Source organism: Methyloversatilis sp. NSM2 (genome assembly GCF_038066675.1).
GTDB lineage: Bacteria > Pseudomonadota > Gammaproteobacteria > Burkholderiales > Rhodocyclaceae > Methyloversatilis > Methyloversatilis discipulorum_A.
The window spans coordinates 169248-284590 of record NZ_JBBUKV010000017.1 but is presented as its reverse complement, the minus strand read 5'-3'; the positions used below and the strand labels follow the sequence as shown (position 1 = coordinate 284590).

Here is a 115343-nt window from a genome sequence, read left to right as displayed (position 1 = left end):
GGGCTGGGTCGACGTCGGCGAGTATCTGTACCGAACTGAAATAGGGTGACGACAGCAGTGAGCGCTCGAAGGCGAGCACCGCTTCGGTCGAGTATGGGTCGCCCGGCTTGATGGTCGAGTAACGGCGCACCAGATCGAGGTCGTGCAGCGCCAGCCCGGTCGCCTCGATGTCGCCGAAGCGGAAGGCCGGGCCACTGTCGAAACGCACGCTGAGGTCCACGCGCGCACTGTCCGGGTCGACTTCGGCGCGGCTGTCGCCCATCACGGCGGCCGCGTAGTCGCGCGCGGTCAGGTCTTCGAGCAGCGTCTGCTTGGCGGCCGACCAGTCCGCCTGGCGGAAGGGCTGGCCCTCGGCCAGTCGCCAGCCGGCACGCAGTGCGGCACGGCGGGCCGCACGTTCGTCGCCCTCGCCCGCCAGATCGCCGTCGAACACGATGGACACCGACGACACGCGTGTCCGCTCACCCGGCTCGATGCGCAGCACCGGTGGCTGGCCGGCGATGTCGAAGGTGGGGCTGAACCAGCCCTCGGTGGCGAGCAGCTCGGTCATTTCGCGGCGCACGCGGCGCAGCGCGCGCCGCTCGGCGCGTTCGTCGTCGAGCGGCTCGCGCAACTGCAGCGAGCGGGCGTGAGTGTTCAGCATGTCGAGCACCGGCTCGGGCAGTCCTGGCGCCTCGATGGTCAGGCGGCCGTGATCGACGTCGGCCGGCGCCGTCTGCTCATCAGGCCGATCGACAGCTTCGTCTGCCGCCTGCGCCGTTGCGCCGGCAAGCAGCAGGCCGGCGCAGAGGATGAAACGGCGCAATCAGCTCGCGCTCAGCAGCTCGACCTCGAACACCAGCGTGGCGTTCGGCGGAATGACGCCGCCAGCGCCGCGGGCGCCGTAGCCCAGTTGCGGCGGAATCGTCAGCTTGCGCACGCCGCCTTCCTTCATGCCAGCGACGCCCTGGTCCCAGCCGCGGATGACCTGACCGCCGCCCAGATTGAAGCTGAAGGGCTGGCCGCGGTCCTTGCTGGAATCGAACTTGCGACCGTTGGTGAGCCAGCCGGTGTAATGCACGCTGACACGCTGGCCCGGCACCGCTTCACGGCCGGTGCCTTCGGTGATGTCCTCGATTTCCAGTTCGCCCGAATTGCGGATGACCGACAGCAGCTCGACCTCGAACACCAGCGTGGCGTTCGGCGGAATGACGCCGCCGGCGCCGCGCTCGCCGTAACCCAGATGCGGCGGAATGGTGAGCTTGCGCACGCCGCCTTCTTTCATGCCGGTGACGCCCTCGTCCCAGCCGCGGATGACCTGACCGGCGCCCAGCTGGAAGCTGAACGGGTCGTTGCGGTCCTTGCTCGAGTCGAACTTGCGTCCGTCGGTGAGCCAGCCGGTGTAATGCACGCTGACCTCGTGACCCGATGCCGCTTCATGGCCGGTGCCCGGCGTGGTGTCCTCGATGACGAGGCCGCTTTCGGTAGTGCTTGAAGTCATTGTGTTCATCCCGCGAAGTTGGAAAAGAATGAAGTGTACTCAGCGCAGCTGGGTTTTGACGCGCCCGGCAAACAGTTTGCGCAACTTCGCCACCTTGGGCGCGACCACCGCCATGCAGTAGGGCTGCAGCGGATTGTGTTCGTAGTAGGCGACGTGGTGATCCTCGGCCGGCCAGAACTGCACCGCGCCCTCGATCTGCGTCCGCACCGGTGCGGCATAGGTGCTGGCTGCCGTGAGACGGTCGATGGCGGCGCGCGCCGCCTGCCGCTGCGCGTCGTCGCGACAGAACACGACCGAGCGGTACTGGGTGCCGACGTCGTTGCCCTGACGGTTCTCGGTGGTCGGGTCGTGCAACGCGAAGAACACATCGAGCAGCGCGTCCAGAGTGGTCAGCGAGGCGTCGAAGGTGACGCGCAGCACCTCCGCGTGCCCGGTCTGGCCGGCGCAGACCTGATCGTAGGTCGGGTTGTCGACGTGGCCGCCGGCATACCCCGGCTCGACCCGTATCACCCCCTCGACCCGGTTGAACACGGCTTCGAGACACCAGAAGCAACCTCCTCCAAGAATCACGGTCTGCGTGGGCACGGCATTCATCGTTCTCCCCCTGTCGTTGGTCTCCCGATCCTGATCGACCGGGCACTTTCCACGAGGTTCATCCGATGAGACAGATGCCTCGCGCTGCAACATGCAGACGGGACACAAACCTTGTATCGTGCGTCGCGTTTCCCGTACCCATAAATCGAGCAGGAATCTCCGCTAATGCTCTCTCAGGAAGCCTTGCAGGACTGGCGTGGCCTCGCGCTGCGCGTGGAAGAGGAAGTGCGTCGCGCAGTGGTCGGGCAGGACGACACGCTCCGGTTGATCAACGTTGCGCTGTTCGCCCGCGGCCACGTGCTGCTCGAGGGTGACGTCGGCGTCGGCAAGACCACCGTGCTGCGCGCCTTCGCCCGCGCCATCGGCGGCGACTTCGAGCGCGTCGAGGGTACGGTCGACCTGATGCCGAACGACCTCGTCTATCACACCTATGTAGATAGCGAGGGCAAGCCGCGCATCGAGCCCGGTCCGCTGCTGCGTCACGGCGAACGCCTGACCACCTTCTTCTTCAACGAGATCAACCGCGCCCGCCCGCAGGTGCAGTCGCTGCTGCTGCGCGCGATGGCCGAGCGCACGCTGTCCGCCTTCAACCGCGAGTACAGCTTTCCGCACATGACGGTGTTCGCCGACCGCAACCGCGTCGAGAAGGAAGAAACCTTCGAGCTGGCCTCCGCCGCACGCGACCGCTTCATGTTCGAACTGCGCATGCTGACGCCGTCGGACGACGACACCCGGCGCGCACTGGTGTTCGATCCGCGCTTCCACGACACCGACGCGCTGATCGACACGGTGACGCCGGGCGTGGTCGACTGGATGCAGATGAACACGATAGGCGCCGCCATCCAGCGGGCGGTGACCGCCTCCGACGCGCTGCAGCGCTACGCGATGGACATCTGGGCGGCCACCAGCGCCCCGGTGAAGTACGGCCTGCAGATCGAAGGCGTGGATATGTCGCGGCTGATCCTGGCCGGTGCCAGCCCGCGCGGCATGGGCATGCTGATGCGCGCCGCGCGCGTGGTCGCCTGGTTCAGCGGACGCGACTACCTGACGCCGGAAGACATCCGCGCCGTGCTGCCGTCGACGCTGGTGCATCGCGTCTTCTTCACCCCGGTGTACGAACTGCGCCGCGCCGAACTGGCCGATGCGCTGATCGCGCAGATGCTGGAGCGGGTCGCCACGCCCTGAGTCACGCCGCCGCCATGAGTTTCCAGCGCGACTTTCACTACCGCATGCCGATGCGGGTCGGCGGCCAGCGCCCGGGCGCGCACCGCAGCTCGACCACCGGCAGCGGCCAGGAATTCATCGCCCACCAGACGCTGTTCGACCGGCCGGACCCGCGCCGGCTCGACCTGCGCGCCAGCATCCGCGACCCGGAAGGGCGCTGGCTGGTGCGGGTAAACCGGCAGCGCGCAGGCATTCCGGTCTATCTGCTGGCCGACGTGTCGGCATCGATGGCTTTCGGCTCGGCGGCGAGCAAGATCCAGCGGATGTCGGAATTCGCGCTGTCGCTCGGCGACTCGGTGTTCCGCACCGGCGACGCGCTGGGCATGCTGGCGTACGACGCGAGCGAGCGTACCGACCTGATGCTGGCGCCGATGCATTCGCGCGGCGCCGGCGTCATGATGGCCGAATCGCTGGCCCGCGCCCGCGCCGACCAGCCCTCGACCGCCGGCATCTTCCAGGCCTGTTCGCGCATCGCCGGCAAGCAGGCGCTGGTCTTCCTCGCTTCCGATTTCCACGCGCCGCTGGAACAGACTTCGGCCGCACTCGACCTGCTGTCGCACGCCTACGTCGTGCCGATGGTGATCTGGGACGAGGTCGAGCCGAAGGCGCCGGAGGGCGAAGGTCTGCTCGCGCTGCGCGACATCGAAAGCGGCCGCAGGCGCGGCCTGTGGCTGCGGCCGCAAATACGCCGCCGCTGGGAGGACGCTTTCGCCGAGCGGCGCGACGCGCTCGAAAAACTGTTCTCGTCGCGCGGTGTCCGCCCCTTCTACATGACCGGCCGCTTCGACGCGGACGCGCTGTCACGCTATTTCTTCGAGACCGTCTGACATGCCTTCCTTCTGGAGACTGCGCCTGCTGAGCGCCTGTGCGGCGCTGGCCCTGATCTGCTGTGGCGCCACCCAGGCGCAGGACACAACACCGCCGGCGCCTGCCGCCGGCACCGATGCAGCGGCTGCTCCGGACACGCCGCCGCAGCCCACCGGCTACGTCATTCCGCCGCCGCCGGACCCGGCTGCGACCCCGGCCGAACCCGCCGCAGCGCCGGCCGAACCGGCGGCCGACGTGGCCGCACCGGCAGCGCCGGCGATCTCGGCGGTCAATCCCGAAGTCGATCCGCTGCGCCCCTTCGGTTACGTCATCGGCGACATCGTGACGCAGCGGGTGGTGCTGGAATACGACGGCAAGCCGCTCGAACTGGCCAAGCTGCCGCCGCTGGAGCGCACCGGCAACTGGTTCGAGCGCCGCGACGCACGCGTCGAACGCGATGCGGCCGGCCGCCGCTGGCTGGTGCTGGACTACCAGATCATCAACGTGCCGGAAGAACTGCGCGCGATCGAACTGCCCGCGCTCGACATCGAAACCGCGGTATCGGGTCGCCGCCTGCAGACCACGCCGATGCCGCTGACGGTGGCGCCGCTCACGCCCAACGTGGTGCTGGCGCGCGCCGGACTGGAAGAGATGCGACCGGACGACCCGGCGCCGCACATCGACACCGCGCCCTACGAACGCGGGCTGCACGCCGCGCTGTATGCGGGCGCGCTGCTGGTGGCGCTGTGGGCGGCACTGGCCCTGCTGCGCCAGTTCAACGCGCGGCGGCGCCTGCCGTTCTCGCGTGCCCAGCGCGACATCGCGCGGCTGGATGCCGGTTCGATCGAGGTCTGGCGCCGGCTGCACCGCGCGCTCGACGACACCGCCGGCCAGGTGGTGCGCGATCACAACCTGCCGCTGCTGCTCGCCCGCGCCCCGTGGTTGGCCCCGCTGGAAGCGGACCTGCGCCGCTTCTTCGAGGCTTCGCAGACGCGCTTCTTCGCCGACCGCGCGGTCGACGGTGTGGAGCCGCGCACGCTGTGTGCGCAGGCGGCGAAACTGGAACGCAGCGCGCTGGCATGAACGACCTGGTCCTGAACCTGTGGCCCGGTGCGCTCGAACTGACCGCGCCGCTGTGGCTGCTCGCGCTGCCGCTGGCGCTGCTGCCGCTGTGGCCGCGGCGGCGCCATTCGCTCGATTACGGCTGCATAGACTGGCTGCCGCGCGATGCGCTGGGTAATGCCGTGCTGCGCGGCGGTCGCATCGCCGCTGCGCTCGCCATCGTGGCGGCGGTGCTCGGCCTGGCCGGGCTGGCGCAGCCGGCAACCGAACAGCAGCGCACCGGCCGCGGCGCCGAAATCGTCATCGTGCTCGACCGCAGCCGCAGCATGGACGAACCGCTGCTGCCCAAGGGCCGGCAACCGTCGATCGACACCACGGCGGAGGCCAAGGGCAAGGTGGCGCGCCGCCTGCTCGCGGAGTTCGCGGCACGACGCCCCGAGGATCGCTACTCGCTGCTGCTGTTCAGCTCGTCGCCGATGCTGGTCGTGCCCTTCACCCAGCACGGCGACGTGGTGCAGGCCGGCATCGAGGCCGGCGGCATCGGCCGCGGCCTGTCGGAGACCGACATCGGCCGCGCCTTGCTGGCCGGCGCCGAACAGTTCGACCGCCGCGCCTATTCCGGCAGCCGCATCCTGCTGCTGGTGTCGGACGGCGCAGCGCAGATCGACGACGAAATGCGCGGCAAGATCCGCCGCGCCTTCGAACGCAACCGCGTCGCCGTCTACTGGGTGTTCATCCGCTCGGCGCTGAGCCTGGGCCTGAACGCGGACGAGAACGACGGCAACGTGCCGGAGGCGGCGTTGCACAAATTCCTGAAATCGACCGGTGTGCCGTACGAAGCTTTCGAGGCGGAAGACCCGGAGGCGGTGAAGCAGGCGGTGGCCGAGGTCGATCGCCAGCAGAACCTGCCGCTCGACTACGTCGAACGCATTCCGCGGCGCGATTTTTCGGGCTGGTGCTTCGCGCTGGCTCTGCTCGCCGGCGCGATCGCACTGGCCTGCCGTCTGATCACGCGGCCGGCATGGAAGGAGGAGTTGCAGTCATGAAGTTGCGCAGTGTCGCGTCCCTGCTTGCCGCGGGCATCGCGGTCAGCGTCGCGGTGGCGGCCTGGGAGGGCTACCGCCTGTCCAAGGCCCGCGATTTCAATCGTCTGGTCGACAGCGGCATCGACGCGGCGGCGACCCAGGACACCCCGCAGGCCGAGTTCGCGCGCGCGCTGTCGCTGGCGGCGCGCAACGACTACGAAGGCGCAGTGCGTGCCTACAAGGACCTGTCGCGCAGTACCGACGGCGATCTGCTGCAGTCGGTGCTGTACAACCTCGGCAACCTACACCTGCGCGAGGCGCTGCAGTTCGGACCGGAAAGCATAGGCAAGTCGCTGCCGCTGGCCGAGCTGGCGAAGTCGAGCTACCGCGAGCTGCTGCGTCTGAACCCGCAGCACTGGGACGCCAAGTACAACCTCGAGCGGGCGCTGCGCCTGGCACCCGAGCGTGAAAGCGCGATCGAGGAAGGACCTCCGCTGCCGCAGAACAGCGAGCGGGCCGTGACGACGATGAAGGCCTTCACGCTGGGTCTGCCATGATCGCGACGACGCGACAGCTGCTGGCGCGTGCGCGCAGCCCGCAGGCGCGGCCGCTAACGGTGGCGGTGCTGCTGTTCGGGCTCGCCGCCGTGCTGCCGCCGGTGTCGCTGCCGGGTCGCAGCTACACGCACATGGTGGTGCTGGACATCACGCAGAGCATGAACACGCGCGACTACGAGCTGGACGGCAAACCGGTCGACCGCCTGACCTATGCCAAGCACAGCCTGGCCGAGTCGCTGCGCGCCCTGCCCTGCGGCTCGCGCATCGGCTGGGGCGTGTTCTCGGAGTACCGGCTGCTGGCGCTGATGACGCCGGTCGAGGTGTGCAGCAACTATCACGAACTGCTGGCGACGCTGTCCAGCATCGACGGCCAGATGTCCTGGGCCGGCGCCAGCGAGGTGTCGAAAGGCCTGTTCTCGTCGATCCGCGCATTGAAGGATCTGGAACAGAAGCCGTCGCTGGTGTTCGTCACCGACGGTCACGAGGCGCCGCCGCTGCACCCGAAGATACGTCCCTCCTTCGATGGCGAACCGGGCGCGGTGAAGGGGCTCATCGTCGGTACCGGCGGCAGTGCGCTGAGCCCGATCCCGAAGTTCGATCCGGATGGTCGGCCGCTCGGTTACTGGCGTGCCGACGAGGTATCTCAGACCGACACGGCGACGCGCGGGCGCACCGGATCGAGCGCAAATGGCGAGGCGATGGTGGATGAGTCCGGTCAGGCCGTGGCACAGCAGACGGTGGTCGCCGGCACCGAACATCTGTCCAGCCTGAAGTCGCCGCACCTGCGCGAACTGGCGTCGCAGACCGGCATGGCCTACCACACGCTGGCCGACGCCGACGGGCTGGCGGCCGCGCTGACCGCCCCCGAACTCGGTCGCACGCAGTCGGTGCCGACCCGCCTGGGCTGGCTGCCGGCACTGCTCGGCGTGCTCAGCCTCGCCTGGGGTTTCCGCCCCGATCGTTTTCGGCGCTGAGCCCGCGCTCCGGCCGGCGTCTGCCGGCAGACGTTGCATATCGCCACACCCCGGATTCCAGCCTGCGTCCCGCTCGAATGACAGCGGCACACACGCCCCCGCCAAATCCTTGAATCCGGGATATATCCCCGTTTTGACCGTGAATCCGTCCCGACATCGGGGCATCCAGGCTCTTGGTCGGGGGATTCCATCCCGTCGTTGCATTCTGCGATGTATAAGTCCATAACCCGTCAACAGAGAGTCACTTATGGGCTCCGGCGGGGGCCGCCGGTCCGGGCCGTTCAGGCGTGGGCCATTGGGAAAGCAACGAGGAGAAACACCCCATGTCCGTGAAGATGAAACAACTGCCCCTGTGGCTCGCCGCGCTCGCCGTTCCGGGCGCCGCGATGGCCAACGCCGATCTGGCGAAACTGATCAAGGATCCGAAGAACTGGGCCATGCAGGCCGGCAACTTCGAGAACCAGCGCTACAGCACGCTGAACCAGATCAACAAGAAGAACGTCAAGGATCTGAAGGTGGCGTGGACCTTCTCGACCGGCGTGCTGCGCGGCCACGAGGGCGGCCCGCTGGTGATCGGCGGCATGCTGTTCGTGCACTCGCCTTTCCCCAACAAGGTGTTCGCGATCGATCTGGAAACCCAGAAGATCGTCTGGAAGTACGAGCCCAAGCAGGACCCGTCGGTGATTCCGGTCATGTGCTGCGACACGGTTAACCGTGGCCTCGCCTACGCCGAAGGCAAGATTCTGCTGCAACAGGCCGACACCGTGCTGGTCGCGCTCGACGCCAAGACCGGCAAGAAGCTGTGGGACGTGAAGAACGGCGATCCGAAGATCGGCGAGACGAACACCCAGGCTCCGCACGTGTTCAAGGACAAGGTGATCACCGGCATTTCCGGCGGCGAGTTCGGCGTGCGCGGTCGTGTGACCGCCTACGACCTGAACACCGGCAAGATGGTGTGGAAGGGCTACTCGACCGGCCCCGACGCCGAAATGCTGATGGACCCGGAAAAGTCGATGACCTGGACCAATGGCAAGATGGCGCCGGTGGGCAAGGATTCGTCGCTGAAGACCTGGCAGGGCGACCAGTGGAAGATCGGTGGCGGTTCGACCTGGGGCTGGTACTCGTACGACCCGCAGGAAAACCTGATGTATTACGGCACCGGCAACCCGTCGACCTGGAACCCGTCGCAGCGTCCGGGCGACAACAAGTGGTCGATGACCCTGTGGGCGCGTGACGTCGATACCGGCAAGGTGCGCTGGGTCTACCAGATGACGCCGCACGACGAATGGGACTTCGACGGTGTGAACGAGGTCATCCTTGCCGACATCGACGTCAAGGGCAAGAAGCGCAAGGTCGCTGTCCACTTCGACCGTAACGGTTTCGCCTACACGCTGGATCGCGTGACCGGCGAACTGCTGGTGGCCGAGAAGTTCGACCCCAAGGTTAACTGGGCCACCCATGTAGACATGGTGACCGGCCGCCCGCAGGTGGTGGCCAAGTACTCGACCCGCCTGAACGGTGAGGACGTGAACAGCAAGGGCATCTGCCCGGCCGCGCTCGGCACGAAGGACCAGCAGCCGGCGTCGTTCAACCCGAAGAACGGCCTCTTCTACGTGCCGACCAACCACGTCTGCATGGACTACGAGCCGTTCCGCGTCGAATACACCGCGGGTCAGCCCTATGTCGGCGCGACGCTGTCGATGTATCCGGCCCCGGGCAGCCACGGCGGCATGGGCAACTTCATCACCTGGGACGCCGGCAAGGGCAAGATCGTCCAGTCCAAGCCGGAGAAGTTCTCGGTGTGGTCGGGCACCCTGGTCACGGCCGGCGGCATCGCTTGCTACGGCACGCTTGAGGGCTACCTCAAGTGCGTCGACGCCGACGACATCACGAAGGAACTGTACAAGTTCAAGACCCCGTCCGGCATCATCGGCAACGTGACGACCTGGGAATTCAAGGGCAAGCAGTTCATCGGCATCCTGTCGGGTATCGGTGGCTGGGCCGGTATCGGTCTGGCAGCCGGCCTGGAGAAATCCACCGACGGTCTGGGCGCCGTCGGCGGCTACGCCGAACTGGCCAACTACACCGAGCTGGGTGGCGTCATGACGGTGTTCGCACTGCCCTGATCCGCTGTCTGTCCTGGACAACCGGCCCGAGCGGCCGGTGATCGAGCGGCACTTCGCTTTACCGCGAAGTGCCGTTTTTTTTCGCCCGGACTGCCTAATTATTAAGCAATACCAAGTGTTCCATTCCGGAACGTTCCAGCGTCACACAGTGTCGGCGACGCTGTTGCGCGCTGCAACATCCAGCGATTTTTTCCATGTTGCAGCGCGCCACAAGCGAGGGCAATCATCCCGACAAAACGACACTTGGACGCGGAAGAGCACTTTTCTAACAACTCGTCAAGTTTAAAATTTTAAGATCTTGCGGGGAAAACTTCCCGCTGTTCAAAAATCGTGTGCTATATCTTCATTACCTCGACGCCCGGGGGCACTTATGGGCGTCGCAGGGCAACAGCGGCCGGAGCCTACGACATGGGGTGTCCGGTCACATTTTGGTAGCAATGAGGAGGAGCCTATGTCTAGCAAGATGAAACAACTGCCCCTGTGGGTCGCCGCACTGGCCATCCCGGGCACTGCGCTCGCTAACGCCGACGTCGCCAAGCTGATCAAAGACCCGAAAAACTGGGCAATGCAAGCCGGCAACTTCGAGAACCAGCGCTACAGCACGCTGAACCAGATCAATAAGAGCAACGTAAAGAACATGAAGGTGGCCTGGACCTTCTCGACCGGCGTTCTGCGCGGTCACGAAGGCGGCCCGCTGGTGATCGGCGACACCCTGTTCGTGCACTCCCCCTTCCCCAACAAGGTTTTCGCAATCGATCTGGAAACCCAGAAGATCAAGTGGAAGTATGAGCCGAAGCAGGATCCGTCCGTGATCCCGGTGATGTGCTGCGACACGGTGAACCGTGGTCTCGCCTACGCCGAAGGCAAGGTGTTCCTGCAGCAGGCAGACACCATGCTGGTCGCGCTGGATGCCAAGTCCGGCAAGAAGCTGTGGGAAGTCAAGAACGGCGACCCGAAGGTCGGCGGTACCAACACCAACGCCCCGCACGTGTTCAAGGATAAGGTCATCACCGGTATCTCCGGCGGTGAATTCGGTATCCGCGGCTACGTCGCTGCCTACGACATCAACACCGGCAAGCAGGTGTGGAAGGGCTACTCGACCGGCCCCGACGCAGAAATGCTGATGGACCCGGAAAAGACCATGACCTGGACCAACGGCAAGATGGCGCCGGTGGGCAAGGATTCGTCGCTGAAGACCTGGCAGGGCGACCAGTGGAAGATCGGTGGCGGCACGACCTGGGGCTGGTACTCGTACGACCCGCAGGAAAACCTGATGTACTACGGTTCGGGCAACCCCTCGACCTGGAACCCGTCGCAGCGTCCGGGCGACAACAAGTGGTCGATGACCCTGTGGGCGCGTGATGTCGATACCGGCAAGGCTCGCTGGGTTTACCAGATGACCCCGCACGACGAGTGGGACTTCGACGGCATCAACGAAGTCATCCTGGCTGACGTGGATGTGAAGGGCAAGAAGCGCAAGGTTGCGGTGCACTTCGACCGTAACGGCTTTGCCTACACGATGGACCGCGTGTCCGGCGAACTGCTGGTGGCCGAGAAGTACGATCCGAAGGTGAACTGGGCGACCCACGTCGACATGAACACCGGCCGTCCGCAAGTCGTGGCCAAGTACTCCACCCGTCAGAACGGTGAAGACGTGAACACGAAGGGCGTCTGCCCGGCAGCTCTGGGTACCAAGGACCAGCAACCCGCTGCGTTCAGCCCGAAGAATGGCCTCTTCTACGTGCCGACCAACCACGTCTGCATGGACTACGAGCCGTTCCGCGTTGAGTACACCGCTGGCCAGCCGTACGTCGGCGCCACCCTGTCGATGTTCCCGGCCCCGGGCAGCCACGGCGGCATGGGCAACTTCATCACCTGGGACGCTGGCAAGGGCAAGATCGTCCAGTCCAAGCCGGAGAAGTTCTCGGTGTGGTCGGGCGCCCTGGTCACGGCCGGTGGCATCGCCTGCTACGGCACGCTCGAGGGTTACCTCAAGTGCGTCGATGCTGACGACATCAACAAGGAACTGTTCAAGTTCAAGACCCCGTCCGGCATCATCGGCAACGTCAACACCTGGGAATACAAGGGCAAGCAGTACATCGGCATCCTGTCGGGTATTGGTGGCTGGGCCGGTATCGGTCTGGCAGCCGGTCTCGAGAAGCCGACCGATGGTCTGGGCGCCGTGGGTGGCTACGCCGAACTGGCGAGCTACACCGAACTGGGTGGCGTGATGACGGTGTTCGCACTGCCGTAATCTGGCACAGCACAAGGAGGGCGTCTGAGGCGCTCTCCCGTCTGACCCTGAACTGGCACCTCGCGGCAACGCAGGTGCCAGTTTTTTTGCCCGGATGGCACAGGGCCCCGGCGCACCGGCTTGCCGTCATCGATCGCGAGTGCGCCCCGCGCATCGCGCGCGTGGAACAAATCACCGGAATTCACAAAACAAAATCCCCTCGGTCGATGTCAGACTGTCACCTTGAAGGTTTGGCGCCTGCCACCCCTTCGATAAAAAAGACATCACGCCATATAGACACGGAGGAGAGACCCCAAGATGAAGTATCGACTGTCCGCTGCCCTCGCCCTGGCTGCCGCCACCGCACTCGCCGCGCCGCTCGCTTCTGCCGAAACCGGCGACGACAAGGTGCTGCGCGTCTGCGCCGATCCGAACAACCTGCCCCTGTCGAACGACAAGGGCGAAGGTTACGAAAACAAGATTGCCGAGCTTCTGGCCAAGGATCTCGGCTACACCCTCGAGTACGCCTTCTTCCCGCACCGCATGGGCTTCGTGCGCATGACGCTGCGCGCCAAGCACGAGAAGATTCCGGGCAAGTACAAGTGCGACCTCATCGTCGGTGTCCCGGTCGGTTTCGACATGGGCGCCACGATCAAGCCCTACTACCGCTCGACCTACGCGATGGTGTTCAAGAAGGGGCGCGGTCTGGACGACGTGAAGGTGCCGGACGACCTGCTCAAGCTGCCGCCGGAAAAGCTGTCCAAACTGAAGTTCGGCGTGTTCTCGCAGACGCCGCCGGTGGACTGGCTGCTGCGCAACAAGCTGTTCGATCAGGCCATCTCGTACCAGCGCCAGTCCGGCGATCCGGGCGCCTACCCGGGCGAAATCGTCGAGAAGGATCTGGTCGCCGACAAGCTTGACGTCGCGATGGCCTGGGGTCCGATCGCCGGCTACTTCGCGAAGAATTCCGGCGCTACCGACCTGGTCACCGTCGGCTTTCCGCCGGAAAACAACGTCAAGTTCGACTACGCGATCACGATGGCAGTGCGTTACGGCGAGAAGGACTGGAAGAACAAGATCGAGGAATCCGTCCAGCGCAACCTGCCGGGCATCCAGGCCATCCTGACCTCCTACGGTGTGCCGCTGATCGACGAATCGCAGGCCAGCCACACCGCGGCGGATCGCTGAGACCCGGGTCGTGTCGACGTACTTCCGCCTGACCGCGACCCTGCTGCTCGCCGCCTTGCCGTCGCTGGCCAGCGCGCTGGGCGAGCGGGACATCGCGGCGCTGATCAGCCTGCGTCCCAGCGTGCTGAAGGTGGAAGCGTCCGATGCCCGCGGCAACGTGGGTGTCGGCACCGGCGTGGCGGTGGCACCGGGCGTCATCGCCACCGCCTGTCACGTCACCGCACGGGCAAGCACGCTGCGCGTGGTGTCCAACGGCGAACGGATGCAGGTGAGCAGCCAGCGGGCGATGGTCGCGCGCGACCTGTGCCTGCTCGATGTGCCGGGTGCTGCGCAGGTGCCGCCGGTACCGCTGCGCGAAACGCCGCTCAAGCCGGGCGAGGAACTGGTGGCGCTGGGTTACATCCTCGGCGCTGCACCGCGCGTCAGCAACGGAACGGTATTGCGTCTGCATGCACACGACGGAGCGCAGGTCATCCAGAGCACCACGCCGTTCACGTCGGGCGCCAGTGGCGGCGGCATGTTCGACCGCGACGGCCGCCTCGTGGGCCTGATGACGTTCAAGTTCCGCGCCGGCACCGACAATCAGTTTTCCGTACCGGTCGCCTGGATCACCGAAGCGCTGAAGCTGCCGCCCGGCCCCGAGGTCGCACCGCTCGACGGCCGTCCGTTCTGGGACGCCCCGGAGCCGGCGCTGCCGCCCTTCCTGCAGACGCTGCGTCTCGAAGCGGAAGGTCGTTGGGCCGACCTGGAACGCCTCGCGCGCGACTGGATCGCCGGCGATCAGCAAAATGCCTCCGCCTGGCACGCGCTCGGCCGCGCACAGGCCGGGCGCGGCATCGACGCGACAGCCGCCTTTGTGCGCGCCGATGCACTCGAAAGCAACAACCCCGTTTTCATCAGCGACCTCGCACTGGCGCAGTACCGGACGAATGATCAGGCCGCCTATGCCAGTGCGCGCGCCCGTCTCGAGCGCATCGCGCCGACCGCCGTCGAAGCCCTCGACGCGCGCGTCAACGCCTGCGCCGGCGGTGCGTCAACAACATGCTGAATTCACCCCCAGAACGGGCATAGACCCGGCAATCACGAGGAGTCACCATGAAGTTCCGCCCCACCCTTCCCGCCCTGCTGTTCGGACTGTTCGCATCGATCGGCATCGCTCACGCAGAGCCGAGCCAGGAAATCACCGAAGCCGAGAAGCAGCTGTTCATGAACGACCAGATGTCGGCCGTGAAGGCCCCGGCCACGCTCAGCTATTCGTTCAAGCGCAGCGGCAGCCAGGAGGCCGCGTTCCAGGACACGGTCGAAGTGCGCGTCAGCGAGGAAAAAGGCGCCCGCAAGGTGAGCACCAGCTGTCTGAGCGGCGTTCGCAAGACCGAAATTCCGGAAATCGATGCCGCACAAAGCAACCCGGCCCTGATGTGCTTCCTCGAACGCGACATCCGTGAAATGGAGCGGCTGACCGGCGGCAAATCGAACTACTTCCGCAAGCGCATCCGCCTGGCACTGGCCGAAGGACCGAAGGCCACGCCGGTCAAGGTGAGCTTCGGCGGCAAGACGGTGGATGCGAAGGAATACCGCATCACGCCTTACCGCGACGATCCGAACAAGCAGAAGTTTCCGAAGTACCTCGGCAAGACCTATATCTTCGTGCTGTCCGACGCCGTGCCCGGCGGCATCTACCGCGTGGACACCGTGGTGCCGGATGGCAACAACGTCCTGATCGAGGAAGACATGGTGCTGGCTGGCAGCAAGGGCTGAGCCTGTACGGTGCCGCTCAGGCCTGACGCGGCACCGCTCCGAGCAGCCGGGCGAATCCGTCGGCCGGCAGCGGCTTCGAGAACAGGTAGCCCTGCATCAGGCCGCAACGACGGCTGCACAGGAAGTCTCGCTGTGCAGTCGTTTCCACGCCTTCGGCCACGACACCCAGACCGAGCGCATTCGCCAGCGCCAGGATGGCTTCGACGATGGACGCGCTGCTGCCGTCTTCCGGCAGATCGCGGACGAAGCTGCGGTCGATCTTCAGCAGGTCGATCGGGAACTGCTTCAGCGTAGACAGCGACGAGTAACCGGTGCCGAAGTCGTCGATCGACAGCTTCAGACCGATCGCCTTCAGCGCGCCCAGCGTCTTCATCGCCGCCGCGGGCTCCTGCATCACGGCACTCTCGGTCAGCTCGACGTGCAGATAGCTCGACGGCAGGCCGGTCGATTCGAGCGCGTGCGCGATCGACGTGAGCAGCGAATCCGAGCGGAAGTTGTGCGCCGACAGATTCACCGCGACCGGCACCACCGGCAAACCGGCCTGACGCCATTCCGCCATCTGGCGGCAGGCGGTCAGTACCACCCACTCGCCGAGCGGCACAATGAGGCCGGTTTCCTCGGCCACCGGAATGAACTGCACCGGCGACACCATGCCGCGTTGCGGATGTTGCCAGCGCAGCAGTGCCTCGGCCGACACGATGCGGCCACTGGCGGAGTCGACCTGCGGCTGGTAATGCAGCGAGAACTGGCCGCTCTCCAGCGCACGCGCCAGATCCTGTTCCAGCGAAAGCCGCTCCACCGCCTGCTGCTGCATCGCTTCGGTGAAGAATTCGTAGGTGTTGCGCCCGCGCTGCTTGGCCGCGTACATCGCCATGTCGGCGTGACGCAGCAGCGTTTCCGGATCGGCGCCGTTGTCCGGGAAGATGGCGATGCCGATCGACGCGGTCACCACCAGTTCGACGTGGGTCACCTGCAGCGGCCGGCCCAGTTCGGCGCAGATGCGCGCCGCCACGCGCGCGGCGTCCTCGGCGCGCGACAGGTCGGTCAGCAGCACGGTGAATTCGTCGCCGCCCAGCCGCGCCACCACTTCTTCGTGCAGTGAATCGTCGTGCGCCACCAGATCGGCCGAGCGGATGGACGCGAGCAGCCGGCTCGCCACCTCGCGCAATATCTGGTCGCCCAGCGTGTGACCGTAGCTGTCGTTGATGCGCTTCAGACGATCAAGATCGAGGTAGAGCAGCGCGCAGCGCGAGCCGGTGCGCTGCGAGCGTGCCAGCGTGTGGTCCAGCATCTCACGGAACATCTGGCGATTGGCCAGACCGGTCAGGCTGTCGTGGTAGGCGAGGAAGCGGATGCGCCGCTGCGCCTGCTCGCGCTCGGTCACGTCCTGCGTAACGCCCTCGATGCGCACCACGCGGCCGAATTCGTCGCGCACCGGCAGCGCCTGCTCGTACAGCGTCACCACGGTTTCCTCGTCGCGCTGCACGCGGAAACTCATCTGATAGGCCTCGCCCTCGCGGGCGCGCTCCATCGCCTCGCGCAGATGCTGGCGGTCCGGGCTGAGCACGCGCGACAGCAGACCGAAGGGTACCTCGTGCAGCGAACCGGGCGTGTCGCCCCACAGGTCGAGACAGATCTTGCTGCGCTCGCAGCGATCTTCGTCAACATGCCACAGCCAGCCGCCCAGTCTGGCGACGCGTTGGGCAACCGCCAGCCGGCGCTCCGACGTTTCGAGGTCGGCGACGGTGTGGGCCGCACGCAAGGCGTAGCGCACGCGATAGACCAGCAGGGTCCAGTTCAGGGGCTTGGTGACGAAGTCGGTGGCGCCCAGCGAATAGGCGCTGTCGATCGAGTGCGTGTCGTCCATGCCGGTGAGCATGATGATGGGCAGCGAGCGCCCGTGCGGCCGCTCGCGCATCTGTCGGCACACCTCGAAGCCGTCGATGCCGCCCAGACTCACGTCGAGCAGCACCAGCGAGAACTCGTGGCGGTCAAACAGGTCGAGCGCCTGTTCGCCGTCCGCGGCCTCCATCACCTCGAACCCCGAGGCGATGAGCGCCTCTGCCGCCATCAGGCGGACCATCACATCGTCATCGACCAGCAATATCACCGTCGGCTCCCGTCGCATCCGGCGCGCATGCAGCGCCCTGTGTCGTCATCAAATATTCCAGAGCGCTGCATGTCTGCAGCAGAATCTGCTCGAATGTGCGCTGTGCCACGTCGTCGAAGTCGACGCGGCCGGTACGGGCTGCGTTCTCGATCTCGCGCGCCCTCTCATAGACCAGGCGGGCCCCGAGCGCACCGCTCGAGCTCTTGAGCCGATGCGCCGCCGCCCGCAGCGCCGGCGCATCGCCCTTCGCCGCAGCCGCCTGCATCGCCGCCAGGCTGGACGACGACTCGCGACGGAACAACGCAGTCATGCGTGTCATCAGCCCCGAACCATTGCTGCGCATGCCGGGCACGCTGAACAACTGTACTTCGTCGATCAGGGTCGCCGCCATCGCGCCCGCCATCGGCGTCGCATCGGCCACGCCCTCCTTGCGGACGTAGCGCACCACCATCCTGTTCAGTTCGCGCAGCGGCAGCGGCTTGGGCAGGTAATCGGTCATGCCGGCCTCGATGCAACGTTCGCGGTCGCCGCGCAAGGCGTTGGCCGTCAGCGCGACGATGGGCACCGGGGTCCGTCCGGCGTCCTGCTCGAATTCGCGGATACGCCGCGTCGCCTGGAAGCCGTCCATTACCGGCATCTGGCAATCCATCAGCACCAGATCGAACACGGTCTGTTCGACCGCTTCGCACGCCTGGACGCCGTTGTCCGCGGTGCTGACGCGATAGCCCAGTTCGCGCAGCATCTCGAGCGATATCTCGCGATTGACCGGATGGTCATCCACCAGCAATACGGAAATCGGCCGCGCATCCGGTGCGGCGGCCGATGGAGCGACATCGGCCGAAACATGGCGCGGCGGCGTGTCGCCGCCCAGGACGGACTGCAGCTCACCACGCAGCACCGGTTTGCGCAGCGTGGCCATTGGCGGTTCGACGACCTCGGGGTCGGCAAAGCCCTGCACGCAGACGAACAGAGGCGGCTCGGCCAGGCGCTGCGCGAGCACACCGGCCAGCGTGGGCGCATCGCCGTCCGGAAGCTTCTGCGCACACAGCACCGCGTCGAACGGCAGGCCGCAGAAGTACGCATGCATCAGCGCCGCCATCGCACCGTGCGCGTCAGCACAGCGCGCATGCTCGACGCCCAGTTCGTCAAGCATGTCCGCCAGCGTCCGCGCAGCGCGCGGCACCGGATCGACGACGAGTACCCGGCGCACCGTGCTCGGCGGCAGCGGCGACGACGAACGCACGCCGGCGATGTCGAACGGCAGCACGAACCAGAATCGCGTGCCGTAGCGTGGCACGCTGCAGAAACCGATGGCCCCCTTCTGCAGCAGGATCAGTTCGCGCGTGATCGCCAGCCCGAGGCCGGTGCCCCCGTACTGGCGGGTGGTCGAACTGTCGCCCTGCGAGAAGGCCTCGAAGATGTCCGCTTCGGCCACCGCCGGAATGCCGGCGCCGGTATCGATCACATCGACATGCAGCACGGCGCGACCGGGCCGTGCCTGCTGGTCGGCGCCGGTGGTCGACACATCGACCAGTACCTCACCGCTCGCAGTGAACTTCACCGCGTTCGACACCAGGTTCACCAGCACCTGGCGCAACCGGTGCGGATCTCCGATCAGCGCCCGCGGCAGCGCCGGATCGATGCGCAGCGACAGCTCGATGCCACGTGCCCGTGCGCTGTCGGCGAACAGCATGACCACATCCTCGACCACCTGGCGCGGAAAGAACACGACCTTTTCCAGCGTCAGCTTGCCCGCCTCGATCTTGGAGAAGTCGAGCACGTCATTGATCACGCGCAGCAGCGATTCGGCCGAGCCGGCGATGCCTTCGACATAGCGCCGCTGACGGTCGTCGAGGCGGGTGCGTTCGAGCAGACCGGCCATGCCGATGACACCGTTCATCGGCGTGCGGATTTCGTGGCTCATGTTGGCGAGGAAGCGGCTCTTCGCCTCGTTTGCCGCCTCGGCCTGTTCCTTCGCCACCCGCAGCTCGCTGGTCCGCGCCTCGACTTCGCTTTCCAGGCGATCGCGATGGCCGCGCAGTTCGGCGTCGCGCAGCGCGATCTCGTGCAGCATTTCGTTGAATCGATCGGTGAGCTGGCCGATCTCATCATTGGCCAGGCGCGGCACCGCCACGTCGTAGCGACGCTCGTCGACCACCCGGCGCGCCGACGCGATCAACGCCTGTACCGGATCGGTCACCCGCCGCTGCATGCCGGCCGACAGCCGGTAGGCGAGCAGGAAGGACAGCGCGGTGGCGATGCCATTGATCAGCATGGTGGTGGCGACCCGGCTCCACAACGGCAGCAGATCGGCCTCCAGCACGATGACGCCGAGGCGCTGATCGTCATCGACCAGCGGCCGCGCGAACAGCAGGCGCGGCGACCACAGCGCACCGATCACCGTCATTTCGTCGATCTGCTGCCCCGGCAGCGGCGGCGGTGCGGACGGCGGAAATGCGGCGAAGGGCACGCCGTCGTTCAGCTGTATCCAGGCACGCGTCACCGCCGCCACGCTGGACACCGCGGACAGTGTGCCGCGCGCCGCATCGGGGTCGCTGAAGGCGAGTGCCGACGCGCTGTTGGCACCGATGATGCGCGCAGTCGCGTCGAGCTGATCAACCAGCCGCTCGCGTTCGCCGAGCAGACCATTGAGCGAGGTGAGCACGAAGTTGATCACCAGCCCGGTCGCCAGCGACAGCAGCAGCACGCGGCGCAACCGGGCGCGCAGCGGCAGATCGGGCGGCTCGGCGAACAGGCGTGGCAGCTTCATCGGGGCCGCGCTCCAAGGTTGCGCGCCAGTTTCAGCAGCTGCGAACTGGCTTTCAGGTTGGCCCGCTGCAGCGCCGCCTGATTGATGTCGAACTGCAGCCGGTCGCCATTGCGCACGATGCCTATCATGCCGCCGCCATCGACGAAGCCGTCGGCGTCGCTGACCGTCAGCACCGCCTGCGCCGGCACGTGCTTCAGCGCGGCCACCACCCCTCGGTCGCTGCTGTCGCTCAGCACCGCGATGTGGCAACGATCGAGCTCCTCGGGCTGCACATGGCGTCTCACGTGGAAGGTGCGCCCGGCGACGGCCCGTCCGTGGAAGGCGCCCAGCGCGTCGCCGATCGCGCTCGCATCGCCGATCACGCAGGCAACGATCTGCGCCAGCGTGCCCTCCTCGGCCGGCCATTCGATGTACTTGGCGAAGTTGAACACGAAGGCCGCCTTCAGCTGCTCCTCCGGCAGGTGCGGCTGCGCCTGACCGGCCAGCGCACACAGCAGTGCGCCGACGGTGCCGACCCAACGCAGGCAGCGCAGAGCCCGGGTGCGCGTGCGGAGCGTCATGTCAGAAGGACCAGACCGCCTTCACATAGGCGCCGCGTTCAATCGCCAGTGAAGAGGACGGCAGCGTGTCCGCCGCGTAGTGCACGCGACGCGCGTGCAGCAGGTTCTGTCCGACCAGCGACAGTTCGAGCCCGCTGCGCGGCGTCCACGCCAGACGCAGGTCGAGATCGGAGAACGACGGAATGCCCGCTGGTTCGACCCGACTGCTGTGGCGCAGCCAGGCATCGAACTTCAGCCGTGGCGTCAGGTTCCACAGCGAACGCAGCGACAGGCGGTGTCGTGCATCGGCCGAGTAGATGAAGAAGTTGGTCAGCGGAATGTCGGCGCGAAAGGTGCGGTCCAGCGCCGTCGAGTCGGTGTAAGTGTAGGCGCCGTGCAGCGACCAGTCGGTGCCCGGGCGATAGTCCGCCGCCAGTTCGAGACCGTGCGCGCGGCTGTCGTCGCTGGCGCGCACTTCGAACTCGGCCAGCAGGGTGGGATCCGGCATCGCGACCACGCCATTGAACACATTGACGTACTCGGCCTGATGACGGTAGCGCGTCGCGAACGCGGCGACATCCACGGTCAGCGGGCCGCTGCGGTAGCGGTAACCCAGCTCCAGCGAGGTGGCGGTTTCGCTGCGCATGTCGTGGCCCCCACCGGCGCTGCGTATGCGGAAGCCGCCGGCCAGCGGCGGCTGCGGGAAGGGGCCGAGTTCGGCGTTGAAGTCGCGCAGCGCACGCGACGGCTGCCGCGTGGTACGCGACGCCGCCGCCCAGAAGCTGTGCGGGCCGTCCGGCGTGAACATCAGGCGTGCGGTCGGTTGCACTTCCGGCTTGTCCAGATTGCTTTCCTCGACACGGGCGCCGAGCACCAGGTGCAGACGCTCCGGCAGCAGCGTGATGTCGTCCTGCACGAATACGCTGGTCCAGGTAGTGCTGCGGCTCGGCGGCTGGATGAAGCCGCCGATCAGCTGCACGTTCAGCTGGTCCGAGGTATGGCGGTAGCTGGCGCCCCAGATCACGTCATGACGACCGCCCCGCGGCTCGCGCCGCTGGAAGTCGATGTCCAGCGTATTCCGCGCGTCGTCGATCGGGCCGACCGCGTTGTCGACGGCAAAGCTCGAATGCGCGTAGGACGCCTGCAGCGAGTAGTCGGCACCGCTGTCGGCGATGCCGGCATAACGCATCAGCAGATGGTTCTCCTGCGAATCGAAGCGGCCGGGTATCGGCGCACCGCCGAAGGTATAGCGCGTCAGATCGAGTTCCTCGCCATGCCGCGTGCTGCTCGCCCCGGCCTGCAGCGTGAAGGTATGGCCGCCGCCGAGCCGGCTTTCCCAGAGCACACCGCCGGCGGTGTTGCGTCCGTCGTCGTAGCCGGCCGAACCATCCGGCCGGTCGCTGGCGTCGCTCAGGCGGCGCTTGGCCCAGATGCGTCCGCTGTGACTGTCGCCAACGCTGAAACCGTGACGCACGGCAAGCCAGCCACGCTGTTCCGTCCCCGCTGCGGCGCTGACCAGCGTGCCCTGCGTGTCCTGCGCGCGGCGGGTGATGATGTTGATCACGCCATTCATTGCGTTGCTGCCCCACAGCGCACCGCCCGGCCCACGCACCACTTCGATGCGTTCGACGTCCTCCAGCATCAGTTCGCGGTCTTCCCACACGGTGCCGGAGAACAACGGCGTATAGACACTGCGGCCGTCGACCAGCACCTGCAACTTGTCGGCGAAGCGGCTGTTGGCACCGCGCAGCGAAATCGCCCAGCTGCCGGAAGAAATGCGCCCGACCTGCACGCCCGGGGCCATCTGCAGTGCCTCCGGCACCGATGCCGCACCGGAACGCTCGATGTCCTCGCGCGAAATGACGAACACCGCCGCCGGCGTGCTGCGCAATGACTGCGGCTTGCGGGCGGCGGTGGTGACCTTGATCTGCAGCAGATCTTCCAGCGCGAGCCCGGCCAGGTCGGCGCTCTCGTCATCTGCGGCAGCCACCGACGACGCGCAGCAGAGTGCCAGCGCGCAGGCGCGCACGCGCAGGGAATCAACTCGCGTCGGACGATGTCTTTTCATGGCTCGGGCTTATGTTTGCGGCCCCGTCTCCAGACGCGGCTTTATTCTGCATCTGCTTTCGGCATGGAAATGCCCAACTTGAGTGAGCGGCGCGCAGAGCGGGCTAGAATCCCCATTGAAATCCGCGCGCGACCGCCGCACGTGTCAACCCGTACCGAACCGTCCGCACACCATGACCACGAATCCATTGCTCGATTTTTCCACCCTGCCCCGCTTCGATGCGGTGCAGCCCGAACACGTGGCGCCGGCCATCGGCGAACTGCTCAAGCGTTACCAGGCGCTGATCGACGACCTGACCGCGCGCGCCGAGCCCCCCACTTGGGACAGCTTTGCAGCGCCGATCACCGACATGGGCGAGCAGGTGAACCGCGCCTGGGGCATCGTCGGTCATCTGCACGGCGTCAATGACGTGCCGGCGTGGCGCGAGGCCTACAACGCGACGCTGCCCGACATCACCCGCTTCTACAGCGCGCTCGGCCAGAACCTCGCGCTGTTCGCCAAGTACAAGGCGCTGCGCGAATCCGCTGAGTACGCGACGCTGTCGCCGGCGCGCCAGCGCATCCTCGACAACGAGGTGCGCGATTTCCGGCTGTCCGGCGCCGAACTGGCTGAGGACCAGAAGCCGCGCTTCAAGGAAATCCAGGAAGAACTGGCCGCGCTGTCGGCGAAGTTCAGCGAGAACCTGCTCGACGCGACCAATGCCTTCGCCGAGTACGTCACCGACGAAGCGCTGCTGGCCGGTCTGCCGGAAGACAGCATCGAGGCGGCGCGCGAAGCCGCCCATCGTGACGAGCGCGACGGCTGGAAGTTCACGCTGCACATGCCGTCCTACCTGCCAGTCATGCAGTATGCGGACAACCGTGACCTGCGCGCCCGCATGTACCGCGCCTACGCCACCCGCGCCTCCGAGTTCGGCGAAGCCGAGCGCGACAACACGCCACTGATCGCCCGCATCCTGGCGCTGCGTGCCGAGGAATCGAAGATGCTGGGCTTCGCCAGCTTCGCCGAACTGTCGCTGGTGCCGAAGATGGCGGACACGCCGGAACAGGTGATGGACTTCCTGCGCGACCTCGCCGGCCGCGCCCGGCCGCACGCGCAGCGCGACCTCGACGAACTGCGCGCCTTCGCCCGCAACGAATTCGGTCTCGACGAACTGCAGCCCTGGGACATGACCTGGGTGTCGGAAAAGCTGCGCGTGCAGCGCTACGACTTCTCGGAACAGGAAGTGAAGCAGTACTTCCCTGAGCACAAGGTGCTGGAAGGCCTGTTCCGCGTGGTCGAAGGGCTCTATGGCGTCACGATCAAGCCGGACACTGCGCCGGTGTGGCACCCGGACGTGCGTTTCTTCCGCATCGAGCGCGCCGGTGGCGAACTGGTCGGCCAGTTCTACCTCGACCTGTACGCGCGCGAAACCAAGCGCGGCGGCGCCTGGATGGACGAGGCGATCACCCGTCGCGCGGTCAGGGGCGGCGTGCAGACGCCGGTTGCCTACCTGAACTGCAACTTCCCGTCGCCGGTCGGTGGCAAGCCGGCCACCTTCACCCATGACGACGTGATCACGCTGTTCCACGAAAGCGGCCACGGCCTGCACCACCTGCTCACCCGCGTCGACGACCTGCCGGTATCCGGCATCCACGGCGTCGAGTGGGACGCGGTCGAACTGCCCAGCCAGTTCATGGAGAACTTCTGCTGGGAATGGGATGTGCTCTCGGGCATGACCGCCCACGTCGATAGCGGCGAGCCGCTGCCGCGCGCGCTTTACGACAAGATGATCGCCGCCAAGAACTTCCAGAGCGGTATGCAAACGCTGCGCCAGATCGAGTTCTCGCTGTTCGACCTGCGCCTGCACCACGACTTCGTGCCCGGCGGCGACAAGACCCTGCTGCAGCTGCTCGGCGAAGTGCGCGACGAAGTGGCCGTGGTGCGCCCGCCCGAGTGGAACCGCTTCGCCAACAGCTTCAGCCACATCTTCGCCGGCGGCTATGCGGCCGGTTACTACAGCTACAAGTGGGCCGAAGTGCTGTCGGCCGATGCCTTCGAAGCGTTCGAGGAGGCACGTGGCGTCGCCGGCACCGTGCTCGACACCGCCACCGGCCGCCGCTTCTGGGACGAAATCCTCGCCGTCGGCGGTTCGCGCCCGGCGCTGGAATCGTTCAAGGCCTTCCGCGGCCGCGAACCCAAACCCGACGCGCTGCTGCGTCACAGCGGCATGGTGGCCGCGGCCTGAGGAGAAGATGATGACGCTGCGCAGACTGCTCTGCGTGACCCTCGCCGGCGCCGTGTGCGCCGCGCCGGCCCTGGCCCAGACCTACAAGTGGAAGGACGCCCAGGGCCGCACCCACTACTCGGACACACCGCCGCCGGCCGACGCGCGCGCGGCGACCGAGAAGAAGCTGCAACCCAGCGTGGTCGAACAGGGGCCGAGCTATGCCGAACGCGAGGCGATGAAGAACGCGCCGGTCACCGTCTGGCTCGGCAACGAGTGCGACAAGCTGTGCGAGTCTGCGCAGGCGCTGCTGAAGAGCCGTGGCATCGCCTACAGCGAACAGCGCATCACCACCGAAGAGCAGAAGCAGGCCTTCGCCACGCGCTTCAAGGTGAAGGAAGCCCGCGTGCCAGCCATCGCCGCCGGCGCCGACCAGCTGATGGGCTTCAGCGCCGACGCCTGGACCCGCTTGCTGGACCGCGCCGGCTACCCGGCAAAAGGCAGTGCCAAGCCACAGCCACCGAAGCCGCCCGCCGCCGCGCCCGAAGCACCGGAGGGTGCTGCCGCCGAGGGCAACGGCCAGACCGCGGAGCCGCCTGCGCCGCGCTGAAGATCCCGCTGACGCAACTGTTCAGTGTCCGGCGCAGATGGGACAATGCGGCGGCCCTGCAGGGCCTTGCCCGCTCACTGCCTGCCCGTGACACCGATACCGATGAAGATTGCCTGCTGGAACGTAAATTCGCTGAAAGTCCGCCTGCCCCACCTGACCGACTGGCTCGCCGCCGAACAGCCGGACGTGGTGTGCCTGCAGGAAACCAAGACCGAAGACGCCAACTACCCGCGCGCCGAACTCGAGGCGGCCGGCTACCACAGCGCGATCAGCGGCCAGAAGACCTATAACGGCGTGGCCATCCTGTCGAAGCGGCCGGCCGAGGACGTGCAAATCGGCATCCCCGGCTTCGACGACGAACAGAAGCGCGTCATCGCCGCGACGGTCGATGGCGTGCGCATCGTGTGCACTTATTTCCCGAACGGCCAGGCGGTCGGCTCGGAGAAGTTCGAATACAAGATGCGCTGGCTGGTCGCGCTGACCGACTGGCTGCGCGACGAACTCACCCGTCACCCGCAACTTGCGCTACTCGGCGACTACAACATCGCGCCCGAGCCGCGCGACGCCCACCCGGACTGGAAGGATGACATCCACGTGTCGCCGCCGGAACGCGCCGCCTTCGCCGGCCTGGTCGCACTCGGTCTGACCGACGCCTTCCGGCTGTTCGAGCAGCCGGAAAAGACCTGGTCGTGGTGGGACTACCGCGCCGGCGCCTTCCGCCGCAACTTCGGCCTGCGCATCGACCACATCCTGCTGTCGGCACCGCTCGCCGCGCGCTGCACTGCTTGCGTCGTCGACAAGACGCCGCGCAAGCTGGAGCGGCCGTCCGATCACGCACCCGTCATCGCCACGCTGTCATGAACGGACACACCGACGCACTCACCGCGATCTATCCGCTGCTTGCCGGCCTGTCGCCGGAAGCTCGCGCGCTGATCGAGAAGGAAGGCCGCGCGATGGAGGTGCCGGCCGGCACCCGCATCTTCGACGAACACCAGCCCTGCGGCGGTTTCCCCTTCGTGCTCGAAGGCCAGGTGAAGGTGGCGAAATCCTCGGCCAACGGCCGCGAACTGCCGCTGTACCGCGTGCATGCCGGAGAGACCTGCGTCATATCGAGCGCCTGCCTGCTCGGCCACATCGACTACAACGCCCACGCGGTCGCCGAAACGCCGGCCCGGCTGCTGGTGCTGCCGACTTCGCTGTTCGACCGCCTGCTGTCGGAGCCCGCCTTCCGCCAGTTCGTATTCGGCCTGTTCGCCGAACGCGTCGCCGAACTGATGCAGCTGGTCGAAGCCATTGCCTTCCAGCGCCTCGACCAGCGTCTGGCCGCACTGCTGCTCGGCCACGGACAGACCTTGCACACCACGCACCAGCAGCTCGCCGACGAACTGGGCAGCGTGCGCGAAATCGTCAGCCGACTGCTGAAGAGCTTCGCCGAACAAGGCCTGGTCGCGCTCGGCCGCAACCAGATCGACATCCTCGACCCGGCCGGCCTGCGCGCGCTGGCCGCCGAACGCAAGTAGGACGGCACCGCCTATGGACAGCACCGCTCTGCCGGACGTGGAGGGCGGCCTGTTCGACGCCCACCTGCACATCATCGCGCCCGGCTTTCCGCTCATCCCGAACCAGGGCTATCTGCCGGACTTCTTCACCGTCGATGACTATCTCGCCCGCGCCAGGCCGCTCGGCATCACCGGCGGTGCCGTCGTGTCCGGCAGCTTCCAGGGCTTCGACCAGACCTATCTGCTCGACGCCCTCGCCCGCCTCGGCCCCGGTTTCGTCGGCGTGACGCAGCTGCCCGCCGACACGCCGGATGCGGTCATCCTCGACCTCGATTCAAAGGGCGTGCGCGCCGTGCGCTTCAACCTGCAGCGCGGCGGCTCGGAAGACGTATCCCAGCTCGAACGCATGGCGCTGCGCGTGCATGAACTGTGCGGCTGGCACGTCGAACTCTACGTCGCCAACCGCCACCTTGCAGGCCTGCGCGACCTGCTGGCGCGACTGCCCAAGGTATCCATCGATCACCTCGGCCTCACCGCCGAAGGTTTCGACGACCTGCTGTGGCTGGTCGAGCGCGGCATCAAGGTGAAGGCGACGGGATTCGGGCGCTGTGATTTCGATGTTGCAGAGGCACTGCGCCGGATCGATGCGGTGAATCCGGAAGCGCTGATGTTCGGGACGGATTTGCCGTGTACGCGGGCGCCCAGGGTGTTTCGCGCCGAGGACATCAACCTGCTTGTGGCTCGGATTGACGGATACGAAGGGAGGGCACTTCGCGACAATGCAATGACGTTCTTTCGGACAAGCTCCGACTGATTTGCTGGCGCAGTCAGTTCAGGCGGATTGGAGTGACCTGCCGCGGATCTTCGGACTATTTGAGTCGCCCGCGGGTAGCAGCCTAGAGTGCGGAAGGCGTTATGGACAGGAGTTGGTGCACTCGCCAATAGTGGAGATGTCGATGAGGCGCGCCGTGAGCAAGCAGATGATCGCTCCCCTGATAACGATAGCCAAAGCACCCAGAACAACTAGTTCGCGCCAGAGGGTAACGGAGGTTTGACTCTCGTCAGCCTGTGTACGACATTGAGATCTTCCGAGTATTCACAATCCCTAAAATCGAATTCCCGATTATCAATACAGAGCTCGGTGGCCAGCCATGCACACAACTCATCGATCTTCTGTGTCAGTTCGAATGGAGTCGGCAACACGTCCAACGGGATTGTCTCTGGCAGCGATGGCGCATGGGAGAAGTACAATATGCTATCCGCTATGACCTTCCTGCTTCGGTCGTCGAAAGAGTCATAGTATGGCTTGATGTATTTCCTGATGACATCGCGCACCTCACTGCTGTTGGCGCCATTCACCATTGCAAGCTCAGAGAGAGTTGGCTCTGGCGGATCGAGAACCGGCGCCAAGACTGCTTCAATTTGATTGAATCCGACTGGTCTCACAGCGTTCACCTCAGCTTCGGATATGCCGTGTAGGGCATACCTCTCGCATCAAACCGTATCACAGCCTTTGTAGTCTGCGCGTACGTCACACCACCTTTGAGATAGCCATCACCTATGGTTCTACCAAGGTCGATAGTCACCGACGTCTGACCAGTATTGTTGTAAATGATCTGGGCCTTGCGAATTGCCTCAGCCATGTCTTGATAAGACGCCCACCTGGACGCATCAATACTCCTGCCTTGAACGCCATCGGGCGTGATTCCCGTCTGAGCACGCAATCGCTGTGCGGACAACGACGTCTCCGGACCGTGTCGAGAAACAAAGTGCGCATCTTGAATGTTGCTTTCTAATCGTCGCAGTTCAACCGCTGCAGCCCTTTCGTTGATCAGAAAGTCGACATTCCTCCCACCAGGACTTTGGCTTGCCTCTCTTAGTGCAGATGAGTCAGTACTTGCGCTATCGACAGTAAGCACCGTCTCATCTCGAGGATCAACCACCTCACGAGGACCGCTTTGCTGCTTAGTGTCTTTCGACGCGCGCTGCAGAACACCAAGAGTGCGTCCGCCGGTCCCTGCGAATATTCCGGCGCCTCCAGAGACGGTGAGCACTCCATCAGTGAATAGAGCCGCACGCATCCGCTGCGCTGCGTCGATCTCCCCGGCTGCCTCCAGTCGCGCTGCCTCGTCAAGCTGTGCCTTGATCCCTTGTTCGATCGTATCGATCGGCGACTGAAGAAACTGTCCGGTAGCAACTGCCAGCTGCGCCAGCGCGTCCCGGGCGGCGGGATCGACGGGCGCGCGTATCAGCAGGGTGCCAAGCTCGATCGTCCCGGCGAGTCCCGTGGCGACGGACTGTGCAGCGCCATCGACGACGTTGTAGACCATCGCATGGGTCATGCGCATGCGGTACATCGTCTCCAGCGCCTGGATGCTCGCAAGCTCCCGATCGGTAACGGAACCGGGCTCGATACGCCGCTCCTGGTAGCTCGCGACAGCGCGCGCCAGGTCGAGATAGGCTGCCTGACACGCCGTGCTCGACGGAGCCGAGCAGGCCGTCGACAGGGCTTCGTCGCGGTTGCGGTCGAGCGTGCCCAGCCGCCGCATTTCCATGCGGTCAGCGTCCGTGCAGCGGCTGGCGATCGAGCACTTCTGCCTAAGCCGCTCCAGCGCCTGTGATTCAGCGTGGGTCAGATAGTTGAACAGCGTGACGTTCTGCGCCGCCAGCGCACCCGACACCGCATTACCGCCCACACCTTCAGCGGCGGCTCCGCCGGCCATCATGCTGAGAGCGGTCAGCAGGGCGTCGCCGCCGGGGCTGCCGCTCAGCCCCAGGCTGGCATCGATCGGCCGTTCGACCAGTACTGCGGTCATCGCGCCGATGGCACCTGCCATCGGGTCACCGCCACGCGCTGCCTCGGCCATCGCGCCCAGTGCGCCGTGCGCGAGCAGGTGGCCGACGCTGCCGTGCTCGCCGAACACGCCGTCGCCGATCCGGCCTGCGCCCAGGGCGGAAGCCTGATTGACGGCCGAGTAGAGCAGCGCAGCTTCGAAGCTGCTGCCGGTCACCTCGCCGATCAGGCCGGAGGTCAGCGCCCGGGCGGCGAAACGCTCGAGGGGATCGTTGAAGGTCGTTCCGGTCCACTGTGCGGATCCGGCACTGAGGCCGGCAGCGAGGCCGCTGTTCAGTGCGTTGCCGATGTCGAGACGACCGCTGGCCACCATCTGGCCGATCGACGACGAGATCGTCTGCGTCACGAAGGCGCTGGCCACGGTGTTGCCGAAACCGGCTGCACCTGCCGAGGAAGCCGCAGCGAAAACCGAACCGGGCGAGGCGAAGCTGCCGATGAAGGTGGACACGTCCACGCCTATCATCGAGGCGACCAGGAAACTGGTCGCCATGCCCATCACGTCGCTGAAGCCGAAGTCCTTCTCGAAGCGGTAGTGCAGGTCGTCGCGCGCCACATCGCGCACGAAACGGCTGCCCAGTTCCTCGGCCAGTTGTGCTTCGAAGGCTGCACTGCGCTGCCGCGTGTCGTCGACGCCGTCGCCGAGCAGACGGAACTCGCCTGACAGCGACTGGATGCGATCGATGTCCAGTGCCCACTGCGCAGCCTGCATGAAGCCGCCGGCCTGCACCTGGCTGCCTTCGACGATCAGCGTGCCGCCGTCGACCTTGAATTCCTCGTAGTAATAGGCCGAGCGCTTGCGGTTCAGCAGTTCGTCGGCGGTCACCGACAGCGTTCCGTCCGACAGCACGAAGCCGGTGTTGTCGACCGTGCTGCCGACGATGACGATGCCGACGTCAGCATCAAGCAGACCGCCCGGAATCACCGCAAGCTGAGATTGCCAGTCCTCCGGCAGATAGATCCACGGGCGCAGTGCGCCATCGCGCTCGACGTACCAGAGGATGGGCGATCTCAGCAGCGACTGCTGCGCCTCGCCAAGCGCCGACCCCATCGGAATGCCGTGCTCGACGGCGAACGCATAGCCGTTCGCCGCCAGCAGCGTGCGCTGCTGGGCCTCGGGCGATTGCCCGGTCAGCGGGTCCCAGCTCAGCCCGGGCAGTATCCAGCCACGGTGCGTGGTCGCGAGCAGCGCGTTGCGCAGCGCTGCAGTCTCCTCCTCGGGCGTCAGCGCGAACGGTGCACTGCTGGCGAGGTCCGCCGGCAGCAGGCGCATCAGCGCTGCACCGCTGTAATCGCCCGGCGGCACCGCAAGACCGCCGTGGGCGCCGTAGGCGGCGACGTCGATGGCGGCCGGCGGCAGCGACAGCTCGGCGGTGCGGTGGTAGTAGTCCGCGACCACGTCGAAGCCATTGCGGATGTGGTCGGCGCGTACCGCCATGCTGCCGGCGTGGATGCTGCCGGTATTGACGAAGGAGGACAGCGCCGTCGGAACGTTGCCCAGGCTGCCCGGCCCCTGGTCGATCAGCCGGGCGAGCGAAGCCAGCAAGAGAGCTGAGCGGTCAGCCGACGGGACCGGGGCAGGCGGCGGACGCGAGCCTCCACCCGGTGTGCCGCCGGCGCCGCCATCCGGAGGCTGGCCGACCGAAAAGTCCGCCCCTGCCTGGATGATGCCCGGCAGCACGCCCAGCTCGACGCTGCCGGATGCGCTGCGCATCCAGTCGATCGGGTCGAGACAGACGTCGGTGGCGACGTCGCCGCAGCTGCCGTCGTCACCGAACTGGGTTTCCGGATCGATCAGCGAGTAGCGCGAGGACCAGGCCGCGCCGTAGCGCCTGTCTTCGTTCAGGAAGTCGGGCGCCGTGATATCGATGCGTCCGCCAGCGAGCACGCGCGCACCGCGATTGACGAAACGCTGCGCGCTGACTGTCAGGTCGCGTCCGGCCACCATGGTCGCTGGCGCCGCCGGCTGTTCGATATCGGCGCTGCAGACGCCGGCATACTCGGTTCTGCAGCCGTCGAAGTATTCGTAAGCGACCTCGACACGGCGGCTGTCGACCCGTGTTTCGTTGCTGACCTCTTTCGCTACGATGGTCAGATCGCGGCCCGCTTCGATCACCGACGCGTTGGCGAAGCGCGCGTCGAGCAGCACCTGCAGATCCCGGCCGGCCGCCAGCGTGTCGCGATTGACATAGTCGTCGGTGCCCGACCCATTCGAGGTTGCCGTGCCTGCGAGCAGTTGCGTGCGCAGCGTGTCGTGGTCGCTCAGGACGTCCGGCGCGTCGAGCAGGTAAAGATCACTGGCGGCGCGGAACAGCCGGCCACTCACCTGCGGCGGCTCATGTTCGTCAGGAACCGGCGCAAACAGAAAGAGGTCGCGTCCGGCCGATGCGTTACCGGACGCAGCGGACTGCTGCGGTTCCTGCCACAGGAAAAGGTCACGCGCTGCGACCAGCGAGCCGTCCTCGTTGTCGGCCGCGTTCACGAACAGATCAAGTCCGGCCGACATCGCGCCGGCGTTGAGCATCCGCACTGGCGCCCGCTCGTCATCGATCGCGCGACTGGAATGAGCGCCCGTCAGATGGCGCTGATGATCGGGCACACGCACTGTAGCCGCGGCTGCGTTCATCGTGCCGCCCGAGCGGATGACACCCGTGTTCAGGCCCATGCCGAGACCGGACATCGACAGCGCGCTGCCGGCCTCGATGCGCCCGGCGTTGCGCAGCGCCGTCCAGCCGTCAGAGTTGTCGCCGACGAAGCCCAGACCGATGTCGCCACCCGCGCTCATGCTCGCGGCCGCCGCGAGATCGAGACCGGTGCCGACGAAGTGCAGATGGCGGCCAGCCTCGACCGACGCGGACAGCGCCGAGTCCATGGCGCCGATGTTGTAGAACTCGACGTCTCTCCCCGCGCTTACCGCGGCGTCGAGCAGCACGGTCTGGCGCGACGCGATCAGGATGTCGGCGGCCGCGAGCAGCGGCGCAGAGGTGCGCACGCCGATGTTCTCGCCCATCGCGATCAGCTGGATGCTGCCAGCGCTGACGGTCTGGCCGATGTCGATGGCGATGAAATCATCGCTGCCCTGCGGATACGCCGCGAGGTCGTCCGGGACCAGCGACGTGCTATCGACCACGGCCCGGCCTGCGAACAGCCGTGCGTCGCCTGTCGTGCGCAGCTCGCCGCGCGTGCGCACGGTCTGCGCGACCAGGTCTATGCGCGCCGCCAGCGCGGCCAGCCCGCTGGCGCCGATGTCGATGCGGCCACCGGTCACATCGAAGTGCAGTGCGCCGTCTGCCCAGACCGGCCGACCGGTCGTCAGCTGCACGTGCGGCGTGCCGACGAAGCCGCAGCCGTCACAGCTGATGCCGTTCGGATTGGCGATGACCAGACGCGCCGCTTGTCCGGCCACTTCGATGTGCCCCAGCAGCGCGCTTGGTCGATTGCCGGTCACCTCGTTGACGATGAGGCTTGCTGCCGCACCACCAAGATTCGTGTTGGCCGGCACCGATCCGACCAATGCGGAACTGGCTCCCGTCGGTGCATTGTTCAGCACCAGCCCTCGTGCAGGTACGTCGAAGGCCGACCAGCGGTTGTGCGATGTGCCGCGCGCATCGGCGGCCACGATGTCGACGACTGACACGCCCCCGACCGTTCCGACGCGCGCCTGCTGATGCGCGGCGGCCGTCGCGTCCGGCGTCAGGTCGGCACGCACGGGCAGCGAAGCCATCAGCATGACGACGGACATCGATGCCGCAAGGTGGCGACGGATCGAGCGCATGGAGGCCTCCTGTCTCACGGTCGCGAGCCCATGGCTTCGCGGAGGATCTCGTCGCCCAGTGCGCGCGCCTGCGCCAGCGCCGATTCGCGCAGGAAGAGCGCGCGCAGCGTTTCGCGCGCGCTTTCGAAGGACGGCCGCTGCGTATCGCGCACCGCTTCGAGCAGCACGAGGGCCCAGCTGTCGGCCAGCGCCAGTGGCTCGCTCACTTCTCCGGGCGCGAGATGCGGGAGCACCCGGGCAATCTCCAGCGGCAGACCGTTCGTCTGCCCGACGGTCGGCGGCGAGGCGAAGCCGACCCAGCCCAGTTCGCCGCCGCGCGCAGCCGACGGCACTCGGGACAGTTCGCCGGCAAGCTGCGCGAACGGAACGCCGGCCTTCGCACGCTCGTGCGCCCGCCTCACCGCCGCGGCGTCATCGCTCTGCAGCAGCCTGATGCGGTACTCCTGCGGCCCCGTCCTCCCGATCAGTTCGCGATAGCGCGCCTGCAGCGCCTGTTCGCTCGGCTCGACGGGCCGGATGCGGCTGCCGACGTAGGCGTCGATCGCCGCCTGCCTACGGTCTGGGTCGGAAGCGCCGGTACCATCGTCGAAACCGGCTGCCAGCGCGCGCCGCCACAGCAGGTCGTGCGCGAGGGTCTGCGTGGCGGCGGCCGCGGCCGTGCGTTGGTCCGGCGGACTGGCGGCGGACACAGCTACCGCGAATGCCAGCAGCGTGACGCAGACGAGGGCTCGAAACGGGGTCATCGTGTGCTCCGTGCGCGTCCGTCAGATGGCATAGCCGAGGGCAAAGCGAATGGTCCAGCCACTGTCGGGAAGCGCCTCGGGGCGCCGTAGCGGCGTGCTGATGACGGCTTCCCATACGAAGTCCGGGGTGCTGCCGCGCACACCGGCTCCGGCGCCCGCCAGCGTCATGCGCGGCCCGTCGATCAGCCGCGTCGCGCCCTGATCGAAATGGACGAAAGGTGTGGCCACCCGAGTGTCGCGGCCGAAAACACCCGGGAAGCGCACTTCGCAGCGCAGCAGGTAGCCCGTATCGCCGGCCACCGCTGCCTCGTCGAAGCCGCGCACCGTATTCAGCCCGCCGAGCAGCAGCTGTTCCGCGCCGGGCAGGCTGACGCCGGTGCGCTGTAACGTCAGTTGCGACGCGAATTCGATGCGCCCGCCGTCGTCCCGCGCCACGGCCGCAGCGGCCAGCGACCACTTGGCGAACTGGTAGTGGGTGTGACTGGCCGGCATTCGCTCAGCATCGACCTCGGCGCCGAAGGACCGCAGCCCAACCGACAGCGAAGGTTCGACGAAGTACTGGACGTGGCCGAGGCGCCCGGTCCGGCTCCACGCAAGACGCGCCACGGTGCTGCGGCGGGTGTCGAGTTCGACCGGTCCGAGCGTGCGTGCGATGCGCGTGCGCTGGACGCTCAGATCCACCACGTCGCGTCGCTCGGCGTCGAGCGCGAGCACTCGGTTCCAGCCGATGACGGCGGTCCGTGCTGAGCTGTCGAAGGACAGCCCGGCAAGCGTGCTGTCCGAACTGGAGCCGGACAGCGTCGCCGACCAGGTGTTGAAGCCATCGGGCACCGACAGCGACGCCAGCAGGGCCTCACTGTGGGCGCTGCGCAGATGCAAGAGCTGGATGTCCTCGAACAGTCCGAGGCGATTGCCGAAACGCAGGCCGACGCGGGCGCGGCCGGTTCCGGTCGACCGCGTGCCCAGATTGTCCGCGCCGATGGAGACCGAGGTGCTCTGCCCGGGCCGCAGCGCGAGATCGATCACGCTGCCGCCGTCCTGTGCGCCGGGCAGCACACGCACCTGAGCCTGCACCATGCGCAGCCGGTTGATCTGCTGTACGCCCTGTTCGAGCGCCTCCTGCGTCAGTACGTCACCGGGAGCCAGCGGAAAGGCCCGCGCGACCGCCGACGGTGGCGCATCGTTCGAACGGATGACCTCGAGACGGCCGGGCACGACCTCGATACGGAGCAGATTTCGCGCAGGGTCGAGGGTGGCCAGACGCGACCGGCTGGTAATCCAGCCTGCCTCGACCAACCGGGCGTCCAAGCGGCGAAGCAGCAGCGCGATGCGGCGTACGCCGAGCGGCACGGCGGAGAACTCGTCGGTCAGCGAGGCCAGCACATGCGCCGGCAGCAGGCCTGCGGCGTCGATCTCTATCGATGGCCGCTCGATCACGACGCCGTCCTCGACGACCGAGTCGGGCCGCACGTGCAGCGCCGGAGCGGGTGCGTCCGCAGGTGGCAGTGCGTCGCGTTCCAGTCGCGAGCGCTCCGCGGCCTGACGCTGTTCGTCGAGCAGGCGCTCGGCTGGCTCCCGCGCATGCACCTGGAGCGTGCCGAGCAGCGCAAGGATGCAGCACACGATGCAGCGGGCGAGCGACATGTCTGACGACCTCGTTCACGACGATCGCGCCACTATCCATATGTCATTTTCAGATGTCAACAGCGCTGGCCGGACAGCTGCAGCGACCCTGCGCACGCTGTGTAACCTGGGTCACTGAAGGCGGATGGCTCCGCGCGGAGCATGGCGTTACACCTTACCTACTCGGGAGAACGATCATGAAAAGCAATGTGGGCGGCATCGACAAGATCCTGCGTATCGTCGTCGGCGCCGCGCTGATCGCGCTGGCGGCGATGGGCCAGATAGGCGTGTGGGGCTATATCGGCGTGGTGCCGTTGCTGACCGGGCTGTTCAATTTCTGCCCGGTCTATCCGCTGCTGGGCATCAGCACCTGCGGCATCCGCAAGGACGCCTGAGGAGTTCAGCGGCGCTCGGCGCAGTGGTTGGCGATTCGCACGTAGTCAGCGACTTCGAGGGTTTCGCCGCGGCGTGACGGGTCGATGCCCAGCGCGTCCCAGTCCGCCGTATCGAGGTGCTCGCGCAGCGTGTTGCGCAGCGTCTTGCGGCGCTGTCCGAAGGCGGCCTTGACGATGGCCGACATCAGCAGCGGATCGCGTGCGGTCAGCTCTTCGACCGGGCGCGGACGCAGATGCACGATGGCCGACATCACCTTGGGCGCCGGCCGGAAGGCGCCCGGCGGCACGTCGAACAGGTGGGCACATTCGAAGCGGTACTGCAGCATGACCGACAGCCGGCCGTACTCGTCGGAGTCCGGCGCGGCAACGATGCGATCGACCACTTCCTTCTGCAGCATGAAGGTCATGTCGCGCACGTGTTCGGCGTGCTCGGCGAGGTGGAACAGCAGCGGGCTGGAAATGTTGTACGGCAGATTGCCGATCACCCGCACGTCGTCGCCAAGCGCGCCGAAGTCGAACTTCAGCGCGTCGGTTTCGTGTATTTCGAGCTTCGACGCCAGATCGCCCTCGCGCAGACGCTGCGCGAGATCGCGGTCGATCTCGACGACGTGCAGGCGATCGATCCGCTCAGTCACCGGCCGCGTCATCGCGCCCAGCCCCGGGCCGATCTCTACCATCACCTGACCGGGTTTCGGATCGATGGCCGCGACGATCTTGCGGATGATGTTGCCGTCGACCAGGAAGTTCTGGCCGAAGCGTTTGCGGGCGCGGTGCTGTTCCATCAGTGCCGGCTCATCGCAATGGCCGCCTCCACCGCCTCGATCAGACTGCCGGCATCGGCGCGGCCGCTGCCGGCCAGGTCGAGCGCGGTACCGTGATCGACCGAGGTGCGGATGATGGGCAGACCGAGCGTGATGTTGATGCCGTGGCCGAAGGTCGCGTACTTCAGCACCGGCAGGCCCTGGTCGTGGAACATCGCAAGCACGGCGTCGGCGCCGTCCAGGTGGCGCGGCACGAACAGCGTGTCGGCCGGCAGCGGGCCTTCGAGGTCCATGCCTTCGGCGCGCAGCGTGTCGAGCACCGGCGCGATCACGTCGATCTCCTCGCGCCCCATGTGACCGCCCTCGCCGGCGTGCGGATTCAGGCCGGCGACAACGATGTGCGGTCGGGCGATATCGAAGCGCGTACGCAGGTCGGCGTCGAGGATGCGCAGCGTCTGCGTCAGCGATTCGCGGGTGATGGCGGCTGGCACGGCGGACAGCGGCAGGTGCGTGGTGGCGAGCGCGACGCGCAGCCAGGGGCCGTCGGCGTTCGCGCCGGTGCGGCCGGCCAGCATCATGACGACGCGCGGCGTGCCGGTGCTGTCGGCCAGGTATTCGGTGTGACCGGAGAAGGGCACGCCGGCGTCGTTGATGACGCCCTTGTGCAGCGGCGCGGTGACCATGGCGGCGAACTCGCCGCTGACGCAGCCGTCGCGGGCGCGGTCGAGCAAGGACAGCACGTAGCGGGCGTTGGCGACGTCGAGCCGTCCAGCCGCCGAGGGCACGGCCAGCGGACTGTGCAGCACTTCGAGCGCGCCGTCGTCGGCGTCGCTTGCCGGGTCATACGCGCGCAGTTGCACCTCTAGACCGGCCGCCTGTGCGCGTTCTGCAATCAGGCCTGCATCGCCGAGCACCACCAGCCGGGCGGCGAAGCGTCGGCCGCTCAGGGCCGCGCACAGTTCGGGGCCGACGCCTGCCGGTTCGCCGCTGGTGACTGCGATGCGGGGACGGTTCACCGCGGTCTCATCGCTCGTCGTTCAGACGGATTTCGACGTAAGCGCGGTCGCGCAGCTGACGCACCCAGTCCTGATACACCTCTTCCGCCTTGCGCTCGCGCAGCGCGAGGCGCGCGGCGGCACGCTGACGTTCGGTCGATACGTCCTCGACCCGGCGTTCGACCACCTGGATCAGATGCCAGCCGAAAGGCGACTGCACCGGTTCGCTCACCTTGCCTGGTTCGAGCGCATTCATCACCTTCTCGAACTCCGGGACCGTGTCGCCCGGGTAGAGCCAGCCGAGGTCGCCGCCCTTGGCGGCGGACAGATCCTGCGAGTTGGAGCGCGCCAGTTCCTCGAAATCGCCGCCGTTGTCCAGGCGTTCCTTGATGCCGGTCAGGCGGCGACGCGCCTCGGCGTCATTCACCACTTCCGAGGTCTTGATCAGGATGTGACGGGCGCGCGTCTGACTGACGCGGGCATCGCTGGCGCCGGCACCGCCGCGCTTGTCCACCAGCTTCATGATGTGAAAGCCGGCCGGGCTGCGCATCACCTCGCTCACCTGCCCCGGCTTCAGATTGGGCAGCATGTCGGCGAACAGCTGCGGCAAACGGTCGAGCGGACGCCAGCCCAGGCTGCCGCCCGACAGTGCGTCCGGCGCATCCGAATAGGAAGCCGCGACGCGCGCGAAATCCTCGCCCTTGGCCAGCTGTTCCATCGCCGCGTCGGCACGTGCCTTCAGCCGCATCAGCGTTTCCGGGCTGGCCCCTTCCGGTACGCGCAGCAGGATGTGCGACACATTGAATTCCTCGCGCTGGTCGGCCTTGCGCTCCGGATTGGCAAGGTAATTGTCGATCTCGCCCTCGGTCACCACGACGCGGCTTTCGACCTCGCGGTCACGCAGGCGGCTGAGGATGATTTCCTTGCGGATGTCCTCGCGGAAGCGCGGCCACGGGATGCCGTCGCGCTCGACCGCAGAACGCAGTTGCGTCGCGTTCATGTTGTTGCTCTCGGCAATGCGCCCGAGCGCAGCTTCGAGCATGCGGTCGTCGATGCGCATCTGCGTCTCTTCCGCGTGCTGCAGCTGCACCTTCTCGTAAATCATCCGCTCCAGCACCTGGCGTTCGAAGTCCTCGCGCGGCGGCGGTGTCACGTTTCGTCCGCGCAGCTGGGCGATGGCCTGTTCGGTGCGCGAACGCAGTTCGAACAGGGTGATCGCGTCGCTATTGACCACGGCGACGATGCGATCGACCTCGACCACGTCGGAGGGCTCTGCCTGTCCGTTCGGCTGAGCCTGTACGATCGACATCCCGGAGAAGGTCAGCGCGGTGATCAGCACGACGGAAATGACTTTGTTCAACATGAGTGAGGTCCGTCAGAAATCTTCGCCGAAAATCGGGTCGGCAATACTCTGGTTGATCTGGCCATAGCCTGGAATGCTTCGTTTGAGTGCATCCAGGGGGTTCGAGCCGATGCGCGAGAAGTCATTCAGCTCGAGCTGGAAGAACAGCGCCGTGCGCGATCGCTGGACGTTCGTCGCAATTCGCTGGAAGACAAACCGCCCGACCCAGCAGCCGCCGTTGTATTCCAGCCCGGCAAGCCCTTCAACCAGCCGTCGCTCGGCGATCGAATAGTTGTGGCGCGCCACCGCATACCAGCGGTTGGTCAGCGGCCACTGCACGGACAGGTCAATATCACGGACATCAGCCGCATTGGTAGTCGAGCGACGGAAGCGGTACGAGGTGTTCAGCACTTGGGCTGGGCGCGGATTCCATCGCGCGGTGATGCTGTAGCGCTCGGTCTGTGAAAGGTCCGTGTTGTACTGCAGTGCTGCGTCAATCCACGTCTTCGGCAACAACTCGCCCGAAACCGCACCCAGCGTGCTGGCGATGCTTCCGGTGCGCTCAGTTCCACCCGGCAGGATGACGTTCTGATCTGCAAAGTAGATGCGCTGCCCCAAAGCGACCCGCGCGCGTTCGGCGCCGGTCTGCGGATCGATGAAACGCGAGATCGCGGCAGCCGTAAGCTGATTGCTGTCGGAAATGCGGTCCTGACCGACGAACACGTTCTCGGAGAAGATCTGCGCGAAATTGAAGTCCGCGAGTGCGCTGTCGAACACCGGGAATTGTGACTGGTTCCGGTACGGCGCCAATACGTAATAGAGGCGCGGCTCCAGCGTCTGCACGAAGCCCTGTCCGAACAGGTCGGAATCGCGCTCAAAGACGGTACTGGCATCGAGACTGAAAATGGGCACCGAACGCGAGAGCGATGTAGGTAGCGCGGCATTGTCGGTTCCGCGCTGCAGATCGTAATTGCTCATGTGGACGCCCACCTTGGGCGTGATCGTCATGAACGAGGTTTGCATCGGCAGCGAAACCTGAGGGTAGAGCACTGCACGACTTCCCTGGTCGCGCCTGGGATCGTCGATACGGAAATCGGTGTAGCTGCTGTTCATCCTGAACACAAGACCGGCCGGGAGATCAGCCCTATAGGCGTTCAGTACGAATGACGGCACCTTCGAGTAGATCGGCGAAAGATTCGCCAGGGCTTGGTACTCGGTCGCGCTGCCGGTCAATGTCCACCAGTCGCCCGAGTACGAAAGCTTTCCTTCGCGCGGCAGATAGCCGATCGAAGTAATGGCCAGACGATTGCCCAAGTCGGTGTAGTAGTCGCGATCAGACACCGCATTGATGTTCACCGAACCGCTCCATCGCTCACCGAAACGCTGGGTATGCTGAATGCTCAATGCGTGGCGATCACGATCGAGAATGCGATCACTGAACAGATAGTCGAGCCGCAACATGCCTCGATAGCTTTCATCTAGGTAGCGGAACTCGTTACTGAGCATGAGACCCCGTGTCCCGAGCACACGCGGCGCAATGGTCGCGTCCATGTTGGGCGCAATGTTCCAGTAGTACGGCACCAGAAGGTCGATACCGGTACGGTTGGTCGTACCGAAGGTCGGCGTCAGGAAACCGGACTTGCGGCGGTTGTTCAGCGAGAAATCCAGCCAGGGCGAATACAGCACGGGCACGCCCTTGAAGACGATCGTGCCGTTTCGGCCCTCGCCCTCTTCCGATTCGAAGTCGAGATTGAGTGTATCGACCTGGGCATACCAGTCCGCGTTCTCGGGTCCGCAGGTCGAGTAGGTCGCGTTCTGCATGCGGACGCGGTTCTCTCCGCGGAACTCCATCAGGTCCGCCTCACCCCGACCCGTGGTCGTCCGCAGATTTTCACCCGTCTGCAGATTGCGTCGCAGGGTGTAGCGCGGCTTGTCGAACACGCCTTCGCTGCGCGTCAACTGGTAACGGAGTGACGGGCCCTCGACCACGTCCTCGCCGCGCACCAGGCGCACATTGCCCTGCGCCCGCAGTTCGTCGGTCGGCGGCTCATAGACGATGGAATCGGCGGTCAGCGAGGTGGTCGCGCGTCGCAGTTCGGCAGCGCCTTCGGCGCGCATCACGGCGTCGGTGGTGCCATCCAGCTGGTCGGCGGCGATCAGCGTCGCGCGCGACTCGGGGTGACGCTCGACATACTCCGACAGCGTGATCGCGCCCTTGAGCATGCGCGTCTCGTCGTCCTCCGGAACCTGCGGCGGCAGCGCGCCGGTGACGTCCGCTTCCTGCGCGGCCGGCGCACCAGCGATGACGGTCTCGCCGGTCTGACCAGCCGGCACACGCCGACGCGCCACCGGTGGCGTGCCCATCAGCGATCTGTCGACCTTGAGCGGCGGCATGTTGCGCGCCGTCGTCACGTTGCGGTAGGGCGGCGCCTCGTCGAGCGCGGCCTGAGCCGTCGGCGGCACTGCACGCCCACCGGGCGGCGCCTTGACCAGCGAACGGTCAACCTTCAGCGGCGGCAGGTTGCGGGCATTCGACGTCGTCGCCGGCGCGGCAGGCGAAATGGCCGGTGCCGCCTGCCTGACAGACGCTGGCGCGGCCTTCAGCGCTGGGGCCGGAACTGAAGCGGGGGTCGAAGTCGAGGCGGGAGCAGGAGCCGGCGCCGCCTCGACGGCAACCGGTGCCTCTGCGGCCGGCTGTCCCGGCGTCGCCACCGGAAACACTTCCACGCCCGACGCAGCTGCCGGCGTCTCTGCCGGCGCCGCAGCGCCGCCGGTCGCGGCAGGCTGCTTCGGCGCCGCGGCCGGCTTGGCGGCGCCCGTCTTGGCCGGCCGCTGTGACGGCGGCACCAGGGACGGATCGACCTTCAGCGAAGGAAGTGCATCGGCCGCCTGCGCGCCGCAGGCCATCCAGGCCAGATAGAGAATGACGGAACGCCTGAGCACGAATGAGAGGGCTGGAAGCGGGCTGATCGCGGGTTGAACTCCGGCTTTCGCGCCCGGGCGACGGATCGCCGGCTTGCACGCAGCCGCGTTATAGAATCGCGCATCTTATCAAACGCGACCCGGTTGCCGGCCGGCGATGGCAACAATTTGCAGATCGCGACGCCGGCCCGTCGTTCAGCCGCCCCGGACCCACCGAACATGACCCAAGACCCGCGCCTCGACGCGCTCACTGCCTGGCTGCAGGCGCAGTTTCCCGGCCAGACCCTCGACATCCGCCCGGCCTCGGCCGATGCCAGCTTCCGCCGCTACTTCCGCGTGACGCTGGCCGACGGCAGCACCCACATCGCGATGGACGCCCCCCCGCCGCAGGAAGACTGCCGCCCCTTCGTCGCCGTGCAGGCGCTGTTCGAGGCAGCCGGCGCCCATGTGCCGGCGCTGCGCGCGCAGGACGTCGAACAGGGTTTCCTGCTGCTGTCCGACCTCGGCAGCACCACTTATCTCGACGTGCTCGACGCGGAAAACGCCCCGGCGCTCTATTTCGACGCCACCACCGCGCTGATCGCCATGCAGAAAGCCAGCCGGCCCGGCGTGCTGCCCGAGTACGACCGCGACCGCCTGCTGGCGGAGATGGAACTGTTCCCGGTGTGGTACGTCGGGCGCCATCTGAAGGCCGAACTGTCGGAGGCCGAGACGACCGCGCTGTACGAGGTGTTCGACCGCATCCTCGACGTGAATCTGGCCGAGCCGCAAGTGTTCGTGCACCGCGACTACCACAGCCGCAACCTGATGGTGACGATGCCCAACCCCGGCGTGCTCGACTTCCAGGACGCCGTGTATGGTCCGATCAGCTACGACCTGGTCAGCCTGTTCAAGGACGCCTACATCGCCTGGGAAGAGGAACAGACGCTGGACTGGCTCATCCGCTACTGGCAGGACGCCAAGCGCGCCGGCCTGCCGGTGCGCGAAGACTTCGCCGACTTCCACCGCGACTACGAATTCATGGGCGCGCAGCGCCACCTGAAGGTACTGGGCATCTTCGCCCGCCTGTACCACCGCGACGGCAAGGACGGCTACCTGAAGGACACGCCGCGCGTGATGAACCACCTGCGCGCCACCGCCCGCCGCTACCGTGACCTCGCGCCGCTCGCCAGGCTTCTGGACCGACTCGAGGGCGTGACACCGCAGGTCGGCTACACCTTCTGATGAAGGCGATGATTCTCGCCGCCGGCCGCGGCGAGCGCATGCGCCCGCTGACCGACCACCTGCCGAAACCGCTGCTCGAAGTCGGCGGCCGGCCGCTCATCGTCTGGCATATCGAAGCACTCAGGGCGGCCGGCATCACTGACCTCGTGATCAACCACGCCCACCTCGGCCACAAGCTCGTTGAAGCACTGGGCGACGGCAGCGCGCTCGGCGCGCACATCGCCTGGTCGGCCGAACCCGAAGGCGCGCTGGAAACCGCGGGCGGCATCGCGCACGCGCGCCACCTGCTCGGCGACGCTCCGTTTGTCGTGGTCAATGGCGACATCTGGTGCGACGCCGACTTCGCCGCCATCGCGCTGGCCGCATCGGCGCTGCAGGCCGACGGCGACCTCGCTCACCTGCTGCTGGTCCCCAATCCCGCACACAACGCCAACGGCGATTTCGTGCTGCGCGACGACCGGGTATGCGACGAGAGCGAGGGCCGGCTCACGTTCTCCGGCATCGGCGCCTATCACCCATCGCTGTTCGACGGCCTCGATCCGGACGCACCGGCAAAGCTCGCACCGCTGCTGCGCGCTGCGATGCGCGAAGACCGCGTCGGCGGCGCGCTGCACCGCGGCCACTGGCACGACGTCGGCACACCGCAGCGGCTGGCCGAGGTCGACGCGCTGGCGCGCGCCGGATGATCAGCCGGCCAATGCCAGCCTGACGTCGCCAACCGGCGCGCAGACGCAAGTCAGGATTTCGCGCTCCGCCATCTCGACGCCCGCCGGCAACAGCCAGCGCACCTCGCCGGACAGCAGGCGCACACGGCACTGGCCACAGGTTCCGGCGCGACACTCCGAGGCGGGCGCCGCATCGTGCGCCTCCAGCAGCGCGAGCAGCGACGGCTCGCCGGCCATCACGTACTCGCGGCCGTCCTCCAGCGCCACGGTCTGGCCGCTGACGCCCTCGCCCGGCGGCAGACCGAAGGCCTCGAAGCGAATGCGCGAACGCTCGACGCCGGCGACCAGCAGCCCGTCGCACAACGCCTCCATCAGCGCGCTGCCCGCGCACATGTAGAAGTCCGCTGTCGCTGGCTGCTGCACAGCCTCCAGCACCCGTGCGGCATCCAGCCGTCCACGTCGGCCACTCCAGTCCTCGGCCGGTCGCGACAGCAGGCAGCGGTAGTCGACACGCAAGTCGGCCTCAGCCAGCGCTTCGAACTCTTCGCGGTACAGCAGTTCGGCCTCGGTACGCGCGGCGTGCCACAGCAGCACGCGAGGCGCGCCACTGGCCAAGGCCGCATGCAGCATCGCGCGCATCGGTGTGATACCGATGCCGCCGCCGATCAGCACGATTTCAGCCTGCGCCGGCTCCAGCACGAAATGGCCGCGCGGACGCGACACCTGCAGTTCGCTGCCTGCCTTCAGGTGGTCCCAGATCCACGGTGACGCTGCGCCCTGCGGCTCGCGCTTGATACCCAGTTCGTAGCGGTGAGGCCGCGGCGTCCATGCCGCCAGCGAATAGGCGCGCTGCAGAATCCGTCCGGCAGGGCCGGCAGGTACGCGCAGCAGTATGTGCTGACCGGCGGCAAACGCCGGAAGACGGGCGCGGCGCGGTGCTTGCAAATGCAGTACCAGCAGATCGGCCTGCTCGCGCCGTGTCGCCACACGAAGCAGAAGCGGACGCGCTGCACGCTCCTGCCGGCGGCGGTGCAGAAGCGTGCGGACGCCGTCGGCCAGCAACAGCACGAGCGCGGCCAGCGCCAGCAGCCCGAGAGCTGCCAGCAACGCGGTCGCGATGCCGATCACCGTTGCCTCCGCCCGCCGCGCCGGCTCAGAGGGCGTGCGTCGTGCCGGCGCGTGGTGCTGCGGCCGCCCCGGCCTGCAGCGCCGACTTGCGCTTCTCGCCACGCCACCACATGTAGACGCCGGTCAGCGCCAGCAAGGCCATCGCCGCGCCGATCAGGTCTATCCAGATCCATTCGGCGCGCTTGCCGAGGAAGGCCTTGCCGGTGTGCAGATCCATCACCAGCTTGTGCATGTTCATCGTTTCGTCCTGTGCCGAAGCGGGCAGCGCGGCCAGCGCACGGCCGACGGCGACGTCCGGCGTCCATGTCACGCCATCGCGGCTCACCTGCAGCCCTTCGTCCTTCAGCGCCACGGTGACGCCACCGTCGGGCCGCAGAGACACGTTCCAGGCGTCGGCATCGATCGCACGCGTCCACGTTCCGTCGCGCTCGACCCAGACTCCGTTCTTCGCCGCCACCACGCGACCCCAGCTCGCCTCGGCCAGTCCGCGGACCTGGGTGCCAGCAAGCGCCGGCACCGCCCGCAGCGTTTCGCCCTCGACCCGGTACAGACCGTGACGCAGCCCGACCCACTGCTCACCCGAACGCGTCAGCAGCAGCGCACGCGGCTCGTGGTTGCCCGGCTTGCCCGCCTGCATCGCGTAGCCAGGCAGCCAGCCGACGCTGACCGGCACCTCCTCCAGCTTCAGCGACTTGTCGTGCGCGATGAAGATGGCGGTCACCGCCACGATCAGAATGGGCAGGGCCAGTATCAGACTGACCCAGATATGCCATTTGCGGCTCTCGAAACTGATCTTCATGATCCCTCCTTGCGGGTGACGAATACCGGTGGCGCGCTTACCAGCGCCCCTCCAGCGAAACAAGAACGATGGCGGCTCCACTTTCGGCGTCGCTTTCGATACGGGCCGGCAAACCGCCGGCATCCAGTTCGCGCGCAACGCTGTCGCGCCCTTCGCGAGTCAGGTTGAGCGCGGACAGCCGCACGCTGACGCGGTGGTCCAGCTTGCGCTGAACGTAGACGTCGAGCTGACGCCGCGCCCGTTGCAGCAACTCCAGTCCATTGCCTTCGCGGCGCTCGATGCGTGCGGTGCTTCCATACTGGAGGCCTGCCGAAATGCCGCTGGCTGCCCACAGCCGATCGATGCCGAAGTGCCAGCTGCGGCGCGGCGCCTCGTCGCGCAGCACCGCCCCATCGTAGTCGGCATGTGCGTAGGCAAGATTGCCGCGCACGGTCAGCCCTGACATGCCCCACGCATCCGGCCCGACATTGAGATCGAACACCGCCCCTCGCAGCACGGCATCACCCACGTTGAACGGTCGCTCCGTCCAGCGCCCGGCCTCGACGCCGGCCACGCGAAGCACCTGGTCGTCTACGACGCGACGGAAGACGCTGAGGCCGACGGTGCCACCGCGCTGTGGCAGGAAATGCTCGACGCCGATTTCCAGTGCAAGCGTGCGTTCGGGCCGCAAGGACGGGTTGCCGCCACGATCTGGATTGGCGGCGCTGTTCACGCCGCTCGCAGTGCGCACCAGTGCCGACAGATCGCGCAGGCCCGGTGCGCGCTCGCTGTGCGCCGCGCTGGCACGCAGGTTCCATCTTGCGGACGGCTGCCACAGGTAATGCAGCGACGGCTCGACGGCGGTGTCGTCGCGGGCAACGGGCGCGCTGCCATCGTCCAGCCGGCTGATCTGTCGGGTTGTCCGCAGGCCTGCGGTCAGCAGCTGCCGTTCGGCAAACTGCCACTCGTCCTGCAGCCACACTACGACGCGGCGGTCGCGCCTGCGCTCGGCGGTGCTACCGTCGCCGGCGCTCGGCGCCACCTGGTCGGACTGGCTGCGCCGCTCGTCACCCCATTTGCCGCGCAACTCGCCACCGGCAGACAGAATGTGCGCCTCGCCGACCACGGCCTTGGTGCGGCCGACAAGACCGACTTCCTGTTCGTCGCTCACATCATCGACCGTGCGCAGCGAGGTACTCGCGCCCGTGGCATCGGTTTCGCGCCGCAGCTGGTCACGCTCCGCGCGCTCGGCCTGCAGCAGCAGGCGCAGGCTGGATTCCGCGCCTGCGCCGCGGCGCGACTTCAGCTCGCTCATCAGCCGCAGGGCAATCTTGCGGCTGCGGTCCGATTCGTCTTCCCCGCCGGCAGCCTGCGAGCCGGTCAGCGCCACCGGGTCGGCGTAGTCGCGACGAGAAGTCCGGGTGTCGCGCTCGTCGTATGCGTAACTGAACAGCGGGCTGAGCACCCACTGCCAGCGTTCGCCCACATCACGGTTCAGGCGCGGACTCAGGGTGACGCTGTTACGACGTCCGCTGTCCTCGCCGCGCTCGACGCGGTAGTCGCTGCGCGTGCCGGCGGCGTAGCGCTCGATCACCCTGTCGCGGTGACCGGTCACTGGCGTGCTGTCGATCGAGGCTGCAAGCAGAAAGCCCATATCGCCGGCACGGTCGCCATGCTGCGCACTGGCCCGCAGCACGGTCTCGCCCTGCTGGCTGCCGCCAGCCGCTCGCCACGACGTCGAGGACTCACGCGGCGCATCACGCAGCACGATGTTGATGGTGCCGCCGGCGCCGCCGGACGGGTGTTCGGCACTGGAATTGCGGATGATCTCGATGCGCTCGATCAGATCGGCTGGCAGTCGCAGCGCCGCCCCGCCGTCGCGGCCCTCGCCCGGCATCGCCTCGCCGTCGACCAGGATGCGCGGCGCGTAGTGATCGCTGCGACGTCCGCGCCCTCGTCGATCGCCTTCGTCGGCAGCCAGGCCCGTGGCCGGCAGACGACGCAGCAGATCGCCTACAGTGGCCGCGTCCATTGCGTCCAGCGCGGCACGGTCGATCACGATGGTGGCGCTCGACGCATTCCGGCGCGGCGCCGACCCGACGGCATCGGCCTCGACGCGTACCGCATCCAGCGTCATCACCCCGTCGGCCGACGCGTCGATCGCTGCCGCGGCGGCGGCACCTCGCATGGCACCGGCAAGCGTCAGCGTACAGGCGTGCAGCAGCAGGACGCGGCCCGTCCGCGTCCTTGCGCCGGCACGCAACCCGTTCATCAGAAGCGACTTTCGAAGGTCGCCATCAGCGTCGGATGCGAGCGTTCGATCTTCCACTCGTGCGAGTCGAAGCTGCCGTCCGCCTTGAACTTGCGGGTGCGCTCCTCCTTGTCGACACCGAACACATTGCGTGCGATCAGCCTGACTTCCGCCAGCGGGCTGAATATCTTGGTGACATAGACATCGAAGAAGGTCGATGCCGCACGCGTCTTCACCTCGCGCACGCCATCTTCGTTCAGCCCGTCGGTCGTGAAGCGCGGCTGCAGGTTCAGGTTCAGTCCGGCCGACCAGTGCGTCGGCTGGTGCGTCCAGTTGATACCGATATTGGTCACACGCGGCGGCATGTCCTTGACGTCGCCGTTGCTCGGCTGGTTCGCATAATCGACGCGGCCGTTCATCCAGCTCTGGTTACCGGTTACATCAAGACGATGCGCGCCGTTGCGCCACACCGGCCAGCGCCAGTCGAGCTCGACACCCCAGAAATGCGCTTCGCCGGCGTTATAGGGGCGCTTCACGAAGCGCGCACCCTCCTGCAGCGTCTGCTTCTCGATGAAGTCCTCGGCTCGCCGCTGATACAGGTTCGCACCGATGACACCGCGATTGCCGGCGAAGAAATGCTCGACGCCCAGTTCGACGCCCAGCGCACGCTCCGGCTTGAGATCGGCGTTGCCGCCGCTGTCCGGATTGGTGGCGGAACCCGCGCCGCCGCCGGTAGCCAGCGTGACCAGTGGATTGACCTCGTCGAACTTCGGCATGCGGAAGGTGCGCGCAAGGCTGGCGCGCAGGTTCGTGTTCTCGCGCAATGCCCATCGATAGTGCAGGGACGGGTTGCTGGCGGAGAAGTCGCTGCGCCTGCTTTCGCCCAGGCTGTCGGTGGCGTCGCGCTCGATGCGTTCGAAACGGACACCCGGCGTCAGCGTGTGGCCGCGGGCAGGCGACCAGCTGTCCTGCGCGTAGAGGATGTAGCGGTTCTCCTCGATATTGAAGATGTCCTTGGCGGCCGTCTTGACGACGTCGTTCTCGAGCTTGTCCTTGGCATTGTCGTACTCGGACTTGCGCACTTCGGTGCCGATGGACAGCGCGTGCGCATCGCCCACGCGGAAGGTCACACCGGCGCCGCCGTAGCTGCCGCGATCACGGATGCGCTCGTCCTCTATCGTCGTCTTGGTGAGCACACCTGCACCATTGCGCTCGAGCGAGCGAGACAGCTTGTCGATGCGCGCCTCCTGCATGCCGGCCTTGGCGAACCAGCTGCCCCACGCGGTCTTGCCGTCGTAACGACCGGCCATGCGGGCGACCTGATCGTCCTTGTCCTCGCGCTTGTCGGTGTTCTTGGTGAGCACGCCCAGACCGTTGCGCAGCGCCGTCTGCTCGTGCTTGTCCTCGGTACCGTTCGACAGAAAGGGCTCCAGCGTCAGCCTGTCTTCGCCGTTGCGCCAGACGAAGCGCGGCGCGAACAGCGTTTCCGTCTTCTCGACCGGCTTCGGCTTGTACTCGCTTTCCTTGACGCTGCCGTCGGCGTTGAACTTGATCTTGGACTCGGTCACATCCTCCGCACCGAGCGTGTGCGACAGTGCGAACAGCACATCCAGATTGCCGAAACTGCGACTCCACTGCGCGACGGCGTCGCCCACCTTCATGGAGCCATTCTGACCCCAACCGGCGCGCAGCCGGGTCAGCCCGTCGGCACGGCTCTTGAGCACGATGTTGATGGTGCCGCCAACACCGTCGCTGTCCATGCCGGCAACCGGCGTGCGGATGATTTCTATCCTCTCGATCATGTCGGCCGGGAGGCGGTCGATCTGGATCTGCCGCTCCTTGGTCGCCGACGGCACCGGTTCGCCGTTGATCAGGAATTGCGTATAGCCCTTGTCCAGCCCCCGGATGCGCACGTCCTTGGTGACACCGGCCGGTCCGGTGAAGGTCATGCCGGGCAGGCGGCGCAGCACATCGCCGACGGTCGAGTCGCCGTAGCGTTCGACCTCGTCCTCGGCGATGACGATCTTCTGCAACTCGGACTGCCTGCGCTCGACCTGCGCTCCCGGCTGGTCTATCACTGCGACAGCCGGCAGCTCCGGCACGGATGGCTCGGTCTGCGCCTGAGCCAGCGAATGAACACACAGCGACGCCGCACAGACGGCAAGCGACGCGAGTCTGAAAGACATGATTCCCACAACCTTCGATCGAAATGCATTGATGGCTGGGAACCGCTGCGTACGGTCGCCTGGCTAGGACGTGTCCGGACCTCCGTCCGGAACGGCGTTCACACTAACACGAACGATTCTCATTGCGACCCGTGGCCGGGAACTTCTTTTCGATCGATGTTGTCGCGCTCACCCAAAGGCAGATACAGGTCAACCTCGGTGCCGCCTTCCGCGCCGGACGCCAGGCGAATCTCGCCCCCCAGCCGCTCGACCACTTCACGCACGATTGCCAGTCCCAGCCCGGTGCCGCTGCTGACCGAACCGGGAATGCGGTAATACGGCTCGAAAACCCGCTCGCGCAGTTCAGGCGGTATCCCCGGCCCCGCGTCGATGACGGCCAGGCGCGCCACATTCCCGTCGCGCGACAGGCGCACCGTGATGGTCGTCCCCGGTGGGGCATAACGCTGCGCGTTGTCGATCAGATTGCCCGCCATGCTGGACAGGCCTGTAGGGTCGGCCCGCATGATCAGCGGGTCTCCGCAGCTTTCGAAGGCCAGCAGATGACCGCTCGATTCGCAGGCTGGCAGCCGCTGCGCCACCGCGTCGGACACCACGTCGCGCAGTGACACCTCCATGTCGTGGGTGGCCCGGCCGGCCCGGCTGTGCGCCAGCATCTGTTCGGCCAGGTGAACGGTGCGTGCGACACCTTCGAGCAAGCTGTCGAGCGACTTGTCGCGTTGCGCTGCGTCTTCCGCGCGACGGGCGTTCTGCGCGTGGATGCGCAGCGCGGCCAGCGGCGTGCGCAGTTCGTGCGCGGCCGAATCGATGAAGCGCCGCTCGCGTTCGAGCGTACTGCGCACCCGTTCGAACAGCGCGTTCAGCGCACCGAGCACCGGCGTCATTTCGCGCGGCACGCGCGACAGCGTCAGGGGCTGATCGTCCTGCGGGCGGCGGGCCGCAATGCGCTCGGTCATTTCCGACAATGGGGCCAGACCGTAACCGATCAGCAGCGCGTTGAGCAGCAGCACGACCACCAGTCCGACCAGCAGCGGCGCACCGGTCGCCCAGCCCAGCTTGGCCGTCAGCTCGGCGCGCGCGTCGGTGCGCTCACCGACCTGCACCCACACCTCTCCGGCCTGAAGCACGAACACGCGCCACATGCCATCGTCGAGATCGTGATCGCTGAAACCGGCCCTCATCGGCGCAAACGGCTTTTCCGGTGCCGACGACGAGCGCGCCAGCAGGCGATGGGCGGCGCCGTCGACATCCACGCTCCACACCTGGTAGGCGATGTGCGTCTCGTATTCGTGTCCGAGCGGCGTTTCGACGTCGTGATGGCCGAACAGCCACTCCTGCAGTATCCACAGCAGTGCGAAACCCGGCTTTCCGGCCAGTTCGGCGTCGTGCTCGTGCGCCATGTCGGCCAGCGGCGCCGGCAGCGACATCACCAGCGGGGCATTGATGGTGGCGTGCTCGACCTGTTGCGCGAGCAGGCTTTCGAGCACGCGCGCCGAGGTGGCCAGACGCGCATCGAACAGTTCATCCGCTTCGTCCTGTCCGGCCATCACCGCCAGCACCGCGGTGGTGCCGATCACGCACAGCAGGATGATGGCGCTGCCGGCCAGCAGCAGCGCGCGTATCGACATGCCGCGGAACGGCCGCATCACTTGCCCTGCCGCGTCGCCGGCAGCGGGTCGATCACGTAGCCGACACCACGCACGGTGCGTATCAGTTCGGGGTGGAATTTCTTGCGCAGGTTGTGGATGTGCACATCCAGCGCATTGCTTTCGAGGTCACTGTCCCAGCCGTAGATGTTCTCCACCAGCTGCTGCCGGCTCAGCACGTGGCCGATGTTCTCCAGCAGGCGCCGCAGCACCATGAACTCGCGCCGCTGCAGCTCGACCGGCCGGTCGTCGATGCTCACCGTCAGGCCCGCCGTATCCAGCGTAATGCTGCCGTAGCGGATCAGGTTAACGACGGTGCCGCGGGTGCGTCGTTCGAGCACCCGCAGCCGGGCCAGCAGTTCGTCGAGATCGAAGGGCTTGGTCAGGTAATCGTCGGCGCCTGCGTCCAGCCCGCCGATGCGTTGCGCCGTCGTGTCACGGGCGCTGAGCACCAGCACCGGGGTCGTGACGCCCGCCTCGCGCGCGCGGCGCAGCACATCCATGCCGTCCAGCCGCGGCAGCCCGAGGTCGAGCACCGCCATGTCGACACCGCCACCGCGCAGCGCAGCCAGCGCCTGCGCACCGTCGCGCACCCACTCGACCGTGTAGCGCGCGCGTTCGAGCGCGTCACGGATACCGGCACCAAGCAGTTCGTCGTCTTCAACCAGCAGAACCTTCATCGGTCTGGAAACGCCGTAACGGAAAGCCGTCATTGTCGCTCCGCGCGCATTGTTCCGCTCATGACCCGCTTACTTCAGCTTCTCGCGCACCTTGACCAGCAGCGCCTCGATCTCCTTGCGCCGCCCTTCGTCGGCCAGCGGACGGCTGGGGCGGGCCGGCGCCTGCAGCGCCGCTTCGAGCGAGGCGCGTGCCTTCTCGTACTCGCCGTTGCGGTACAGGAAGTCGCCCATGAAGTAGTTGCTGTCGATGCCCTTGGGGTTGATGGCCAGCGCCTTGGTCAGCAGTTCGCGCGCCTTGTCCTTGTCGCCGAAGCCGATCGGCCAGCCCGGCACCTGGTAATAGAGCGAGCCGAGGCTGGTGTAGGCCGATCCGTCGAGCGCGTTCGGGTTCTTCGCCAGCGCCTTCTCAAGCGCCGAGCGCGCGTCCTTGACCAGCGACAGCGCACCCAGCCCGCCCTTCGCACCGGCGTGGCTGGCGACGATGATGCCGTACCAGATGTCCGCTTCGGCGCGATCCGGATGCTCGGCGCGCACCGCCGCCGCCTCCTTGCTCAGCGCCTCGAAAGCCTGTTCCTGCTTGTCGGCCGGCTGCCTGTACTTGATCTGTTCCCACTCGGTCTGCAGCTTGGCGACCGACTCGTCCACACCGGCGAAGGCCGGTGCAATGACCATTGCTGCGAACAACGCGCACGAGGCGCGAAAGAATGCGTTCACGATTTGACTCCCTGTTGTGCGTGACGGCGGATGACGGACAGCTGCTTCGCCAGGCTGGAATCGACCAGCGAAGGCAGCAGGCGGTTGATGCGGACGAACAGCTTTTCGGGCCAGCCCAGGTGGCGCTCGGCGCGTGCGCCGTCGAGCAGCTTCAGCAGTTCGGCGGCGACGTGCTCCGGCGCGTCGCTGGCGACGCCAAGCTCGGCGTTCAGTGCCACCTGGGCCGGACTGTTCAGCGCGGTGCGGGTGGCGCGCGGCGCCAGGTAGCGCAGCTGTACGCGGCTGCCGGCCAGCTCGCGACGCAGCGCCTCGGTGAAGCCACGCAGCGCGAACTTGCTGGCGCAGTAGGCGACGCTGCCCGGGTGGCCGATGTCGCCGAGGATGGAGCCGACGTTGACCACCTGCGCCCGCGCCTGACGGTGCAGCGCTGGCAGCAGCGCGTGCGTCAGCAGCATCGGCGCGACGACATTGGTGTGCACGATGCGTTCTATCTGCGCGTCCGACTGGTCCTCGAACCAGGCCAGCTCGCTGACGCCGGCATTGTTGATGAGCAGGTCCGGCCCGCCCGGCAGCGCTTCGGCGGCGATCACCACGGCGGCGCGCCCGACGGCCGTGCCGAGATCGGCGGCGACGGTGCGCACCTGCGTGCCGGGTGTCCGGCGGACAAGGTCGTCGGCCAGTGTCGCCAGTTTCGACGGGTCGCGGCCGACCAGCAGCAGCGCGGCGGCGCGCGGCGCCAGCGCGTGCGCCATCGCGCTGCCGATGCCGCCGGCCGCACCGGTCAGCACGATCTTCAGTCCCTTGGTCATGCCGCGCACGCCTCGTCGCAGGCGGGCAGCGCGCGGAAGATGTCGCCGTAAAGGCGGAACATGACGCGCGCGACATGGATGACCGCCTGTCGGTCGTCCTCGTCGTCGAGACCATCCATCAGCGTGGCGAAGAAGCGCACGTGGTCCTGGTCCAGGCTGCCGTGCGAATTCAGGTAGGTGAAGGCGGCCGGTGGCAGGTGCAGCGTCTGCGCGATGCGCTCGGCCGCCGTGGTCGCGATCTGCACGCTGGTGCCTTCTAGCACATGCACCATGCCGAAGAAGCCGACCGGATTCTTGCGTGCGATGCAGTCGTAGGCGTAGGACACCATCAGTTCGGTCTCGATGGCGGGTTCGGACATGCGCGCAGCTTCACGGTCTCCGCCGCAGGCGACGATGTCGTCGAGTATCCATTCCTCGTGGCCGATTTCCTCGTCGATGTACTCGGCCACCGCGCGACGCAGCGATTCGTGCCGCGCCGGCAGCCGTGCGCCGCAAGCCATCAGCAGCGGCACCGTGTGGCGCACGTGGTGGAAGGCTTCGCCGAGGAAGGCGCGGTACTGGCGCAGCGTGACGCGGCCGGCCAGCGCGTCCTGGATGATGGGCGCGCTCAGCAGGTGAGCGCGTTCGGCGGCGGTTTCGTGTTGCAGGCGTTCATGAAAAGACATGTCGGTTCTCTCCGCGGGCATCCCCGCATTCGTACAGCTCGGCGATGCGTTCGCCGTAGCAGGTCCACACCGCGTCACGGCGCACGCGGCCGTTGTCGGTCGCCAGACCGTTGGCGGGGGAAAAGGGGGAATCGGCGCGCAGGTAGACGCCGATGCGTGCGTAGTCGGGCAGCCGTGCGTTGGCGGCGGCGACCGCGGCATCGAGCGCCGCGTCCGGCAGATCGCCGCGCGGCACGATGACTGCGGCAAGCGTCGGCCGCGCCTCGCCGAATACGACCACCTGCGCCACCGCGGGCGAGGCGAGCAGTTCGGCTTCCGGCCATTCGGGCGATACGTTGCGACCGAAACTGGTGATGATCTGGTGCTTCAGGCGGCCGGTCACGTGCAGCCGGCCGTCGGCGTCGAGGCGGCCGATGTCGCCGGTCGCCAGCGGGCCGTCCGGCAGCGCCGGCGCACCTAGATAGCCGGGCAGCCGCGGCCCGTCGACCAGGATTTCGCCGCGTGCCGACAGTTCGACACGCAGATGCGGCAACACCCGCCCGACCGCGCCCGGCGGGTCCGACGGCAGATTGAGCGCGACCACCGACCCGGCCTCCGACAGGCCGTAGCCCTCGCAGGCCGGAATGCCGAGCGCGCGCGCGCGCTCGATCAGGTCGGGCGACACGCGCGCGCCGCCGACCGCGACCAGTTTCAGGCCGCGCGGCGCGGGCAGGCCGGCGTCGACCGCCGCCACCAGCGCGGTCAGCATCTGCGGCAGCAGGAGGAGGCTGTCCGGCTGCCAGCGCTCGAGCGCTGCCAACGCCGCACGCGGGTCGAAACGGCTGGAACCGCTGAGGCCGACTTCGGCCAGCGGCGGCACGACACACTGCGCGCCGGCCAGCCAGGCCGCATCGGCGCCGGCGACGTTCTCCAGCAGCACGGCCAGCGGCAGCATGCAGAGATGGCGGCGGATGCCGAGTTCGCGCGCGATACCGGCGACCGACACGCTCACCGCCGACAGCTGCTCCGTGCTCAGGCATACGCCTTTGGGCTGGCCGGTGGTGCCCGAGGTGAAGGTGATCTTGGCAGTGCCGTGCGGCAGCGCCACCTCGGCCACATCGTTGCGGCCGAACAGCGACAGCGCGCCAACCGCCATCGGCGCGACGCGCTCAGCGCGCAGCGCCGCGGCCCGCGCTGCGTCGTCGGTCAGCAGCAGGCGCGCACCGGCGGCGTCGAGCGCGTGCCGGCACTGGTCGTCGGTGAAGAAGGTGGGCAGCGGCAGCAGCACGCGGCCAGCCATGCGCACCGTGCGGTCGGCCAGCAGCCAGTCAGGACCATTGTCGGCGAGCAGCGCGACGACCTCACCGTCGTGCGCGCGCAGTGCGCGCGCCAGTGCGTCGATGCGCGCGGCCACTGCGGCGGCGTCGAGCACGCCGTCGCGACCGGCCACGGAGGGCGACAGCTGTTCGCCGCTCATGCCGCCTGCTCGCCCACGGTGTGCAGGCCGCTGACGATACGGCCGACCATGACGGTCGGGCTGTTGCGGTAATACGTTCCCCAGCCGTCCTCGCCGTCGTGCAGCCGTGCCGGATCAGCCGGCGCCACCGGGAAAATGGGTATGCCGAGGCGGACGAAGGAATTGGCCAGCGCGCGGGTGGCGGTGAACACCACGTAATCGAGACCGCGCGCATACAGGTGGCGGGTGGCCAGCGCGATCAGTTGCCGCCCCATGCCGGCCGACGTCGCCGCCATATTGCCGACCTCGGCCAGCGCCGAGCGCGCAACCGGCTCGCGCAGCACCGCCGACAGCGCCTGTTCGAGCGGCAGGTCCAGATACTGTTCGACGAACACATGCGGTCTTGCCACCGGCAGCGAATAGCCGAGCGCCGCCTGCCACTGGCCGTCGGCCCCGCGCACGCCGAGCAGCGTGTCAGCGAAATGCCGGATCACCGCGCCGTAGCTGCGGAAGAAGCAGCCGGCGATGAAACGTTCGAGCGAGGCCCTCGCCGGGTGGCCGTGGCCGACCACTTCCAGAACGGGTTCGCCCTCTTCGTCCGGCATGCGCAACCCGATCACGCAGGCGCGCAGCGACGCGGCGCCTCCGGAACGGGCCTGCAGCGGGGTCAGTGCAATCAGCGCGGCGGTGTGCGGCATCGCTTGCCTCCTTTTCGATGGAGGCATGCTCGCGGCTGAAGATTAAGCGGCCCTTAACTGCCCTGGCCGGCCTGCAACAGAACGTTTCCGGCGCAGGAAGCCCTAAACTCACGTCCTGAACGAAAGCCGGAACCCGACATGCATCCCTATTCCGAACGCCGCGCCCGCCTGATCGAACGCATGGGATCGGGCGTGGCCGTCATCGCCACCGCCCCCGAACGCGCGCGCAACCGCGACACCCACTACGGCTACCGCCACGACAGCTACTTCTATTACCTGACCGGTTTCGCCGAGCCGGAAGCGGTGCTGGTGCTGGTCGCCGGCGACAGCCCGCGCAGCATCCTGTTCTGCCGCGAAAAGAACGAGGAAAGGGAAATCTGGGACGGCTGGCGCCACGGCCCCGACGCAGCGCGCGAGAAATTCGGCTTCGACGAAGCCCACGTATATGGCGAACTGGACGCGAAGCTGCCCGAACTGCTGGCCAACCAGCCGCGCCTGCACTACGTGATCGGCGAGGACGCAGCGTGGGACCAGCGCATGATGGCCGCACTGAACGCTGTGCGCGCCCAGGTGCGCGCCGGCCGCCAGGCGCCGTCCGAGCTGCTGGACATCCGCCAGCCGCTGGACGACATGCGACTGATCAAGGACCTGCACGAACAGACGCTGATGCGCCGCGCCGCCGACATTTCCGCCCGCGCCCACCGGCGCGCGATGCAGGCCACCCGCCCCGGTGCGATGGAATACGAGATCGAGGCGGAAATCCTGCACGAATTCCGCCGCAGCGGTTCGGAAGCGCCGGCCTACGGTTCCATCGTCGCCGGTGGCGCCAACGCCTGCGTACTGCACTACGTGTCGAACGACGCAGAACTGCACGGCGGCGACCTGCTGCTGATCGACGCCGGCTGCGAACTGGGCGGCTACGCCTCGGACATCACCCGCACCTGGCCAGTCAGCGGCCGCTTCAACGCGGCACAGCGCGACGTCTACCAGCTGGTGCTGGATTCACAGACCGCCGCCTTCGCCGAAGTGAAGCCGGGCGCGCGTTTCATCGACTACCACGACGCCGCGGTCAAGGTGCTGGCGCAGGGCATGCTGGACCTCGGCCTGCTCAAGGGTTCGCTCGACGAAGTGATCGACAAGGGCGATTACCGCCGTTTCTACATGCACCGCACCGGCCATTGGCTGGGCATGGACGTGCATGACGCCGGCGAGTACCGCCCGCGCGGCGGCGGCCCGAACGAATGGCGCACGCTTGAAGCCGGCATGGTGCTGACGGTCGAGCCCGGCTGCTACATCCGCCCGGCCGACGACGTGCCGGAGGCCTTCTGGAACATCGGCATCCGCATCGAGGACGACGTCATCGTCACCGCCGACGGCTGCGACATCTACACCGCAGCCGCGCCCAAGACCATCGCCGACATCGAAGCCGTGATGGCCGAGGCGCGCGGATGAGCGAGGTCATCGTTGCACCGCCGCTCGATGCCTTCATCGTCGGCGCCGGACCGGTCGGGCTGGCAGCCGGCTGCGCCTTGCGTGCAGCCGGCCTGCGGGTGGTCGTGGCCGACGCCGGCCCGGCCGAGCGCGCGCTGGAAGACACGCGGGTGATCGCGCTGTCGGCCGGCTCGCGCGACATCCTGCGCACGCTGCAGGCCTGGCCAAGCGCTGATGCGACGCCGATCGGCACCATCCACATTTCGCAGCGCGGTCATTTCGGCCGCACCGAACTGCGCGCCGCCGACTACGGCCTCGACGCGCTGGGCCACGTCGCGCGCGCCGGTACCGTGGTGCGCGCCTTGCGCAGCCGCGCGCAGGCGCTCGGGCTCGATGTGCGACACGAGCTCGCCGTCACCGGCGCCCGTGAGGACGGAGACCTTGTCCAGGTCGACACCGCCGCCGGCACCTTCGCCACACGAGTGCTGATCTGGTGCGAAGGCCGCATCGCCGACGACGAGGCGCTGGCGCGCAGCCGCGACTACGGCCAGCACGCGGTGATCGCGCTGGCCACGCCAATGCGTCCGCACGGTCACGTCGCCTACGAACGATTCACGCCGGACGGTCCGGTCGCGCTGCTGCCCTGTGGCCGCGACTACGCCGTCGTCTTCACCTGTGCCGCGGCCGAAGCCAGCGCACTGCGCGACGAGCCGGATACGCAGTTCCTCGCCCGCCTGTCCGACGCGCTCGGCGGCCGCGTGCAGTTCTCCGCGCTGGGCCCGCGCAGCGCCTGGCCGCTGACGCTGCGCATGCGCGCCGACGTCGTACGCGGACATCAGATGTGGCTGGGCAATGCCGCCCAGACGCTGCACCCGGTGGCCGGCCAGGGGCTGAACCTCGCACTGCGCGACGTCGGCCAGCTGGCCGAGTGCCTGCTGCCGGTGCTGGCGCGCGGTGAGGGCGACATTGCCGAAGTGCTCGAACGTTACGGCCGGCTGCGTCGCACCGACCGCGCGGCGACCGGCGGTTTCACCGACGCGCTGGTGCGCATCTTCGGCATCGGTGCCGGCCACCCGCTGCTCGGCCCGCTCGCCGGTCACGCCCGCGGCGCCGCGCTCGCCCTGCTCGACGCCTGTCCGCCGGCGCGCCAGTTCATCGGCCGGCGCATGATGTTCGGCGCGCGCGGCTGGTAAGTGCCGGCAGCAGCGCGGTAAGGACGCAGTTCCTCGCCGCGCCGCCGGCCGGCCCCTAGAATCCGCGCACCCCATGCCCGCTGGCTGCGCATGCTGTTCAACTCCTACGCCTTCCTGTTCGCCTTCCTGCCCATCACGCTGGTCGGCTATTTCCTGCTCGGACGGCGTTCGGTCACGCTGGCAGCGGGCTGGCTGGCGCTGGCGTCGCTGTTCTTCTACGGCTGGTGGGACGCGCGTTACCTGCCGCTGCTGATCGGCTCCATCCTGTTCAACTACCTGACCGGGCGCGCCATCGCGACCCGCGCCGGCACGCCGGCCGCGGGCCGCCTGCTCGCACTGGGCATCACGGCCGACCTCGCGCTGCTGGTCGGCTACAAGTACAGCGCGCTGTTCATCGACACCGCCAACCGGATGGCCGACCTGGGCCTGCCGGTACCCGACATCGTGCTGCCGCTGGGCATTTCGTTCTTCACCTTTACGCAGATCGCCTTCCTGGTCGACGCTTGGGCAGGCAAGGTGCATGAGACGCGGCTGATCAGCTACACGCTGTTCGTGACCTATTTTCCGCACCTGATCGCCGGGCCGGTGCTGCATCACGGCGAAATGATGCCGCAGTTCGAAAAGGCCCGGAATTTCCGACCGCATCTGAACAATTTCCTGATCGGCGGCAGCATTTTCGTGTTCGGCCTGGCGAAGAAGGTGCTGCTCGCCGACAACCTGGCACCGCTGGCCGGCGCGGTATTCGACCGCAGCAGCGAACCCGGCCTGCTGGTGGCGTGGGGCGGCGTGCTGGCCTACACCTTCCAGCTCTACTTCGACTTCTCCGGCTATTCGGACATGGCCATCGGCCTGTCGCGGCTGTTCGGCGTCAAGCTGCCGCTGAACTTCGATTCGCCCTACAAGGCAGCCACCATTTCCGACTTCTGGCGGCGCTGGCACATGACGCTGTCGCGCTTCCTGCGCGACTATCTCTACATCCCGCTCGGCGGCAACAAGCACGGACCGCTGCGCCGCTACGGCAACCTGATGGTGACCATGCTGCTCGGCGGCCTGTGGCACGGCGCCGGCTGGAACTTCCTGCTATGGGGCGGCCTGCACGGCGCCTATCTGTGCATCCAGCACGCCTGGTCGTCGATGTTCCGGCTGCCGCGACCGCTCGCCGTGCTGCTCACCTTCGTCGCCGTGGTCGTCGCCTGGGTGTTCTTCCGCGCCACCAGCCTGCCGGTCGCGTTCGATCTCTTGGCCGGCATGGCGGGGGCACACGGCATCGGCCTGCCGGAGGCGATCGGGCTGCGCCTCGGTCCGCTCAAGCCGCTGCTGCTGGATCTGGGCATCGAGTACTACGGCGGCGGCGGCGAACAGTTCGTCAGCACCTGGTGCTGGGTGACGGTGGCGGCCGTGATCGCCTTCGCCTGCCCGAACACGCAGCAGATCCATGCGCGGCTCAGGCCGGCGATCGAACGGGTGCGGCCGCTGCGCGGCAGCCTGCACTTTTCACTGCGCCCGCGCTGGGCGATCGGACTGGGCCTCGCGAGCACGCTGTGCGTGCTGGCGCTGTCGCGGCCGTCCGAATTCCTCTATTTCCAGTTCTGACCATGGCGCCGCGCCGCCGCTTCGCCCGTCTGTGGCTCCTCACGCTGGCGCTGTCGCTGGCTGCGGTCGCACTGTTCAACGCCTTCATCGACCCGTGGGGACTGCACGGGCTGGTGCGCATCGACGGTGTGAACGCGGTCAAGATCCGTCCCGAGCGGGCGATCGGCGAGCTCAAACTGGCACGCGCGCTGCGCCACCGGCCGGACGCTCTCATCCTCGGCAACTCGCGCGCCGACATCGGTATGGACCCGACTCACGGCAGCGTCGTTGCGCTCGCGCGCCGGCCCTTCAATCTGGCGGAACCGGGAGCCCGCCTGACCGCCCAGGTGCACCAGCTCGAAGCGCTGCTGTCTGCCGGACATCGCCCGCGTCTGCTGCTGGTCGGGCTGGAACTGTTCGATCTGCTGAACGCCGAACCGCTGCGCCGCACCGACTGGCGGCCGCGCGACGACCTGTGGGCGCAGCAGCGTGTGACGCGGTTGCAGAGCGTGATCACTCTGTCAGCGCTCGGCGACAGTCTGCTCACGCTGCGCGCGCAACACGACCCTCACGCGGCGACGCTGCGCGACGACGGCTTCAACCCGCTGCGCGACTACGAAGGCATGGCGGCGCGCGAAGGCTACGCGCCGCTGTTCCGTCAGCGCGCCGCCGAAAACGCCCGTCGCATCGGTGCTCACCGCTGGCCGTCGCGGCTCGATGCGACGGCCGATTTCATCGCGCTGCGCCGCCTGCTCGAACTGGCTGACCAGCACGACATCCGCGTCGAGTGCTTCACCTACCCCTACCACGCGCACATCCTCGGCACGCTGCACCGGGCAGGCCTGATGGACGAAGTCGCCGCATGGAAGCAGGCGCTGGCTGACACGGTCCATGCCGCCGCTGCGCAGGGTGCGAACGTCAGGCTGTGGGATTTCGTCGCCGTCACGCCTGAAACAACGGAAGCGGTGCCGCCGCCGGGCGACCGGCACAGCGTCACGCACTGGTACTGGGAAGGCGGGCATTTCAAGGCGGCGCTCGGACACCGCATGCTGGAGCGGATGCTGGGCACGGGCGGTACGGAAAACTTCGGCCGCCAACTGCCGCCGGAAGCGGTCGCCACCGATACGCTGGCGCGCGACGTCGAGGCGCTGCTGGCGGCACGCGCCGATCTGGACGCCGATCTTGACCGCGCCTTCGCGACAGCCGGGCTCGACTGAGCTCCCCGGATACGCCCTGCCACCGGCGGGCTTCGCTGCAGATTTTCTCTGCACCGCCGCATCGGGGTAGAATCGCGCCCCTGCCCGTCCGTATACCGTCCCCACCCACCATGCAGTTCGTCGGCTTCAACCTGCGGAACAACCTTTTCGTCGCGCCCATGGCCGGCGTGACCGATAGACCCTTCCGCCAGCTGTGCAAGAAGCTGGGTGCCGGACTGGCCGTGTCGGAAATGGTCACGTCCAATTCCCTGCTCTATGGCAGCGCGAAGACGCAGCGCCGCGCGAACCACGACGGCGAGGTGGCACCGATCTCGGTGCAGATCGCCGGCGCCGACCCGAAGATGATGGCCGACGCCGCCCGCCACAACGTTGACCGCGGCGCCCAGATCATCGACATCAATATGGGCTGTCCGGCGAAGAAGATCTGCAACGTGATGGCCGGTTCGGCGCTGATGCAGGACGAGCCGCTGGTCGAGCGCATCCTGGAGGCGGTGGTCAAGGCGGTGCCGGACACTCCGGTCACGCTGAAGATGCGCACCGGCTGGAACCGCGACAACAAGAACGCACCGCTGCTGGCGCGCGTGGCCGAGCAGTGCGGCATCCGCGCGCTGGCCATCCATGGCCGCACGCGCGCCGACCAATACACCGGCCACGCCGAGTACGACACCATCCGCGCGGTGAAGGCCGCAGTGAACATTCCGGTGATCGCCAACGGCGACATCACGACGCCGCAGAAAGCGCGTGAGGTTCTGGCGATCAGCGGCGCCGACGGCGTCATGGTTGGCCGCGCCGCCCAGGGCCGGCCGTGGATCTTCCGCGAGATCGAACACTTCCTCGCCACCGGCGAACTGCTGGCGCCGCCCGAAGTGTCGGAAATCCATCGCGTCTGCCGCGAGCACATCGAAGACCTGTACGGCTTCTACGGCACCGACAGCGGCGTGCGCATCGCCCGCAAGCACATATCCTGGTACACCAAGGGCCTGGTCGGTTCCGCCGCCTTCCGCCACGCGATGAACCAGCTCGAGGGCACGACCGCGCAGCTGGCGGCCATCGACGAATTCTTCGGTCGCATGGCGGCCGACAACGACAGGCTCGCCTACGAGCCGGAATCCACCGAAGACGAGACGCAGGTACTGGCCGCCTGAGCGCCTGAGCACGGCGCAGTATCGGGACGGACCATCAGGGAGACGCCGCCATGAGCGGACGCAGTGATATTGCCGAGTGCGTGAGGCACTCGCTGGAACGTTATTTCCGCGATCTGGATGGCGAAGCGCCGAGCGACATCTATGACATGGTACTGCGCCAGATGGAGCGCCCCATGCTCGAGGTGGTGATGCGCGAAGCCGAAGGCAACCAGACGCGCGCTGCCGACATGCTCGGCATGAACCGCAACACGCTGCGGCGCAAGCTCACCGACCACGGCATGATCTGAGCGGCGCCCCGGCACCGCCCACCGAATTCCTCAACCTCCCACTGGAACGGCGCATGAAAGTACAGCGTGCATTGATCAGCGTATCCGACAAAACCGGCATCGTTGAATTCGCCACCGCCCTGACCGGGCTTGGCATCGAACTGCTGTCCACCGGCGGCACCGCATCGCTTCTGGCCAATGCCGGCCTGAAGGTGACCGAGGTGGCCGACCACACCGGCTTCCCGGAAATGCTGGATGGCCGCGTCAAGACGCTGCACCCGCGCATCCACGGCGGCCTGCTCGCCCGGCGCGAAGTCGAGGCCCACATGCAGGCGCTGGCGGAACACGACATTCCGACCATCGATCTGCTGGTGGTGAATCTGTACCCGTTCGAGGCGACGGTGGCCAAGGCTGGCTGCACGCTGGAAGACGCGATCGAGAACATCGACATCGGCGGCCCGGCCATGGTGCGTTCGGCAGCCAAGAACTGGCGCGGTGTCGGCGTGCTGACCGACGCCTCGCAGTACGCGGGCGTGCTGGACGAACTGCGCGCGAACGGCGCGCTGTCCGACGCCACCCGCTTCGCGCTGTCGGTCGCCGCCTTCAACCGCATTTCGAACTACGACGCCGCGATCAGCGACTACCTGTCGGCACTGAACGCCGATGGCACGCGCGCCGAGTTCCCGGCCCAGTCCAACGGCCGCTTCGTCAAGATCCAGGACCTGCGCTACGGCGAGAACCCGCACCAGCGCGCCGCCTTCTACCGCGACCTGTACCCGGCGCCGGGTTCGCTGGTCAGCGCGAAACAGCTGCAGGGCAAGGAACTGTCGTACAACAACATCGCCGACGGCGACGCCGCCTGGGAATGCGTGAAGAGCTTCGACAGCGGCGCCTGCGTGATCGTCAAGCACGCCAACCCCTGCGGCGTGGCGCTCGGTGCGACCCCGCTGGAAGCCTACCGCAAGGCCTTCGCCACCGATCCGACCTCGGCCTTCGGCGGCATCATCGCCTTCAACATGCCGGTGGATGCAGCAACCGCCGAAGCAGTAAGCGGCCAGTTCGTCGAGGTGCTGATGGCACCCGCCTTCACCGCCGACGCGCTGAAACTGCTGGCCGCCAAGGCCAATGTGCGCGTGCTCGAAATCCCGCTCGACGGCGTCGATGCCAAGGGCGCGACCGCCTGGGCACGCGGCCGCAACCTGCATGACGTGAAGCGGGTCGGCTCCGGCCTGCTGATCCAGACCGCGGACGAACCGGAATCGCTGGACGGCCGTCTGAAGGTGGTGACCAAGCGCGCGCCGACCGCCCAGGAAATGACCGACCTCACCTTCGCCTGGCGCGTCGCCATGTACGTGAAGTCGAACGCCATCGTCTATTGCCGCGACGGCGCGACGGTCGGTGTCGGCGCCGGCCAGATGAGCCGCGTTGATTCGACGCGGATTGCGCGAATCAAGGCAGAGAACGCCGGTCTGACCATTGCCGGTTCGGTGGTGGCGTCGGACGCCTTCTTCCCGTTCCGCGACGGCGTGGACGTGCTGGCCGAAGCCGGTGCCAAGGCCATCATCCAGCCGGGCGGCAGCATGCGCGACGAAGAAGTGATCGCCGCTGCCGACGAGCACGGTCTGGCCATGGTGTTTACCGGCACCCGGCATTTCCGTCACTGAGCTGTACTCGCGCACGATTGAAGAAGGACGCATCATGAAACTGCTGGTCATCGGTTCAGGCGGACGCGAGCACGCCATCGCCTGGAAGCTCGCGCAGAGTCCGCGCGTGCAGAAGGTCTATGTCGCGCCAGGCAATGCCGGCACCGCACTGGAACCGAATATCGAGAACCTGCCGATCACCGATTTCGCCGAACTGATCAGCTTCGTCGAGAACGAGAACATCGCCTTCACCGTGGTCGGCCCGGAAGCGCCGCTGGCTGCCGGCGTCGTCGACTGCTTCCGCGTGCGCGGCCTGAAGATCTTCGGGCCGACCCGCAAGGCCGCCCAGCTCGAAAGCTCCAAGGACTTCGCCAAGCAGTTCATGGTGAAGAACAACATCCCGACCGCCCACTACCAGACCTTCACCGACGCCGCCGCTGCGCGTGCCTATGTCGACGAGATGGGCGCGCCCATCGTGATCAAGGCCGACGGCCTGGCGGCCGGCAAGGGCGTCGTCGTAGCGATGACGCTGACCGAAGCGCACGCCGCGATCGGCAACATGCTGCCGGGCGACGACGGCGGCAAGTCACGCGTGGTGATCGAGGAATTCCTGCAGGGCGAGGAAGCCAGCTTCATCGTCATGTGCGACGGCCAGAGCGCGCTGCCGCTGGCCACCAGCCAGGACCACAAGCGCCTGCTGGATGGCGACGCCGGCCCCAACACCGGCGGCATGGGCGCCTATTCGCCGGCGCCGGTGGTGACGCCGGAAATCCACGCCCGCGTGATGCGCGAAGTGATCCAGCCGGTGCTGACCGGCATGGCGCTCGACGGCCTCCCCTTCACCGGCTTCCTGTACGCCGGCCTGATGATTTCGCCTGAGGGCGACATCAAGGTGCTGGAATTCAACTGTCGCATGGGTGACCCGGAAACCCAGCCCATCATGATGCGGCTGAAGACCGATCTGGTCGACCTGATGGAAGCCGCGCTCGACTACAAGCTGTCCGAAGCCAGTACCGACTGGGACCGCCGCGTCGCACTCGGCATCGTCATGGCAGCCGCCGGCTACCCGGACGCGCCGCGCAAGGGCGACGTGATCAACGGCCTGCCGGCCGCGACGGCGGAGGGCCACGTGTTCCACGCCGGCACCACCGAGCGTGACGGCAAGGTGGTGACCAACGGTGGCCGCGTGCTCTGCGTGACCGCGCTCGGCGACACCGTCAAGCAGGCGCAGCGCGCCGCCTACGCGCTGTGCGACCAGATCCAGTTCGACGGCGCCCAGTTCCGCCGCGACATCGGCCACCGGGCGGTGCGGCGATGAGCACGCGGGCGGAAACGGTCCGCGCCTGGCTGCTCGATCTGCAGGACCGCATCATCGGCGGTCTCGAAACGGCGGACGGCTCGCCCTTCCTGACCGACGGCTGGGTGCGCGGCCCGGAAGAACGGCTGCAGGGCGACGGCCGCACGCGGCTGATCGAGGAAGGCAAGCTGTTCGAGCGCGGCGGCTGCAACTTCTCGCACGTGCGCGGCGACACCTTGCCGCCGTCGGCCTCGGCCAACCGCCCAGATCTCGCCGGGGCGTCGTTCGAGGCGATGGGCGTGTCACTGGTGCTGCATCCGCGCAACCCCTACGTGCCGACCGTGCACCTGAACGTGCGCTTCTTCACCGCGCAGCCGAAGAGCGGCGACGCGGTGTGGTGGTTCGGCGGCGGCATGGATCTGACGCCCTATTACGGCGTCGAAGAGGATGCAGCCCACTTCCACCGTAGCTGCCGCGACGCGCTGGCGCCCTTCGGCGCCGACACCTGGGCGCGCTACAAGAAGTGGTGCGACGATTATTTCTACCTGAAGCACCGCAAGGAAGCGCGCGGCATCGGCGGCGTGTTCTTCGACGACCTCGGCGCGGACGGCGAAGTGAGTTTCGACCACGCCTATGGGCTGACGCAGGCCGTCGGCAACGCCTTCCTCGACGCCTACCTGCCCATCGTCGAGCGTCGTCGCGACACGCCCTACGGTGAGCGGGAACGCGACTTCCAGGCCTACCGGCGCGGTCGCTACGTCGAATTCAACCTGGTGTTCGACCGCGGCACGCTGTTTGGCCTGCAGTCGGGCGGGCGCACCGAGTCCATCCTGATGTCGATGCCGCCGGTCGTGAAGTGGCGCTACGACTGGCACCCCGCCGACGGCTCGCCGGAGGCGAAGCTCTACACCGACTTCCTCCCGCCGCGGGACTGGATATAGCAGGCGTTCGCGAAGCATTGCTTCGCGCCTGCGAAACCGGCCGCTCGCCAGTGCTGCGCGAGCTCAGCCTGAGAATCAAAAAAACGGGCACCTCAAGGGTGCCCGAACCGGGACTGCAGGAAGAACCTTTTGGCTTGCCCGCCGGCCTTCAGGCTTGTGGCCCTGGACCGGCGAACCCGCTCAAACTCAGAAGCGATAACCGATACCGACCGAATAAAGCATCGGGTCGATGCCCAGCTTGGTTACCTTGGCGCCGCCGGCGCCCTTGATGAAGATGTCAGTGTCGATAGCAACGTACTTGACGTCGAAGTTCAGGAACCACTTCGGCGCGATCTGCACGTCGGCACCGACCTGTGCCGCCCAGCCGAAGCTGCTGCGGTCGATGCGCAGCGGCACGCTGCCGCCGAGAACGGTGCCGGCATCCAGATCGACGCTGGAGAAGCGCGTGTAGTTCAGGCCAAGACCGGCGTACGGACGGATCGTGCCTTCGGGATTGAAGTGGTACTGCAGCGTCAGCGTCGGCGGCAGGTGCTTGACTGAACCGATGCCCACACCGCCCAGTTCCACGTCATGCTTCTGCGGATAGGTCAGGATCAGTTCGGCGGCGATGTTCTTGGTGAAGAAGTAGGTGATGTCGATTTCCGGGAACACCTTGTTCTCGGCTTCGACATCGATCGGCAGGCCCAGACCGCCCGAATTGTCATTGTCCGGGTTCATGTACAGCGCACGTGCGCGCACCATCCAGTTGCCTTCATCAGCCGCGTTCGCCACGCCTGCCACGGCAGCCAGTGCTGCCACACCCACCCACTTGATCGCCTTCATTTTTACGTGCTCCAGAGGATTTAAACCGCATTCGGTGACGGCAGTATCCTCAAGAGGCGAAAACCCCACGTTGACCAAGGTCAATCGGCGGCGAAGTCTCCACGGCGGAGCTTTTCGATACGTTGTGCGCTATCCGGATGGCTTGAAAGCCAGCCCGCAGCCGTGCCATCCTCGCGCGCGCCGTGCGCGCGGGCGAGGCGTTCGAGCATGTCGGCCAGCAGCGCCGGCGAGCGCCCCTGACCGCGCAGCGCGCACGCCGCGTAGGCGTCGGCTTCCTGTTCCATGCCGCGCGAATAGCCCGACTGCAGCAGCACGGTGGGCGCCATCGCGAGCAGGCTGCTCACGTCACCGGCGTACCAGGTCATGAACAGCGCGACGGCCGACCCCTGCAGCACCATGCGCATGCCATGCCTGAGTTCGACGTGTCCGAGTTCGTGCATCAGTACCGCCAGCACCTGTTCGTCATCGTCGGCCAGCGCGACCAGTTGGTCGGTGACGATGAGCGAGCCGTCGGGCAGCGCAAATGCGTTGGCACCGACCGATCCGCCCGAGCGGAACAGCAGCGTGTGCGGCAGCGTGCTGCGCGCGGCGAGCGCCGAGCGCAACTGCTGCTGGCGTGCCTCGTCGAGCTTGCTCGGTGCGAGCAGGCGGTCGTCCAGCAGTTCGAGCGCCTGCTGCGACATGGCCGCCACCACCGCCTGCGGCACGTGCGGCGCCGCCATGCCGGCCGCCCACGGCAAGCCGTAGCGTGCGCCCAGCCAGACGATGAGGATCAGCGCTGCGACGGCACCGAGCACGACGCGCGCATCGAAGGCCCAGCGTACCGTCGCACGGTCGCGGTGACCGCTGGCGTCGAGGATCTGCGCCAGCGCGGCATGATCGCGCACCTCGACGTGCGCACCGTCGGCGAAGGTGATCAGCCGCGGCGCCGCCCCCATCGGCTCGGACAGACGCAGCGTAGCCAGCGGCTCGCGGCGCGCGACACCGTCGGCCTGCACGTGCAGTGCGTCGCCGTCGAGCTCGATGGTCGCCGCGTGCGCCCGCGCGCTGACACCGTCGAAATACAGAGCCGCAACTGACGGCATGTCAGAGCGCGATGTCGACGTCGAACAGATCGGCTGCCTCCTCGCCGGTCGCCGCCACGTCCTGCGACTGACCGGCGACGAAGTCGTCGAGCGGACCGGCGCTGATCATCGTGACGCTCTCGATCCGGTAGCGCGCGAGCCTGATCGCGGCGAAAGGCATGAACAGGCCGAAGGTGCAGACGATGGCAATCAGGTTGGTCAGCGTGATCGCGTACAGCGTGCGGGCACGGGCACGCGACTCGAAGCGATGCGGGCCGAGTCGCGTGTTGTTCCACACCAGGTTCTGCAGGCGTGCAAGCAGATAGGGCTGAACCAGCATGAGCACGGCCAGCCAGCCGAGAAACAGAAGTATCGGCAGCATGGACAGACTTTCCGGCCCACCGCCACTCAGCGCGAAGAGACCCACCATCATTGCCCCCATCACGAGCAGCCCCGCCAGAAGGAGCAGGAACAGGACGCCGTACATCCTGTAGAAGGCGGACACCGGCACATCCAGACGAAAACGCGTGGTGCCGAAGCGTGTGTTGTCGAGCTGATAGCGCTTCATGCGCTGGTGCCACATCGGCGCCAGCAGGTAGAGCGTGAGTACGGACAGCAGCGGCCACATCAGGAAGACCGAGTAAGCCCCCCTCTCGTCGCCATCGAAGGCGAAGCGCAGGCCGCGCCAGCTGGTGTTGCGGGCGCGGAACTTCAGCGAGCGCATCAGCAGCATCGGCATTACGGCGGCCAGCACGATGGCGACCGCAATGCCGAGGACGGGCGAGAACTCGAATGACAGGTTGTAGGCGACCAGCAGGATGACACCGATCACCCGTCCCTTCAGGATGGCGCGCGGATCCCCGTGGTAGTCGAAGGCCGCACCGCCCAGCGTGGTATGACGATGGAAGTACTGCAGCCGCCGGACCTTGGCCCAGGCGGAGTAGATGCCCAGCGTGACGATGCTGAGCAGCAGGTTGACGATCCAGATGCCGAAGTATTCGGCACCGCGGCCGGAGAAGATGAGCGCCTCCGCGTGCGGCGCGCCGGAAGGCCCGAAGGGGTCGGCAGGCGGCTGCGCCGCGACGTCACTTTCGAAGGGATTGTTCATGTCTCGCCCGCGCCGATGATCACGCGCGGATCATGACATAGGCACAGCGACGCGGTTCACTTCATCAGAGCCGCAGCGCGGAAATGTGCCCGTGCATCGTCGGGTCGCTCCAGGTGCTCGGCCAGCAGCGCCAGTTCGACATGGACGATGCGCGACGGCTGCACCGCCAGTGCCGCTTCGAGATAGCTCTGCGCCTTGCCCCACAGCTGCTGCGTGCGGCACAGGCGGCCGAGCGCGAGCAGCAGTTCGGCATCGTCCGGATGGTCGCGCAGCCAGGCCTCGGCCCGGGCGATGCGCGCCAGCGCGTCGGCGCCGTCGGAGTGCGCGTACAGCGTCATCAGCGACGATTCCCAGCCGCGCTCGATCTGCGCCTCGATCAGCTTGCGCGCCTGCGCGAACTGGCCGGCGGCGACCAGCGCCTCGCACATCGCGCGCACCACCTGCGCGTCCTCACGCTCGACCGACGGCAGGCTCTTCCAGTAGGCGTCCAGTTCCGACGGATCGATGTCGTGCAGCGCCCCCATGTGCGCCTGGCGCCGGACCGGCGCCGCCTGTTCCGGCGTCAGCGCACGGTGCTTCTGCAGCAGACGCACCACACGCAGCAGGCCGCCCCAGTCGCCGAGGCCGCGGCGGGCGCGCATCGCCAGACGCAGCGCAGCGACATGGCGCTGGCCGCCCGACTGCAGCACGTCGATGCGCTCCAGCGCGTCACCGTATTCGCGGCGGTCGGTCAGGATGTCGGCTTCGGTCATCAGGCGCGCAGTGCGCAGATCGTCGAAGCGCTCGGCCTGGCGCAGCCACTCGTCGGCTTGTACCTGTTCGCGCATCGCGTGCGCCGCGCGGGCACCGATGAGCGCGGCCAGGCCGGGCGACTCGCCGCCCTCGACCGCTACCCGCGCGCTGCGCTGCGCATGGCCGTAGCGGCCTTCGAAGTAGAGCCGGGCCGCATCGCGCAGCGCGGTCACCGCACGATGGCGACGCTGGCGGGCACGATAGCGCGCGGCGCGCGCCGGCATACGCATCAGGCCATCGATGAAGTGGAACAGGCTGTACAGCAGCGCGACACCGAGCAGCAGCGTGACGATGAACAGGTTCAGCGACAGTTCGACGCGCCAGGGCGACCACTGGATCAGCACGAAGCCGTCATTGTGACGGGCGGCGATGACCAGACCGACAGCCAGCGCACACAGGCCGAGCAGCCACAGCAGCAGGCGCACCATCAGCGCTTCTCCTCGCGCGTGACGGTCGGGCGCTGACGCTGCGCCTTCAGCTGGGCCAGCGCACTCATCGATTCATTCAGCCCGGGCAGTGCCTCGCCCGGATCGACCGCTGCCAGCTGGCGCAGCGTGACCAGCGCGTTCTCGGTCTGGCGGGCGCGGGTGTCGTAATAGCGCTCGATCCACTCGCGCGCCAGCCGGATGTCCTCACGCCAGACGGCACCGTTGCGCTGCAGCAGCGCAACGCGCGCGTTGATCAGTCGAAGTTTCAGGTTCTCGCGCAGGAAGAAGCTGTGTTCCGGCGACAGCAACGCGGGATCGGGGCGGTCCAGGCGTTCGATGCGCACCAGCTGACGGACTTCCTCCCACACCGCCCGTGCCAGCCGCTGCGCCTGCGTCGGCTCCGCCCCCTTGTCGTCGCCGGCCGCTGCCGTCGACGCACCCCGGGCCGGCGAGCGTTCGAAGGCGAGCGGCAGCCCATCGACGACAGACAGCAGGGTGTCGATGCGCAGCGCCTGGCCGGACAGGTCGGCCATCGGCGCCCGGCGCAGCCGCTCCATGTCGTTCGCCATGGCACGGCGCAGCGGCAGGTAGCGGCCGGTATCGACGCGCGCCAGCCGCGCTTCGGCGCCGGACAGCGCACTGAGGGCGAGCTTGGCGTCGCCGGCCAGCTGCAGCTGCTGCTGGCCCAGCACCAGCGCATGCTCGACTTCGGCCAGCACGCGCTCGTCGTAACTGCGCACCAGGTCGTCGGCCAGATACTCATAGGCTTCTATGCGTGCCCGCAGTTCGGCCAGCTGCACTTCCTGGCTGCTCAGTCGCGTGCCGTAGCCAGCGATGCCAGCGGCCTCCTGTTCGGTCGCGCGGGTAGCCTGCGCCGCCTGTTCGCCGACCACCTCGACCCGCCTGTGCAGTTCGGACTCCAGTGCACGCATGCGCTGCAGCATCAGGAAGCTCGCCACGCCGAGTGCCACCAGCAACAGCAGCGACAGGCCCAGCGCCCACAGCGGAACGACGCCCTCGCGCTTCGACGACGCCGGCTGGGAGGCGGCTGCGCCGACGGGGGTGACAGGGGTATTCGGTGGTGTCTGCTCGCTCATGTCGTCAGTGAAGGTCGCGCGACGGCGACGAAAAGTAATCGGTCAGACCGGCCATCAGGCCGGCATCGGCGGGATCGGTTTCGATCACGCGGGAAAAGCCCTGTTCGCGTGCCTGCTCGGCAATGCGCGCGTGCGGCGCGAACAGCGGCAGCGCGCGCAGCGCGTCCGCGCAGTCCAGGCCGGGCAGCGCCAGCAGGTTACGCAGCGACTCCGACGAGGTGATAGTCAGCGCGTGCAGGGCGTCGCGTCGTACCGCTTCGCACAGCGGCGCGCCATCGCGCGGCGGCACTCGCCGGTAGCAGGTGACGTGTTCGACCGTCGCACCGCGCGCGCGCAGCGTGTCGCCGAGCAGTTCGCGGCCACCGTCGCCGCGGAAGATGAGCACCCGGCGCCCGGCCAGCGCGGTCGCCGACAGTTCGGGCAGCGCCAGCAGCGCCTCGGAATCGAAGCGGCCCTGCTGCGGCACGAGCACGCGGGCGATGCCGCGCGCGCGCAGCGCCTGCGCCGACTGCTCGCCCACCGTGGCTGCCGGCAGTTCTGCCGGCCAGGCACGCCGCGACAGAATCAGGTCGAGTGCATGGCTGACCGCGTTGGCGCTGACGAACACTGCAAGTGCCGCATCATCCAGCATCGCCGCGGCCGCTGTCACCGCTCTCGTATCAGCCAGCGGCTCGATATCGATCAGCGGAAACTCGAAGGGGGTACCGCCGGCGGCGCGGATCGCGTCGCTGAGCGCAACCGCCTGCGCGCGCGGGCGGCTGACCAGCACGCCGCGTCCGCTCAGCGCGCCGCGCGGATTCATCGTCCGGCCAGATCGTCGAGGATGGACTGCGCGCCGTCCGCCAGCAGGGCCTCGACACAGATCGCCGCCAGCTCATCCGGCTGCGCGATGTTGCCGCGCGCCTCGGCCATCGCGATGCGCGAACCATCGGGCATCGCGACGCGCGCGCGCAGCCACAGCGCACCACCGTCGAGCACGCAGTAGGCCGCCAGCGGCACTTCGCAGGAACCGGCCAGCGCGCGCGACACCGAACGTTCGGCGCGGACGCAGGCGTCGCTGGTACCGCACACCAGCGGCGCCAGCCAGGCCGCCACTTCCGGCCGCGACGACAGCGCCTCGATGCCGAGCGCGCCCTGACCGGCTGCCGGCAGCGACAGTTCGACCGGCAGCAGCGAGCGGATGCGATCGCCCAGCCCGAGTCGCTTGAGGCCGGCCGCGGCGAGGATGATCGCGTCGTACTGGCCCTCGTCGAGCTTGCGCAGACGGGTGTCCAGATTGCCGCGCAGGCTGCTGACCGCCAGATAGGGGAAGTTCGCGCGCAACTGCGACTCGCGCCGCAGGCTGGAGGTGCCGACGACGGCGCCCGGCGGCAGTTCGTCGAGACTGGCGTAGCGCGACGACACGAAGGCGTCCTGCGGCACTTCGCGCTCCAGCGTGGCGACAAGCGCGAACTCGTCGGCCAGCGTCATCGGCACGTCCTTCATCGAATGCACGGCGAGGTCGGCGCGGCCTTCGAGCAGGGCGGTTTCCAGCTCCTTGACGAACAGACCCTTGCCGCCGACCTTGGCCAGCGGGCGGTCGAGAATCTGGTCGCCGCGCGTGGTCATGCCGAGGATGTCCACGGTCGTACCGGGATACAGCGATGACAGTCTGTCACGCACGTGTTCCGCCTGCCACATGGCGAGCCGCGACTCGCGCGATGCGATCACGATGCGCCCGGGCTTCGGGTAAGCTTGGGTTTCCTGCTGCGGTACCGACTGCGCGCGATCCGCCGCAATGAGGTCCGCCGGGCCGGCCGGATGATCCATATGGAAAATAGGCGTGTGGTGATCAGTTAGGTGAACACACCGCGCGCCAGCGTGTGCGAGTGCCTACAGGCAGCGCGCGAATCGGCCCGAATTCTAGCAGCCCCGGATGGAACATCGCATCGCCTCAGCCAGAGCAGGCCGGCGGCGCGCATGAATCAGACACTCATTCAGGACCCTCTTCGAGGAAGGATTGCCAGTGAATCAACAGGCCCAGACGCCGGTTGCGGTGCATGATCGCGCCACGCACGACAAGGACCAGCCGCTGTTCGACGACATCCGCCTGCTCGGCCGCATGCTCGGCGACGTGGTGCGCGAGCAGGAAGGCAGCCGCATGTTCGAACTGATCGAGAACGTGCGCCAGCTGTGCGTGCGCTTCCGCCGCGACGACGATCTCGACGCACGTGCCGAACTGGCCAAGCTGCTGAATGGCCTGTCGGACGACGACACCATCATCGTCGTACGCGCCTTCAGCTATTTCCTGCACCTGGCCAACATCGCCGAAGACCAGCACCATATCCGCCGCGCCCGCGCCCATGCCATAGCCGGCGACCCGCCGCGCCCGGGCACGCTGGCCAACGCGCTCGCCAAAGCGCTCGACGCCCAGATCCCGGCCGAGGAAATCCTCGCCTTCTTCCGCGACGGACTGGTGGTGCCGGTGCTGACCGCGCACCCGACCGAAGTGCAGCGCAAGAGCATCCTCAGCCAGGAAATGAAGATCGCCCGCCTGATCGACGAACGCGACCGCATGCGGCTGACGCCGGAGGAACTGGACGAGCGCGACGAGGCGGTGCGCCGGACCATTACCTCGCTGTGGCAGACGCGCATGCTGCGGCGCACCCGGCTGTCGGTGGCCGATGAGGTGATCAACGGCCTGTCGTTCTACGACTACACCTTCCTGCGCGAACTGCCGCGCGTCTACAACGCGGTCGAGGACCAGCTCGAGGCGGCCTTCCCCGAGCACAAGCGCGAGATCGGCAGCTTCCTGCGCATGGGATCGTGGATAGGCGGCGACCGCGACGGCAACCCCTTCGTCACCGCCGACGTCCTGCGCGCCACGCTGCGCGTGCAATCGTCGAAGGCGCTCGATTACTACCTGACCCAGGTGCACATCCTGGACACCGACCTGTCGCCGACCACGCTGCTGAACAACGTCAGCGACGAGTTGCGCGTGCTGGCCGCCACTGCGCCGGACAAATCGCCGCACCGCGAGGACGAGCTGTACCGTCGCGCGCTGGCCGGCATCTACGCCCGCCTGGCGGTCACCGCGCGCACGCTGGACCAGCACGAGGCGCTGTGGAAGGCGGTCGGCGACGCGGATCCCTATACCGACGCCGCGGAATTCGTACGCGACCTCGACGTGATCCACGATTCGCTGGTCAGCCACAAGTCGGCACTGATCGCGCGTGGCCGCCTGCGCCGCCTGCGCCACGCGGCGCGCGTGTTCGGATTCCACCTGGCGGCACTCGACCTGCGCCAGAACTCGGACGTGCACGAGCGGGTGATCGCCGAACTGCTGGCCAACGCCCACGTCTGCAACAACTATCTCGAACTGCGCGAGGAACAGCGCATCGAGGTGCTGATCAACGAACTGGGCACGCCGCGCCCGCTGACCGCGCCCTTCATGCAGTTCTCGGCCGAAACCGAGGGAGAGCTGGCGATCGCGCGTACGGCTGCCGAAATGCACAAGCTGTACGGCGAAGCGGCGCTGCCGAACTACATCATTTCGAAGACCGACGGCGTGTCCGACATGCTGGAAGTCGCGCTCATCCTGAAGGAAGTCGGCCTGCTCAATGTGCATGAGCGGCAGGCGGCGATGAACATCATCCCGCTGTTCGAAACCATCGGCGACCTGCGCAACGCGCCGCGCATCATGGACCGGCTGTTCACGATACCGATCTGGCGCGTGCTGCTCGATGCCCGCTCGACCACGCAGGAAGTGATGCTGGGCTATTCCGACTCGAACAAGGACGGCGGCTTCCTCACCTCCGGCTGGGAGCTGTACAAGGCGGAAACCAAGCTGGTGCAGGTGTTCAAGCGCCACGGCGTGCGGCTACGCCTGTTCCACGGCCGCGGCGGTTCGGTCGGCCGCGGCGGTGGCCCGAGCTTCCAGGCCATCCTGGCGCAGCCGGGCGGCGCGGTGCAGGGGCAGATACGCATCACCGAACAGGGCGAGGTGATCGCCTCCAAGTATTCCAATCCGGACGTCGGCCGGCGCAACCTTGAAGTGCTGGCCGCGGCCACCTTCGAGGCGACGCTGCTGGGCAAGCGCGAAGCCGCCGCACCGCCGGAATTCACCGACGCGATGGAAGAGCTGTCGGGCTATGCGTTCAAGGCCTATCGCAACCTGGTGTATGAAACCCCGGGTTTCGAGAAGTACTTCTGGGAATCGACCGTCATCACCGAAATCGCCGAACTGAACATTGGCTCCCGCCCGGCCTCGCGCAAAAAGGGACAGAAGATCGAGGACCTGCGCGCCATCCCGTGGGTGTTCTCGTGGTCGCAGTGCAGGCTCATGCTGCCCGGCTGGTTCGGTTTCGGTTCGGCGGTGAACGAATATCGCGCCCAGCACGCCGACGGCATGGCGCGGCTGCAGGCCATGGTGCACGAGTGGCCCTTCTTCGCCACGCTCATTTCCAACATGGACATGGTGCTGTCGAAGACCGACATCGCGATCGCCAGCCGCTACGCCGAACTGGTCGAGGACGAGGCGCTGCGCACCGCCATCTTCACGCGCATCCGCACCGAATGGCAGGCCACGCTGGACGCGGTGCGCCAGATCACCGGTGCGCCGGAACTGCTGTCGACCAACCCGCTGCTCGCGCGCTCGATCCGCAATCGCTTCCCCTACATCGAGCCGTTGAATCACCTGCAGGTCGAACTGCTGCGCCGCTTCCGCGCCGGCAACCGCCACGAACGCACCCGCCGGTCGATCCACCTGACCATCAACGGCGTGGCGGCCGCGCTGAGAAACAGTGGGTGATGAGGTGAGGGTTTCGCCGAGCACTGCTCGGCGCTCACCGAATGGGTCGGCCATGCAGGGCCGACTTCCGTAGCATCTGTTCCGGCGAGCACTGCTCGCCGCCCATCGAACCGGTTTGCCCTGCAAGGCGAACCGTGGGTGAAGCAGGGGGTTCGCGAAGCACTGCTTCGCGCCTGCTAAACCGGTCGGCCATGCAAGGCCGACCTCAGCCGCGCTCCGTCCCCCGGATGTCGGCGAATTCCGCCCTGACCTGCGCCCACTGCCGCCGGCTGACCGGCAGGCGTTCGTCCAGCCCCCTCAGCACGACCGCCCAGTGTCCTTCGGCGCCGTCACGCACATGTTCGAAGCCGACCACGGCGTCGCGCGCCACCAGGCAGTTGCGGTGTATGCGCACGAAGCGCCGGGCGAATTCCTGCTCCAGGGCGGCCAGCGCTTCCTCAAGCAGGTATTCGCGCGCGGCGGTGCGCGCGGTCACGTATTTCAGCTCGGCGCGCAGATAGAGGATGTCGGCCACCGGCAGCAGCAGGATGCGGCCGCGTTCGCTGCACGACAGCTGGGTGCGCCCGGTCTCCGCTGGCTGTAACCGCCGCTCGGGTACCCGGCGCAGCGCATCGAGCAGCCTGTGCGCGCGCACCGGCTTCATCAGGTAGTCGACCGCCTGCAGTTCAAAGGCACGCACAGCGTACTGGTCGTAGGCGGTGCAGAAAACCAGGACCGGCGGCTGCGGAAGTTCGGCAAGTCGCGCCGCCAGTTCGACACCGTCCATGCCTGGCATGCGGATGTCGACCAGCGCGACATCGGCCCTGTCCTCGGCCGGCAGCGCGGCCAGACGATCGAGCGCCTCCTGCCCGTTCGCGGCCTCGCCGACCACCCGGTTCGGCATTTCAGCCTCGATGTCGGACAGCAGCGCGCGCAGGCGCAGGCGGGCCGGAGCTTCGTCGTCGGCGATGAACACGCGCAGCACGACTCAGGCCTCCACCCGGTAGGGAAAGCGGATGCGCACGCGGTACTGGCCGTCCTGTTCGCCTGCTTCCAGTTGCGCTTCAAGATCGAAGAACAGCATCAGTCGCTCGCGGATATTGTCCAGCGCCATCCGGTTGCCGCTGCCATGACCGGTGGCACCGTCGCGCGACGGCGCCGGATTGTCGATCTCGACCACGACGTCGCCACCGGCCCGCTGCACGCTCACCGTGACCTCGCCGTTGCCGGCCAGCGGTTCGACGCCGTGATACACGGCGTTCTCCAGCAGCGGCTGCAGCATCAGCGGCGGCACCCGTGCGTCGGCCGGGCAGCCGTCAGTCTGCCAGCGCACGCTCAGTCGTTCGCCCAGACGCAGCGTCTCCAGCGCGATGTACTGGCGACACAGCGCCAGCTCGTCACCCAGTGTGACCAGATCGCGGTTCTCGCGCATCAGCACGCGGAACAGGTCTGACAGCTCCTCCAGCGCGCGCTCTGCCCGACGCGGGTCCTCGCGCATGATGCCAAGCACCGCATTCAGGCTGTTGAACAGGAAGTGCGGCCGGATACGCGCCGACAGCGCCATCAGCCGCGCCTGGGCAATGGCCGGGCCGAGCGCACGCTCCTGCACGGTGAAATAGGTCATCGCGGCGGCGGCGGCCAGCAGCGCCCACATCGCCTCGCGCACCGGCCAGGACGGTACTGAGTCGACGTCCCAGCCGCCGAGCGCGGTCGTCGCGAGCACGCTGCCGAGCGCGACCAGACCGGTCAGCGCCCAGCCGCTGCGCGCGCGGAGCCTGGCGAACAACGGCGCCATCAGATAGAGCAGCAGCAGCGACAGAATCAGCGCCGGCTCGACCCGCGCCGCCATTTCCGCCGCATCGAGCGGCAGTGCGTCCCAGCTGCGGTTGCGCGCCAGCAGCGCCAGCGCAGCCAGCGCGTTCACCAGCAGCACGGTGCGCAGCATCACGCCGAGATTGCGCCAGTCGGGTGCGCGCGCCGGCCTCACGTCAGCCCCCGCACCGGACGCACGCCGGCCGGCGCGTCGGGCTTTGTGCCCCGCTGGCCTATAATTGACGGTTTCCCGCAGCGTGCCGAACTTCTTTCCATCATGAGCGCATCTTCGCAGTCCGAGCCGACCAAGGCGTGGTCGGGCCGTTTTTCCGAGCCCGTGTCCGATCTGGTGAAGCGTTATACCGCTTCGGTGTTCTTCGACCAACGCATGTGGCGGCAGGACATCCGCGGCTCGCTGGCCCATGCCGCCATGCTGGCAAAGCAGGGCATCATCGCGCAAGCCGATCTCGAAGCCATCCGCTCGGGCATGGCACAGATCACGCAGGAAATCGAAGCCGGCCAGTTCGACTGGAACCTCGACGACGAGGACGTGCACCTCAATATAGAGAAGCGCCTGACGGCGCTGGTCGGCGACGCCGGCAAGCGCCTGCACACCGGCCGCAGCCGCAACGACCAGGTGGCGACGGACATCCGGCTGTGGCTGCGCGACGCGATCGACACCATTCTCGTCCTGATCGCGGACTTCCAGCGTGCCGTGCTCGACCTGGCCGAACACCACGCCGCCACGCCGCTGCCCGGCTTCACCCACCTGCAGGTGGCACAGCCGGTCACTTTCGGTCATCACCTGATGGCCTATTTCGAAATGCTGCGGCGTGACGCCGAGCGCTTCGCCGACTGCCGCAAGCGCACCAACCGGCTGCCGCTCGGCTCCGCCGCGCTGGCTGGCACCACCTTCCCGATCGACCGCGAATTCGTCGCCGCCGAACTGGGTTTCGACGAAGTCTGCTTCAACTCGCTGGACGCGGTGTCCGACCGCGACTTCGCGATCGAATTCTGCGCCGCCAGCAGCCTGCTGATGACCCACCTGTCGCGCCTGTCGGAAGAGCTCATCCTGTGGATGAGCCCGCGCGTCGGCTTCATCGACCTGGCCGACCGCTTCTGCACCGGCTCGTCCATCATGCCGCAGAAGAAGAACCCGGACGTGCCGGAGCTGGTGCGCGGCAAGACCGGCCGCGTCAATGGCAGCCTGATCGCGCTGCTCACGCTGATGAAGGGCCAGCCGCTGGCCTACAACAAGGACAATCAGGAAGACAAGGAACCACTGTTCGACGCTGCCGACACGGTGATCGACACGCTGCGCATCTACGCCGACATGATGGGCAGCACGACGGGCGCCGACGGCAGCAAGGTGTTCAACGTGAAGGTCAAGGCCGAGGCGATGAAGAGCGCGCTGCGTCAGGGCTATGCCACCGCCACCGACCTCGCCGACTGGCTGGTCAAGCGCGGCTTGCCTTTCCGCGACGCGCACGAGGCGGTCGCCCGCGCGGTGCGCCTGGCCGAACAGAAGGGCTGCGACGTGTCCGACCTCACGCTGGACGAGCTCAAGTCCTTCTCGCCGCTGGTCGATGAATCGGTGTTCGCGGTGCTGACGGTCGAAGGTTCGCTGTCCGCCCGTAACCACATCGGCGGCACGGCACCGGAGCAGGTGCGTGCCGCCATCGCCCGCGCTCGCGCGCGGCTCGCGACCGGCTGAACAGGAGAATTCGCTTGAAACCGACAGGCATCACACGCACCGGAGCGACCGCGCGACGCCTGTCACCGGCCCCACGCTGACATGGACCTGCTCGGCAAGTACCGCATCCAGCGCCTGCTCGGCGAAGGCGCCACGTCCAAGGTGTTCCTCGCGCACGACCCTTTCGGCCGGCGCGACGTGGCGATCAAGATCGTCGCCCGCGGCGACGACACCGGCGCCAGCGGCAGCAAGTCCGAGCGCTACCAGCGCAAGTTCTTCGTCGCCGAGGCTTCGCTGGCGGGCAAGCTCACCCACCCGCACATCGTGCAGATCTACGACGCGGTGGCCGACGCCGACCCGGCCTACATCGTGATGGAGTACGTGCCGGGCGGCACGCTGGAGCCTTATATCTCGCCCGACCGGCTGCTGCCCGTCGGCGACGTGCTCGAAATCATCTTCAAGTGCTCGCGCGCACTCGACTTCGCCTGGCGGCTGGGCGTCATCCACCGCGACCTGAAGCCGGCCAACATCATGCGCGTCGAGGACGGCGCAGCGGTCGGCGGCACCAACGTGAAGGTGTCGGACTTCGGTGCCGCGATGTCGGTATCGGCCACCGAAACCCAGGTGTCCGGTGTCGGATCACCGGCCTACATGAGCCCGCAGCAGATCAAGGAACACCCGCTCAACCACCAGACCGACATCTTTTCGCTCGGCGTGGTGATGTACCAGCTGCTCACGGGCCAGCTGCCGTTCCAGGGCAGCAACAACTACAGCATGATGTACCAGATCACGCACGCTGATCCGGTACCGCCGTCGGCGCTGCGGCCGGAGTTGCCGCCGGTTCTGGACGACATCGTGATGCGCGCGCTGCAGAAGTCGCTCGACGACCGCTACCCGAGCTGGGACGCCTTTTCCTTTGACCTCGCAGAGGCCTTCCGCACCGAGGCGCAACGCGACCACGGCAACCGCATCGCCGACAGCGAGAAGTTCAATTCGCTGCGCCGACTCGCCTTCTTCCGCGATTTTTCCGACGTCGAACTGTGGGAGGTGGTGCGTCTGGGCGAATGGCACCGCGTCGCCGGCGGCCAGATGCTGCTGCGCGAGGGCGATGCGGGCGACGGTTTCTTCATCATCGCGGAAGGCGAAGTGAAGGTGACCAAGGGGCGCAAGCTGCTCAACGTGCTTTCGGCCGGCGAATGCGTTGGCGAGATGGCCTGGCTGACGCCGGAGCGCGGCACCCGCGGCGCCGACGTGTCCACGCTGTCCGAGGCAGTGGTGATCCACCTCGCCAACGCGGCGCTCGAACACGCGTCGGAAGCCTGCCGCCACCGCTTCGACCGCGCCTTCCTGCGCATCCTGGTCGAGCGGCTGTCGCTGGCCAACCAGCGCCTGACCGGTGTCTGAGCGGATGCAGACAGCTGCGCCGCCGCCGCCCGACGCACCGACACCCGGCAGTTCGCTGGGCCGTTATCAGCTCAGACGCATCATCGGCCGCGGCAGCACCAGCACCGTCTGGCTGGCCTGGGATCCGCAGGCGCAGCGCGAAGTGGCGATCAAGTGCATCGACCCCGACGTGCTGAACGACCACGCGCGCGGCCGGCTGCACCGCAATCTGCTGATCAACGAAGCGTCGCTGGCCGACAAGCTGCAGCATCCGCACATCGTCGCCATCCACGACGCCGTGGTGACCGGCGATCAGGCCTACATCGTGATGGAGTACGTCGCCGGCGGCACGCTGGAGGCGCACGTGCAGCGGCCGGGCCTGCTGCCGGTGGAGCGCATCGTCGAACTGATGTTCAAGTGCACGCGCGCACTCGACTACGCCTGCCAGCTGGGCATCACGCACCGCGACATCAAGCCGGCCAATATCCTGCTCACGCGTGACGGCGAACTGAAGCTGACCGATTTCGGCGCGGCGCTGTTTACTGCCAACGAACGCACCCAGGTCGAGGGCGTTGGCTCGCCGGCCTACATGAGCCCGCAGCAGGTGCGCGAGATGCCGTTGAACCACCAGACGGACATCTATTCGCTGGGCGTCGTGCTTTACCAGCTGCTGGCCGGCGAGCTGCCCTTCCAGGCGAGCAACAAGTACAGCCTCGTCTACCAGATCATCCACGTCGAACCGCCTCCGCCCTCGGTACTCCGTCCGGGCCTGCCGCCTGCGCTCGACGCCGTCGTGGCGCGCGCGATGCAGAAGGACATCGCGCTGCGCTACGCGACCTGGGCCGAGTTCACGCACGACCTCGCTCAGGCTTTCCGCAATCGCCGGCTTAAGCCGCGCGAGGACGAATCCGGCGCAGCGGAGCACTTCCGGTTGCTGCGCACGCTGACTTTCTTCAATGACTTCAGCGACGTCGAACTGTGGGAGGTCGCCCACTTCGTCCGCCAGGAGCGCGTCGCTGCCGGCACGCTGCTGATGAAGGACGGCGAACAGGGTGACCGCCTCTACGTGCTGGTCGAGGGCGAACTGTCAGTGTGCAAATCGGGCCGTACGCTGAACATACTGACCAGCGGCGAATGCTGCGGCGAAATGTCGGTGGTCGCCCGTCGCGACCGCAAGCTGCGCGCCAACGACGTGCAGGCGAACACCGACAGCCTGCTGTTCGCGATCGACGGCGAACGCATCCGCCGCGCCTCGGAAACCTGCCGCATGCGCTTCTACGAAGCCTTCCTGCAGGTGCTGGCCGCACGCCTGTCGTCGGCCAATATGCGTCTGGCCGACAGCTGGGGCGGCGGCGAATGAACGCGGTTGCGACACGGATTGCCGCTGCGCTCGGCGTCGGCTGCAGCGCAGTGGCCGAGCTGGCGCCCGGTCGTACGCGCCGTGCGCTGAGGATCGACACTGGCGACGCTCCCCTTTTCGTCAAGCTGCTGCCGGCCGATCGGGCGGAGGTGTTCGCAGCCGAGATGGAGGGACTGGCGCTGCTGCGCGGTACAGGCTGTTTCCGGGTGCCGGCCGCGCGCGGCAGCGGCACCGCCGACGACGTTGCCTGGCTGGCGCTCGAATGGCTGGACCTAAAACCGGTGTCCACCGACGACGACGGGCGCGCCTTCGGCAAGGCGCTGGCAGCGCTGCACGAAGTGCACGGTGACCTGTATGGCCTGCCGCGCGACAACTGGCTCGGCGACAGCCGTCAGGAGAACGGCACGTCTACCACCTGGCCACTCTTCTATGCGCAGAAGCGCCTGCGGCCTCAAGTCGAACGACTGATCGCCGGAGGCATGCGCGGCGAGCTGATACGCAACCTGCAGGGCATCGTCGAACGCGTACCGGCCCTGTTCCTCGAGTATCGCCCGGCCCCCTCGCTATTGCATGGCGACCTGTGGCACGGCAATGCCGGCATGGTCGGGGACCAGCCCGCCGTGTTCGACCCGGCTGTGCATTACGGCGATCGCGAGGCGGACTACGCGATGACGGAACTGTTCGGAGGCTTCCCGATCTCGATGTACGCCGCCTATCAGAAGAGTGCCCCGCTGGACGCTGGCGCTGCATCCCGACGCGGTCTTTACCGGCTGTATCACCTGCTGAACCACACCTTGCTGTTCGGCAGCGCCTACCTGCGGGAAACCGAACGCACCGCAGCACGACTGCTGTCGGAACTGCGCTGAGAGCGCCCTTGCGCGGCATCTGACGCAGCGCACTGCGACCCCTGCCGTTTTATGAACGTACGTTCACATCTCATTGTTTAGGCGAAGAAATAATCCGGAAAAGTTTTTGTGTGCAGTGCAACAAAAACATGTTGACATCACGTCGACCATCCCTATAATCCTGTTCATGGTGCAGCGCAATACGAACCCTTGGGGCAAGTATTGAGTCGCACGATTTAGGTGACCTCGTGGGTGTTCCCGGTTTTACCGCCCGGTCGTGGTCGCTCTTTCAACTAAATGTACGGAGATAACCACCATGGCCTTCACCCCTGAACATTTCGCCGCCGCCAACAAGAACGGCATCGAAGCCCTGCTGACCCTGGCCAACACCGCCTTTGCCAGCACCGAGCGCCTCGCCGCTCTGAACCTGAACACCGCCCGTTCGCTGCTGGAAGACAGCGTCGCGAACGCCAAGACCCTGATGGGCGCCAAGGACGTGCAAGAGATCGTGTCGCTGCAGAGCGGCCTGGTCCAGCCGGCGATCGAGAAGGTCGTTGCCTACTCGCGCAGCGTCTATGAAATCGTTTCGCAGACCCAGGAAGAGCTGAGCAAGGTTGTCGAAGCTCAGGTCGGTGAAGTCAACAAGGCTGTCACCTCGACCCTGGATCAGGCCGCCAAGCAAGCCCCGGCCGGTTCCGATGTCGCCGTCGCCGCTGTCAAGTCGGCCATCGCCGCCGCCAACAGCGCCTACGACAGCATGGCCAAGGCTGCCAAGCAGGCCGTCGAGATGGCTGAAGCGAACGTGAACGCCGCTACCTCGGCGACCGTGCGTGCCGTCGGCGCCGCCAGCACGACCGCGAAGAAGAAGGCTGCTGCCTAAGTCTTCACGAGCAGTCTGAAAAGAGCCCCGCCTCGTGCGGGGCTCTTTTCGTTTACGCGACTGCAGCGCGTTTCAGTCGGGAGTCATCACGAAACCGCTCACGTCGCCCGCGACATTGACGCCGTAGCCCGCGATCTGACCTCTGTCGTTGATTGCTCGCGCCAGCGCCAGGCGACGCCACCCTGCTCGCCGTACCTCCGGCAGGTCCTCGAGCACCGTCAGCCTCTCCGTGCCGAGGTCATAGAGCACCGCGCGCCCGCCCTGTACGCCGACCACCTGCCCACGATTGTTGATGTCATAGGGCTCGAACGGAATCTCTATCGTCGTGCCCTGCACCTCTCCCGGTCCGGCCGGCGTCCATACGAAGCCCCGCCCGTCGAACACGCCAACGACCTGTCGCTGGTCGTTGATGCCGCGTGCCTCGCCGCTCGTACTGGCCGGCGCCGACAACTCGCCAACCCGATGACCACGTCCGGTGGCCGGATTCCATAACCAGGGCGGATGCGGCGTGACGTATGCGTGCCCCGCTACCCAGCCCAGCGGTCCTACGGCACGCGCCATGCCCGAGCCAGCAAGATCAGACGGCAGAGGCGTGATGCCTCGTAAGGGCTGCGAACTGCCGTACTGCCAGCTGAAGGCAATGTCGACCACGAAGGAGCGACCCACTTCCTCGCGGAAACCGCCGACAACGTCGCCGGCCTGATTCACGGCGAGCAGTTCGCTGCTGAGCACGCGCCGGCCCGGAAACTGCACAGCCTCGACCTCGCCGCCGGACCAGACGACGGCGATCTTCCGACCGCCACCGCTCGTCTGGCAGTGTCCGACGACGAGACCCGCGTTATTGATGCCGGCGGCAGTGCACGCCCTCGTGCCCGCGTGCAGCGGCAGAGGCGTCAGACCGGCGCCCCGCCGCCAGACGAAAGCGCGATTGCCGTCGACGTCGCTACCGTAGCCGACCACATCCCCGCCTTCGTTGATGGCGTAGGCCTCGCTGAAGTGCGGACCACCGGGCAGGTCACCGAGATCGTCGATCTGCCAGCACCCTGCCAGCAAAACCGCAAGCGTGAGCACTGCACAGGCTCGCGTCGCCGACACGCGATTCATCGAACACTCTCCACACGAAAATTCCGCGCGAATAGTGAATCGTCGTATCGACGGTGTCGACCGGTTCTGCTCCCCGGCCGTGACAGGCGTCTTGATCAGGGGTACGACAGCCCGCCTGGCGCCGGTCAGATCGGGTCGGCGTCGACCTCCAGGCCGCGCTGGATCACCTCGGTACGCATGGCTGCCAGCGCCGGGGCGACCTTGTCCGGATCGCCCTTGGCGCCCAGTTCGATGTGCGGGCGTGCCCGCTTCGCGTTGCCAAAGCTCGGCAGACTGAACACGGTGACACCGTAGTCGCGCTCGATCGCCTGCATCAGATCGAGCAGCCGGCTCTCGTGTGCGTCGAACACGAAGAAGGAGGCCTCAGTCCAGTTGCGGGTGTGATGCAGCTGCCGGTACTTCGTGTCGAGCACCCACTGCATCATCGGCCAGGCCATCTCGGGAAAGCCCGGCACGAAATGGTGATCGCCACAGCTGAAGCCGGGAATGCGATTGAACGGATTGGGAATGATGTCGCAACCTGCCGGAAACTCGCCGAGACGCAGACGGTTTTCCGTCACCTCGGCGCCGAAGCGCGCACGGATCTCGACCTCGGCCGCCGGATGCAGCACGCAGTCGACACCGAGCGCCGCCGCGGCGGCCTGCCGCGTGTGGTCGTCCGGCGTGACGCCTATGCCGCCGCAGGAGAACACGATGTCGGTCGTCGCAAGCGAACGACGGAAGGCGTCGATCAGACGTGGACGTTCGTCGCCCAGATAGCTCACCCACGACAGCTGCAGGCCGCGCTCGGCGAGCAGTTCGCGCACTTTGGCGAAGTGCCCGTCCTGACGGCGGCCGGACAGGATTTCATCGCCGATGATGTGGAGGCCGATGGCCATGATCGCAACTCCTGTTCAGCGCGGAGGGCGCTGAATGTCGTGAAAAAAAGACCGACGCGTGATCGAGGCGCGTGCGTCAGAGCCCGAGTTCGGACCACATCGCATCGACGCGCCTCTTCACGTCGGCATCCATCTCTATCGTGCGCCCCCACTCGCGGCTGGTTTCGCCCGGCCACTTGTTGGTCGCGTCCAGCCCCATCTTCGACCCGAGGCCAGCGACCGGGCTGGCGAAATCGAGGTAGTCGATCGGCGTGTTGTCGACGATGACGGTATCGCGCTTCGCGTCCATGCGCGTGGTCATCGCCCAGATCACCTCCTGCCAGCTGCGGATGTCGATGTCCTCGTCCACGACGATGATGGTCTTCGTGTACATGAACTGGCGCAGAAAGCTCCATACGCCGAACATGACCCGCTTGGCGTGCCCCGGGTACTGCTTGCGCATGGACACCACCGCCAGCCGGTAGGAACAGCCTTCGGGCGGCAAATAGAAATCTGTGATTTCCGGAAACTGCTTCTGCAGCAGCGGCACGAACACCTCGTTCAGCGCCACGCCAAGCATGGCCGGTTCGTCCGGCGGCTTGCCGGTATAGGTCGAGTGGTAGATCGGATTGCGGCGCATGGTCATGCGCGTGATCGTGAACACCGGAAACTCGGCCACTTCGTTGTAGTAGCCGGTGTGGTCACCGAACGGTCCTTCCGGCGCGTGCTCATAGCCGGACGGATGGCTCGCGTCCGGCCGCAGTTCGCCTTCGAGCACGATTTCGGCACTGGCCGGCACGTCGAGATCGTTGCCGATGCACTTCACCAGTTCGGTGCGGCTGCCACGCAGCAGGCCGGCGAACTGGTACTCGGACAGCGTGTCCGGCACCGGCGTCACCGCGCCCAGTATCGTCGCCGGATCGCAGCCCAGCACCACCGAAACCGGGAAGGGCGTGCCCGCAAACCTGCGCGCGTGGTCGCGGAAATCGAGCGCACCGCCGCGGTGGGCCAGCCAGCGCATGATCACCTTGTCCTGCGCGATCACCTGCTGGCGGTAGATGCCGAGGTTCTGTCGCTTCTTGTCCGGTCCGCGCGTCACCACCAGACCCCAGGTGATCAACGGTGCCGCATCACCGGGCCAGCAATGCTGAACCGGCAGGCGCGACAGATCGACCTGACTGCCTTCCCACACGACGTCCTGACACGGAGCCGACGACACCTTCTTCGGTGCCATCGAGAACACCTGCTTCAGCATCGGCAGCTTGTCCCAGGCATCCTTCAGGCCCTTGGGCGGCTCCGGCTCCTTCAGCATCGACAGCGTGCGACCGATGTCGCGCAGCGCTTCCGCCCACTTGTCGCCGCTGACGCCCATGCCGAGTGCCACGCGTCCCGGCGTGCCGAACAGGTTGCCGAGCACAGGCATCGTGTGACCGGTCGGCTGCTCGAACAGCACCGCTGGCCCATGCGCGCGCAGCACGCGGTCGCAGATCTCGGTCATTTCCAGATGCGGCGATACCGGGCGCGCAACGCGCTTCAGTTCGCCCATCCGTTCGAGCTGCGCGATGAAGTCGCGCAAATCCGTGTATTTCATGTCGTGTTACGGCTCCAGTACTTCGCGCCTTGCTGAGTGCTGCACAATGCGCGGCCGATGGTAAGCGATAGTGAAGGCGGCCGCACCCCGCACGCGGCCACAGACCGCGCGGCACTGCAGGCGTTCCGATACAGCTGTCGCAACCACCGCCGGCAGTCGGCTGTCAGAATGCGCGACCGTCCCGCTCAAACGCCCGACATGCTTGCCTGGTACGCCGACCACTTCGTTCTGCCGCTGCCTGAAACCCATCGCTTCCCGATGGACAAATACCGCCGGCTGCGGGAACGCGTGGCTGCCGAGCTGCCGGGCGTCACGCTGAGCGAGCCGCCGGCCGCGACCGACGCCGAACTGTGCCGCGCGCACGACGCCGGCTACGTCGATCGCGCCAGCCGGGGCGAACTGAGCGTGAACGAAATCCGCATGATCGGCTTTCCGTGGTCGGCGCAGATGATAGAGCGCTCGCGCCGTTCCGCCGGCGCCACCATGGCCGCCTGTCGCAGCGCGCTGCGCGATGGCGTGTCGGTCAATCTGGCCGGCGGCACCCACCACGCCAAGCGCGCCAGCGGAGCCGGCTATTGCGTGTTCAACGACTCGGCGGTGGCCGCACGCATGCTGCAGGCCGAATGCGGCATCGAACGCGTAGCCATCGTTGACCTCGACGTGCACCAGGGCGACGGTACCGCGGAGATCCTTGGTCGGGCCGATGACGTATTCACGCTGTCGCTGCACGGCGACCGCAACTTCCCCTTCCGCAAGGAGCGCAGCCACCTCGACGTCGCGCTGCCTGACGGCTGCGGCGACGACGCCTACCTCGCCGCACTCGACGACGCGCTGCCACGGATGAGCGCGCGCTTCGACCCGCAGTTCATCCTCTTCCTCGCCGGCGCCGATCCGTTCGAGGGCGACCGCCTCGGTCGGCTCAAGCTCACCAAGCCGGGCCTGGCCGCACGCGACGCCCGGGTGTTCGACTACTGCCGCCGGCGTGACCTGCCGCTCGCGGTGGCGATGGCCGGCGGCTACGCGGAGGACATCGCCGACATCGTCGACATCCACTTCGCCACCGTCGCCGCCGCGCTGCATCACGCCACGACCCGCTGACGCAGCAGTTGACGCAAGCCCGCCGTGTTCTGGTAGATTCCGCCCCGTATATGCTTTTTGCATATTCGTGGATTCAACCAACCGGGAGGTCAGACCGTCCGATGAACACCCGACACCTGGGCGCAGCCCTCGCCCTTGGCGCATTGCTCGGCGGCTGCGCCGCACCGCACAGCGAAACACCGCTCGCCACCAATTTCCCGACTACGAAGCAGCCAAAGGTACAGGCGGCCGGCCACTGGTCGGTCATCGCTCGTGACGTCGCGGCGCAGATCACGCGCGACCTGAAGGACGAACGTCCGCTGTTCGTACGCGAGAGCAGCGCGCGCACCCACTTCAATCTCGCCTTCGAAAAGCAGCTCATCTCGGCGCTGCTCGAACAGGGTCGCACCGTCAATCGCACGCCGCAGGGCGCGCTGGTGCTCGAGTTCGATACCCGCACGCTGCGCTTCTCGGCCGATCGTCCGCAGTACAAGCACACCGGCACGGCAACCATGCTGGCGGCCGGCCTGTGGGGCCTGGCCGTGGCCGACGCCAGCGCGGCCGGTGTGGCGACGGCCGGCGCAGTGGGCAGCGACGCCTACGGCTGGTTCCGCTCCGAATTCGCGTCGGGTGCCACGCCGCAGACGGAAATCATCGTCACCGCACAGGTCAGCGACGAGCAGCGCTTCCTCGCCCACCGCACGCACGTCTATTACGTCGCCGACGGCGACCGCGCGCTGTACGACGCCGGCAGCGGCACGCACACCATCCGTCTGAATGGAGACCAGTGACATGCGCTCTTCTGTTCTCACGCTGCTGTGCGCCGGCCTGTTGCCGCTGGCCGCCTGCACATCCTCGGTCAAGCCCGACCCCACTTATGAGCAGGCGGCCAGCGACCGCTTCGTTCCGGCGAACTACAAGGCGGCCGATGCGCTGCTCGGGCAGATCGACAATTCGATCGGCAGCGGCAATCCGCTCATCATCGCCACCGTGGTGAACATCGACGCGCTGGACCAGTCGTCCACGCTGGGCCGGCTGGTGTCGGAGCACGTGTCGTCGCGCTTCTCCCGCGCCGGCTACCACATGGTGGAAATGAAGTTCCGCAACAACGTCTATGTGCGCCAGCATCAGGGCGAAATGATGCTCACCCGGGAGATCAAGGATCTCGCACGTTCGCATCAGGCACGCGCCGTTATCGTAGGCACCTATGGCGCCGCGGAGGACATGGTGTTCATCAACCTGAAGGTGATCGACCCGGCCACCAATGTCGCGCTGGCCGCGCACGACTACGTGCTGCCTCGCGACGCGGCAATGAAGTCGCTGTTGCGCAGCACGCGCTGACGAAGACGTCCTTCGCCCCCGGATCAGCGGCTGCGGCGCCCGCGCAGCCACTTCAGGCCAAGCGGCCACAATGTGCGCTGCATGTCGGAGTGAAAGGGCGCGAAGTGGCCGATACGGGTCAGGCCGAAGCGCGCCGGCAGGAACTGCACCTGGCGGGTGCGCGCCTCGATGAACCAGCCAAGTAGCCGTTCCATCGCCGCCGGCGTCGCGTACGGGTCGTCGGCCGACGCGCAGGCCAGCACTTCGCCGTGATAGCCGGCAAAGGCGGCGCGCGCCGCGTCGCCGTCCGGGGCGCCGCTGGCGCCGGGCAGCCAGCGGTACAGCCGGTCGAAATCCGGCCACAGCCGCAGCCCCCATTCGAGCGCGACGCCACGCGGCAGGTCCTCCAGCCAGCCCAGGCGCTTGCCCGGGAAATAGCCCATCACCAGTGCGAGCGCCGGCATCAGCAGATGCCAGCGCAGCAGGTAGCCGACACGCTGGCGCGGCGCGTAGTCCGGCCAGTAGGCGTATTGCGAGCCGACCAGAAGCAGCCGGGCGAGCCGCACATTCGACGGCGCCGACCCGAGGCAGAAGCCACCGATGCTGTGCCCGACGCCGACCAGCGTGCGTCCGGGAAAGCGGGTGGCGAGCGTGCGGATCGCTGCGTCGGTATCGAGCGCGCCCCAGTCGTGCTTGGTGGCACGCAGCCCGCGCAGGCTGCCGTAGCGGCTGTCACCGATGCCGCGATAGTCGAAGGTCATCGCCGGCAGTCCATGTGCGGACAGCCAGGCAGCGAATCGTCCGTAGTAACGCGCGGCCACGCCGGTGGCACAGCAGACGATGACCGCCGGCCGACTGCCGTCGTCCCTCTCCGGTCGCCAAAGCCGGCCGCGCAGCAGGTAGCCGTCCGTCGCCGCGAACTCGATGTCCTCCGGTGCGGGCACCTTGCTCCCGCTCACAGACCGCTCAGGCGAAGGAAGTAGACGAGGTCCATTTCCGGCGCCGGCTGCCCCAGGCGCGTGGCGACCGCCGACATCTGGCCGCGGTGGTGGGTCGCGTGGTTGAACACGTGCAGCAGCGTGCCGGCCCACTGTGTGTCACACGCCTGACCCGCCATGTTCGCGTAGCGCAGCCGGCTCGCGAAGACGCTCTCGTCGGACGCCTCGACCAGTTCGATCCAGCGCTCGGCCTGCACGCGTGCCCGCTGCTGCAGCGCCGACCGGTCGGACTCGACTTCGTCAGCGAGCGAAGCGGCCGCATACGGCCGTCCGGTGAAGCGGCCGTACCAGATCAGGTCGGCAAGCAGCAGGTGATTCAGCGTGCCGTGCAGGCTCTTGAAGAACAGCCCATGATCAGCACGCCAGTCGGCGTCGCTGACCGCATCGAGCGATGCGAACAGGCGATCGCTGGCCCAGCCGTGATAGCGGGCCATGGTCAGACTGTGCGCTTTGATCATTGCAGGTCCGGAGTCAATGCAGGCGTTTCGCCTGCGCGCGAAACCCGTCCTCGAAACGTCCGCCGAGTACCGACGGCAGGTCCGAGCGACCGAGGCCGAGATCACGCAGTTCGAGATCGTTCATTGCCTGCAATTCTGCACGCGCGCGACGCTGCCGGCGGCCCTCACGCAGCCGGCGCGCCACTTCACTGAGCCAGGCGTGCGCGGACATGACGCACCTCCTGTGTCTCGCCGGCATAGCCCCAAGAATCCGCCGCCAGATCGCTGACCACGATGTAGCTGGCCGGGTGCAGCGGCCCGATCAGTTCGTCCAGCGCCTGCCAGACGGCGGAAACATAGTTCGCCTTCTCCGGCTTCGTGTTGGTGCCGGCGGTGATGCGCACGTCCAGATGGAAGGCGGTCAGCGCACCGCCAACCGCCTCCGCGCCGACAGACCAGTGTTCTACGTGACCCATCGCCAGCGCTGTCAGCTCGCGCTTCTTGCCGAGCACCTCGGCTGTCAGATCGGTGACGGCGCGGGTCACGGCGAGGCGTGTTTCGGCGTCGAGCGGGCGGGACAGCTGCAGCGTGATCATCGGCATGGCGGGGCTCCTTCACTGAATGACCGGATCATGCCGTTCGCAACTGTGACGGTCGATGCACAGGATTCAATTTTTGGACCGACACAGTTAAGGCTCTGACGGATCTGTACCGGCAACTGCGCACACAAACTGTACCGATCAATGGACGAGGTGGCACAGTACAGTGTCGGTCGCCACCGCGAGAGGACGCCGCATGAACCGCTACGAACAACTCGCCGACCGGCTGCGCTCGGACATCCGCGCCGGTCTGTACCCACCGGGCCAGCGCCTGCCGTCAGTGCGGCGCATCGCGCTGCAGCAGGGCCTCAGCATCGCCACCTGCATTTCCGCCTACCGCAAGCTCGAAGCGCAGGGCTGGCTGGAGGCGCGGCCGCAGTCCGGTTTCTATGCGCGCACGCCCGAGGCGCTGCCGCCACGCGCCTGCCAGACCTGCGACGACGAATCGCCGGGCGAGGTGACGATGTCGGAGCGGGTCGCCCAGGTGATGCGCGCCTCGCACCGCGACGACCTGCTGGTGTTCAGCACCGCCATTCCGCACGCCGACTTCCTGCCGGTGAAGGACCTGCGCGCCAGCTTGGGCCGCGCCCTGCGCGCCGACGACGCCGGCAGCGCACGCTACGGAGAATTCATCGGCGAAGAAGCGCTGCGCGTACAGATCGCCCGCCGCGCGGTCGATTCCGGCTGCCAGATCCACCCTGACGACATCGTCATCACCACCGGCTGCCAGGAAGCCCTGACGCTGGCGCTGCGCGCCACCACGCAGCCGGGCGACGTGGTTGCCATCGAGTCGCCGGCCTTCTTCGGCACCCTGCAACTGATCGAATCGCTGGGTCTGAAGGCGCTCGAAATCCCGACCGACGCGCAGACCGGCCTCAGCCCGGACGCGCTCGAACTGGCGCTGGAAAAGTGGCCGGTCAAGGCCTGCCTGGCGTGCACCAGCTTCAGCAACCCGAGCGGTGCGCTGATGCCGGACGCGCACAAGCGGCGCATCGTGCAGATGCTGTCGAGCCGCGGCATCGCGCTGATCGAGGACGACATCTACGGTGAACTGGCACACGACGGCGAACGCCCGCGCGTCGCCAAGGCCTGGGACCGCACCGGTCACGTGCTGCTGTGTTCGTCCTTCTCCAAGACACTGGCGCCCGGCCTGCGCATCGGCTGGATTGTCGCCGGACGCTGGCGGCGCGAGGTCGAGCGTCTCAAGTACGGCAGCACGATGGCGACCGCGCTGCTGCCGCAGCGCGCGCTCGCCGACTACCTCACCAGCGGCCGGCCGGAGCGGCACATGGCGCGCATCCGCCGGCAGTACGCCGAGCAGATGGAAAGGATGCAGACCGCGATCGCGCGTCACTTCCCGCCCGGCACGCGCTGCACGCGTCCGGCCGGCGGCTTCATCCTGTGGGTCGAACTGCCGGAGCACATCGACGCGCTGGCGCTGCAGTCGCGGGCACTGGCGGCCGGCATCAGCATCGCACCCGGCCCGCTGTTCTCGCCGCAAGGCAAGTACCGCAACTGCATACGCCTGATGTGCGCGGTGCGCTGGGACGCACGCGTCGACGCTGCACTCGCCAGCCTGGGTTCGCTCGCCAGCCGATAGTCCGACCGGACCATGCGCACCGGCCGAACGGCCTATGACTTCCGGCGTCGAACATTAACGGGAGATTAACTGGCAGGACATCGTCGCCGGCCAGACTTTCCGCGTCTCAACCCAGACCGGAGAGTCCCATGTTCACGCGTTCCACCCTTGCAGCCGCCCTGCTGGCCGGCCTGATGTCGGCCGGCGCCCAGGCGGCCGCCCCGACCATCAGCGGCCAGTTCGGCAGCGGCATCACGGCCGGCACCGTCGCCGCCGAAAGCTATTCCTTCATCGGCAGCGCCGAAAACTGGTCCTTCTGGACCTTCAAGGCCGATTTCCTGAGCGAAGTGTCGATCACCGTCACCCCGACGGATCCGACGCTCGACGTCGTTTTCGGCATCTGGTACGGCGTCGAGAGCGATACCGCGAACTACTTCGACCTCGGCAGCGCCTCGGCGACCACGATGTTCGTCACCGGCGCCGACGGCACGCCGTCCAACCCCTACGCCGGCGCCGGTGAAGCGGCCAGCGCGAACTTCTTCAACGACTACGGCAACGGCCTGTTCGTGCTCGCCATCGCCGACTTCAGCGACAACGTCGGCGCCGGCCAGCTTGGCTACACCATCACCGCCACCGTGCCGGAGCCCGAAACCTACGCGCTGCTGCTGGCCGGCCTCGGCCTGATCGGCGCTGCCGCCCGCCGTCGCGCCTGATCCATCCGCACGGCCCCCACACACTCAAAACGGAGAGACAACAATGAACCATCAAGACGACCTGATCGACGTCCTGCGCGATTTCAGCAAGGCCGACGCCTCGAAGGACATGGACCCGCACTGGACCTATGGCCGCCGCGGCTTCCTGAAGAGCGGTGTCGCCGCCGCCGCCACCGTGGCGATGCCCTTCAGCATCCTCGGTTCGAAGAAGGCGCACGCCGTGCAGCTGCCGTTCAGCCCGGACTACGGCCCGCTCGCCCCGGTCGCCGATGAAGTCACCGGCCTGCCGCTGCTGCAACTGCCGGAAGGCTTCAAGTACTGGTCCTACGGCTGGACCGGCGACGTGATGACCGACGGCATCGCCACTCCGGGCGCGCACGACGGCATGGCCGTGGTCGCCGCCGACGCGAACAAGATCGTGCTGGTGCGCAACCACGAACAGGGCAGCCGCACCGCCGGTTCGTACGCCAACCCGAAGATCACCTACGACCCGCTGTGCAACGGCGGCACGACCAACCTCGTGTTCTCGCCGCGCACCAAGCAGTGGGTCGGCGCCTACGCGTCGATCTCCGGCACCATCCGCAACTGCGCCGGCGGCCCGACCCCGTGGAATTCGTGGATCACCTGTGAAGAAACGTCGGACGGCCCGCACAACGGTGCTTCCAAACAGCACGGCTACTGCTTCGACGTGCCGGCCACCGGCGCCGCCAAGCCGGTTCCGCTGGTCGACATGGGCTGTTTCAGCCATGAAGCCGTCGCCGTCGATCCGGTCACCGGCATCATCTACGAAACCGAAGACAGCACCCCGTCCGGCTTCTACCGCTTCATCCCGAACGTCATCGGTCGTCCGGAAATGGGCGGCAAGCTGCAGATGATGAAGCTGAAGACGGCCAACAACGCCACCCGCACCATCAACGGTGTCAGCTACGGCTACTACAACACCGGCGTGGCACAGGCTCCGGGCACCACCTTCGACGTCGAATGGGTGAACATCGACGAGCCGAACAAACCCTTCATCAGCGGCACCTCCTACGGCGGCGTGGTCGCCCAGGGCATCATGCAGGGTGCGTCGAGCATCGTGCGCGGCGAAGGCGTGTGGTACGGCAACGGCGTGATCTACGTGTGCTCGACCAGCGGCGGTGCCGCCGGCAAGGGCCAGATCTTCGCCTACGATCCGCGTCGCGAAACCTTCACGCTGGTGTACGAATCGTCCGGCGCCGACGTCTGCGACAACCCGGACAACATCGCCTGGAGCCCGCGCGGCAGCCTCATCCTGTGCGAAGACGGTGGCAACTCGGTCTCGCGCTGCCACGGTCTGACCACCGATGGCACCGTGTTCCCGTTCATCGCCAACAACGCCGACTTCCGCGCTGGCGCCATCGGCACCTACACCCGTCCGTCCGGCCGCTCCTTCAGCAGCAACTCGATGGGTTCCGAGTTCTGCGGCGCGACCTTCCACAACGAGTGGCTGTTCGTGAACACCCAGTCGCCGGGCATCACCTACGCGATCACCGGCCCGTGGGATAACGGCGCGCTGTAATCGCACTCCTGCAGTCCGCAGTTCCGGGCCGGCGCACGCGCGCCGGCCCTTTCCGATTCGAGAGGCTTCCCATGTTGAGCAAATCCCTGATCGCGGCCGCGCTGTTCGCGGCCGCACCGGCGTTCGCCGCGACCTATACCTTCCAGCAGGGCGCCGGCGGCTACGACGGCACGATGGACGTCACGATGTACAGCAGCGACCCCGATGCAAGCAGCGGCTACGAGCAGGAAGTAAGCATCGACGCGTCGGACAACGGTTCGCCGAACCACGTGCTGCTGCGCTTCGACAATCTGTTCGGCAGCGCCGCCAACCAGATCAAGACCGGCGAAACCGTGGTGTCGGCCACGCTGACGCTGCAGATCACCAGCGCCGGCAGCGGCATCCGCTTCTACGACATGCTGAGTGACTGGAACTCCGCATCCGCCACCTGGAACACGATGGGCGACGGCATCCAGACCGACGGCATCGAGGCCGCCGCGCTGCCCTTCCTGACGATAGGCAGCAACAACAGCGACCCCAACATCGAATCGGGCACGCTGGTGCTGGACTTCACCGACGCGCTGCGCCGCATGCAGGACGGCGGCGTGCCGGGCTACGGCTGGGCGCTGCTGCCCTTCATGCCGAACGGCACCAACGGTATCGATTTCTACAGCGCCGAGGGCTTCATGGTCAGCGATCGCCCGCTGCTGACCGTCGAGGTCGCGCCGGTGCCGGAACCCGAAACCTACGCGCTGCTGCTGGCCGGGCTGGGCCTGATCGGTCTGCGCGCCCGTCGCCGCGACTGAAACAGGCACCACTGCGCATGAAAACGCGGGGCTCCCTGGCCCCGCGTCTTTTCATTTCAGCGCACCGATGTCGCGCAGGAAGGCATCGACCTGCCGCGTGTAGTCGCCGGGCAGACCCAGCTGTTCGTTGATGTCGCCGTGCGACAGATCGAGCGGCAGCTCGTCGATGCGGCCGCCGGTTTCGCGCACCCGCTGCGCGAACACCTTCACCTGGTCGCAGGCCTGGCGGCGCCGGCTGGAGCACACCGCCAGCCACGGCGCGGTCGGCCCGCCAAGCTGGTGCAGTGGCGAGGTCGCACGCCAGAAGGCGGGGGCCTTGCCGAAGGCGTCGTCGAACAGGCCGGCGTGGCGTTCCTTCATCAGCCGTTCGACGTCGAGCGCGCCGCTGTCGAGCAGCACGCTGCCCAGCCAACGGCGTTCGCCCTGGGGCGCCGCGGCCAGCAAGGCCACCAGATGTGCCCCGGCCGAATGCCCCATCAGCACGAAGCGTGACGGATCGCCGCCCCAGGTCGGCGCCAGAGACTGCGCCTTTGCCAGCGCGGCAGCCACGTCGTCGCGCTGTGTCAGCACGTCGGCGTCGGGCAGCATGCGGTAATTGACCGACACGACGATGACGCCGGCCGGCAGCCAGTGCGCGAGCTTGTTGCCGATCAGCCGGCCGTGCGCCTTGTCGCCGCGACGCCAGCCACCGCCGTGCACGAGGAAGAGCACCGGCGCGTCGCGGGCGCCGTCGGGAATATAGACGTCCATGCGCTGGTCGGCATGCTCGCCGTAGGCGATATTGCGTTGCGCGCGGCTGCCGGCGGGCAGGCGGACCTCGGCCCCGCTTTCGGCGCGCCGCTCCGCCAGACGCTCGCGCAGCGGCCCCGCCTGCGCGTCGAAAATGCACAGCAGTGCGGCCGCAGCAAGACCCACGGCGCTCATCCTCTTCATGTCGCTCTCCTGTTGCCGGGCCGGACGCGCCCTGCCGAGGTAGACGCGGGGCGGCGGCCCGTCTTACGTCGCTGCGTCAGCGCAGCGCGTAGTCGGCGACGATGCCGGCGAACACCGCGGCGCCCAGCCAGTTGTTGTGCAGGAAGGCGCGGAAACAGCGCGCGCGGTCGCGGCCGCGGATCAGCGTCCAGTGATAGCCGGCGATGCCGGCGGCAACGACCAGCCCGACGTAGTAGGGCCAGTGCAGCCCTTCGAGCCGGCCGTAGAGCGCCAGCAATGCCAGCGTGATCGCGTAGCAGGCCATCACCGCCGCAACGTCGAAGCGGCCGAAGGTGATGGCGGAGGTGCGGATGCCTATCTTCAGGTCGTCGTCGCGATCGACCATCGCGTACTCGGTGTCGTAGGCGACCGCCCAGAACACATTGGCCGCCAGCAGCAGCCAGGCTTCCATCGGCACCGTGTACAGCTGCGCCGCATAGGCCATCGGGATGCCGAAGCCGAAGGCGATGCCGAGGTAGGCCTGAGGAATCGCGAAGAAGCGCTTCGTGAAGGGGTAGCTGGCGGCCAGGAACAGCGCGGCGAAGGACAGCAGGATGACCAGTCGGTGCAGCGGCAGGATGAGGATGAAGGCGAACAGCGCCAGCGCTGCGGCCAGCAGCAGCGCCTCGCGCGTGCCGACCTCGCCGGTCGCCAGCGGGCGGTTCTTCGTGCGCTCGACGTGACCGTCGAAATTGCGGTCGGCGTAGTCGTTGATGACGCAGCCGGCGCTGCGCATCAGCACCGTGCCGAGCATGAATATCCACACGATGAAGGCGGAAGGCTTGCCGCCGCCCGCCACCCACAGCGCCCACAGTGTGGGCCAGGCAAGCAGCAGGATGCCGATCGGCTTGTCCAGCCGCATCAGGCGTTCCCAGGCGTTCAGGCGGGCGAGCAGATTCATGGCGCGAGTTCCGAAATGGCCGGCAGGAAGACTTCGGTCACCAGCAGCGGCCGGCCGCGGCGCACGAACAGCGAACGGCGCGCCCACAGCGGGCCACTCACCGCGATGCCTTCGGCCAGCACCCGCCGGTACAGCGGGTGGCGGGCGTCGAGCCGGCGCGCCGCCAGCGGCGAGCGGGCGATGCGCGCGTCGGCGAACAGCAGCGCGCCGAGCGGCCGCGTGCCGACGCCGGCGAACATGTGCCAGACGCCGCGCACGTCACGCATGTTGACCACGCTGTGCGCGAACACCACCGGCACGCCATCGGCGTGCAGCAGCACCTCGCGCGACAGCGCCTGCGCCCGGCCGCAGCCGAGCAGACAGGCCTCGTCGGCCGCCAGCGCGGCACGACCGGTGCGCAGCGGCTGCACGGCGAAGTGCCGGCAGCGCGCCCTGATGCGTGAGGTCAGCGAATGAGGATCGGTCAGCCAGCCGCGCAGTGCCGCCGGCATGAATAGCGCCGGCGAACGCCACGCGTCGCCGGCTCGATGAAAGGACATTTATTGCGACGCAGTCTTCAAGCCCGGCCTGCATGATAGCCGTGGCAGACGGCGCCGGCGCGTCAGGCGATCTGCAGCGGACCGTGGTCGTCGCAGTGATCGCCGTGCGGATGGTGCAGATGACCGTCGACCAGGTAATCCACGTGGTCGCCGTGCGGCACCGCTTCATGCCCGCAGCCAGGCCCATGCACATGACCGGCGCCATGGCCGGCACAGTGGTGCTGCGGCGTGCAGCCGTCCGGGTTGGCGGCGCTGACGGCGATCACGTGCTCGTCGACATGGTCGCCATGCACGTGATGCAGGTGGCCGTCATGCAGGAAATCGACGTGGCCTTCGTGGCGCACCGCGGTGTGACCGCATTGCGGGCCGTGCTGGTGCTCGTGATGGGCGTGCTGGGTGCAACGGGTCATCGGCGCTCTCCGGTCGGTGGGTGCATCCGCACTATAGACAGGAAATGACGCTTCGGCCGCCTCGGGCGTCACACCTTGCGCTCGTCCCTGCCGGTCTCCGGCGCCTCGTCGATGGTCTGCGCGCGGTCGTCGTCCATCAGCATGCGATGGGCCGGGCCTTCGAGATCGTCGAACTGGCCGCTGCGCGCCGACCAGATGAACACCGCGCCGATGCCCAGCGCGATCAGTACCGACATCGGTACCAGCAGCCACAGTATGTCCATCAGTTCCGCTCCTTTGCCCGCCGCTGCAGACGCAGCGCGTTGAGCACCACCATCAGCGAACTGAGCGACATGCCGATGCCGGCCATCCACGGCGTGATCCAGCCCAGCATCGCCGGCGGGATGGCCAGCAGGTTGTAGGCAAAGGCCCAGCGCAGGTTCTGCCGCACGATGGCCAGCGTGGCCTGGGCGGTGTCGAGCCCGCGGGTGAGCGCGTCGAAACGTTCGGACAGCAGTACCAGGTCGCCCTGGGCGCGCGCCAGTTCGGTGCCGCCGCCCATCGCGACCGACACCTGGGCCTGCGCCAGCACCGGCGCGTCATTGACGCCGTCACCCAGCATGGCGACGACGGCGCCGCGCTGCTGCAACGCTTCTATATAGGCGCGCTTGCCCTCCGGCGTCATCCGCGCATGCGCGTCGGCGATGCCGAGCTCCTGCGCCAGCGCCGCGACCGGTGCGTGTGCGTCGCCCGACAGCAGGCTGACCGCGATGCCGCGTTCGCGCAGGTGCGCCAGCAATTCGGGTGCCCCGGATCGTACGGCATCGCTGAGATCGAAGCGCGCCAGCAGACCGCGTTCGTCGCCCAGCCAAACCGGCGTCGCGATGCCCGACGGCGAGGCCGGAAGCGGTGCCCCGGACAGCGCGCAGACGTAGTCCGCGCTGCCCAGCCGCAGGCGGCGGCCGGCGATGACGCCCTGCACGCCCTGCCCGGTCACCGCAGACAACTGATCGACGACCGGTCGCACCTGCTCACCGGCAGCGGCGCGCAAGGCGCGCGCGATCGGGTGAGTCGACGGCCCTTCCAGCGCCGCGGCCAGCGCGGTGGCCCGTGCCGCGTCGACGTCGCCCATCAGTTCGACCGTCTGCAATGCCATGGCGCCGGTGGTGAGCGTGCCGGTCTTGTCGAACACAACGTGGGTGACGCGTGCCAGCGTTTCGATCGCGTGTGCGCGGGTGACCAGCAGACCGCTGCGCGACAGCACACCGGTGCCGACCGTCAGCGCCGCCGGTGTGGCCAGCGACAGCGCGCACGGGCAACTGACGACCAGCACCGCGACGAAGACGGACAGCGCCTGCGACGGATCCAGCCACAGCCAGACGCCAGCGGTGACCAGCGCCAGCACGATGAGCGCCTTGACGAAATGCACGGCGATGCGGTCGGCGAACTGCACCACCTCGGGCCGACTGGCCGAAGCACGGCCGATCAGCCGGCGGATCGCCGCCAGCCGCGTCGCCTCGCCGACCTGTTCGACCGCCAGCACCACCGGGGAGCCGATGTTCAGGCTGCCGCCGACCACGCGGTCGCCGGGGCCTCGACCCTGCGGCTTCGACTCGCCGGTGAGCAGGCTTTCGTCGACCTCGCTGCGGCCATCGACCAGGCGGCCGTCGGCCGGAAACACCTCGCCGGCGGCGACCACGACGTGGTCGCCGGCCAGCAGCCGCGCCACCGGCACCGCCTCGGTGGCCGTTCCCGGCCAAGCGGTGAAGCGGTGCGCCAGCGCCGGCATCACGCGCGCCAGTTCCTCGACGCCGCGCACCGCACGCTGGCGCGCCAGCATTTCGAGATAGCGTCCGCCGAGCAGGAGGAATACGAACATCGTGACCGAATCGAAATACACCTCGCCCGAATGCGTCACCGTGGCCCACAGGCTGGCGATGAAGGCGGCGCCTATGCCAAGCGCGACCGGCAGGTCCATGCCGACCCGCTTCGCCGCCAGATCGCGCAGCGCGCGCGAGAAGAAGGGAGCGGCCGAGTAGCACACCACCGGCGCGGTCAGCACCAGACTGGCCCAGCGCATCAGCGCGGCGATGCTGCCCGGCAGTTCGGCGTCGCCGGCGGTGTACTCCGGCCACGCGTACATCATCACCTGCATCATGCCCAGCCCGGCCACCGCCAGCCGCCACAGCGCGTCGCGCCGCTCGCTGCGGGCGACCGATTCGGCGTGTGCGCGGTCGTTCGGCCAGGCTTCGTAGCCGATCTCGGTCACCGCCCGCAGGATGGCCGACAGCTGCACGCGGGCCGGGTCCCACACCACGCGAGCGCGACGGGTGGCGTAGTTGATTTCCAGCACCAGCACGCCGGGCAGGCGGCCGACGTGCTGCTCGTTCAGCCATACGCAGGCCGCGCAGCGTATGCCCTCGATGATGAGCAGCGCCTCGCGCGCGTCGGCGCAGTCCGCGTGGGCGACGGTGCGGACGAAATCGGCCTGCACTTCCGGCAGGTCGTACACCGACAGGTCGCGCGCACCGCCGTCGGGTGCCGTTTCGGGCAAGGCGTCGCGGTGGGCGTAGAAAGCGTCCAGACCGCCGCCGGAGATGGCTTCGGCGACTGCGGCGCAGCCGGCGCAGCACATCGGCCTGTCCTCGCCGGCGACGCGGACGCGATAGCGCACCGGGCCATCGACCGGCAGCCCGCAGTGATAGCAGGCCGTCGTCGCGGCGGCGCCATCCGGACTCAGGTTCAGCGGTGATTCCGGCGCGTTCATCACGAGGGCAGGGTTCGAATCATGGGCTCACATTCTAGGCGGCTGCGCACCCACCGCCCATGACGTGAGTCAAGCGCGCACCGGCAAGCCATTTCAGGGTTTTCACGCCGGGCGAGCGGACGAAAGCTTGACCTGGGACATTGCGAAGACGCCTGCCTTGGACTACGTCTAAAACTTCAGGTGGCGACGCCGGCCGCCTGCTCACGGTCACTTTTTTCCTGCCTTCGCCCAGACGAGGAAGACCACGGATGAAAAGAGAAGCGTTCGAACAACCGGCCGCCTCGCCTGCGCCGGCCCCCTCGCCCCGCCTCCGGCTGCTGTCCGGCCTGCTCGCCGACGCCGGCATCACGCTCGACGGCGAAGCGCCGTGGGACCTGCAGATGCGCAATCCGCGCCTGCCCGAGCGGGTGTTCGCCTACGGCAGCCTCGGTCTGGGCGAGGCCTACATGGATGGCGACTGGGACGCCGCCCGGCTCGACGAATTCTTCGCCCGCCTGCTGCGCGCCCGGCTGGACACGCGGGTCAAGCCGGCATCGCTGCTGATGCATGCCTTCAGCGCCCGCCTGCTGAACCGGCAGACGCCGCGTCGCGCCTGGCAGGTCGGCGAACGCCACTACGACCTCGGCAACGATTTCTACGCGGCGATGCTTGACCCGCGCATGACCTACACCTGTGGCTACTGGCAGGACGCTGCCGACCTCGCGTCGGCGCAGGAGGCCAAGCTCGAACTGATCTGCCGGAAGCTGGACCTGCGTCCCGGCATGCACCTGCTGGACATCGGTTGCGGCTGGGGCAGCCTGCTCGGCTACGCCGCCGAGCACCACGGCGTGCGCGGCACCGGCGTCACCGTATCGCGCGAACAGGCGGAGTGGGCACAGCAGCGCTACGCCGGGCTGCCGGTCGAGTTCCGGCTGCAGGACTACCGCGAACTCGACGGCAGCGAAACCTTCGACCGCGTGGCCAGCGTCGGCATGTTCGAACACGTCGGCCGGCGCAACTTCCGCACCTTCATGCAGGTGGTGCGGCGCGCACTGGTGCCTGACGGGCTGGCGCTGCTGCATACGATAGGCAAGAACACGCGGCGCGGCGTCACCGACCCGTGGATAGACCGCTACATCTTCCCCAATGGAGAACTGCCGTCGATCGGCCAGATCGGCGATGCGGTCGATGATGTATTCGTGGTCGAGGACCTGCACAACTTCGGCGCCGATTACGATCGCACGCTGATGGCCTGGCACGAGAACTTCGAAGCGGCCTGGCCGCAGTTCGCCGACCGCCTCGGCGAGCGCTTTCGCCGCATGTGGCGCTACTACCTGCTGTCCTGCGCCGGCGCCTTCCGCGCGCGCGACATCCAGCTGTGGCAGTGGGTGCTGTCGCCGAGAGGCGTGGCAGGCGGCTACCGCAGCGTGCGCTGACGGCGGCTCAAAGCGACGCCAGCCGCGACTTGGCCAGCGGCGGGTTCTTCGCCAGATAGCGGCGGATGCCGCGCAGGATGGCGTCTGCCAGCTTGTCCTGGTAGGCGTCGTCGGTCAGCCGCTTCTCTTCTTCCGGATTCGAAATGAAGGCGGTCTCGACCAGGATGGACGGAATGTCCGGCGCCTTCAGCACGGCGAAGCCGGCCTGCTCGACATGCGGCTTGTGCAGCGTGTTCACGCCGCCCAGTTCGCCCAGCACGGCGCGGCCCAGCTTCATCGAGTCGTTCATCGTCGCCGTCTGCGACAGGTCGAGCAGCGTGCGCGCGAGATAGGGATCCTTGACGTCGAGATTGACGCCGCCGATCAGGTCGGCCGAGTTCTCGCGCTGCGCCAGCCAGCGCGCGGCGGAACTGGTGGCACCGCGGTCGGACAGCACGAACACCGAACTGCCGCGCGCGTCCGGCCGTACGAAGGCGTCGGCGTGGATGGACACGAACAGGTCGGCGCGCACGCGGCGCGCCTTGGCGACGCGAGTGCCCAGCGGCACGAAGAAATCGGCGTCGCGCGTCAGCACGGCGCGCATCGTCGGGTCAGCGTCTATCTTCTTCTGCAGGCGCTGCGCCACTTCCAGCGTCACGTTCTTTTCGTAGCTGCCGCCGCGGCCGACCGCGCCCGGGTCTTCGCCGCCGTGACCGGGGTCGAGCACGATGGTGACGAGGCGGCTCACGTCCACCTCCGCCTTCTTGCTGCCCGCATCGCGCGACGCGGTCTGGTTCGCCGGTTCGGGTGCCGGCTCGGCCGCCGGCGACTGTGCCGGCGCATCGGGCTGGTCGGGTGCGACGTCGCCCTGGTACTGGATGTCGCCCTGACGCGCGAGCTGCATCAGCGGGTCGATGGGCATCGCCGGATAGATGTCCATCACCAGCCGGTGACCGTACTGGCCGACCGGCGCCAGCGTGAACACCTGCGGCTTCACCTCGGTCTTCAGTTCCATCACCAGCCGCACCACGCCCGGCTTGTTGCGGCCGGCGCGGATCAGCTTGATATAGGGATCGTTGTCGGCAATCTTGCCCGGCAGGCTGCCGAGCACGTTGTTCAGCTCCACGCCCTCGATGTCGATCACCAGCCGTTCCGGGTTCTGCACGGTGAAGTGCGCGAACTTCAGCGCGTCGCGGGATTCCAGCGTGATGCGGGTATATTCCAGCGAAGGCCACACGCGGACGGCCAGCAGCGAGGTGGCGGCGGCGCGCCCGACCGGGCTCACCGACAGCAGCAGCGCAGCCCCGGAAAATCCGAGAAAATCGCGCCGGCTCAGGTCGCGGACGGACGGCCTTCCGCGGCGACGGACAAACGGCTTAAACATGCCCGACCTCCTTCGCTGCCGGCGGACAGCCGCGCACGGCGCGCCTCGCCGACCACGGCGAGCGCAATGCGCAGATCGGGCTGCGGCAGATGCGCGCCCGCCTTGTCCGGCCATTCGACCAGACAGACGCCCGCGCTTTCGCCGGTTTGCCCGAAGTATTCGTCCAGACCTGCTTCGATGAATTCATCAGGATCCGTGAAGCGATAAAAATCAAAGTGATACAACGGGAAGTTTAAGCTAGAAATAGCATACGATTCAAGCAAAGTGAAGGTCGGACTTTTTACCTTTCCCGTGTGGCCCAGCGCCCTGAGCAGTCCGCGCACCAGCGTGGTCTTGCCGGCGCCCAGGTCGCCGTCCAGAAACACGCACAGGCCGGGCGCCAGCGCGCGCGCCAGTCGCGCGCCCAGCGCCTCGGTGGCGGCGGGGTCGGCGAGGTCCATCGTCAGGGTTGAATCATTCATGGCGGTCTGCGTGAAATCGGAGCGGCCGCCATTATCCGCCCGCGCGGTCGCGCAATGAGCGACACCCTTCCCTGCAGCCCGGACGGACTGGTCGCGCGCATACGCGACTGGGGACGCGAGCTGGGCTTCGCGTCGATCGGCATTTCCGGTGTCGATCTGGGTGAAGCCGAAACCCGCCTGCTCGACTGGCTCGCCGCCGGCCGTCACGGCGAACTGGACTACATGGCGCGCCACGGCGCGATGCGCGCACGCCCGGCCGAACTGGTGCCGGGCACGCTGTCGGTCATCAGCGCACGCATGCCGTACTGGCCGGACGACGCGGCGGACGCGCAGGCGGTGCTCGACGACGGCGACCTCGGCTATGTGTCGCGTTACGCACTCGGCCGCGATTACCACAAGGTGCTGCGCAACCGGCTGCAGAAGCTGGCAGAACGGATCGAGAGCGTGGTCGGCCCCTTCGGCCACCGCGCGTTCACCGACTCGGCGCCGGTGCTCGAAGTCGAGATCGCCCGCCGCGCCGCACTCGGCTGGCGCGGCAAGCACACGCTGCTGATCCACCGCGACGCCGGCTCGATGTTCTTTCTCGGCGAACTGTTCACCACGCTGCCGCTGCCGCCCGACGAGCCCCAGGCCGACCACTGCGGCACCTGCACCCGCTGCATCGACATCTGCCCGACCGGCGCCATCGTCGCGCCCTACCAGCTGGACGCGCGGCTGTGCGTGTCCTACCTGACGATAGAACTGGACGGCCCGATCCCCGAGCCACTGCGCCCCCTGATCGGCAACCGCATCTACGGCTGCGACGACTGTCAGCTGGTGTGCCCGTGGAACCGTCACGCGGCCAAGGCCGTCGAGCCGGACTTCGCGGTGCGCAACGGGCTGGACCACGCACCACTGAGCGCGCTGTTCGCCTGGTCGGAGGACGAATTCAACCGCCGCCTCGAAGGCAGCGCGATCCGGCGCATCGGCCACGAGCGCTGGCTGCGCAATATCGCGGTCGCGCTCGGCAACGCGCCATCCTCCGCCGCCCACATCGCCGCGCTGCATGCGCGCGCCGACCACGCCTCACCGGTCGTGCGCGAACACGTCGCCTGGGCGCTGGCCCGACAACATTCTCCGGACACACCGACATGACCGACCGCCTGAACGACCTCGAAGCCCGCATCACGCTGATGGATGACATGCTGGACGCGCTGAACCGCACAGTGTTCGAGCAGCAGCGCGCGATCGAGTCACTGCAGTTGCAGCTCAAGCACGTCTATGCGCAGGTGCAGGGCATGCAGCCGGCCGAACGTGCCGACGCGCAGCAGGACATTCCGCCGCACTACTGAGTCCGTCTCCTAGCGCGTCCCGGACAGCGCTGTCAGCGTCCACCGCTGCACCGCCCACGCGAGCAGATCCTCACGCCCGGACGCCACGACGTCGGCCGGCGGCGGGTGGCGCAGGAAGGCGAGCGCCTCCTCCAGGTCGGTCAGCGCATCGGCCGGCTCCAGCGCCGGCGCGCGTGTCTGCTTGGACAGCTTCTCGCCGTTCGCATCAAGCACCACCGGCACGTGTGCGTAGCGCGGCTGCGCCAGGCCGAGCGCGCGCTGCACCAGTATCTGCCGCGGCGTCGAGGTGAGCAGATCGGCACCGCGCACGATGTCGGTCACGCCCTGATCGGCGTCGTCTACCATCACCGCAAGCTGATAGGCACAGTAGCCGTCGGCACGCCACAGCACGAAGTCGCCGGAATCAGCCGCCACATCGACCGCGATGCGACCGAGTACGCGGTCGTCGAACGCAACCTCGCCTGCCGGCACGCGCAGCCGCCAGGCGCGTGGCGCGATGCCGGCGCGATCGCGGCAGGTGCCGGGGTAACGCCGTGCGCCATCGGAGGCCAGCGGCTGCGATTCGAGATCACGACGGGTGCAGGCGCATCCGTAGGCCGCGCCGCCAGCGATCAGTGTGTCCAGCGCAGCGCGATACAGCGCGGTACGCCGGCTCTGCCACACCACCTCGCCGTCCCAGTGCAGGCCGAGCGCGTCGAGCTGGCGCAGTATGGTGTCGGTGGCCGCGACTGAGCAGCGCGGCTCGTCCACGTCCTCGATGCGCAACAGCCAGCGGCCGCCGGCGGCGCGTGCATCCAGCCAGCTGGCCAGCGCCGCCACCAGCGAACCCTTGTGCAGCGGGCCGGTCGGACTGGGAGCGAAACGTCCGACATACGGGCGACGCTCGGCTACCATGCCGGCTCGCCTCCGAGCGACTTACACCCAAGGACCCCCATGGCCACCATCGAACTTACTGAAGACAGCTTCAACAGCACGGTCGAGAACAATCCCTTCGTCATCATCGATTTCTGGGCACCCTGGTGCGGCCCTTGCCGCAATTTTGCCCCGGTCTACGAAGCGGCGTCGGAAAAGTATCCGGACATCGTGTTCGCCAAGGTGAATACCGAAGAGGAACAGGGCATCGCCGCCGCCTTCGGCATCCGCTCGATTCCGACCCTGATGGTGTTCCGCGACCAGATCGTGCTGTACGGACAGCCGGGTGCGCTGCCCGCCGGTCAGTTCGAACAGCTGATCGAACAGGCGAAGGCGCTGGACATGGACAAGGTGCGCGCCGAAGTGGCCGCCCAGCAGAACGACGGCGCGGCGTCCTGATCGCAACATCCAGCCGGCGGATCCGCCGGCTCAGCGATAGCCCTCTTCGGCCAGCACGCGGCGCACCACCGGCCGCTCGCGCATGCGCCGGTAGAACGCGAGACAGCGTGACGGCAGCGGCAGGCCGATGCGGTCGGCCCAGAAGGTGACGTAGAACAGCGCCGCGTCGGCGACCGTCAGGTCGTCGCCGAACAGCCGGCCGTCGTCGTCGATGCGCGCATCGATCAGTGTGAAGGCCTCGTCCACCAGGGCCCGGCCCTGCGCCTTGATCCCCTCCAGCCACTGCACCTCCGCCACCGCGTCCACGCCCGCAGGCAGGTAGCGCTCGGGCGTGAAGATGCGGGTGTAGCCGGCGCCATGGACCGTGCCCACGGCATGGGTCATCAGGTCGACAGCGCGCGCCGCGTCGAACGGCGACGCCGGCAGCAGCCGTGCGCGCGGGAACTGCCAGGCCAGCCACAGCGCGATGGACAGGAATTCGGTCAGCGCCGGGTCCTCGTCGATCTGCAGCGCCGGAATCGTGCCCTTCGGATTGATCGCCAGATATTCGGGGCGACGGTGATCGCCGGCAGGCAGGTTCACGACGTATGCCTCGAACGGCAGCTCCAGATGTTCGAGCAGGATATGGATGCCGGTCGAGCACGAACCCGGCGTCATGTGGAAGCGCAATCGCATGGTCTGCCTCTTTCGGTGTGTGGCCGGCGTGCACCGCGAACGCCGCATTTCTCAAGTACCGAAAAGCAAGATGCATGCAGCGCATGCACGGATCTTGCTGAGCGACCCTCATCCGCCGGCCAGCGCGGATGCATGAGCCCGCTCGCCCGCCCGAATGTGGGCTTTGGCGTACGCGGCTGTCCTCATTGTCGCGTTCGCGCCGGCCGCACCTGCCGCCCGCGAAGGACATTCGATGAACACCGACACCGCACTCGCACCGCGCAACCGACTGGCCGGTGAAACGTCCCCCTATCTGCAGCAGCACGCCGGCGATCCGGTGCACTGGTATCCATGGGGCGAGGCCGCCTTGGCCGAGGCACGCCGGCTCGATCGCCCCATCCTGCTGTCGGTCGGCTACGCCTCCTGTCACTGGTGCCATGTGATGGCGCGCGAGTCCTTTGCCGATCCGGCCACGGCTGCCGCAGTGAACGAGGGCTTCATTGCCATCAAGGTGGACCGCGAGGAGCGACCGGACATCGACGGCCTCTACCAGCAGGCGCTGCAACGGCTGCGTCGCGGCAACGGCGGCTGGCCGCTCACCGTCTTCCTGTCGCCGCAGGGCGTGCCCTTCTACGGCGGCACCTATTTCCCGCGCGAGGCGTCCGGTGGGCAGAGTGCGCTGCGCGACGTCCTGGCGTCGGTCAGCACCGTGTGGACCGAAAGGCGCGCCGATCTGGCGCGCCAGGACGAGGCGCTGATTGCCGCACTGAGCGCCGCCTTGCCACAGCCCACCGGTGCGCCGCTGGACCCGTCGGTGCAGGAGCAGGCGATACAGCAGCTGGCGGTCGCCTTCGACGCCCGGAACGGCGGCTTCGGCGGCGCGCCGAAGTTTCCGCACCCGACCGACCTCGATTTCCTGCTGCAGCTGGACAGCGACATCGGCACACCGTCGCCGCGCACGATGGCGCTGGAGTCGCTGCGTCACATCGCCGAAGGCGGTCTGTTCGACCAGCTCGGCGGCGGCTTCTTCCGCTACAGCGTCGATCCGACCTGGCACATCCCGCACTTCGAAAAGATGCTGTGCGACAGCGCCATGCTGCTGCCGCTCTACGCCAATGCCTGGAGGGCGAGCGGCGAAGCGCTGTTCCGGCGCGCGGCCGAACTCACCGTGGACTGGGCATTGCGCGAAATGCGCAGCGACGACGGACTGTTCTGCGGCGCCCTCGCGGCCGACGACGCCAGCGGCCGCGAGGGGGGCACATATCTGTGGGAAGCGTCGGCGCTGCGCGAAGTGCTGACACCGGTCGAATGGGATCTGTGCGCCGCACACTGGGGGCTGATCGACCCGCCCGGCTTCGAGGGGAAGTTCTGGCATCTGCGCGTTGCCCGCCCGGCGGAAAAGCTCGCCACGATGCTGGGCCAGCCGGTGGACGCGGTGCAGGCGGTGATAGACGAGGCGCGCAGTCGTCTGCTGGAGCGCCGCAACGAGCGCGGGCGCGCCGCACGTGACGGCAAGACACCGACTGCCTGGAACGCGCTGATGGTGAACGCGCTCGCCCACGCCAGCGCCGTACTCGGCCGCAGCGACTGGCTGGAGGCGGCGCGCACGACCTTCGACGCGCTGCGCGCGGCACGCTGGCGCGAGGACATCGACGGCGCCGACCGTCTGCAGTCGCTGCCCGGCATCGACGGCTTTCTCGACGACCACGCCTTCCTGCTGGATGCCGCACTGACGCTGCACGAAGCGATGCCGCGCGACGGCGACCTCGCCTTCGCCGCACGGCTGGCCGAGGTGATGCTGCTGCGTTTCGAAGACGACGCCAGAGGTGGCTTCTTCTTCACCGCACACGACGCGCTGCCACTGTTCCACCGCAGCAAACCCGCCCTGGACGCTGCCACGCCTGGCGGCAACGGCGTCGCCGCGCTGGCCTTGATCAGACTGGCACGGCGTACCGGCAACACCCGCTACGTGAACGCGGCCGAACGCTGCGTGCGTCTGTTCGCCGCCACCGTGCGAGCCGACCCGGCCAGCCATACCCGCCTGCTCATGGCCGCGCGCTGGCTGGACGAAGGGCGTTGATCAGCGGAGAAGGCGCGTCGCTCAGGCGGCTCGCTGTCTCCGGTAGCGGATACGCATGATGGGCGACCAGTTGCCGTCGGCATCCTGCACGTGCGAAGACAGCGTCCGCTCGTCCGGACCAAGGACCTCTATCGTGTCGCGGTAGCGCGCGGTGCCGCTGCCCGAGAAGGCCGGTCCTTCGCTGTACAGCGACAGCACGCGGCCGGCTGCGTCCAGTTCGCCCTCGTACTGCCACAGCGTCGTCATCATCGACCCTGCCCAGTTGCCGACGAAGCGGCCTCCGTCTCCGCGCGCGGGGTCGAAGCCCAGGGTCATCAGAGTGAAGGCCGCGCTGCCGTCCGGCATGTCACCGCGCCCCTCGAACAGCACCCACAGTTCGCCGAGCGCGCGCACGGTTTCGCTACCGCTCCAGCACGCGTCGTCCGCGGCGCCGTCGGCCACCGGTTCGCTCTTTCCGCGCCATTCACCCTCGAACTGCCTCAGCCATCGATGCTGATCCTGCGGCTCTGTATTCATCATCTTCTCGCCCTCCGTCCTGTCGTGACGCCTTTCCCGATGCCCGGCGTATACGAGGTAGACGAACCGGAGCGGAAAGATTCGACAGCGGACGAAAAAAAGCCCTGGCAACCACGGGTTGCCAGGGCTTCTGCGGCGGTGGAAATGCAGCTCAGACGTTGAACAGGAAGTTCAGCACGTCGCCGTCCTTGACCACGTATTCCTTGCCTTCGGCGCGCATCTTGCCGGCTTCCTTCGCGCCCTGTTCGCCCTTGAAGGCGATGAAGTCGTCGAAGGCGATGGTCTGGGCGCGGATGAAGCCGCGCTCGAAGTCGGTGTGGATGACGCCGGCCGCCTGCGGTGCGGTGTCGCCCTTGTGGATGGTCCAGGCGCGCACTTCCTTCACACCCGCGGTGAAGTAGGTCTGCAGGCCCAGCAGGTCGTAGCCGGCGCGGATCAGCCGGTTCAGGCCCGGCTCTTCGAGGCCGAGATCGGCCAGGAAGGCCTTCTTGTCCTCGTCGTCGAGGTCGGCCAGCTCGGCTTCGATCTTCGCGCACACCGCCACCACCGGCGCACCTTCCTTCGCCGCGAATTCGCGCAGGCGGTCGAGGTAGGGGTTGTTGTCAAAACCGTCTTCGAGCACGTTGCCGACATACATGGCCGGCTTGATCGTCAGCAGGCACATCGGTTTCACGATGGCCTTGTCGTCGTCCGACAGGTTCAGCGTGCGCGCCGGCTTGCCTTCGTTCAGGTGCGGCAGCAGCTTTTCCAGCACGGCGACCAGCTTGGCGGCGTCCTTGTCGCCGGCGCGCGCCTTCTTGGTGTCGCGCGCAATGGTGCGTTCGACGGCGGCGAGGTCGGCCAGCGCCAGTTCGGTCACGATGGTTTCGATGTCGGCGATCGGATCGACACGGCCATTCACGTGCACCACGTTCTCGTCGTCGAAGCAGCGCACCACGTTCACGATGGCGTCGGTTTCGCGGATATTGGCGAGGAACTGGTTACCCAGGCCTTCGCCCTTGCTGGCGCCGGCGACCAGACCGGCGATGTCGACGAATTCGACGATGGCCGGCTGTATCTTCTGCGGCTTCACGATCTCGGAAAGCTGGGCCAGACGCGGGTCCGGCACCTCGACGATGCCGACGTTGGGCTCGATCGTGCAGAACGGGTAGTTCTCGGCGGCGATGCCGGCCTTGGTGAGCGCATTGAAAAGCGTGGACTTGCCGACGTTGGGCAGGCCGACGATGCCGCATTTGAGGCTCATGTCTGGATTCCTTGATTAGGCACTCTTGGGCGCCTTGCCGGCGCCGGGCTTCGCATTGAGCAGGGTGGACACGCGCGTCCAGTCGCCAGCGGCAATCATCGGCCAGGCGTCGAGCGCACGCTCGATGGCGGCGTCGATGTCGCGCTGTTCCTCGATGCGCGGACGGTGCAGTACATAGTCGGCCACTTCCGACCCCGGCGCCAGCTGGCGCGGGTGACCGATGCCGATGCGCAGCCGCCAGTAGTCGTTGCTGGCCAGGTGGGCGCTGATGTCCTTCAGTCCGTTGTGACCGCCGAGGCCGCCGCCGAACTTCAGGCGCAGTTCGCCCGGCTGGATGTCGAGCTCATCGTGCACCACCAGTATTTCAGCCGGTGCGATGCGGAAGAAGCGGGCAAGCGCACCGACCGACTGGCCGGAGCGGTTCATGAAGGTCTGCGGCAGCAGTATCGTGATGCCGTCGGCACGCGACGAACCGGTGAAGCCGTTGAATCGCGCTTCACGGTTGAGCGTGACGCCCAGCTTGCGTGCCAGCCCCTCACAAAACCAAAACCCGGCGTTGTGCCGGGTTTCGGAATAGTCCGGACCGGGGTTGCCCAGTCCGACGACGAGCCGGGGCACGGCTTTGGAACCGTTCCCGGACATCGTCTGTACTTACTTCTCTTCGCCGCCTTCGGCCGCGGCAGCTTCGTCAGCCTTGGCGCCGCGCGGCAGCGTCACGGTGGCGATCACCGGATCGGTGCCGTGGGTCAGCGCTTCGACACCGGCCGGCAGCTTGATCTGCGACACGTGGACCGACTGGCCGACCGACAGGCCGGACAGGTCGACTTCGATGAATTCCGGCAGCTGGCTGGGCAGGCACTGGACGTCGATCTCGTTCATCACGTGCGACACGATGCCACCCTGCAGCTTGACGCCCGGGGCCACGTCGGCA

General features: G+C 67.4%; 101 protein-coding genes (2 of these 101 cut by a window edge). 46 read left to right on the top strand and 55 right to left on the bottom strand.

Annotated features, from left to right (window positions below):
• The 3 genes in view from WJU27_RS20180 to msrA are tightly spaced (at most 39 nt apart) and all read right to left on the bottom strand, a layout consistent with a single transcriptional unit that may run on beyond the window.
• Positions 1–805, bottom strand: the beginning of a protein-coding gene (locus tag WJU27_RS20180; RefSeq protein WP_341423234.1) for an autotransporter assembly complex protein TamA. The gene continues 965 nt to the left of window position 1, outside the view; only the first 805 of its 1770 coding nucleotides appear in the window; its start codon is at positions 803–805; the stop codon falls past the left edge of the window.
• The gene (locus WJU27_RS20175; protein WP_020165742.1) at positions 806–1480 is read right to left on the bottom strand and encodes an FKBP-type peptidyl-prolyl cis-trans isomerase; all 675 of its coding nucleotides are present in this window, start codon (positions 1478–1480) and stop codon (positions 806–808) included.
• A 39-nt stretch (positions 1481–1519) separates the two neighbouring features.
• Entirely contained in the window at positions 1520–2074 is a 555-nt protein-coding gene (msrA, locus tag WJU27_RS20170; RefSeq protein ID WP_341423233.1) for a peptide-methionine (S)-S-oxide reductase MsrA, read from the bottom strand.
• 165 nt (positions 2075–2239) lie between these two features.
• Here msrA and WJU27_RS20165 point away from each other — a divergent pair, with 165 nt between their 5' ends.
• From WJU27_RS20165 to WJU27_RS20115, 11 genes are all read left to right on the top strand, one after another.
• Positions 2240–3259, top strand: coding sequence for an AAA family ATPase (locus WJU27_RS20165; protein WP_341423232.1), 1020 nt, complete (start codon positions 2240–2242; stop codon positions 3257–3259).
• Positions 3260–3273: 14 nt separating this feature from the next.
• A complete protein-coding gene (locus WJU27_RS20160; protein WP_341423231.1) occupies positions 3274–4125 on the top strand; it encodes a DUF58 domain-containing protein in 852 nt (283 codons plus the stop codon).
• Between the two features lies 1 nt (position 4126).
• Positions 4127–5188 (top strand): nonribosomal peptide synthetase MxaA, encoded by a 1062-nt coding sequence (locus WJU27_RS20155; protein ID WP_341423230.1) that lies wholly within the window; start codon positions 4127–4129, stop codon positions 5186–5188.
• Positions 5185–6213, top strand: coding sequence for a vWA domain-containing protein (locus WJU27_RS20150; RefSeq protein ID WP_020165746.1), 1029 nt, complete (start codon positions 5185–5187; stop codon positions 6211–6213). Before WJU27_RS20155 ends, WJU27_RS20150 begins: the two co-directional genes overlap by 4 nt.
• Positions 6210–6749, top strand: coding sequence for a hypothetical protein (locus WJU27_RS20145; RefSeq protein WP_020165747.1), 540 nt, complete (start codon positions 6210–6212; stop codon positions 6747–6749). Before WJU27_RS20150 ends, WJU27_RS20145 begins: the two co-directional genes overlap by 4 nt.
• Entirely contained in the window at positions 6746–7723 is a 978-nt protein-coding gene (locus WJU27_RS20140; RefSeq protein ID WP_341423229.1) for a VWA domain-containing protein, read from the top strand. Before WJU27_RS20145 ends, WJU27_RS20140 begins: the two co-directional genes overlap by 4 nt.
• 323 nt (positions 7724–8046) lie before the next feature.
• Complete coding sequence (locus tag WJU27_RS20135; RefSeq protein WP_020165749.1) at positions 8047–9849, top strand: methanol/ethanol family PQQ-dependent dehydrogenase; 1803 nt, start codon at positions 8047–8049, stop codon at positions 9847–9849.
• Between the two features lie 451 nt (positions 9850–10300).
• On the top strand, positions 10301–12103 hold the full coding sequence (locus tag WJU27_RS20130; RefSeq protein WP_029143830.1) for a methanol/ethanol family PQQ-dependent dehydrogenase: 1803 nt from the start codon (positions 10301–10303) through the stop codon (positions 12101–12103).
• A gap of 297 nt (positions 12104–12400) precedes the next feature.
• Positions 12401–13270, top strand: a complete 870-nt coding sequence (locus WJU27_RS20125; RefSeq protein ID WP_020165751.1) for a quinoprotein dehydrogenase-associated putative ABC transporter substrate-binding protein — start codon at positions 12401–12403, stop codon at positions 13268–13270.
• 10 nt (positions 13271–13280) lie between these two features.
• Complete coding sequence (locus WJU27_RS20120; protein WP_020165752.1) at positions 13281–14318, top strand: trypsin-like peptidase domain-containing protein; 1038 nt, start codon at positions 13281–13283, stop codon at positions 14316–14318.
• Positions 14319–14365: 47 nt separating this feature from the next.
• Positions 14366–15028 (top strand): hypothetical protein, encoded by a 663-nt coding sequence (locus tag WJU27_RS20115; protein WP_020165753.1) that lies wholly within the window; start codon positions 14366–14368, stop codon positions 15026–15028.
• Between the two features lie 16 nt (positions 15029–15044).
• Here WJU27_RS20115 and WJU27_RS20110 read toward each other — a convergent pair whose 3' ends face one another.
• Genes WJU27_RS20110 through WJU27_RS20095 form a run of 4 tightly spaced genes read right to left on the bottom strand, consistent with a single transcriptional unit; the run spans position 15045 to position 22515 of the window.
• Entirely contained in the window at positions 15045–17138 is a 2094-nt protein-coding gene (locus WJU27_RS20110) for a putative bifunctional diguanylate cyclase/phosphodiesterase (protein WP_341423228.1), read from the bottom strand.
• On the bottom strand, positions 17119–19908 hold the full coding sequence (locus WJU27_RS20105; protein ID WP_341423227.1) for a response regulator: 2790 nt from the start codon (positions 19906–19908) through the stop codon (positions 17119–17121). The genes WJU27_RS20110 and WJU27_RS20105 overlap by 20 nt, the downstream gene beginning before the upstream one ends.
• Positions 19905–20468, bottom strand: a complete 564-nt coding sequence (locus tag WJU27_RS20100) for a YfiR family protein (protein ID WP_341423226.1) — start codon at positions 20466–20468, stop codon at positions 19905–19907. The genes WJU27_RS20105 and WJU27_RS20100 overlap by 4 nt, the downstream gene beginning before the upstream one ends.
• Position 20469: 1 nt before the next feature.
• Positions 20470–22515 carry a TonB-dependent receptor plug domain-containing protein gene (locus WJU27_RS20095; protein WP_341423225.1) on the bottom strand — a complete coding sequence of 682 codons (2046 nt, stop codon included), beginning with the start codon at positions 22513–22515 and terminating at the stop codon, positions 20470–20472.
• Positions 22516–22687: 172 nt separating this feature from the next.
• Between WJU27_RS20095 and WJU27_RS20090 the strand changes: the two genes are divergently transcribed.
• The 5 genes from WJU27_RS20090 (at position 22688) to WJU27_RS20070 (ending at position 27644) form a co-directional block, all read left to right on the top strand.
• Entirely contained in the window at positions 22688–24742 is a 2055-nt protein-coding gene (locus WJU27_RS20090; RefSeq protein WP_341423224.1) for a M3 family metallopeptidase, read from the top strand.
• A gap of 10 nt (positions 24743–24752) precedes the next feature.
• The gene (locus WJU27_RS20085) at positions 24753–25331 is read left to right on the top strand and encodes a DUF4124 domain-containing protein (RefSeq protein ID WP_341423223.1); all 579 of its coding nucleotides are present in this window, start codon (positions 24753–24755) and stop codon (positions 25329–25331) included.
• Between the two features lie 102 nt (positions 25332–25433).
• Positions 25434–26192, top strand: a complete 759-nt coding sequence (gene xth / locus WJU27_RS20080) for an exodeoxyribonuclease III (protein ID WP_341423222.1) — start codon at positions 25434–25436, stop codon at positions 26190–26192.
• Positions 26189–26851: a Crp/Fnr family transcriptional regulator gene (locus tag WJU27_RS20075; protein WP_341423221.1), complete on the top strand. Its 663-nt coding sequence runs from the start codon at positions 26189–26191 to the stop codon at positions 26849–26851. Before xth ends, WJU27_RS20075 begins: the two co-directional genes overlap by 4 nt.
• 13 nt (positions 26852–26864) lie before the next feature.
• Positions 26865–27644, top strand: a complete 780-nt coding sequence (locus WJU27_RS20070; protein ID WP_341423220.1) for an amidohydrolase family protein — start codon at positions 26865–26867, stop codon at positions 27642–27644.
• A 637-nt stretch (positions 27645–28281) separates the two neighbouring features.
• On the opposite strand, the gene WJU27_RS20065 is transcribed toward WJU27_RS20070, so the two are convergent.
• Genes WJU27_RS20065 through WJU27_RS20055 form a run of 3 tightly spaced genes read right to left on the bottom strand, consistent with a single transcriptional unit; the run spans position 28282 to position 35843 of the window.
• On the bottom strand, positions 28282–33456 hold the full coding sequence (locus WJU27_RS20065) for a two-partner secretion domain-containing protein (protein WP_341423219.1): 5175 nt from the start codon (positions 33454–33456) through the stop codon (positions 28282–28284).
• A gap of 14 nt (positions 33457–33470) precedes the next feature.
• Positions 33471–34199 carry a peptidylprolyl isomerase gene (locus tag WJU27_RS20060; RefSeq protein WP_341423218.1) on the bottom strand — a complete coding sequence of 243 codons (729 nt, stop codon included), beginning with the start codon at positions 34197–34199 and terminating at the stop codon, positions 33471–33473.
• 21 nt (positions 34200–34220) lie between these two features.
• Entirely contained in the window at positions 34221–35843 is a 1623-nt protein-coding gene (locus tag WJU27_RS20055) for a ShlB/FhaC/HecB family hemolysin secretion/activation protein (protein ID WP_341423217.1), read from the bottom strand.
• Between the two features lie 176 nt (positions 35844–36019).
• Between WJU27_RS20055 and WJU27_RS20050 the strand changes: the two genes are divergently transcribed.
• Positions 36020–36217 (top strand): YgaP family membrane protein, encoded by a 198-nt coding sequence (locus WJU27_RS20050; RefSeq protein WP_020165766.1) that lies wholly within the window; start codon positions 36020–36022, stop codon positions 36215–36217.
• 5 nt (positions 36218–36222) lie between these two features.
• Here the strand turns inward: WJU27_RS20050 and rsmA are convergent, their stop codons facing one another.
• Genes rsmA through WJU27_RS20030 form a run of 4 tightly spaced genes read right to left on the bottom strand, consistent with a single transcriptional unit; the run spans position 36223 to position 42258 of the window.
• Complete coding sequence (gene rsmA / locus WJU27_RS20045) at positions 36223–36999, bottom strand: 16S rRNA (adenine(1518)-N(6)/adenine(1519)-N(6))-dimethyltransferase RsmA (protein ID WP_020165767.1); 777 nt, start codon at positions 36997–36999, stop codon at positions 36223–36225.
• Positions 36999–37994, bottom strand: coding sequence for a 4-hydroxythreonine-4-phosphate dehydrogenase PdxA (gene pdxA, locus WJU27_RS20040; RefSeq protein ID WP_020165768.1), 996 nt, complete (start codon positions 37992–37994; stop codon positions 36999–37001). The genes rsmA and pdxA overlap by 1 nt, the downstream gene beginning before the upstream one ends.
• Before the next feature lie 7 nt (positions 37995–38001).
• Positions 38002–39336, bottom strand: a complete 1335-nt coding sequence (locus WJU27_RS20035; RefSeq protein WP_341423216.1) for a peptidylprolyl isomerase — start codon at positions 39334–39336, stop codon at positions 38002–38004.
• Between the two features lie 12 nt (positions 39337–39348).
• Complete coding sequence (locus WJU27_RS20030; protein WP_341423215.1) at positions 39349–42258, bottom strand: LPS-assembly protein LptD; 2910 nt, start codon at positions 42256–42258, stop codon at positions 39349–39351.
• 198 nt (positions 42259–42456) lie between these two features.
• On the opposite strand from WJU27_RS20030, the gene WJU27_RS20025 reads away from it, so the two are divergent.
• Positions 42457–43461, top strand: coding sequence for an aminoglycoside phosphotransferase family protein (locus tag WJU27_RS20025; RefSeq protein WP_341423214.1), 1005 nt, complete (start codon positions 42457–42459; stop codon positions 43459–43461).
• 8 nt (positions 43462–43469) lie between these two features.
• Positions 43470–44147 (top strand): N-acetylmuramate alpha-1-phosphate uridylyltransferase MurU, encoded by a 678-nt coding sequence (murU, locus tag WJU27_RS20020; protein WP_341423325.1) that lies wholly within the window; start codon positions 43470–43472, stop codon positions 44145–44147.
• Here murU and WJU27_RS20015 read toward each other — a convergent pair whose 3' ends face one another.
• From WJU27_RS20015 to WJU27_RS19965, 11 genes are all read right to left on the bottom strand, one after another.
• Positions 44148–45254, bottom strand: coding sequence for a 2Fe-2S iron-sulfur cluster-binding protein (locus WJU27_RS20015; protein WP_341423213.1), 1107 nt, complete (start codon positions 45252–45254; stop codon positions 44148–44150). It lies immediately after the preceding gene.
• Positions 45255–45279: 25 nt separating this feature from the next.
• A complete protein-coding gene (locus WJU27_RS20010; protein WP_341423212.1) occupies positions 45280–46176 on the bottom strand; it encodes a PepSY domain-containing protein in 897 nt (298 codons plus the stop codon).
• Positions 46091–48304, bottom strand: a complete 2214-nt coding sequence (locus WJU27_RS20005) for a TonB-dependent receptor plug domain-containing protein (RefSeq protein ID WP_341423211.1) — start codon at positions 48302–48304, stop codon at positions 46091–46093. The genes WJU27_RS20010 and WJU27_RS20005 overlap by 86 nt, the downstream gene beginning before the upstream one ends.
• Positions 48304–50469: a TonB-dependent receptor plug domain-containing protein gene (locus WJU27_RS20000; RefSeq protein WP_341423210.1), complete on the bottom strand. Its 2166-nt coding sequence runs from the start codon at positions 50467–50469 to the stop codon at positions 48304–48306. Before WJU27_RS20000 ends, WJU27_RS20005 begins: the two co-directional genes overlap by 1 nt.
• Positions 50470–50588: 119 nt before the next feature.
• Entirely contained in the window at positions 50589–52112 is a 1524-nt protein-coding gene (locus tag WJU27_RS19995; protein ID WP_341423209.1) for an ATP-binding protein, read from the bottom strand.
• Complete coding sequence (locus tag WJU27_RS19990; protein ID WP_019916878.1) at positions 52112–52792, bottom strand: response regulator; 681 nt, start codon at positions 52790–52792, stop codon at positions 52112–52114. Before WJU27_RS19990 ends, WJU27_RS19995 begins: the two co-directional genes overlap by 1 nt.
• Before the next feature lie 69 nt (positions 52793–52861).
• Positions 52862–53506, bottom strand: a complete 645-nt coding sequence (locus WJU27_RS19985) for a tetratricopeptide repeat protein (protein WP_296813311.1) — start codon at positions 53504–53506, stop codon at positions 52862–52864.
• A complete protein-coding gene (locus tag WJU27_RS19980; protein WP_341423208.1) occupies positions 53503–54315 on the bottom strand; it encodes an SDR family oxidoreductase in 813 nt (270 codons plus the stop codon). Before WJU27_RS19980 ends, WJU27_RS19985 begins: the two co-directional genes overlap by 4 nt.
• Positions 54312–54980 (bottom strand): TenA family transcriptional regulator, encoded by a 669-nt coding sequence (locus tag WJU27_RS19975; RefSeq protein WP_020165775.1) that lies wholly within the window; start codon positions 54978–54980, stop codon positions 54312–54314. Before WJU27_RS19975 ends, WJU27_RS19980 begins: the two co-directional genes overlap by 4 nt.
• A complete protein-coding gene (locus WJU27_RS19970; protein WP_341423207.1) occupies positions 54967–56436 on the bottom strand; it encodes an AMP-binding protein in 1470 nt (489 codons plus the stop codon). Before WJU27_RS19970 ends, WJU27_RS19975 begins: the two co-directional genes overlap by 14 nt.
• Positions 56433–57113, bottom strand: a complete 681-nt coding sequence (locus WJU27_RS19965; protein ID WP_020165777.1) for a thermostable hemolysin — start codon at positions 57111–57113, stop codon at positions 56433–56435. The genes WJU27_RS19970 and WJU27_RS19965 overlap by 4 nt, the downstream gene beginning before the upstream one ends.
• Positions 57114–57251: 138 nt before the next feature.
• On the opposite strand from WJU27_RS19965, the gene pepP reads away from it, so the two are divergent.
• The 9 genes from pepP (at position 57252) to hemF (ending at position 67818) form a co-directional block, all read left to right on the top strand.
• Positions 57252–58565 carry a Xaa-Pro aminopeptidase gene (gene pepP, locus WJU27_RS19960; RefSeq protein WP_020165778.1) on the top strand — a complete coding sequence of 438 codons (1314 nt, stop codon included), beginning with the start codon at positions 57252–57254 and terminating at the stop codon, positions 58563–58565.
• On the top strand, positions 58562–59737 hold the full coding sequence (locus WJU27_RS19955; RefSeq protein WP_341423206.1) for an FAD-dependent monooxygenase: 1176 nt from the start codon (positions 58562–58564) through the stop codon (positions 59735–59737). The genes pepP and WJU27_RS19955 overlap by 4 nt, the downstream gene beginning before the upstream one ends.
• A gap of 90 nt (positions 59738–59827) precedes the next feature.
• On the top strand, positions 59828–61330 hold the full coding sequence (locus WJU27_RS19950) for an MBOAT family O-acyltransferase (protein ID WP_341423205.1): 1503 nt from the start codon (positions 59828–59830) through the stop codon (positions 61328–61330).
• Positions 61331–61332: 2 nt separating this feature from the next.
• Positions 61333–62526, top strand: coding sequence for a hypothetical protein (locus tag WJU27_RS19945; protein WP_341423204.1), 1194 nt, complete (start codon positions 61333–61335; stop codon positions 62524–62526).
• Positions 62527–62636: 110 nt separating this feature from the next.
• Positions 62637–63671 carry a tRNA dihydrouridine synthase DusB gene (gene dusB, locus WJU27_RS19940; protein ID WP_341423203.1) on the top strand — a complete coding sequence of 345 codons (1035 nt, stop codon included), beginning with the start codon at positions 62637–62639 and terminating at the stop codon, positions 63669–63671.
• A gap of 50 nt (positions 63672–63721) precedes the next feature.
• A complete protein-coding gene (locus tag WJU27_RS19935; RefSeq protein ID WP_019916864.1) occupies positions 63722–63958 on the top strand; it encodes a Fis family transcriptional regulator in 237 nt (78 codons plus the stop codon).
• Positions 63959–64011: 53 nt separating this feature from the next.
• Positions 64012–65601: a bifunctional phosphoribosylaminoimidazolecarboxamide formyltransferase/IMP cyclohydrolase gene (purH, locus tag WJU27_RS19930; RefSeq protein WP_341423202.1), complete on the top strand. Its 1590-nt coding sequence runs from the start codon at positions 64012–64014 to the stop codon at positions 65599–65601.
• A 34-nt stretch (positions 65602–65635) separates the two neighbouring features.
• Positions 65636–66898: a phosphoribosylamine--glycine ligase gene (gene purD / locus WJU27_RS19925; protein WP_341423201.1), complete on the top strand. Its 1263-nt coding sequence runs from the start codon at positions 65636–65638 to the stop codon at positions 66896–66898.
• Positions 66895–67818, top strand: a complete 924-nt coding sequence (hemF, locus tag WJU27_RS19920) for an oxygen-dependent coproporphyrinogen oxidase (RefSeq protein ID WP_341423200.1) — start codon at positions 66895–66897, stop codon at positions 67816–67818. Before purD ends, hemF begins: the two co-directional genes overlap by 4 nt.
• A 186-nt stretch (positions 67819–68004) precedes the next feature.
• Here the strand turns inward: hemF and WJU27_RS19915 are convergent, their stop codons facing one another.
• The 7 genes from WJU27_RS19915 to hemC form a co-directional block, all read right to left on the bottom strand.
• Positions 68005–68640: an OmpW/AlkL family protein gene (locus WJU27_RS19915; RefSeq protein ID WP_020165786.1), complete on the bottom strand. Its 636-nt coding sequence runs from the start codon at positions 68638–68640 to the stop codon at positions 68005–68007.
• An 80-nt stretch (positions 68641–68720) separates the two neighbouring features.
• Positions 68721–69725: a M48 family metallopeptidase gene (locus tag WJU27_RS19910; RefSeq protein WP_341423199.1), complete on the bottom strand. Its 1005-nt coding sequence runs from the start codon at positions 69723–69725 to the stop codon at positions 68721–68723.
• A 1-nt stretch (position 69726) separates the two neighbouring features.
• Positions 69727–70812: a YjgN family protein gene (locus WJU27_RS19905; protein ID WP_341423198.1), complete on the bottom strand. Its 1086-nt coding sequence runs from the start codon at positions 70810–70812 to the stop codon at positions 69727–69729.
• Positions 70813–70868: 56 nt separating this feature from the next.
• Complete coding sequence (locus tag WJU27_RS19900) at positions 70869–72032, bottom strand: heme biosynthesis HemY N-terminal domain-containing protein (RefSeq protein ID WP_020165788.1); 1164 nt, start codon at positions 72030–72032, stop codon at positions 70869–70871.
• The gene (locus WJU27_RS19895; protein ID WP_296813300.1) at positions 72032–73129 is read right to left on the bottom strand and encodes a uroporphyrinogen-III C-methyltransferase; all 1098 of its coding nucleotides are present in this window, start codon (positions 73127–73129) and stop codon (positions 72032–72034) included. The genes WJU27_RS19900 and WJU27_RS19895 overlap by 1 nt, the downstream gene beginning before the upstream one ends.
• A 4-nt stretch (positions 73130–73133) precedes the next feature.
• Positions 73134–73931: a uroporphyrinogen-III synthase gene (locus WJU27_RS19890; protein ID WP_341423197.1), complete on the bottom strand. Its 798-nt coding sequence runs from the start codon at positions 73929–73931 to the stop codon at positions 73134–73136.
• Positions 73928–74938 (bottom strand): hydroxymethylbilane synthase, encoded by a 1011-nt coding sequence (gene hemC, locus WJU27_RS19885; RefSeq protein WP_341423196.1) that lies wholly within the window; start codon positions 74936–74938, stop codon positions 73928–73930. The genes WJU27_RS19890 and hemC overlap by 4 nt, the downstream gene beginning before the upstream one ends.
• 196 nt (positions 74939–75134) lie before the next feature.
• Between hemC and ppc the strand changes: the two genes are divergently transcribed.
• Positions 75135–77918, top strand: coding sequence for a phosphoenolpyruvate carboxylase (gene ppc / locus WJU27_RS19880; protein ID WP_341423195.1), 2784 nt, complete (start codon positions 75135–75137; stop codon positions 77916–77918).
• Positions 77919–78123: 205 nt separating this feature from the next.
• Here ppc and WJU27_RS19875 read toward each other — a convergent pair whose 3' ends face one another.
• Together WJU27_RS19875 and WJU27_RS19870 are read right to left on the bottom strand one after the other, a co-directional pair.
• Entirely contained in the window at positions 78124–78882 is a 759-nt protein-coding gene (locus WJU27_RS19875; RefSeq protein ID WP_341423194.1) for a LytR/AlgR family response regulator transcription factor, read from the bottom strand.
• Between the two features lie 3 nt (positions 78883–78885).
• Positions 78886–79884, bottom strand: coding sequence for a sensor histidine kinase (locus WJU27_RS19870; protein ID WP_341423193.1), 999 nt, complete (start codon positions 79882–79884; stop codon positions 78886–78888).
• A 102-nt stretch (positions 79885–79986) separates the two neighbouring features.
• Between WJU27_RS19870 and argH the strand changes: the two genes are divergently transcribed.
• The 5 genes from argH (at position 79987) to WJU27_RS19845 (ending at position 85870) form a co-directional block, all read left to right on the top strand.
• Positions 79987–81423: an argininosuccinate lyase gene (gene argH, locus WJU27_RS19865; protein WP_341423192.1), complete on the top strand. Its 1437-nt coding sequence runs from the start codon at positions 79987–79989 to the stop codon at positions 81421–81423.
• An 81-nt stretch (positions 81424–81504) separates the two neighbouring features.
• The gene (locus WJU27_RS19860) at positions 81505–82806 is read left to right on the top strand and encodes a serine/threonine-protein kinase (protein ID WP_341423191.1); all 1302 of its coding nucleotides are present in this window, start codon (positions 81505–81507) and stop codon (positions 82804–82806) included.
• A 4-nt stretch (positions 82807–82810) separates the two neighbouring features.
• Positions 82811–84145: a serine/threonine-protein kinase gene (locus WJU27_RS19855; RefSeq protein WP_341423190.1), complete on the top strand. Its 1335-nt coding sequence runs from the start codon at positions 82811–82813 to the stop codon at positions 84143–84145.
• Positions 84142–85011 carry a fructosamine kinase family protein gene (locus WJU27_RS19850; RefSeq protein WP_341423189.1) on the top strand — a complete coding sequence of 290 codons (870 nt, stop codon included), beginning with the start codon at positions 84142–84144 and terminating at the stop codon, positions 85009–85011. The genes WJU27_RS19855 and WJU27_RS19850 overlap by 4 nt, the downstream gene beginning before the upstream one ends.
• A gap of 295 nt (positions 85012–85306) precedes the next feature.
• Positions 85307–85870, top strand: coding sequence for a phasin family protein (locus WJU27_RS19845; RefSeq protein ID WP_020165799.1), 564 nt, complete (start codon positions 85307–85309; stop codon positions 85868–85870).
• Between the two features lie 72 nt (positions 85871–85942).
• Here WJU27_RS19845 and WJU27_RS19840 read toward each other — a convergent pair whose 3' ends face one another.
• The 3 genes from WJU27_RS19840 to ubiD form a co-directional block, all read right to left on the bottom strand.
• Positions 85943–86974: an HAF repeat-containing protein gene (locus WJU27_RS19840; RefSeq protein WP_341423188.1), complete on the bottom strand. Its 1032-nt coding sequence runs from the start codon at positions 86972–86974 to the stop codon at positions 85943–85945.
• 125 nt (positions 86975–87099) lie between these two features.
• On the bottom strand, positions 87100–87852 hold the full coding sequence (locus tag WJU27_RS19835; RefSeq protein ID WP_341423187.1) for a competence/damage-inducible protein A: 753 nt from the start codon (positions 87850–87852) through the stop codon (positions 87100–87102).
• A gap of 76 nt (positions 87853–87928) precedes the next feature.
• Complete coding sequence (gene ubiD, locus WJU27_RS19830) at positions 87929–89422, bottom strand: 4-hydroxy-3-polyprenylbenzoate decarboxylase (RefSeq protein ID WP_341423186.1); 1494 nt, start codon at positions 89420–89422, stop codon at positions 87929–87931.
• A gap of 168 nt (positions 89423–89590) precedes the next feature.
• Between ubiD and WJU27_RS19825 the strand changes: the two genes are divergently transcribed.
• From WJU27_RS19825 to WJU27_RS19815, 3 genes are all read left to right on the top strand, one after another.
• Positions 89591–90520: a histone deacetylase family protein gene (locus WJU27_RS19825; protein ID WP_341423185.1), complete on the top strand. Its 930-nt coding sequence runs from the start codon at positions 89591–89593 to the stop codon at positions 90518–90520.
• 101 nt (positions 90521–90621) lie between these two features.
• Complete coding sequence (locus WJU27_RS19820) at positions 90622–91290, top strand: hypothetical protein (protein ID WP_341423184.1); 669 nt, start codon at positions 90622–90624, stop codon at positions 91288–91290.
• A 1-nt stretch (position 91291) separates the two neighbouring features.
• The gene (locus WJU27_RS19815; RefSeq protein WP_020165805.1) at positions 91292–91840 is read left to right on the top strand and encodes a FlgO family outer membrane protein; all 549 of its coding nucleotides are present in this window, start codon (positions 91292–91294) and stop codon (positions 91838–91840) included.
• Between the two features lie 23 nt (positions 91841–91863).
• On the opposite strand, the gene WJU27_RS19810 is transcribed toward WJU27_RS19815, so the two are convergent.
• The 4 genes from WJU27_RS19810 to WJU27_RS19795 are packed head-to-tail and all read right to left on the bottom strand — an operon-like array spanning position 91864 to position 93856.
• Positions 91864–92778: an alpha/beta hydrolase family protein gene (locus tag WJU27_RS19810; protein WP_341423183.1), complete on the bottom strand. Its 915-nt coding sequence runs from the start codon at positions 92776–92778 to the stop codon at positions 91864–91866.
• Positions 92775–93275, bottom strand: coding sequence for a DinB family protein (locus WJU27_RS19805; RefSeq protein ID WP_341423182.1), 501 nt, complete (start codon positions 93273–93275; stop codon positions 92775–92777). Before WJU27_RS19805 ends, WJU27_RS19810 begins: the two co-directional genes overlap by 4 nt.
• 13 nt (positions 93276–93288) lie before the next feature.
• On the bottom strand, positions 93289–93486 hold the full coding sequence (locus WJU27_RS19800) for a DUF1127 domain-containing protein (protein WP_020165808.1): 198 nt from the start codon (positions 93484–93486) through the stop codon (positions 93289–93291).
• Positions 93461–93856 (bottom strand): tautomerase family protein, encoded by a 396-nt coding sequence (locus tag WJU27_RS19795; RefSeq protein ID WP_020165809.1) that lies wholly within the window; start codon positions 93854–93856, stop codon positions 93461–93463. Before WJU27_RS19795 ends, WJU27_RS19800 begins: the two co-directional genes overlap by 26 nt.
• 193 nt (positions 93857–94049) lie before the next feature.
• On the opposite strand from WJU27_RS19795, the gene WJU27_RS19790 reads away from it, so the two are divergent.
• The 4 genes from WJU27_RS19790 (at position 94050) to WJU27_RS19775 (ending at position 98470) form a co-directional block, all read left to right on the top strand.
• Positions 94050–95453 (top strand): aminotransferase-like domain-containing protein, encoded by a 1404-nt coding sequence (locus tag WJU27_RS19790; RefSeq protein WP_341423181.1) that lies wholly within the window; start codon positions 94050–94052, stop codon positions 95451–95453.
• Between the two features lie 128 nt (positions 95454–95581).
• Complete coding sequence (locus WJU27_RS19785) at positions 95582–96145, top strand: PEP-CTERM sorting domain-containing protein (protein WP_341423180.1); 564 nt, start codon at positions 95582–95584, stop codon at positions 96143–96145.
• 43 nt (positions 96146–96188) lie between these two features.
• Entirely contained in the window at positions 96189–97685 is a 1497-nt protein-coding gene (locus WJU27_RS19780; protein WP_020165812.1) for a PhoX family protein, read from the top strand.
• Between the two features lie 71 nt (positions 97686–97756).
• Positions 97757–98470 (top strand): DNRLRE domain-containing protein, encoded by a 714-nt coding sequence (locus WJU27_RS19775; protein WP_296813286.1) that lies wholly within the window; start codon positions 97757–97759, stop codon positions 98468–98470.
• 51 nt (positions 98471–98521) lie between these two features.
• Here WJU27_RS19775 and WJU27_RS19770 read toward each other — a convergent pair whose 3' ends face one another.
• The 6 genes from WJU27_RS19770 to WJU27_RS19745 all read right to left on the bottom strand — a co-directional run bounded on the left by WJU27_RS19770 (position 98522) and on the right by WJU27_RS19745 (position 104038).
• Complete coding sequence (locus tag WJU27_RS19770; RefSeq protein ID WP_341423179.1) at positions 98522–99403, bottom strand: alpha/beta hydrolase; 882 nt, start codon at positions 99401–99403, stop codon at positions 98522–98524.
• 76 nt (positions 99404–99479) lie between these two features.
• Complete coding sequence (ubiA, locus tag WJU27_RS19765) at positions 99480–100343, bottom strand: 4-hydroxybenzoate octaprenyltransferase (RefSeq protein WP_296813284.1); 864 nt, start codon at positions 100341–100343, stop codon at positions 99480–99482.
• A complete protein-coding gene (locus tag WJU27_RS19760; protein WP_029143838.1) occupies positions 100340–100882 on the bottom strand; it encodes a chorismate--pyruvate lyase family protein in 543 nt (180 codons plus the stop codon). The genes ubiA and WJU27_RS19760 overlap by 4 nt, the downstream gene beginning before the upstream one ends.
• 62 nt (positions 100883–100944) lie before the next feature.
• Positions 100945–101292 carry a hypothetical protein gene (locus WJU27_RS19755; RefSeq protein WP_304005317.1) on the bottom strand — a complete coding sequence of 116 codons (348 nt, stop codon included), beginning with the start codon at positions 101290–101292 and terminating at the stop codon, positions 100945–100947.
• Between the two features lie 68 nt (positions 101293–101360).
• The gene (gene ccoS / locus WJU27_RS19750) at positions 101361–101555 is read right to left on the bottom strand and encodes a cbb3-type cytochrome oxidase assembly protein CcoS (RefSeq protein WP_020165818.1); all 195 of its coding nucleotides are present in this window, start codon (positions 101553–101555) and stop codon (positions 101361–101363) included.
• Positions 101555–104038: a heavy metal translocating P-type ATPase gene (locus WJU27_RS19745; RefSeq protein ID WP_341423178.1), complete on the bottom strand. Its 2484-nt coding sequence runs from the start codon at positions 104036–104038 to the stop codon at positions 101555–101557. Before WJU27_RS19745 ends, ccoS begins: the two co-directional genes overlap by 1 nt.
• Before the next feature lie 248 nt (positions 104039–104286).
• Here WJU27_RS19745 and cfa point away from each other — a divergent pair, with 248 nt between their 5' ends.
• Positions 104287–105453 (top strand): cyclopropane fatty acyl phospholipid synthase, encoded by a 1167-nt coding sequence (gene cfa / locus WJU27_RS19740; protein ID WP_341423177.1) that lies wholly within the window; start codon positions 104287–104289, stop codon positions 105451–105453.
• 7 nt (positions 105454–105460) lie between these two features.
• Here cfa and WJU27_RS19735 read toward each other — a convergent pair whose 3' ends face one another.
• Both WJU27_RS19735 and tsaE read right to left on the bottom strand, forming a co-directional pair.
• Positions 105461–106816 (bottom strand): N-acetylmuramoyl-L-alanine amidase, encoded by a 1356-nt coding sequence (locus WJU27_RS19735; protein ID WP_341423176.1) that lies wholly within the window; start codon positions 106814–106816, stop codon positions 105461–105463.
• Complete coding sequence (tsaE, locus tag WJU27_RS19730; protein WP_341423175.1) at positions 106765–107277, bottom strand: tRNA (adenosine(37)-N6)-threonylcarbamoyltransferase complex ATPase subunit type 1 TsaE; 513 nt, start codon at positions 107275–107277, stop codon at positions 106765–106767. The genes WJU27_RS19735 and tsaE overlap by 52 nt, the downstream gene beginning before the upstream one ends.
• 54 nt (positions 107278–107331) lie before the next feature.
• On the opposite strand from tsaE, the gene queG reads away from it, so the two are divergent.
• Together queG and WJU27_RS19720 are read left to right on the top strand one after the other, a co-directional pair.
• Complete coding sequence (gene queG / locus WJU27_RS19725) at positions 107332–108411, top strand: tRNA epoxyqueuosine(34) reductase QueG (RefSeq protein WP_341423174.1); 1080 nt, start codon at positions 107332–107334, stop codon at positions 108409–108411.
• A complete protein-coding gene (locus WJU27_RS19720; RefSeq protein ID WP_020165824.1) occupies positions 108408–108608 on the top strand; it encodes a SlyX family protein in 201 nt (66 codons plus the stop codon). Before queG ends, WJU27_RS19720 begins: the two co-directional genes overlap by 4 nt.
• A 9-nt stretch (positions 108609–108617) precedes the next feature.
• Here the strand turns inward: WJU27_RS19720 and gluQRS are convergent, their stop codons facing one another.
• Positions 108618–109502, bottom strand: coding sequence for a tRNA glutamyl-Q(34) synthetase GluQRS (gene gluQRS, locus WJU27_RS19715; RefSeq protein WP_341423173.1), 885 nt, complete (start codon positions 109500–109502; stop codon positions 108618–108620).
• 39 nt (positions 109503–109541) lie between these two features.
• Between gluQRS and trxA the strand changes: the two genes are divergently transcribed.
• On the top strand, positions 109542–109919 hold the full coding sequence (gene trxA, locus WJU27_RS19710; RefSeq protein ID WP_304011947.1) for a thioredoxin: 378 nt from the start codon (positions 109542–109544) through the stop codon (positions 109917–109919).
• A gap of 30 nt (positions 109920–109949) precedes the next feature.
• Here trxA and WJU27_RS19705 read toward each other — a convergent pair whose 3' ends face one another.
• The gene (locus tag WJU27_RS19705; protein ID WP_341423172.1) at positions 109950–110594 is read right to left on the bottom strand and encodes a glutathione S-transferase family protein; all 645 of its coding nucleotides are present in this window, start codon (positions 110592–110594) and stop codon (positions 109950–109952) included.
• Positions 110595–110826: 232 nt separating this feature from the next.
• On the opposite strand from WJU27_RS19705, the gene WJU27_RS19700 reads away from it, so the two are divergent.
• Positions 110827–112653, top strand: coding sequence for a thioredoxin domain-containing protein (locus WJU27_RS19700; protein WP_341423171.1), 1827 nt, complete (start codon positions 110827–110829; stop codon positions 112651–112653).
• 21 nt (positions 112654–112674) lie between these two features.
• Here the strand turns inward: WJU27_RS19700 and WJU27_RS19695 are convergent, their stop codons facing one another.
• The 4 genes from WJU27_RS19695 to WJU27_RS19680 form a co-directional block, all read right to left on the bottom strand.
• The gene (locus WJU27_RS19695; RefSeq protein ID WP_341423170.1) at positions 112675–113172 is read right to left on the bottom strand and encodes a DUF1579 domain-containing protein; all 498 of its coding nucleotides are present in this window, start codon (positions 113170–113172) and stop codon (positions 112675–112677) included.
• A 148-nt stretch (positions 113173–113320) separates the two neighbouring features.
• On the bottom strand, positions 113321–114412 hold the full coding sequence (gene ychF, locus WJU27_RS19690) for a redox-regulated ATPase YchF (protein WP_020165830.1): 1092 nt from the start codon (positions 114410–114412) through the stop codon (positions 113321–113323).
• A gap of 15 nt (positions 114413–114427) precedes the next feature.
• Complete coding sequence (gene pth / locus WJU27_RS19685) at positions 114428–115054, bottom strand: aminoacyl-tRNA hydrolase (RefSeq protein WP_020165831.1); 627 nt, start codon at positions 115052–115054, stop codon at positions 114428–114430.
• 9 nt (positions 115055–115063) lie between these two features.
• On the bottom strand, positions 115064–115343 hold the 3' portion of the coding sequence (locus WJU27_RS19680; protein WP_020165832.1) for a 50S ribosomal protein L25/general stress protein Ctc. The gene runs 332 nt beyond the window's last position; only the last 280 of its 612 coding nucleotides appear in the window; its start codon lies off the right edge, out of view; it ends in the stop codon at positions 115064–115066.

Excerpts from the sequence above, each read along its gene's own strand:
- WJU27_RS20000 (WP_341423210.1), bottom strand. The coding sequence starts at position 50,469 with ATGTCTTTCAGACTCGCGTCGCTTGCCGTCTGTGCGGCGTCGCTGTGT.
- WJU27_RS19840 (WP_341423188.1), bottom strand. The coding sequence starts at position 86,974 with ATGAATCGCGTGTCGGCGACGCGAGCCTGTGCAGTGCTCACGCTTGCG.
- cfa (WP_341423177.1), top strand. The coding sequence starts at position 104,287 with ATGAAAAGAGAAGCGTTCGAACAACCGGCCGCCTCGCCTGCGCCGGCC.
- rsmA (WP_020165767.1), bottom strand. The coding sequence starts at position 36,999 with ATGGAACAGCACCGCGCCCGCAAACGCTTCGGCCAGAACTTCCTGGTC.
- WJU27_RS19935 (WP_019916864.1), top strand. The coding sequence starts at position 63,722 with ATGAGCGGACGCAGTGATATTGCCGAGTGCGTGAGGCACTCGCTGGAA.
- WJU27_RS19755 (WP_304005317.1), bottom strand. The coding sequence starts at position 101,292 with ATGACCCGTTGCACCCAGCACGCCCATCACGAGCACCAGCACGGCCCG.
- argH (WP_341423192.1), top strand. The coding sequence starts at position 79,987 with ATGAGCGCATCTTCGCAGTCCGAGCCGACCAAGGCGTGGTCGGGCCGT.
- WJU27_RS19970 (WP_341423207.1), bottom strand. The coding sequence starts at position 56,436 with ATGAGCGGCGAACAGCTGTCGCCCTCCGTGGCCGGTCGCGACGGCGTG.
- WJU27_RS19955 (WP_341423206.1), top strand. The coding sequence starts at position 58,562 with ATGAGCGAGGTCATCGTTGCACCGCCGCTCGATGCCTTCATCGTCGGC.
- WJU27_RS20055 (WP_341423217.1), bottom strand. The coding sequence starts at position 35,843 with ATGTCGCTCGCCCGCTGCATCGTGTGCTGCATCCTTGCGCTGCTCGGC.
- WJU27_RS19780 (WP_020165812.1), top strand. The coding sequence starts at position 96,189 with ATGAACCATCAAGACGACCTGATCGACGTCCTGCGCGATTTCAGCAAG.
- WJU27_RS20115 (WP_020165753.1), top strand. The coding sequence starts at position 14,366 with ATGAAGTTCCGCCCCACCCTTCCCGCCCTGCTGTTCGGACTGTTCGCA.
- WJU27_RS20075 (WP_341423221.1), top strand. The coding sequence starts at position 26,189 with ATGAACGGACACACCGACGCACTCACCGCGATCTATCCGCTGCTTGCC.
- WJU27_RS20035 (WP_341423216.1), bottom strand. The coding sequence starts at position 39,336 with ATGTTGAACAAAGTCATTTCCGTCGTGCTGATCACCGCGCTGACCTTC.
- WJU27_RS20105 (WP_341423227.1), bottom strand. The coding sequence starts at position 19,908 with ATGAAGCTGCCACGCCTGTTCGCCGAGCCGCCCGATCTGCCGCTGCGC.
- WJU27_RS19910 (WP_341423199.1), bottom strand. The coding sequence starts at position 69,725 with ATGCCGTCAGTTGCGGCTCTGTATTTCGACGGTGTCAGCGCGCGGGCG.
- murU (WP_341423325.1), top strand. The coding sequence starts at position 43,470 with ATGATTCTCGCCGCCGGCCGCGGCGAGCGCATGCGCCCGCTGACCGAC.
- WJU27_RS19705 (WP_341423172.1), bottom strand. The coding sequence starts at position 110,594 with ATGCGATTGCGCTTCCACATGACGCCGGGTTCGTGCTCGACCGGCATC.
- pepP (WP_020165778.1), top strand. The coding sequence starts at position 57,252 with ATGCATCCCTATTCCGAACGCCGCGCCCGCCTGATCGAACGCATGGGA.
- WJU27_RS19945 (WP_341423204.1), top strand. The coding sequence starts at position 61,333 with ATGGCGCCGCGCCGCCGCTTCGCCCGTCTGTGGCTCCTCACGCTGGCG.
- WJU27_RS20140 (WP_341423229.1), top strand. The coding sequence starts at position 6,746 with ATGATCGCGACGACGCGACAGCTGCTGGCGCGTGCGCGCAGCCCGCAG.
- ubiD (WP_341423186.1), bottom strand. The coding sequence starts at position 89,422 with ATGAAATACACGGATTTGCGCGACTTCATCGCGCAGCTCGAACGGATG.
- WJU27_RS19825 (WP_341423185.1), top strand. The coding sequence starts at position 89,591 with ATGCGCGACCGTCCCGCTCAAACGCCCGACATGCTTGCCTGGTACGCC.
- hemF (WP_341423200.1), top strand. The coding sequence starts at position 66,895 with ATGAGCACGCGGGCGGAAACGGTCCGCGCCTGGCTGCTCGATCTGCAG.
- WJU27_RS19835 (WP_341423187.1), bottom strand. The coding sequence starts at position 87,852 with ATGGCCATCGGCCTCCACATCATCGGCGATGAAATCCTGTCCGGCCGC.
- WJU27_RS20090 (WP_341423224.1), top strand. The coding sequence starts at position 22,688 with ATGACCACGAATCCATTGCTCGATTTTTCCACCCTGCCCCGCTTCGAT.
- WJU27_RS19745 (WP_341423178.1), bottom strand. The coding sequence starts at position 104,038 with ATGAACGCGCCGGAATCACCGCTGAACCTGAGTCCGGATGGCGCCGCC.
- WJU27_RS19820 (WP_341423184.1), top strand. The coding sequence starts at position 90,622 with ATGAACACCCGACACCTGGGCGCAGCCCTCGCCCTTGGCGCATTGCTC.
- WJU27_RS19915 (WP_020165786.1), bottom strand. The coding sequence starts at position 68,640 with ATGAAGGCGATCAAGTGGGTGGGTGTGGCAGCACTGGCTGCCGTGGCA.
- WJU27_RS19965 (WP_020165777.1), bottom strand. The coding sequence starts at position 57,113 with ATGCCGCACACCGCCGCGCTGATTGCACTGACCCCGCTGCAGGCCCGT.
- WJU27_RS19695 (WP_341423170.1), bottom strand. The coding sequence starts at position 113,172 with ATGATGAATACAGAGCCGCAGGATCAGCATCGATGGCTGAGGCAGTTC.
- WJU27_RS19700 (WP_341423171.1), top strand. The coding sequence starts at position 110,827 with ATGAACACCGACACCGCACTCGCACCGCGCAACCGACTGGCCGGTGAA.
- WJU27_RS19895 (WP_296813300.1), bottom strand. The coding sequence starts at position 73,129 with ATGAGCGAGCAGACACCACCGAATACCCCTGTCACCCCCGTCGGCGCA.
- purH (WP_341423202.1), top strand. The coding sequence starts at position 64,012 with ATGAAAGTACAGCGTGCATTGATCAGCGTATCCGACAAAACCGGCATC.
- WJU27_RS19795 (WP_020165809.1), bottom strand. The coding sequence starts at position 93,856 with ATGCCGATGATCACGCTGCAGCTGTCCCGCCCGCTCGACGCCGAAACA.
- WJU27_RS20135 (WP_020165749.1), top strand. The coding sequence starts at position 8,047 with ATGTCCGTGAAGATGAAACAACTGCCCCTGTGGCTCGCCGCGCTCGCC.
- WJU27_RS19720 (WP_020165824.1), top strand. The coding sequence starts at position 108,408 with ATGACCGACCGCCTGAACGACCTCGAAGCCCGCATCACGCTGATGGAT.
- WJU27_RS19890 (WP_341423197.1), bottom strand. The coding sequence starts at position 73,931 with ATGAATCCGCGCGGCGCGCTGAGCGGACGCGGCGTGCTGGTCAGCCGC.
- WJU27_RS19785 (WP_341423180.1), top strand. The coding sequence starts at position 95,582 with ATGTTCACGCGTTCCACCCTTGCAGCCGCCCTGCTGGCCGGCCTGATG.
- WJU27_RS19990 (WP_019916878.1), bottom strand. The coding sequence starts at position 52,792 with ATGAAGGTTCTGCTGGTTGAAGACGACGAACTGCTTGGTGCCGGTATC.
- ychF (WP_020165830.1), bottom strand. The coding sequence starts at position 114,412 with ATGAGCCTCAAATGCGGCATCGTCGGCCTGCCCAACGTCGGCAAGTCC.
- WJU27_RS20095 (WP_341423225.1), bottom strand. The coding sequence starts at position 22,515 with ATGAAAAGACATCGTCCGACGCGAGTTGATTCCCTGCGCGTGCGCGCC.
- WJU27_RS19905 (WP_341423198.1), bottom strand. The coding sequence starts at position 70,812 with ATGAACAATCCCTTCGAAAGTGACGTCGCGGCGCAGCCGCCTGCCGAC.
- WJU27_RS20085 (WP_341423223.1), top strand. The coding sequence starts at position 24,753 with ATGACGCTGCGCAGACTGCTCTGCGTGACCCTCGCCGGCGCCGTGTGC.
- WJU27_RS20150 (WP_020165746.1), top strand. The coding sequence starts at position 5,185 with ATGAACGACCTGGTCCTGAACCTGTGGCCCGGTGCGCTCGAACTGACC.
- WJU27_RS19760 (WP_029143838.1), bottom strand. The coding sequence starts at position 100,882 with ATGTCCTTTCATCGAGCCGGCGACGCGTGGCGTTCGCCGGCGCTATTC.
- WJU27_RS20100 (WP_341423226.1), bottom strand. The coding sequence starts at position 20,468 with ATGACGCTCCGCACGCGCACCCGGGCTCTGCGCTGCCTGCGTTGGGTC.
- WJU27_RS20050 (WP_020165766.1), top strand. The coding sequence starts at position 36,020 with ATGAAAAGCAATGTGGGCGGCATCGACAAGATCCTGCGTATCGTCGTC.
- pth (WP_020165831.1), bottom strand. The coding sequence starts at position 115,054 with ATGTCCGGGAACGGTTCCAAAGCCGTGCCCCGGCTCGTCGTCGGACTG.
- WJU27_RS20160 (WP_341423231.1), top strand. The coding sequence starts at position 3,274 with ATGAGTTTCCAGCGCGACTTTCACTACCGCATGCCGATGCGGGTCGGC.
- WJU27_RS19900 (WP_020165788.1), bottom strand. The coding sequence starts at position 72,032 with ATGGTGCGCCTGCTGCTGTGGCTGCTCGGCCTGTGTGCGCTGGCTGTC.
- dusB (WP_341423203.1), top strand. The coding sequence starts at position 62,637 with ATGCAGTTCGTCGGCTTCAACCTGCGGAACAACCTTTTCGTCGCGCCC.
- WJU27_RS19845 (WP_020165799.1), top strand. The coding sequence starts at position 85,307 with ATGGCCTTCACCCCTGAACATTTCGCCGCCGCCAACAAGAACGGCATC.
- WJU27_RS20070 (WP_341423220.1), top strand. The coding sequence starts at position 26,865 with ATGGACAGCACCGCTCTGCCGGACGTGGAGGGCGGCCTGTTCGACGCC.
- ccoS (WP_020165818.1), bottom strand. The coding sequence starts at position 101,555 with ATGGACATACTGTGGCTGCTGGTACCGATGTCGGTACTGATCGCGCTG.
- gluQRS (WP_341423173.1), bottom strand. The coding sequence starts at position 109,502 with ATGGTAGCCGAGCGTCGCCCGTATGTCGGACGTTTCGCTCCCAGTCCG.
- WJU27_RS19735 (WP_341423176.1), bottom strand. The coding sequence starts at position 106,816 with ATGTTTAAGCCGTTTGTCCGTCGCCGCGGAAGGCCGTCCGTCCGCGAC.
- WJU27_RS20060 (WP_341423218.1), bottom strand. The coding sequence starts at position 34,199 with ATGACCCCGTTTCGAGCCCTCGTCTGCGTCACGCTGCTGGCATTCGCG.
- WJU27_RS19950 (WP_341423205.1), top strand. The coding sequence starts at position 59,828 with ATGCTGTTCAACTCCTACGCCTTCCTGTTCGCCTTCCTGCCCATCACG.
- WJU27_RS19975 (WP_020165775.1), bottom strand. The coding sequence starts at position 54,980 with ATGTCTTTTCATGAACGCCTGCAACACGAAACCGCCGCCGAACGCGCT.
- WJU27_RS20145 (WP_020165747.1), top strand. The coding sequence starts at position 6,210 with ATGAAGTTGCGCAGTGTCGCGTCCCTGCTTGCCGCGGGCATCGCGGTC.
- WJU27_RS19770 (WP_341423179.1), bottom strand. The coding sequence starts at position 99,403 with ATGAAGAGGATGAGCGCCGTGGGTCTTGCTGCGGCCGCACTGCTGTGC.
- WJU27_RS19995 (WP_341423209.1), bottom strand. The coding sequence starts at position 52,112 with ATGCGGCCGTTCCGCGGCATGTCGATACGCGCGCTGCTGCTGGCCGGC.
- WJU27_RS20175 (WP_020165742.1), bottom strand. The coding sequence starts at position 1,480 with ATGACTTCAAGCACTACCGAAAGCGGCCTCGTCATCGAGGACACCACG.
- WJU27_RS19805 (WP_341423182.1), bottom strand. The coding sequence starts at position 93,275 with ATGATCAAAGCGCACAGTCTGACCATGGCCCGCTATCACGGCTGGGCC.
- WJU27_RS20025 (WP_341423214.1), top strand. The coding sequence starts at position 42,457 with ATGACCCAAGACCCGCGCCTCGACGCGCTCACTGCCTGGCTGCAGGCG.
- xth (WP_341423222.1), top strand. The coding sequence starts at position 25,434 with ATGAAGATTGCCTGCTGGAACGTAAATTCGCTGAAAGTCCGCCTGCCC.
- purD (WP_341423201.1), top strand. The coding sequence starts at position 65,636 with ATGAAACTGCTGGTCATCGGTTCAGGCGGACGCGAGCACGCCATCGCC.
- WJU27_RS19980 (WP_341423208.1), bottom strand. The coding sequence starts at position 54,315 with ATGACCAAGGGACTGAAGATCGTGCTGACCGGTGCGGCCGGCGGCATC.
- hemC (WP_341423196.1), bottom strand. The coding sequence starts at position 74,938 with ATGGATCATCCGGCCGGCCCGGCGGACCTCATTGCGGCGGATCGCGCG.
- WJU27_RS20010 (WP_341423212.1), bottom strand. The coding sequence starts at position 46,176 with ATGCCGGCGGTTTGCCGGCCCGTATCGAAAGCGACGCCGAAAGTGGAG.
- WJU27_RS20130 (WP_029143830.1), top strand. The coding sequence starts at position 10,301 with ATGTCTAGCAAGATGAAACAACTGCCCCTGTGGGTCGCCGCACTGGCC.
- WJU27_RS20005 (WP_341423211.1), bottom strand. The coding sequence starts at position 48,304 with ATGAACGGGTTGCGTGCCGGCGCAAGGACGCGGACGGGCCGCGTCCTG.
- WJU27_RS19775 (WP_296813286.1), top strand. The coding sequence starts at position 97,757 with ATGTTGAGCAAATCCCTGATCGCGGCCGCGCTGTTCGCGGCCGCACCG.
- WJU27_RS19855 (WP_341423190.1), top strand. The coding sequence starts at position 82,811 with ATGCAGACAGCTGCGCCGCCGCCGCCCGACGCACCGACACCCGGCAGT.
- WJU27_RS19815 (WP_020165805.1), top strand. The coding sequence starts at position 91,292 with ATGCGCTCTTCTGTTCTCACGCTGCTGTGCGCCGGCCTGTTGCCGCTG.
- tsaE (WP_341423175.1), bottom strand. The coding sequence starts at position 107,277 with ATGAATGATTCAACCCTGACGATGGACCTCGCCGACCCCGCCGCCACC.
- queG (WP_341423174.1), top strand. The coding sequence starts at position 107,332 with ATGAGCGACACCCTTCCCTGCAGCCCGGACGGACTGGTCGCGCGCATA.
- ubiA (WP_296813284.1), bottom strand. The coding sequence starts at position 100,343 with ATGAATCTGCTCGCCCGCCTGAACGCCTGGGAACGCCTGATGCGGCTG.
- WJU27_RS20065 (WP_341423219.1), bottom strand. The coding sequence starts at position 33,456 with ATGCGCTCGATCCGTCGCCACCTTGCGGCATCGATGTCCGTCGTCATG.
- WJU27_RS20125 (WP_020165751.1), top strand. The coding sequence starts at position 12,401 with ATGAAGTATCGACTGTCCGCTGCCCTCGCCCTGGCTGCCGCCACCGCA.
- WJU27_RS19790 (WP_341423181.1), top strand. The coding sequence starts at position 94,050 with ATGAACCGCTACGAACAACTCGCCGACCGGCTGCGCTCGGACATCCGC.
- WJU27_RS20155 (WP_341423230.1), top strand. The coding sequence starts at position 4,127 with ATGCCTTCCTTCTGGAGACTGCGCCTGCTGAGCGCCTGTGCGGCGCTG.
- trxA (WP_304011947.1), top strand. The coding sequence starts at position 109,542 with ATGGCCACCATCGAACTTACTGAAGACAGCTTCAACAGCACGGTCGAG.
- WJU27_RS19850 (WP_341423189.1), top strand. The coding sequence starts at position 84,142 with ATGAACGCGGTTGCGACACGGATTGCCGCTGCGCTCGGCGTCGGCTGC.
- WJU27_RS19800 (WP_020165808.1), bottom strand. The coding sequence starts at position 93,486 with ATGTCCGCGCACGCCTGGCTCAGTGAAGTGGCGCGCCGGCTGCGTGAG.
- msrA (WP_341423233.1), bottom strand. The coding sequence starts at position 2,074 with ATGAATGCCGTGCCCACGCAGACCGTGATTCTTGGAGGAGGTTGCTTC.
- WJU27_RS19860 (WP_341423191.1), top strand. The coding sequence starts at position 81,505 with ATGGACCTGCTCGGCAAGTACCGCATCCAGCGCCTGCTCGGCGAAGGC.
- WJU27_RS20165 (WP_341423232.1), top strand. The coding sequence starts at position 2,240 with ATGCTCTCTCAGGAAGCCTTGCAGGACTGGCGTGGCCTCGCGCTGCGC.